The organism is Pseudomonas quercus (genome assembly GCF_012033695.1).
GTDB lineage: Bacteria > Pseudomonadota > Gammaproteobacteria > Pseudomonadales > Pseudomonadaceae > Aquipseudomonas > Aquipseudomonas quercus.
Genome location: NZ_JAAVJI010000005.1, coordinates 171411 through 286753, shown reverse-complemented (window position 1 = coordinate 286753; position 115343 = coordinate 171411). Strand labels below are relative to the sequence as shown.

94 protein-coding genes, 4 tRNA genes and 7 pseudogenes (2 of these 105 cut by a window edge) are annotated in these 115343 nt (G+C 59.1%); 51 read left to right on the top strand and 54 right to left on the bottom strand.

Annotated elements, in window-relative coordinates; translation table 11 throughout:
- Positions 1-1697, bottom strand: partial view of an EAL domain-containing protein gene (locus tag HBH25_RS11785; RefSeq protein ID WP_168084093.1) — the 5' portion only. It extends 2125 nt beyond the left edge of the window; 1697 of the gene's 3822 nt are visible here — the first part of the coding sequence; the start codon lies at positions 1695-1697; its stop codon lies off the left edge, out of view.
- Positions 1698-2098: 401 nt separating this feature from the next.
- Here HBH25_RS11785 and ettA point away from each other — a divergent pair, with 401 nt between their 5' ends.
- Positions 2099-3760: an energy-dependent translational throttle protein EttA gene (gene ettA / locus HBH25_RS11780; RefSeq protein WP_168084092.1), complete on the top strand. Its 1662-nt coding sequence runs from the start codon at positions 2099-2101 to the stop codon at positions 3758-3760.
- Positions 3761-3821: 61 nt separating this feature from the next.
- Here the strand turns inward: ettA and HBH25_RS11775 are convergent, their stop codons facing one another.
- The 4 genes from HBH25_RS11775 to HBH25_RS11760 all read right to left on the bottom strand — a co-directional run bounded on the left by HBH25_RS11775 (position 3822) and on the right by HBH25_RS11760 (position 7252).
- Positions 3822-4322: a GreA/GreB family elongation factor gene (locus HBH25_RS11775; RefSeq protein ID WP_168084091.1), complete on the bottom strand. Its 501-nt coding sequence runs from the start codon at positions 4320-4322 to the stop codon at positions 3822-3824.
- A 75-nt stretch (positions 4323-4397) separates the two neighbouring features.
- On the bottom strand, positions 4398-4754 hold the full coding sequence (locus HBH25_RS11770; protein ID WP_168084090.1) for a hypothetical protein: 357 nt from the start codon (positions 4752-4754) through the stop codon (positions 4398-4400).
- A 95-nt stretch (positions 4755-4849) separates the two neighbouring features.
- Entirely contained in the window at positions 4850-6703 is a 1854-nt protein-coding gene (locus tag HBH25_RS11765) for an Lnb N-terminal periplasmic domain-containing protein (protein WP_168084089.1), read from the bottom strand.
- 60 nt (positions 6704-6763) lie between these two features.
- The gene (locus HBH25_RS11760; RefSeq protein ID WP_168084088.1) at positions 6764-7252 is read right to left on the bottom strand and encodes a DUF3015 domain-containing protein; all 489 of its coding nucleotides are present in this window, start codon (positions 7250-7252) and stop codon (positions 6764-6766) included.
- A 245-nt stretch (positions 7253-7497) separates the two neighbouring features.
- Between HBH25_RS11760 and HBH25_RS11755 the strand changes: the two genes are divergently transcribed.
- The 4 genes from HBH25_RS11755 to bamJ all read left to right on the top strand — a co-directional run bounded on the left by HBH25_RS11755 (position 7498) and on the right by bamJ (position 11636).
- Positions 7498-9939 carry a Lon protease family protein gene (locus HBH25_RS11755; protein WP_168084087.1) on the top strand — a complete coding sequence of 814 codons (2442 nt, stop codon included), beginning with the start codon at positions 7498-7500 and terminating at the stop codon, positions 9937-9939.
- A gap of 108 nt (positions 9940-10047) precedes the next feature.
- The gene (locus HBH25_RS11750; RefSeq protein WP_168084086.1) at positions 10048-10383 is read left to right on the top strand and encodes a PA4575 family protein; all 336 of its coding nucleotides are present in this window, start codon (positions 10048-10050) and stop codon (positions 10381-10383) included.
- 86 nt (positions 10384-10469) lie between these two features.
- A complete protein-coding gene (locus HBH25_RS11745; RefSeq protein WP_168084085.1) occupies positions 10470-10958 on the top strand; it encodes a TIGR00645 family protein in 489 nt (162 codons plus the stop codon).
- 60 nt (positions 10959-11018) lie between these two features.
- Positions 11019-11636, top strand: a complete 618-nt coding sequence (gene bamJ, locus HBH25_RS11740; RefSeq protein WP_168084084.1) for a BamJ family beta-barrel-assembly machinery protein — start codon at positions 11019-11021, stop codon at positions 11634-11636.
- 76 nt (positions 11637-11712) lie between these two features.
- Here the strand turns inward: bamJ and HBH25_RS11735 are convergent, their stop codons facing one another.
- The 3 genes from HBH25_RS11735 to HBH25_RS11725 all read right to left on the bottom strand — a co-directional run bounded on the left by HBH25_RS11735 (position 11713) and on the right by HBH25_RS11725 (position 13434).
- Positions 11713-11955, bottom strand: coding sequence for a PA4570 family protein (locus HBH25_RS11735; protein ID WP_168084083.1), 243 nt, complete (start codon positions 11953-11955; stop codon positions 11713-11715).
- A gap of 78 nt (positions 11956-12033) precedes the next feature.
- The gene (locus HBH25_RS11730) at positions 12034-12375 is read right to left on the bottom strand and encodes a zinc ribbon domain-containing protein YjdM (RefSeq protein WP_168084141.1); all 342 of its coding nucleotides are present in this window, start codon (positions 12373-12375) and stop codon (positions 12034-12036) included.
- A 90-nt stretch (positions 12376-12465) separates the two neighbouring features.
- Entirely contained in the window at positions 12466-13434 is a 969-nt protein-coding gene (locus HBH25_RS11725) for a polyprenyl synthetase family protein (RefSeq protein WP_168084082.1), read from the bottom strand.
- A gap of 262 nt (positions 13435-13696) precedes the next feature.
- Here HBH25_RS11725 and rplU point away from each other — a divergent pair, with 262 nt between their 5' ends.
- The 5 genes from rplU (at position 13697) to HBH25_RS11700 (ending at position 17376) form a co-directional block, all read left to right on the top strand.
- Positions 13697-14008 (top strand): 50S ribosomal protein L21, encoded by a 312-nt coding sequence (gene rplU / locus HBH25_RS11720; RefSeq protein WP_168084081.1) that lies wholly within the window; start codon positions 13697-13699, stop codon positions 14006-14008.
- A gap of 36 nt (positions 14009-14044) precedes the next feature.
- A complete protein-coding gene (rpmA, locus tag HBH25_RS11715; RefSeq protein WP_040261664.1) occupies positions 14045-14302 on the top strand; it encodes a 50S ribosomal protein L27 in 258 nt (85 codons plus the stop codon).
- Positions 14303-14490: 188 nt separating this feature from the next.
- Positions 14491-15711 (top strand): Obg family GTPase CgtA, encoded by a 1221-nt coding sequence (gene cgtA / locus HBH25_RS11710; RefSeq protein ID WP_168084080.1) that lies wholly within the window; start codon positions 14491-14493, stop codon positions 15709-15711.
- A 76-nt stretch (positions 15712-15787) separates the two neighbouring features.
- Entirely contained in the window at positions 15788-16906 is a 1119-nt protein-coding gene (gene proB, locus HBH25_RS11705; protein ID WP_168084079.1) for a glutamate 5-kinase, read from the top strand.
- Between the two features lie 8 nt (positions 16907-16914).
- On the top strand, positions 16915-17376 hold the full coding sequence (locus HBH25_RS11700) for a CreA family protein (RefSeq protein WP_168084078.1): 462 nt from the start codon (positions 16915-16917) through the stop codon (positions 17374-17376).
- A 110-nt stretch (positions 17377-17486) separates the two neighbouring features.
- On the opposite strand, the gene rpsT is transcribed toward HBH25_RS11700, so the two are convergent.
- Positions 17487-17765 (bottom strand): 30S ribosomal protein S20, encoded by a 279-nt coding sequence (gene rpsT, locus HBH25_RS11695; protein WP_168084077.1) that lies wholly within the window; start codon positions 17763-17765, stop codon positions 17487-17489.
- A gap of 196 nt (positions 17766-17961) precedes the next feature.
- Here rpsT and murJ point away from each other — a divergent pair, with 196 nt between their 5' ends.
- The 6 genes and pseudogenes from murJ to ispH all read left to right on the top strand — a co-directional run bounded on the left by murJ (position 17962) and on the right by ispH (position 25319).
- Positions 17962-19500, top strand: a complete 1539-nt coding sequence (gene murJ, locus HBH25_RS11690) for a murein biosynthesis integral membrane protein MurJ (RefSeq protein WP_168084076.1) — start codon at positions 17962-17964, stop codon at positions 19498-19500.
- A gap of 121 nt (positions 19501-19621) precedes the next feature.
- A pseudogene (ribF, locus tag HBH25_RS11685) lies at positions 19622-20573 on the top strand (bifunctional riboflavin kinase/FAD synthetase).
- Positions 20570-23401 (top strand): isoleucine--tRNA ligase, encoded by a 2832-nt coding sequence (gene ileS, locus HBH25_RS11680; protein WP_168084075.1) that lies wholly within the window; start codon positions 20570-20572, stop codon positions 23399-23401. Before ribF ends, ileS begins: the two are co-directional and overlap by 4 nt.
- A complete protein-coding gene (gene lspA, locus HBH25_RS11675) occupies positions 23394-23906 on the top strand; it encodes a signal peptidase II (RefSeq protein WP_168084074.1) in 513 nt (170 codons plus the stop codon). The genes ileS and lspA overlap by 8 nt, the downstream gene beginning before the upstream one ends.
- Positions 23899-24336: an FKBP-type peptidyl-prolyl cis-trans isomerase gene (locus tag HBH25_RS11670; protein ID WP_168084073.1), complete on the top strand. Its 438-nt coding sequence runs from the start codon at positions 23899-23901 to the stop codon at positions 24334-24336. The genes lspA and HBH25_RS11670 overlap by 8 nt, the downstream gene beginning before the upstream one ends.
- Before the next feature lie 35 nt (positions 24337-24371).
- Positions 24372-25319, top strand: a complete 948-nt coding sequence (gene ispH, locus HBH25_RS11665) for a 4-hydroxy-3-methylbut-2-enyl diphosphate reductase (RefSeq protein ID WP_168084072.1) — start codon at positions 24372-24374, stop codon at positions 25317-25319.
- Here the strand turns inward: ispH and HBH25_RS23735 are convergent.
- Positions 25312-25845 carry a GspH/FimT family pseudopilin gene (locus HBH25_RS23735; RefSeq protein WP_168084139.1) on the bottom strand — a complete coding sequence of 178 codons (534 nt, stop codon included), beginning with the start codon at positions 25843-25845 and terminating at the stop codon, positions 25312-25314. The two genes, ispH and HBH25_RS23735, sit on opposite strands and share 8 nt — an antisense overlap.
- Before the next feature lie 133 nt (positions 25846-25978).
- On the opposite strand from HBH25_RS23735, the gene HBH25_RS11655 reads away from it, so the two are divergent.
- From HBH25_RS11655 to thiO, 7 genes are read left to right on the top strand one after another with little or no spacing between them, the layout of a single operon-like run.
- Entirely contained in the window at positions 25979-26461 is a 483-nt protein-coding gene (locus HBH25_RS11655) for a GspH/FimT family pseudopilin (protein WP_168084138.1), read from the top strand.
- Positions 26458-26946, top strand: a complete 489-nt coding sequence (gene pilV / locus HBH25_RS11650) for a type IV pilus modification protein PilV (RefSeq protein WP_168084071.1) — start codon at positions 26458-26460, stop codon at positions 26944-26946. Before HBH25_RS11655 ends, pilV begins: the two co-directional genes overlap by 4 nt.
- Positions 26943-27665 (top strand): PilW family protein, encoded by a 723-nt coding sequence (locus tag HBH25_RS11645; RefSeq protein WP_168084070.1) that lies wholly within the window; start codon positions 26943-26945, stop codon positions 27663-27665. Before pilV ends, HBH25_RS11645 begins: the two co-directional genes overlap by 4 nt.
- Before the next feature lie 12 nt (positions 27666-27677).
- Positions 27678-28172 (top strand): pilus assembly PilX family protein, encoded by a 495-nt coding sequence (locus HBH25_RS11640; RefSeq protein ID WP_229631890.1) that lies wholly within the window; start codon positions 27678-27680, stop codon positions 28170-28172.
- Complete coding sequence (locus HBH25_RS11635; RefSeq protein ID WP_168084069.1) at positions 28159-31362, top strand: pilus assembly protein; 3204 nt, start codon at positions 28159-28161, stop codon at positions 31360-31362. Before HBH25_RS11640 ends, HBH25_RS11635 begins: the two co-directional genes overlap by 14 nt.
- Before the next feature lie 8 nt (positions 31363-31370).
- Complete coding sequence (locus tag HBH25_RS11630) at positions 31371-31787, top strand: type IV pilin protein (RefSeq protein ID WP_168084068.1); 417 nt, start codon at positions 31371-31373, stop codon at positions 31785-31787.
- Positions 31788-31806: 19 nt separating this feature from the next.
- A complete protein-coding gene (gene thiO, locus HBH25_RS11625) occupies positions 31807-32901 on the top strand; it encodes a glycine oxidase ThiO (RefSeq protein ID WP_168084067.1) in 1095 nt (364 codons plus the stop codon).
- Positions 32902-32991: 90 nt separating this feature from the next.
- On the opposite strand, the gene HBH25_RS11620 is transcribed toward thiO, so the two are convergent.
- The 4 genes from HBH25_RS11620 to HBH25_RS11605 form a co-directional block, all read right to left on the bottom strand.
- Positions 32992-34332, bottom strand: a complete 1341-nt coding sequence (locus HBH25_RS11620) for a sigma-54-dependent transcriptional regulator (RefSeq protein WP_168084066.1) — start codon at positions 34330-34332, stop codon at positions 32992-32994.
- A 2-nt stretch (positions 34333-34334) separates the two neighbouring features.
- Complete coding sequence (locus HBH25_RS11615) at positions 34335-35927, bottom strand: two-component system sensor histidine kinase NtrB (RefSeq protein ID WP_168084136.1); 1593 nt, start codon at positions 35925-35927, stop codon at positions 34335-34337.
- The gene (locus tag HBH25_RS11610; RefSeq protein WP_168084065.1) at positions 35917-36147 is read right to left on the bottom strand and encodes a PP0621 family protein; all 231 of its coding nucleotides are present in this window, start codon (positions 36145-36147) and stop codon (positions 35917-35919) included. The genes HBH25_RS11615 and HBH25_RS11610 overlap by 11 nt, the downstream gene beginning before the upstream one ends.
- A 120-nt stretch (positions 36148-36267) precedes the next feature.
- Positions 36268-37293, bottom strand: coding sequence for an outer membrane protein assembly factor BamD (locus HBH25_RS11605; RefSeq protein ID WP_168084064.1), 1026 nt, complete (start codon positions 37291-37293; stop codon positions 36268-36270).
- Positions 37294-37451: 158 nt separating this feature from the next.
- Between HBH25_RS11605 and rluD the strand changes: the two genes are divergently transcribed.
- The 6 genes from rluD (at position 37452) to HBH25_RS11575 (ending at position 42417) form a co-directional block, all read left to right on the top strand.
- Complete coding sequence (gene rluD, locus HBH25_RS11600; RefSeq protein WP_168084063.1) at positions 37452-38414, top strand: 23S rRNA pseudouridine(1911/1915/1917) synthase RluD; 963 nt, start codon at positions 37452-37454, stop codon at positions 38412-38414.
- Complete coding sequence (pgeF, locus tag HBH25_RS11595; RefSeq protein WP_168084062.1) at positions 38411-39151, top strand: peptidoglycan editing factor PgeF; 741 nt, start codon at positions 38411-38413, stop codon at positions 39149-39151. The genes rluD and pgeF overlap by 4 nt, the downstream gene beginning before the upstream one ends.
- Before the next feature lie 161 nt (positions 39152-39312).
- A complete protein-coding gene (gene clpB, locus HBH25_RS11590) occupies positions 39313-41877 on the top strand; it encodes an ATP-dependent chaperone ClpB (protein ID WP_168084061.1) in 2565 nt (854 codons plus the stop codon).
- Positions 41878-42179: 302 nt separating this feature from the next.
- Positions 42180-42255, top strand: a tRNA-Asn gene (locus HBH25_RS11585).
- Between the two features lie 4 nt (positions 42256-42259).
- Positions 42260-42336 (top strand) — tRNA-Pro (locus HBH25_RS11580).
- Positions 42337-42341: 5 nt separating this feature from the next.
- A tRNA-Lys gene (locus tag HBH25_RS11575) sits at positions 42342-42417 on the top strand.
- Positions 42418-42520: 103 nt separating this feature from the next.
- Here HBH25_RS11575 and HBH25_RS11570 read toward each other — a convergent pair.
- The 13 genes from HBH25_RS11570 to HBH25_RS11510 form a co-directional block, all read right to left on the bottom strand.
- The gene (locus tag HBH25_RS11570) at positions 42521-43660 is read right to left on the bottom strand and encodes an alpha-hydroxy acid oxidase (RefSeq protein ID WP_168084060.1); all 1140 of its coding nucleotides are present in this window, start codon (positions 43658-43660) and stop codon (positions 42521-42523) included.
- A 98-nt stretch (positions 43661-43758) separates the two neighbouring features.
- Positions 43759-45009: a flavin-containing monooxygenase gene (locus tag HBH25_RS11565; protein WP_168084059.1), complete on the bottom strand. Its 1251-nt coding sequence runs from the start codon at positions 45007-45009 to the stop codon at positions 43759-43761.
- 231 nt (positions 45010-45240) lie between these two features.
- Positions 45241-46395, bottom strand: a complete 1155-nt coding sequence (gene argE, locus HBH25_RS11560) for an acetylornithine deacetylase (protein WP_168084058.1) — start codon at positions 46393-46395, stop codon at positions 45241-45243.
- Positions 46392-47066, bottom strand: coding sequence for a DUF1028 domain-containing protein (locus tag HBH25_RS11555; RefSeq protein WP_168084057.1), 675 nt, complete (start codon positions 47064-47066; stop codon positions 46392-46394). Before HBH25_RS11555 ends, argE begins: the two co-directional genes overlap by 4 nt.
- Before the next feature lie 18 nt (positions 47067-47084).
- Positions 47085-47903 (bottom strand): ABC transporter permease, encoded by an 819-nt coding sequence (locus tag HBH25_RS11550; protein WP_168084056.1) that lies wholly within the window; start codon positions 47901-47903, stop codon positions 47085-47087.
- 1 nt (position 47904) lies between these two features.
- A complete protein-coding gene (locus HBH25_RS11545) occupies positions 47905-48759 on the bottom strand; it encodes an ABC transporter permease (RefSeq protein ID WP_168084055.1) in 855 nt (284 codons plus the stop codon).
- 92 nt (positions 48760-48851) lie between these two features.
- Positions 48852-49877 carry an ABC transporter substrate-binding protein gene (locus tag HBH25_RS11540; RefSeq protein ID WP_168084054.1) on the bottom strand — a complete coding sequence of 342 codons (1026 nt, stop codon included), beginning with the start codon at positions 49875-49877 and terminating at the stop codon, positions 48852-48854.
- A 184-nt stretch (positions 49878-50061) separates the two neighbouring features.
- Positions 50062-50994, bottom strand: coding sequence for a 2-hydroxyacid dehydrogenase (locus HBH25_RS11535; RefSeq protein WP_168084053.1), 933 nt, complete (start codon positions 50992-50994; stop codon positions 50062-50064).
- Positions 50991-51437 (bottom strand): type II 3-dehydroquinate dehydratase, encoded by a 447-nt coding sequence (locus HBH25_RS11530; RefSeq protein ID WP_168084052.1) that lies wholly within the window; start codon positions 51435-51437, stop codon positions 50991-50993. Before HBH25_RS11530 ends, HBH25_RS11535 begins: the two co-directional genes overlap by 4 nt.
- A 17-nt stretch (positions 51438-51454) precedes the next feature.
- Complete coding sequence (locus HBH25_RS11525) at positions 51455-52069, bottom strand: glutathione S-transferase family protein (protein WP_168084051.1); 615 nt, start codon at positions 52067-52069, stop codon at positions 51455-51457.
- A gap of 89 nt (positions 52070-52158) precedes the next feature.
- Positions 52159-53163: an NAD(P)H-quinone oxidoreductase gene (locus tag HBH25_RS11520; protein WP_168084050.1), complete on the bottom strand. Its 1005-nt coding sequence runs from the start codon at positions 53161-53163 to the stop codon at positions 52159-52161.
- A gap of 13 nt (positions 53164-53176) precedes the next feature.
- Positions 53177-54331: an ABC transporter ATP-binding protein gene (locus HBH25_RS11515; RefSeq protein WP_168084049.1), complete on the bottom strand. Its 1155-nt coding sequence runs from the start codon at positions 54329-54331 to the stop codon at positions 53177-53179.
- Positions 54332-54360: 29 nt separating this feature from the next.
- Positions 54361-54786, bottom strand: coding sequence for a RidA family protein (locus HBH25_RS11510; RefSeq protein WP_168084048.1), 426 nt, complete (start codon positions 54784-54786; stop codon positions 54361-54363).
- A gap of 170 nt (positions 54787-54956) precedes the next feature.
- Between HBH25_RS11510 and HBH25_RS11505 the strand changes: the two genes are divergently transcribed.
- From HBH25_RS11505 to HBH25_RS11490, 4 genes are all read left to right on the top strand, one after another.
- Complete coding sequence (locus HBH25_RS11505; RefSeq protein WP_168084047.1) at positions 54957-55367, top strand: VOC family protein; 411 nt, start codon at positions 54957-54959, stop codon at positions 55365-55367.
- 196 nt (positions 55368-55563) lie between these two features.
- The gene (locus tag HBH25_RS11500; RefSeq protein ID WP_168084046.1) at positions 55564-56256 is read left to right on the top strand and encodes a bacteriorhodopsin; all 693 of its coding nucleotides are present in this window, start codon (positions 55564-55566) and stop codon (positions 56254-56256) included.
- Positions 56257-56258: 2 nt separating this feature from the next.
- On the top strand, positions 56259-57107 hold the full coding sequence (locus HBH25_RS11495) for a Brp/Blh family beta-carotene 15,15'-dioxygenase (protein ID WP_168084045.1): 849 nt from the start codon (positions 56259-56261) through the stop codon (positions 57105-57107).
- Between the two features lie 161 nt (positions 57108-57268).
- The gene (locus HBH25_RS11490; protein ID WP_168084044.1) at positions 57269-58972 is read left to right on the top strand and encodes an AMP-binding protein; all 1704 of its coding nucleotides are present in this window, start codon (positions 57269-57271) and stop codon (positions 58970-58972) included.
- 60 nt (positions 58973-59032) lie between these two features.
- Here the strand turns inward: HBH25_RS11490 and HBH25_RS11485 are convergent, their stop codons facing one another.
- From HBH25_RS11485 to HBH25_RS11475, 3 genes are all read right to left on the bottom strand, one after another.
- Complete coding sequence (locus HBH25_RS11485) at positions 59033-64639, bottom strand: putative Ig domain-containing protein (protein WP_168084043.1); 5607 nt, start codon at positions 64637-64639, stop codon at positions 59033-59035.
- A 385-nt stretch (positions 64640-65024) separates the two neighbouring features.
- On the bottom strand, positions 65025-66467 hold the full coding sequence (locus HBH25_RS11480; RefSeq protein WP_168084042.1) for a SulP family inorganic anion transporter: 1443 nt from the start codon (positions 66465-66467) through the stop codon (positions 65025-65027).
- 121 nt (positions 66468-66588) lie between these two features.
- Entirely contained in the window at positions 66589-67413 is an 825-nt protein-coding gene (locus HBH25_RS11475; RefSeq protein ID WP_168084041.1) for an NAD-dependent epimerase/dehydratase family protein, read from the bottom strand.
- A gap of 295 nt (positions 67414-67708) precedes the next feature.
- Between HBH25_RS11475 and HBH25_RS11470 the strand changes: the two genes are divergently transcribed.
- Entirely contained in the window at positions 67709-69010 is a 1302-nt protein-coding gene (locus HBH25_RS11470; protein WP_484573228.1) for an MFS transporter, read from the top strand.
- A gap of 176 nt (positions 69011-69186) precedes the next feature.
- Entirely contained in the window at positions 69187-70371 is a 1185-nt protein-coding gene (locus HBH25_RS11465; protein ID WP_168084040.1) for an amino acid aminotransferase, read from the top strand.
- Between the two features lie 56 nt (positions 70372-70427).
- On the opposite strand, the gene HBH25_RS11460 is transcribed toward HBH25_RS11465, so the two are convergent.
- The 9 genes from HBH25_RS11460 to pilB all read right to left on the bottom strand — a co-directional run bounded on the left by HBH25_RS11460 (position 70428) and on the right by pilB (position 80206).
- Positions 70428-71453 carry a branched-chain amino acid aminotransferase gene (locus tag HBH25_RS11460; protein WP_168084134.1) on the bottom strand — a complete coding sequence of 342 codons (1026 nt, stop codon included), beginning with the start codon at positions 71451-71453 and terminating at the stop codon, positions 70428-70430.
- Between the two features lie 108 nt (positions 71454-71561).
- Positions 71562-73094: a histidine ammonia-lyase gene (hutH, locus tag HBH25_RS11455; protein ID WP_168084039.1), complete on the bottom strand. Its 1533-nt coding sequence runs from the start codon at positions 73092-73094 to the stop codon at positions 71562-71564.
- A gap of 233 nt (positions 73095-73327) precedes the next feature.
- Positions 73328-74626 carry an NAD(P)/FAD-dependent oxidoreductase gene (locus HBH25_RS11450; protein WP_168084038.1) on the bottom strand — a complete coding sequence of 433 codons (1299 nt, stop codon included), beginning with the start codon at positions 74624-74626 and terminating at the stop codon, positions 73328-73330.
- A 272-nt stretch (positions 74627-74898) separates the two neighbouring features.
- Positions 74899-75528 (bottom strand): DUF1780 domain-containing protein, encoded by a 630-nt coding sequence (locus tag HBH25_RS11445; RefSeq protein ID WP_168084037.1) that lies wholly within the window; start codon positions 75526-75528, stop codon positions 74899-74901.
- A gap of 66 nt (positions 75529-75594) precedes the next feature.
- A complete protein-coding gene (gene yacG, locus HBH25_RS11440; RefSeq protein ID WP_168084036.1) occupies positions 75595-75798 on the bottom strand; it encodes a DNA gyrase inhibitor YacG in 204 nt (67 codons plus the stop codon).
- Entirely contained in the window at positions 75795-76418 is a 624-nt protein-coding gene (gene coaE, locus HBH25_RS11435) for a dephospho-CoA kinase (protein ID WP_168084035.1), read from the bottom strand. Before coaE ends, yacG begins: the two co-directional genes overlap by 4 nt.
- Positions 76415-77290, bottom strand: a complete 876-nt coding sequence (locus HBH25_RS11430; protein WP_168084034.1) for a prepilin peptidase — start codon at positions 77288-77290, stop codon at positions 76415-76417. Before HBH25_RS11430 ends, coaE begins: the two co-directional genes overlap by 4 nt.
- Positions 77291-78508: a type II secretion system F family protein gene (locus tag HBH25_RS11425; protein ID WP_168084033.1), complete on the bottom strand. Its 1218-nt coding sequence runs from the start codon at positions 78506-78508 to the stop codon at positions 77291-77293.
- A 3-nt stretch (positions 78509-78511) separates the two neighbouring features.
- Positions 78512-80206: a type IV-A pilus assembly ATPase PilB gene (pilB, locus tag HBH25_RS11420; RefSeq protein WP_168084032.1), complete on the bottom strand. Its 1695-nt coding sequence runs from the start codon at positions 80204-80206 to the stop codon at positions 78512-78514.
- Between the two features lie 676 nt (positions 80207-80882).
- On the opposite strand from pilB, the gene HBH25_RS11415 reads away from it, so the two are divergent.
- Together HBH25_RS11415 and HBH25_RS11410 are read left to right on the top strand one after the other, a co-directional pair.
- Positions 80883-81299 (top strand): pilin, encoded by a 417-nt coding sequence (locus tag HBH25_RS11415; protein WP_168084031.1) that lies wholly within the window; start codon positions 80883-80885, stop codon positions 81297-81299.
- Between the two features lie 65 nt (positions 81300-81364).
- A tRNA-Thr gene (locus HBH25_RS11410) sits at positions 81365-81440 on the top strand.
- 405 nt (positions 81441-81845) lie between these two features.
- Here the strand turns inward: HBH25_RS11410 and HBH25_RS11405 are convergent.
- Positions 81846-82271: a pilin gene (locus HBH25_RS11405; RefSeq protein WP_168084030.1), complete on the bottom strand. Its 426-nt coding sequence runs from the start codon at positions 82269-82271 to the stop codon at positions 81846-81848.
- A gap of 131 nt (positions 82272-82402) precedes the next feature.
- Here HBH25_RS11405 and HBH25_RS11400 point away from each other — a divergent pair.
- Positions 82403-83572, top strand: a pseudogene (locus tag HBH25_RS11400) (IS3 family transposase).
- 9 nt (positions 83573-83581) lie between these two features.
- Here HBH25_RS11400 and HBH25_RS11395 read toward each other — a convergent pair.
- From HBH25_RS11395 to HBH25_RS23315, 4 genes and pseudogenes are all read right to left on the bottom strand, one after another.
- Positions 83582-84273, bottom strand: a pseudogene (locus HBH25_RS11395) (transposase); the annotation flags it as partial.
- A gap of 904 nt (positions 84274-85177) precedes the next feature.
- Entirely contained in the window at positions 85178-85855 is a 678-nt protein-coding gene (locus HBH25_RS11390) for a hypothetical protein (protein WP_168084029.1), read from the bottom strand.
- Positions 85856-86202: 347 nt separating this feature from the next.
- Positions 86203-87152, bottom strand: a pseudogene (locus HBH25_RS11385) (tyrosine-type recombinase/integrase).
- Between the two features lie 369 nt (positions 87153-87521).
- On the bottom strand, positions 87522-87842 hold the full coding sequence (locus tag HBH25_RS23315) for a hypothetical protein (protein WP_229631889.1): 321 nt from the start codon (positions 87840-87842) through the stop codon (positions 87522-87524).
- Positions 87843-88314: 472 nt separating this feature from the next.
- Between HBH25_RS23315 and HBH25_RS11375 the strand changes: the two genes are divergently transcribed.
- Complete coding sequence (locus tag HBH25_RS11375; RefSeq protein WP_168084133.1) at positions 88315-88950, top strand: RES family NAD+ phosphorylase; 636 nt, start codon at positions 88315-88317, stop codon at positions 88948-88950.
- A 35-nt stretch (positions 88951-88985) separates the two neighbouring features.
- Here HBH25_RS11375 and HBH25_RS11370 read toward each other — a convergent pair whose 3' ends face one another.
- Positions 88986-89609 (bottom strand): hypothetical protein, encoded by a 624-nt coding sequence (locus tag HBH25_RS11370; RefSeq protein WP_168084028.1) that lies wholly within the window; start codon positions 89607-89609, stop codon positions 88986-88988.
- Positions 89610-90254: 645 nt separating this feature from the next.
- On the opposite strand from HBH25_RS11370, the pseudogene HBH25_RS11365 reads away from it, so the two are divergent.
- The 4 genes and pseudogenes from HBH25_RS11365 (at position 90255) to HBH25_RS11345 (ending at position 100479) form a co-directional block, all read left to right on the top strand.
- Positions 90255-91576: pseudogene (locus HBH25_RS11365) on the top strand (tyrosine-type recombinase/integrase).
- 897 nt (positions 91577-92473) lie between these two features.
- Positions 92474-93453 (top strand): annotated as a pseudogene (locus tag HBH25_RS23585) (integrase domain-containing protein).
- The gene (locus tag HBH25_RS11350) at positions 93450-93725 is read left to right on the top strand and encodes a hypothetical protein (RefSeq protein ID WP_168084027.1); all 276 of its coding nucleotides are present in this window, start codon (positions 93450-93452) and stop codon (positions 93723-93725) included. The pseudogene HBH25_RS23585 and the gene HBH25_RS11350 overlap by 4 nt, the downstream one beginning before the upstream one ends.
- A 274-nt stretch (positions 93726-93999) precedes the next feature.
- Complete coding sequence (locus tag HBH25_RS11345; protein ID WP_168084026.1) at positions 94000-100479, top strand: NACHT domain-containing protein; 6480 nt, start codon at positions 94000-94002, stop codon at positions 100477-100479.
- Between the two features lie 459 nt (positions 100480-100938).
- Here HBH25_RS11345 and HBH25_RS11340 read toward each other — a convergent pair whose 3' ends face one another.
- The 3 genes from HBH25_RS11340 to HBH25_RS11330 all read right to left on the bottom strand — a co-directional run bounded on the left by HBH25_RS11340 (position 100939) and on the right by HBH25_RS11330 (position 104204).
- Positions 100939-102405 carry a M10 family metallopeptidase C-terminal domain-containing protein gene (locus tag HBH25_RS11340; protein WP_168084025.1) on the bottom strand — a complete coding sequence of 489 codons (1467 nt, stop codon included), beginning with the start codon at positions 102403-102405 and terminating at the stop codon, positions 100939-100941.
- Positions 102406-102717: 312 nt separating this feature from the next.
- Positions 102718-103608, bottom strand: coding sequence for a serine hydrolase domain-containing protein (locus tag HBH25_RS11335; RefSeq protein ID WP_168084024.1), 891 nt, complete (start codon positions 103606-103608; stop codon positions 102718-102720).
- Between the two features lie 167 nt (positions 103609-103775).
- Positions 103776-104204, bottom strand: a complete 429-nt coding sequence (locus HBH25_RS11330; protein ID WP_168084023.1) for an Rrf2 family transcriptional regulator — start codon at positions 104202-104204, stop codon at positions 103776-103778.
- Between the two features lie 138 nt (positions 104205-104342).
- On the opposite strand from HBH25_RS11330, the gene HBH25_RS11325 reads away from it, so the two are divergent.
- The 6 genes from HBH25_RS11325 (at position 104343) to HBH25_RS11300 (ending at position 108919) form a co-directional block, all read left to right on the top strand.
- A complete protein-coding gene (locus tag HBH25_RS11325) occupies positions 104343-105230 on the top strand; it encodes an NAD(P)/FAD-dependent oxidoreductase (RefSeq protein WP_168084022.1) in 888 nt (295 codons plus the stop codon).
- Between the two features lie 162 nt (positions 105231-105392).
- A complete protein-coding gene (locus HBH25_RS11320; RefSeq protein ID WP_168084021.1) occupies positions 105393-105827 on the top strand; it encodes a bleomycin resistance protein in 435 nt (144 codons plus the stop codon).
- A 186-nt stretch (positions 105828-106013) separates the two neighbouring features.
- The gene (locus HBH25_RS11315) at positions 106014-107054 is read left to right on the top strand and encodes a DMT family transporter (protein WP_168084020.1); all 1041 of its coding nucleotides are present in this window, start codon (positions 106014-106016) and stop codon (positions 107052-107054) included.
- A 218-nt stretch (positions 107055-107272) separates the two neighbouring features.
- Positions 107273-107803, top strand: coding sequence for an AAA family ATPase (locus HBH25_RS11310; RefSeq protein ID WP_168084019.1), 531 nt, complete (start codon positions 107273-107275; stop codon positions 107801-107803).
- 371 nt (positions 107804-108174) lie between these two features.
- Positions 108175-108426 carry a DUF4160 domain-containing protein gene (locus tag HBH25_RS11305; RefSeq protein ID WP_168084018.1) on the top strand — a complete coding sequence of 84 codons (252 nt, stop codon included), beginning with the start codon at positions 108175-108177 and terminating at the stop codon, positions 108424-108426.
- Positions 108410-108919, top strand: coding sequence for a DUF2442 domain-containing protein (locus HBH25_RS11300; RefSeq protein WP_168084017.1), 510 nt, complete (start codon positions 108410-108412; stop codon positions 108917-108919). The genes HBH25_RS11305 and HBH25_RS11300 overlap by 17 nt, the downstream gene beginning before the upstream one ends.
- A gap of 74 nt (positions 108920-108993) precedes the next feature.
- Here the strand turns inward: HBH25_RS11300 and dmeF are convergent, their stop codons facing one another.
- The 4 genes and pseudogenes from dmeF to HBH25_RS23725 form a co-directional block, all read right to left on the bottom strand.
- A complete protein-coding gene (gene dmeF / locus HBH25_RS11295; protein WP_168084016.1) occupies positions 108994-109911 on the bottom strand; it encodes a CDF family Co(II)/Ni(II) efflux transporter DmeF in 918 nt (305 codons plus the stop codon).
- Positions 109908-110183: a metal/formaldehyde-sensitive transcriptional repressor gene (locus HBH25_RS11290; RefSeq protein WP_168084015.1), complete on the bottom strand. Its 276-nt coding sequence runs from the start codon at positions 110181-110183 to the stop codon at positions 109908-109910. Before HBH25_RS11290 ends, dmeF begins: the two co-directional genes overlap by 4 nt.
- Positions 110184-110242: 59 nt before the next feature.
- Positions 110243-110947 carry a methyl-accepting chemotaxis protein gene (locus HBH25_RS23730; RefSeq protein WP_420708474.1) on the bottom strand — a complete coding sequence of 235 codons (705 nt, stop codon included), beginning with the start codon at positions 110945-110947 and terminating at the stop codon, positions 110243-110245.
- A gap of 228 nt (positions 110948-111175) precedes the next feature.
- A pseudogene (locus HBH25_RS23725) lies at positions 111176-111286 on the bottom strand (hypothetical protein); the annotation flags it as partial.
- An 818-nt stretch (positions 111287-112104) separates the two neighbouring features.
- Here HBH25_RS23725 and HBH25_RS11280 point away from each other — a divergent pair.
- A complete protein-coding gene (locus HBH25_RS11280) occupies positions 112105-112881 on the top strand; it encodes an EAL domain-containing protein (protein WP_168084013.1) in 777 nt (258 codons plus the stop codon).
- Position 112882: 1 nt separating this feature from the next.
- On the opposite strand, the gene HBH25_RS11275 is transcribed toward HBH25_RS11280, so the two are convergent.
- Together HBH25_RS11275 and nadC are read right to left on the bottom strand one after the other, a co-directional pair.
- Positions 112883-113428, bottom strand: a complete 546-nt coding sequence (locus HBH25_RS11275; protein ID WP_168084012.1) for a cupin domain-containing protein — start codon at positions 113426-113428, stop codon at positions 112883-112885.
- A gap of 68 nt (positions 113429-113496) precedes the next feature.
- Positions 113497-114345, bottom strand: a complete 849-nt coding sequence (gene nadC, locus HBH25_RS11270; protein WP_168084011.1) for a carboxylating nicotinate-nucleotide diphosphorylase — start codon at positions 114343-114345, stop codon at positions 113497-113499.
- Positions 114346-114625: 280 nt separating this feature from the next.
- Here nadC and HBH25_RS11265 point away from each other — a divergent pair, with 280 nt between their 5' ends.
- Positions 114626-115343, top strand: partial view of a DUF1631 domain-containing protein gene (locus HBH25_RS11265; protein WP_168084010.1) — the 5' end (the start) only. Its footprint extends 1505 nt past the window's final position; the window shows 718 of its 2223 coding nt (coding positions 1-718); its start codon is at positions 114626-114628; its stop codon lies off the right edge, out of view.

Below are 115343 nucleotides of genomic sequence, written 5' to 3'. Positions count from 1 at the left end.
ATCTGTTCGGTGACATCCTTGGCCACCCCGATGATGCGCGTCACCTGCCCATTGGCATCTTCTGCCAGGGTTTGCTCACGAATGTCGAAGCAACGCCAAGTGCCATCTCGGTGCTGAAACCGTAGCTGGCAGTGCAACTGGCCCACATAACGCGTGTCGCGCTGGTATTGTCGCAGCCCGCGGTACTGCTCTGCGTCCACTGGGTGCATGAGCCCTTCCCAGAACTGCTCGCCCATGTCGTGAAGTTCGCTGGGGCTATAGCCCAGCGTTGTTCCCAAATGATGGTTGCTGTAGAGGGTTTTTCGAGCAAGCACATCTGCCACGTACAAGTGGTCGGGCACTGCGCGCACAACGTCCGACCAGAAACGCTCGCGCTCCACCAACGACACCTGGGCCTGCTTGCGCTGAGTAACGTCATTGAGGCTGAGAATCACCTCATCGACACTTCCATCCTCAGGAATGCGAACCTGTGCCCACACATGGCAGGCCTTGCCGTCCTTATGCTGGAGCGAGAACTCCAGTTCCACCATGGCAGGTGAGAGCAGTGCAGCAAGCAGCTCGTAGGGCAGCCCTTGGTGTTCCAAGGCGCCTTGGGCAATCAGTAGCTCCCACACACCTGCTGTGTCCTGAAGGCCTAGCAGGTTCAGTGCCACCTGGTTTGCCTCGGTCAAGTACATGGCATCACGCAATAGGCCGTGCTGGGCTGGGTGCGCTTGCAGCCACGGCAAGAGGTCTTCGACCTGATGGAGACCGTTCTGGGCGAGCAGATGGCGCAGGTGACGCAGATCGAAGACACATAGCCCCACGCCGGCCCCTTCGAAAATGTCCTGATAGCGCCGGCGTTGCGCCTGTACGTCCCGTTGCCTACGCCGTATTCCGCGCAATACGAGCAACGGGAGAAGCGCACAGGCCAGCCCGACCGAAAACTTGCTGAACAGGCCTGGAAGCAGAGGCAGGCGAGCCTGACGGCCATCGAACACGCTATGAAACTGCCAGTCGCTGTTGGCCAGCGGGTAGTTGGCCAATGCCATCTCCTGCTCATAAGCCGATAGGGGTGATGCACCTTCGGGGGTTTCAGGCGTGCTCTCACTCCGATGAATGACCTGCCCGGCGCTGGTTTCGATCAGCCATTGCATTGGGCCTTTTGGGGCCATTTGCGTTGCCAGCGCTGAATAAAGCGCAGGCTCGAAGCGCAGTACCCAGTAGCCTTGGCTGACAGGGTTGCGTAGCAGCAACAGGGCTTCTTTGCCTTCTGGGCTGTTGCTGTACCAGTAACCTGCGGCGGCGACCTTCTCAAGCAAGCGATCGAGCCTGATGCTTGGAAGCGGCCCTGTTGCCTGGCCAGGCAAGAGCTGCCCGTGGGCATCGAGTTGAACCACTGCAATTAGCCCGGCAGGCGAGTCGGAGCGGGCCGCAGGCTTTGCACCAGCAGCCTCCAGCAACCGTTCGTTGAGCATGCTTTCGGCGAACAGCGCCATGTTGAGGTTAAGCTGGTCGGCCAGGTTAACGCTCTGGGTCAACGCAGTGTTACGCAGTGCTTCCTGGCTATGGCGGTATTCGCCAATCACCTGCCAGGCAAGCAACCCCGACAGCAAGAGTATGAGAACAGCCAGCACCCCCTTGAGGGGGCTTGAAAACACGCTGCCTGTGAGCAGGGGAGGCTGGCGCAAAGGCGATGACTGATTGAGGTTGCTCAAACTGGAATCCTGCCAGGTTACGCCACGACCAACGTTAGGCCATATACGAAAAGTCCTGCCACTCGGTGATGCTGCGTTGAAAACAGCTTCGGAATGCTCATTTACAGTCAGTAAACCCGAGTGCGGGCCCAGTCCGCTTTCTCAGCTGTTTTCGCCTTGCCTGACCTTCGCGTCAAAACATTTCGCATACAGCCTAACACTGCGCCTGCGTGCTTAGGCGGCGCCAAAGACATGATAGCAGGGCACACCAGCGTCGGCAGGCGAGCTGAGGAAGATTATATCAAAGTGATATCACCGCGGCTTGCAAGTTTGCCCTCTATCACGCATTCCGGTAATTTTGACTGCTTTCCATCGTGCGCTTTCATCTCTGCGCGCCACCCTCGTTATAAGTCAGGTTTACCATGGCCCAATACGTTTTCACCATGCATCGGCTGAGCAAGGTTGTTCCGCCGAAGCGGGAAATCCTCAAGAATATCTCCCTGTCGTTTTTCCCAGGTGCCAAAATCGGCGTGCTGGGCTTGAACGGTTCGGGTAAATCCACCTTGTTGCGCATCATGGCCGGTGTAGATAAAGAGTTCGATGGTGAGGCGCGCCCCATGCCGGACCTCAACATCGGTTACCTGCCTCAGGAGCCGGAACTCGACCCCACCAAGAATGTGAGAGAAGTGGTGGAAGAGGCGGTGTCTGTTATCAAGGATGCCCAGGCACGCCTTGATGAAGTGTATGCCGCCTATGCAGAACCTGACGCAGATTTCGACAAGCTGGCTGCCGAACAGGCCAAACTGGAAGCCATCCTGCAAGCGTCCGATGGGCATAACCTGGAGCGCCAGCTGGAAGTGGCCGCCGATGCCCTGCGCCTGCCGCCATGGGATGCCCGCATCGAACACCTGTCCGGTGGTGAAAAGCGTCGTGTTGCCCTGTGCCGCTTGTTGCTGTCCGCGCCAGACATGCTATTGCTCGACGAACCCACCAACCACCTGGACGCCGATTCGGTGGCCTGGTTGGAGCGCTTCCTCCACGATTTCCAAGGCACCGTGGTCGCTATTACCCACGACCGCTACTTCCTGGACAACGTGGCTGGCTGGATTCTGGAACTGGACCGCGGCCATGGCATTCCCTACGAGGGCAACTACTCCGGCTGGCTGGAAGCAAAATCCGAGCGCCTGGCGCAGGAATCCAAGCAGCAGTCTGCCCATGAGAAGGCACTCAAGGAAGAGCTGGAATGGGTGCGCAAGGGCGCCAAGGCACGTCAGTCCAAGTCCAAGGCTCGCCTGCAGCGATTTGAAGAATTGCAGTCCCAGGAATTCCAGAAGCGCAGCGAAACCAACGAAATCTATATCCCGGTGGGCCCACGCCTGGGCGACAAGGTGATCGAATTCAATAACGTCACCAAAAGCTATGGCGACCGTGTACTCATCGACAACCTGTCGTTTGCCATGCCCAAGGGCGCCATCGTGGGCGTAATCGGGGGCAACGGCGCAGGTAAGTCCACGTTGTTCCGCATGATCATGGGCAAGGAGCAGCCGGATTCAGGTGTGATCGACATCGGTGATACCGTGCAGCTGGCCTGTGTAGACCAGAGCCGTGAGGACCTGGACGGCAGCAAAACCGTGTTCCAGCAGATTTCCGATGGTTCGGACCAGATCCGTATCGGCACCTATGAGGTGCCTTCGCGTACGTATGTGGGCCGCTTCAACTTCAAAGGGGGAGACCAGCAGAAGTTTGTCCGAGACCTGTCCGGAGGTGAGCGTGGCCGCCTGCACTTGGCCTTGACCCTGAAGGAAGGCGGCAACGTGCTGCTGCTCGACGAACCATCGAACGACCTGGACGTGGAAACCCTGCGCTCGCTGGAAGAAGCCTTATTGGACTTCCCTGGCGCTGCCATTGTGATCTCTCACGATCGGTGGTTCCTGGACCGTGTGGCGACCCATATCCTGGCGTACGAAGACGAATCCATCGTGTTCTTTGAAGGCAACTACACCGAATACGAAGCTGATCGCAAGAAGCGCCTGGGAGAAGCGGCTGCACAGCCACACCGAGTGAAGTACCGCAAGCTGGCGTGATTCCGGCCCTGTTCGTGTGCTTTGCCAACTTTCCGGCAAAGCACGCGATCAACACAGATGGCTAATCCGGCGTGGCCGAAATGGCCAGCACTTCAAGGGTGTGGTCTCCCGCAGGCCGATGCCATAGCACTTCGTCCCCCACCCGTGCACCCATCAGCGCACGCCCAAGGGGAGAGGCCCAGTTCACCAACCCTACGCCTACGTCGGCCTGGTCTTCACCGACCAGGCAGACTTGCCGGTGTACGTCTCGCTCATCGGCATAACTGACCCAACTGCCGATCTGGACCTTTTCGGTTTCTCGAACCGGCGGCACGACCTTGGCCGTAGACAGGCGCTGATGGTAATAGCGCATGTCCCGCTCCAGGTCTGCCAAGGCTTGATGGTCCGCCCGGTCACCCAAGGCGCTTTGCTCCAAGTGCAGTGCTCTAAGCTCGTCCGCCCTGGCGCGCAGTTGCACCATGCCGGATTCAGTAACGTAGTTTGGGTGCAAGCTGATCGAGCGCTCAACCGGTTGGCTGGCCTGGGCGGCGGCGTTATCTTCATTGACGAATGCGCGGCTCATGGTAACCCTCCTTATGCGTCCTTACTGTAGGCAATCATCCTCGCCCTAGAGTTTCCTTTGCGTGCCAGGCCATGTTCAGTTCGAGTGAAACGCCCGCGCCTTACCGTTGTTCACATCCCGCTGCCAGTCTCGGTCACGATCGTTCAACACCTTGTCGTGAAGGTCTTGCTGTTCGCGGCTGGCCAGGGCGGCCTGGCATTGACGGAAACCGTCATCCCAACCACTGCTATAGAGTTTCTCAGACAAGTAACGCGGCACATTCTTGGTGAAGGTTCCGGTGATCGAACCGGCCGCTTCACGCCCGCTGCCACAACCATCCTGGTAGCCATCTGCAAAGGCTGGCGGGTAGCCTTGCTGCAGTAATTGCTCGTGGGTTGTCTGACAGCCGGCGAGCACCAGTACACCGAAGACCACACACCATTGCATGTTCATGCTCAATACCTCAGGCGCCAGGCGTGTTGCCTGGCATAGGTATGAGTCTAGGTCGGTTTTTGTGGATACGGTGTCAATCGCCGGTCAGTAATTTGTCAGTAGTGGTACCACTTCATCTCAAGCATCACTTCATTAGTAGTGCCACCCAAGTGGCTGAAATCCCGGATGGCGCTCAAGCGAAGGCCCAGGGTGGGGCTTAGTTCCCACTGCTGGTTGAGGCTCAACTGCCGGCGGACCTCTCCATTGGTGAAGTAATCACCCGTGGCTTCGAGCCGCAGGTTACCCAAGGCATTGCGCCACAGAAGGCCGCTGTCAAAGCCAGCAGCAGGTGCTGCAAAGGCCGCAAAGTCGTTATTGTGCTCAAGGCGGGCCGTTCCCAGGGCAAAGCCGAGCAGGTCGGGCGCCAGTTGCCAGGTGCCACCTGCGCCGCCATTGAGGTGGGTCACCAGCACCTCGTCCCCGTGCTTGCCGGGCACACGTTCAAGGCCGCCTGTAACTTGCCAGGATAGAGGCTTGAGCAGGTCATTGCGCGGCGACAGCGACCGGATCGTGGCCAAGTTTAAAGATTGCAGCTGCCACTCGCCTCGCTCGTACTGCCGGACCTTAAGCCCTCCCAGTTCGATCTGAGCCCCCAGCGGGAAACCGTAAGCGTTGTCGTTGAGGTCGTGGTACGCCATGCGCAGCCCGTACTCGGCAAAAGCACGGTCATCACGGCTGCCTAGCCCCAGTTCCCACGTGCGGGAAGGGTGGCCTTCTTCTGGCAGCCCAGGGCGTTCCACCGTCAAAGGGGGCGGCGGGTTGCGGTTGATGGCCTGGAGCAGGTCGAAGCTACGTTGGCTGCGTTGCGCATCCCGTGCCTCTCCCGTGGCGTTGTAGCGCTGCAGGCGGTAGGCCGTGTCCAAGACCAAGGCCTGGCGGTCACGGGGGAGTGCTGCCAGGGCCGCATCATTGGGTGTTCCTGAGCCTGTTCCCAGGCTTTTTGCCAGTGCCTGCTCTTGGTCGTTTAGCGGCGCGGCACGGGCCAATAGCTCGCGTTCACGTGAAGGGCGGTATTCGGTGTGTTGAACCAGGCCGGCCTTTTTCACGGCCTTGACGGTGTCCGTAGGAATGGCCGCCAATGGAAACTGATCCGTCAGCTTCAGTGAAGGCCGGGCCACCTGTAACAGCTCCAGTAAACGGTATGAGCAGTTTTCGTCGAAGAAGTAGTAGTCAAAGCGGATCTGCTGAAGCTCCCAGACATGCTCTACCAACCGTCCGGTTTCCTCCGGTGTAAGGTTGAGCTGATACTCCCACAGGTCACGGTTTTCGAGGCTGCGGTATTCGGCCAGCTTCTGTTGGTAGGGCACCAGCGAGAACAGCCCAGGGTAGCCGCCTGCAAGGCCTTTCCAGGCGTAAAGCATGCTGTTGTCACTGCCTTCAACGTACGCACCGAAGTTGATCGCGTAGCTGAGCAGGGCGGTCTTGTCGGCCTGGGTATCTGCCTGGTCGATGCGCAACAGGGTATGGCCAAACATCGACGAGGGGCTGTTCAGGTAAGCGGCGGGAAATACCAGCACAGCCGCGTGGGGTGCGATATCGCTGTACCACTGCTTGAAATTGGGGCACTGCACCGTGGGCAGGTCATTTAGCCCAAGCTGGGCTTTCAACCAGCGCGTGCGTGCGGGAAATACACATTGGGCATGCTGGTCGCCGAGGCTGGGCGATGCATAGAGCGCCTTCAACGTAGCGCCTAGTTCGTGGGCTGGCGACTGGCGGCCATCGGGCGCCAGGAAGAAACGCGTGTCGTCAACATAGCTGTGCCACCCGCGCAGCGCCTTGTACTCGTAATGCCCCAGCGCGATCCAGCCAGGCTGTAGTGCCAGCTGATCCAGCGTGGCGGAGGCAGGAAGCGAAGCGGCAGGGGTCGACGCGCAGGCCAGCAAGGCCAGCCACAGAAAGCGGGTGAGCATCCATTGCATCCGGTCAGGAAAACAGAACCCGCCCCGAACGGGGCGGGAGACGCCGAGACCTTACGCCTGGGTGGCGTACTTGGCCAGCCGTGGATCGTTTTTAATCACGTTCAGGGTGTTGGCATGAACGTCTTCAGCCGTCACGTCTGCCGTCTTGAAAATATCGTTGAAGTGCTGATGGGTCACGCTGGAGAAGTAGGCGCGGTCTTCAGGCTGTACGCCCAGCACCACAGCGTAAGTTGTCAGCGCTTCGCCTTGGCCCTGGGCCATGTCTTCAGACAGTTCGTTCATCATGCCATTCATGGCGATCCAGGACTTGCCGCCATAGGTCAGCGCGCCGCTGGTGTTGCAGCCGTTGGTGCCGGACGTCATCCCGAAGGTGGCGTTGCCGGAGGTGCCATTGGTGGTGGACGCCAGGAAGTGAGCCGGGGTGCCGCGCTGGCCTTCGAACAGCATGTTGCCCCATCCACAGTCCGGGCCACCGGGGGCCTGGGCGAATGCCTGGATGGAAACGACGGTAAACAGGGAGCCAAGCAGAATCCGTTTCATAGCATTGTTCTCGCATGTCGATCAAAAATGGCCTGGGCCTTAAGCACCAGGTGCACACCCCACCGTTGGTCAGGGTGCGCACGTTGGAGTTTAGGCAGGGTTTACGGTTCCGTTGGCATTTACTCTCCGTTTCGAAAAAAGTCATTCACAGGCACCGCGCGGCACACGCGATTGGCAACGTGCCTTGCCAGCCGCGCCCTGCGAGCGCCAGAATGCTCCATAGCCTGTGAACCTAAGGAAGCCTGATGCCCGATTCCGTTGCTGCCCGCTTACGTCTTGCCCCGGAAGCATTGGCCCGCCCCTTCACTGACAAGCAGTTCAGTTTCGTCAGTACAGAAGACATCGAGCCGTTCCGCGGCGTACTGGGCCAGGAGCGTGCGGTTGAAGCCTTGCAGTTCGGGGTGGCCATGCCACGCCCGGGCTATAACGTGTTCGTGATGGGGGAGCCTGGTACGGGGCGTTTTTCCTTCGTAAAGCGTTACCTGAAAACCGAAGCCAAGCGCCTGCAAACCCCAAATGACTGGGTGTACGTGAACAACTTCGATGAGCCGCGTAACCCGCGTGCTCTGGAAATGTCCCCAGGCAGTGCGGGCGAGTTCATCAACGCCATCGGTGGGCTGATCGATAACCTGCTTGCCACGTTCCCGGCAGTATTCGAGCACCCGTCCTACCAGCAGAAGAAGAGCGCCATAGACCGTGCCTTCAACCATCGCTACGACCGCGCCCTGGACGTGATCGAACGGGCTGCCCTGGAAAAGGACGTGGCGTTGTACCGCGATAGCAGCAACATCGCGTTTACCCCCATGGTCGAGGGCAAGGCGCTGGACGAAGCCGAATTCGCACAACTGGCGGAAGCGGACCGTGATCGTTTCCACAGCGATATTGCTGGCCTGGAGGAGCGCCTTAATGAGGAGTTGGCCAGCCTGCCCCAGTGGAAACGCGAATCCAGTAATCAACTGCGTCAGCTCAACGAAGAAACCATTACCCTCGCGCTGCAGCCCCTGCTAGGGCCGTTGTCGGAGCGCTACGCTGAGTTCGCCGGGGTGTGCGCCTACCTGCAAGCCATGCAGGTCCATTTGCTGCGCACGATTGTCGAGCAGTTGGTCGATGACCCGAAAACGGACGCGGTCGCTCGCAAGATGCTGGAGGAGCAGTACGCACCCAACCTGGTCATTGGTCACCATGCCAGTGGTGGCGCCCCGGTGGAGTTCGAGCCTCATCCTACCTACGACAACCTGTTCGGCCGTATCGAATACAGCACGGACCAAGGCGCGCTCTACACCAATTATCGCCAGTTGCGCCCTGGCGCGCTGCACCGTGCCAATGGCGGCTTCCTGATCCTGGAAGCTGAGAAAATGCTCGGCGAGCCTTTCGTTTGGGACGCCCTCAAACGTTCGCTGCAGTCGCGTCGGTTGAAGATGGAGTCTCCACTGGGTGAATACGGCCGCTTGGCCACCGTTACCCTTACGCCGCAGATGATCCCGTTGAACGTGAAGGTGGTGATCATCGGGTCGCGCCAGCTGTACTACGCCCTGCAGGACCATGATCCGGACTTCCAGGAGATGTTCCGGGTGCTGGTGGATTTTGACGAAGACATTCCCATGGATGGTGAAAGCCTGGACCAGTTCGCCCAGTTGCTGAAAACCCGTACATCGGAAGAAGGCATGGCCGCGCTCAGTGCGGACGCTGTGGCCCGCCTGGCCACCTATAGCGCGCGCCTGGCCGAACACCAAGGGCGGTTATCAGCCAAGATTGGCGACCTGTTCCAGCTGGTGAGCGAGGCGGATTTCATTCGGCAGATCGCCGGCGACCCGGTGACCGACGCCGGCCATATCGAACGCGCGCTCAAGGCCAAGGCCACTCGTACAGGGCGGGTGTCGGCGCGCATTCTGGATGACATGCTGGCCGGTATCGTGCTGATCGACACTACAGGGGCTGCGGTGGGCAAATGCAATGGGTTGACGGTGCTGGCAGTGGGGGATTCGGCCTTCGGCGTGCCTGCGCGTATCTCCGCAACGGTTTACCCTGGCAGCAGTGGCATTGTGGACATCGAGCGCGAGGTCAACCTGGGGCAGCCGATTCACTCCAAGGGGGTGATGATTCTGACCGGCTACCTGGGCAGCCGCTATGCCCAGGAGTTTCCCTTGGCCATTTCCGCCAGCATTGCACTGGAACAATCCTACGGCTACGTGGATGGCGACAGCGCCTCGCTGGGTGAAGCCTGTACGCTTATTTCCGCCCTGTCGCGCAAGCCGCTCAAGCAGTGCTTCGCCATCACCGGTTCGATCAACCAGTTCGGCGAGGTACAGGCCGTAGGCGGCGTGAATGAGAAAATCGAGGGCTTCTTCCGTCTTTGCGAAGCGCGCGGCCTGACGGGGGAGCAGGGCGCGATCATTCCCAAGGCCAATGTGGCCACACTGATGCTCGATGAGCGCGTGGTAAACGCCGTGCGCGAGGGCACGTTCCATGTCTATGCCGTCAGCCAGGCGGACGAAGCCTTGAGCCTGCTAGTGGGGGAGGACGCCGGCGAGCCTGACGAGGAGGGCAACTTCCCGGAAGGTAGCGTAAACGCTTTGGTAGTTGATCGCCTGCGTGCCATTGCTGAGGTAATCAGTGAAGAGGAGTTGCGTGAAGCCGAGCGCGAGCACAAGGTCGAGGCGTTAGCCGAGGTCAAGCCCTGTTCGTAAGCCTGCGAAGGCGTCAAGCCTGCATGACCGCTCGGCGCCATCATTAAGCAACTACGGAATTTTCTGCTTATTGAAGGTCTTAGGGGCATCAGACAAGAGGACTGACGCATGACCCACTCGCTCAGCCTTACCCGTCAATGCCTGGGGCTGGAAACAAGGATCGAGTGCATCATCCGCCCCGTGGCAGGTGATGCAGGCCATTGGGCCCTGCTGTTTGCGGCTGGCATGGAAGGCGAACAGCCTACAGCTATCAAGGCCCAGGGGCCTTTCCACGGGGCCCAGGCTGCCGAATCGGTGCTTGAAGCCATCGTAGACAGCCTTACGTTGCACGGTTACCGGCTCAAGCATGACCCCCGTATCTGGGACATCCACCTTCATGGGCAATTGCGCAAGATCAATGCCGACCGCGGGCAGCATTTGATCGACCACGGGCCTGAGGCCTGAGGGCTGTTCCCTGAAGGGGGCGTGTGCCGCGAACGGGCCTCATATTGATATACTTCACGCCAGTTTTCGGCCACCTGTGAGTTTCAATGGAACGCTTTATCGAAAGAAGCATGTACGCCTCTCGCTGGCTACTTGCACCCATCTACTTTGGCTTGTCACTGGGATTATTGGCCCTGGCGCTGAAGTTCTTCCAGGAAATCGTCCATATCCTGCCCAATGTCTTTGCACTGGCTGAATCCGAGCTGATCCTGGTGCTGCTGTCATTGATCGACATGGCATTGGTGGGCGGGTTGCTGGTAATGGTGATGATTTCCGGCTATGAGAATTTCGTGTCTCAGCTGGACATAGACGAAGGCTCCGAGAAGCTGAGCTGGCTCGGCAAGATGGATTCCACGTCGCTCAAGATGAAAGTGGCGGCCAGTATCGTAGCGATCTCCTCCATTCACCTGCTGCGTGTGTTCATGGACGCCCAGAACATCGGTGCCGATCACCTGATGTGGTACGTGATCATCCACATGACCTTCGTGGTCTCCGCCTTCGCCATGGGCTACCTCGACAAGCTCACCAAGCACTGATGTGCTAGGCTTTCACCCTTTTTTCCGGGCCAGCAGGCTGGCCCTCCACGGAGCAGTGCAATGTCCGAAGTGAATTACACCACTGACGAAACGCGTGTCAGCTATGGTATTGGCCGCCAGCTGGGTGACCAGATCCGCGACAACCCGCCACCGGGCGTGAGCCTGGATGCCCTCATTGCCGGCTTGACCGATGCATTCCACGGCGAGCCAAGCCGTGTGGCAGCCGACGACCTGAACAATGCCTTCCGTGCCATTCGCGAAGTGATGCAAGAGCAAGAGCGCGTCAAAGCCGAGGCGGCTGCCGGTGAAGGGCGTGCTTACCTGGCCTCCAACGCCAAGCGCGAAGGCATCACCACCTTGGCGTCAGGCCTTCAGTATGAAGTGATCACCGCAGGCGAAGGCGCCAAGCCTACCCGCGACAGCACCGTGCGCACCCATTACCACGGTACGTTGATCGACGGCACGGTGTTCGACAGCTCGTACGATCGTGGCCAGCCTGCCGAATTCCCTGTGGGTGGCGTGATCGCCGGCTGGACCGAAGCCCTGCAACTGATGAATACCGGTAGCAAATGGCGCCTGTACGTACCGAGCGAGCTGGCCTATGGCGCGCAGGGCGTGGGCTCCATTCCACCCCACAGCACGCTGGTCTTCGACGTAGAGTTGCTGGAAATCCTGTAAGCCACACGGGCGGTATGCGCTGTGGAAACGGCCGTAGCCGAAGGCGGAGGCCGGGAACCCCTAGGTTTGGCCCGCTTCAGTGCAACGCCCCTGCCGGGCGCAAAGCCCGGGCATAGCAGAACAGAAAGAGGCTGCGTACCAGCTCTTTCTGTACCTGCGGTTCAGTCGAATTCAGCCCGTCGTAGTCGAGCTCGCCTTGGTCACGTAATTCATCCAGGGCGTCTTCGTGGAGCACTGCGCACACTTCGCCGGTTTCCCGATGGAGAATACGCAGGTAGGGGTGAGTGCGGTCCAGCCAGGCGTCGATAAGGTAGGTCACGATTATTCTCCTTAATGAGGTTCATTGAGAATAATTCGTATTTGCAGCTTTGCAAAGTAGTGGCCCTACCGGCTGTCGTCAGGCCTTGCGCACAAACTCGGACTTGAGCTTCATAGCGCCGATACCATCGATCTTGCAGTCGATGTCGTGGTCGCCATCGCACAGGCGAATGCCTCGTACCTTGGTGCCAACCTTGACCACCAGCGAGGTGCCTTTGACCTTCAGGTCTTTGATCACTGTCACGCTGTCCCCATCCTGCAACACATTGCCCACCGAATCCTTGATAACCCGTGCATCGTCATCGCTCCCCGCCGCTTCGCCCGGTGTCCACTCATGGGCACACTCGGGGCACACCAGCTGGGTGCCGTCTTCATAGGTGAATTCGGAATTGCATTTCGGGCAGGGTGGCAGCGACATCAGGGGTTCCTCCAGGTCATAGCGCAGGCAGCCGCACGGCTGCGGTGCCGGGGTGGGCAGGCAGGCGGCGGCAAGCGGGTAGGGTAACGGGTGTCAGTAGGTGCGGGCGACGGCGAATTCGCTTAATTCGATGAGCGAATCGCGGTACTCACTGGCCGGGAGTGCATCCAGGCAAGCAATGGCGCGGCCCGCGAAGCGCTGCGCCATTTGGGCGGTATAAGCCAATGCGCCCGAGGCTTCCACGGCTTCGCGGATACGCTCCAGGTCCTCGATACCGCCTTTCTGAATGGCCTGGCGAACCAGCGCGGCCTGCTCGGCAGTGCCTTCGCGCATGGTGTAGATCAGGGGCAGGGTAGGCTTGCCCTCTGCCAGGTCATCGCCCACGTTCTTGCCAAGGGCCTCCGCGTCGCCTTTGTAATCCAGCAGGTCGTCTACCAGCTGGAAGGCGACGCCCAGGTGATCGCCAAACTGGCGCAGCGCCTCGCGTGCCTGGTCGGTAGTGCCCACCAACGCCGCGGCGCTATGGGTGGAGGCCTCGAACAGCATCGCGGTCTTGCCGCGGATGACTTCCATGTAGGTCTCTTCGGTGGTGCTGGCGTCGCGTACCTTGGACAACTGCAGCACTTCGCCCTCGGCGATGATGCGCGTGGCCTGGGAAAGGATCTGCATCACAGGCATCGAGCCCAGCTCTACCATCATTTCGAAGGAGCGGGAATAAAGGAAGTCGCCTACCAGCACGCTGGGGGCATTGCCCCACATGGCATTGGCGGTAGAACGGCCGCGGCGCATGCCGGACATGTCCACCACGTCATCGTGAAGCAAAGTGGCCGTGTGCAGGAATTCGATGGTGGCCGCCAGCAAACGCAGGTTGTCGCCTTCGTAGCCCAGTGCCTTGCCGCTGAGCAGGACCAGCAGCGGCCGCAGGCGTTTGCCCCCGGCAGAGGTGATGTAGTCGCCGATCTTCGATACCAGCGGCACCCGAGAGGTCAGCTGCTGCTTGATGATCTCGTCGACGGCGGTGAAATCGTCCGCCACCGCACGATAAAAGGCTTGGGGTTGCATCAGCGACTAACGCTCCATATAGGTTGCGCGGCATGCTAGGTCGCAGGGTCAGGCCTGTCAAGGCAATGCCCCGCTCAGGGCCGCGTGACTGCGGCCGGGCCCTTGCGTCACCTGCCTGTGTTGCGTACAATCGCGCACCCTGAACTTCTTGGGCATCACCTGCCTTACGCAATTGCAGAACGGGTTTCCCACCCGCTGCAGCCATGCCAGCCGACACTCTTCTTATAAAGCGCTGGGTGAGCAGGATCAACGGAGAAATATCATGTACGCAGTAATCGTTACCGGTGGCAAGCAATACAAGGTCGCCGAAGGTGAATACCTGAAGATCGAAAAACTGGAAGTCGCTACCGGCGAATCCGTTACCTTCGATCGCGTTCTGTTGGTTGCCAATGGCGACGACGTGAACATCGGCGCACCAGTTGTTGAAGGCGCCAAAGTGGTTGCCGAAGTCGTTGCGCAAGGTCGCCACGATAAAATCCGCATCATCAAGTTCCGTCGTCGTAAGCACCACATGAAGCGTATGGGCCACCGCCAGTGGTTCACCGAGATCAAAATCACCGGTATCCAGGGCTGATTTCTAGCCTGTACCGCACATTGGAGTATTGAACTCATGGCACACAAAAAAGCTGGTGGTAGTACCCGTAACGGTCGCGATTCCGAAAGTAAACGCCTTGGCGTGAAAATGTTCGGCGGCCAGGTCATCAAGGCCGGTAACATCATCGTGCGTCAGCGCGGCACCCAGTTCCACGCCGGCTACGGCGTTGGCATTGGCAAGGACCACACCCTCTTCGCTAAAGTCGAAGGCGTTGTGAAGTTCGAGGTCAAAGGTGCGTTCGGCCGTCGTTACGTAAGCGTCGTCGCAGCCTGATCGCGACCCCGCTGAAAAGCCCTGTCTCGCGACGGGGCTTTTTTGTTTGTGAGTCTCTTGCAAAGCTGTCTGCCTGAGCTCCAGCGCTATTTTTCTCGGTCGTTGATTGGGGCGCTGCGCTCATTTTTGCAAGAGCCTTACGTTTTTCTGGCTTATAAGCTCGCCTCCGGGCGAGGGGCATGGTTTTAATGAAGTTTGTAGACGAAGTATCCATTCGCGTGAAGGCGGGTGATGGCGGTAATGGTTGCATGAGCTTCCGCCGCGAAAAATTCATCGAAAACGGCGGCCCCAACGGGGGCGACGGCGGTGACGGTGGGTCGGTGTACATGATTGCCGACGAGAACCTCAATACGCTCGTGGATTACCGCTACACCCGCCATTTCGATGCGCAGCGCGGCGAGAATGGTGGCAGTACCGATTGCACCGGCGCCAAGGGCGAGGACCTGGTATTGCGCGTACCGGTAGGCACTACGGTGATCGATGCCAGTACGCAGGAAGTGATCGGTGACCTGGTCAAGGCTGGCCAGCGGCTGATGGTTGCTCAGGGTGGCTGGCACGGCCTGGGCAACACACGCTTCAAATCCAGTACCAACCGCGCCCCGCGCCAGACCACCCCAGGCAAGCCGGGCGACCAGCGTGACCTGAAGCTGGAAATGAAAGTGCTGGCCGATGTAGGCCTGTTGGGCTTGCCCAATGCGGGTAAAAGCACCTTCATCCGTTCGGTCTCTGCCGCAAAGCCAAAGGTTGCCGACTATCCCTTTACCACCTTGGTGCCAAACCTGGGCGTGGTGAGTGTGGACCGTTGGAAAAGCTTCGTCATCGCCGACATCCCTGGCCTGATCGAAGGGGCTTCTGACGGTGCTGGCCTGGGTATTCGCTTCCTTAAGCACTTGGCGCGTACCCGTTTGCTGCTCCACTTGGTGGACATGGCGCCCTTCGATGGCAGTAGCGCAGCAGACGCGGCCGAAGTGATCGTGAGCGAACTGGTGAAATTCAGCCCTTCCCTGGCCGAGCGTGATCGCTGGCTGGTGTTGAACAAGTGTGACCAGTTGCTCGAAGAAGAGCATGAAGCAGCGGTGAAGGAAGTGGTGGACCGCTTGCAGTGGGAGGGCCCGGTGTACGTGATTTCTGCCCTCGCCAAGGAAGGGACCGAGCGCCTCAGCCGCGACATCATGCGGTACCTGGAGCTGCGTGCCGAACGCATTGCTGAAGAAGCTGGCTTTGCTGAAGAACTGGCCGAGCTGGATCAGCGTATCGAGGACGAGGCGCGCGCGCAGTTGCAGGCCTTGGACGATGCTCGTGCCCTGCGCCGTACTGGCGTGAAAAGCGTGCATGACATTGGTGATGATGACGATTGGGACGAAGAAGACAACGACGACGGCCCGGAAATCATTTACGTGCGCGACTGATCGGTTGCAGTACACTACCAACGCCCCGGTTTCGGGGCGTTTTCGTTGATGGGTTTGGCACGCAAGGACAGGAAACATGCGGAGCAAGGTGACAGGTGCGCAGCGCTGGGTCGTGAAAATCGGCAGCGCCTTACTGACAGCTGATGGCAAAGGCCTGGACCGTGCAGCCATGGCGGTATGGGTTGAGCAGATGGTGGGCCTGCACGAGGCCGGCGTGGAGCTGGTGCTGGTGTCTTCAGGTGCCGTTGCGGCGGGTATGAGCCGCCTGGGTTGGGTACAGCGCCCTACGGCCATGCATGAGCTACAGGCCGCAGCGGCTATCGGCCAGATGGGGCTCGTGCAGGCCTGGGAATCCAGCTTCGCTCAGCACGAGCGCCGCACTGCGCAGATTCTGCTCACCCACGACGACCTCTCCGATCGCAAGCGTTACCTCAATGCGCGCAGTACGCTACGAGCGCTGGTGGAGCTTGGCGTGATTCCGGTCATCAACGAGAACGACACGGTCGTCACGGACGAAATCCGTTTTGGTGACAACGACACCTTGGCCGCGCTGGTAGCCAACCTGGTCGAGGCTGATCTGCTGGTAATCCTCACGGACCGTGATGGCATGTTTGACGCAGACCCGCGGCACAACCCTGACGCCACCTTGATTTACGAAGCCCGCGCCGATGACTCCAGCCTGGATGCAGTGGCGGGAGGTACTGGAGGTGCGTTGGGGCGCGGTGGCATGCAAACCAAGCTTCGTGCGGCACGGCTGGCTGCGCGGTCCGGGGCTCACACCTTGATCGTAGGTGGGCGTATCGAGCGCGTGCTGGATCGGCTCAAGGCTGGCGAGCGGTTGGGTACCTTGCTGTCGCCGGAGCGGGGCATGCTGGCCGCGCGCAAGCAGTGGCTGGCCGGGCACCTGCAAACCCGTGGCACGCTTCACCTGGACGATGGGGCGGTGCAGGCCTTGCGGGCGGCCAGCAAAAGCTTGTTGCCGGTGGGGGTAAAGTCCGTGCAAGGGGGCTTCCGGCGTGGCGAGATGGTGGTCTGCCTTGCCCCAGATGGGGCAGAGGTCGCCCGAGGGCTGACCAACTACAGCGCAGCCGAGGCGCAGCGCATCATGGGCCTGTCGTCGGACGCCATTCATGGTGTACTGGGGTATATGGCCGAGCCTGAGCTGATCCATCGCGACAACCTGATTCTGGTATGAGGCAAACAATGAATGTATTGAAATGCGCGCTCCTGGGCCTGGCCTTGGCACCTGTGCTGGCCAGTGCCGAGCAGGTGGGCGAAGTGTCGACCGTGTTCAAGTTTGTAGGCCCCAATGACCGTATCGTCGTCGAGGCTTTCGATGACCCCAAGGTTGAAGGCGTGACCTGTTACCTGTCCCGGGCCAAGACGGGCGGCGTGAAAGGTGGGCTGGGGTTGGCAGAGGACCGTGCCGAGGCTTCCATCGCCTGTCGGCAAGTGGGGGCCATTCGTTTCGCCCAGCCGCTGAAGGATGGGGAAGAGGTGTTCAAGGAGCGCACGTCACTGGTGTTCAAAACGATGCAGGTGGTGCGCTTCTTCGATACCAAGCGCAACACGCTGGTTTACCTGGTGTACAGCGACCGCATGATCGAAGGCAGCCCGCAAAATGCCGTGACGGCTATTCCGATTCTGCCTTGGCCGGTGCGCTAGGGCAGTTGCCTTCCTGATACTGGCAGGTGTTGCGCCCAGCGCGGGCACCTGCCCTTTGCAATAGGCAATAAAAAACCGACCCTAGGGTCGGTTTTCTTGAATCAGCGTGCTCAGGCAGCAGCAGCGAGATTCAGGGCCTTCACGTGACCATTCAGGCGGCTCTTGTGGCGAGCGGCCTTGTTCTTGTGAATGATGCCCTTGTCGGCCATACGGTCGATAACAGGCACGGCCAAGGTGTAGGCAGCTTGCGCTTTCTCGGCGTCTTTGCTGTCGATTGCCTTGACTACGTTCTTGATGTAGGTACGAACCATGGAACGCAGGCTGGCGTTGTGGCTGCGACGCTTCTCAGCCTGTTTTGCGCGTTTTTTGGCGGAAGGTGAGTTGGCCACCGTCGAGCTCCTCGAAAGACTTGGGTAATAGCAAACAAATAGGGCGCGAATCATGCCCATGCGCCGAGCTAATGTCAAGGGCGGTAGCGGTGAGATTACTCAACTGACAGGACGAACGGCAGCTTACAGAAAACCTTTCCTTGCTTCACAAGCCCTGTACACTTTCGGCTTTTTGGCGCAGCGGCACTCCTTCCTTATGAACCTGCTCAAGTCCCTGGCTGCGGTCAGCTCCATCACCATGATTTCCCGTGTGCTGGGCTTCGTACGCGACACCCTGGTGGCGCGGATCTTCGGTGCTGGGCTAGCAACCGATGCGTTCTTCATCGCCTTCAAGCTGCCTAACCTGCTGCGCCGTATCTTTGCCGAAGGCGCTTTCTCTCAAGCCTTTGTGCCTATCCTGGCCGAATACCGCCAGCAGCAGGGTGATGAAGCGGCGCGAACCTTCACAGCCTACGTAGCAGGCCTACTCACCCTGGCGCTCGCTGTGGTAACCGCCCTGGGCATGCTCGCAGCGCCCTGGGTCATTTATGTCACTGCGCCAGGGTTTGCAGACACGCCGGAAAAGTTCGAACTCACCACGTCGCTGCTCAGGGTCACCTTCCCCTATATAGTGCTGATTTCGTTGTCATCGCTGGCCGGGGCTATTCTCAATACCTGGAACCGCTTCTCGGTCCCTGCCTTTACGCCCACATTGCTCAACGTGGCCATGATTGGCTTTGCGCTGTTCCTGACGCCTTTGTTCCATCCGCCTGTGATGGCCTTGGCGTGGTCGGTGCTGGCCGGTGGCCTGGCGCAATTGCTGTACCAGTTGCCGCACCTGCGCAAGATCGGCATGTTGGTACTGCCGCGCGTCAGCCTCCAGCATGCCGGGGCCCGCCGGGTGCTCAAGCAGATGGGGCCGGCCATCCTCGGGGTGTCGGTCAGCCAGATCTCCCTCATCATCAACACTGTTTTTGCATCCTTTCTGGTGGCCGGTTCGGTGTCGTGGATGTATTACGCCGACCGTTTGATGGAGCTGCCGTCTGGCGTGCTGGGCGTGGCGCTGGGCACCATTCTGCTGCCCACCCTGGCGCGCACCTATGCCAACAAGGACCGGCACGAGTATTCGCGCATTCTGGATTGGGGCCTGCGCTTGTGCTTTCTGCTGGTACTGCCCTGTGCCATCGCACTAGGGTTGCTGGCAGAGCCGCTCACCGTTGCGCTGTTCCAGTATGGCCGTTTCGATGCGTTCGACGCCGCCATGACCCAGCGAGCGTTGGTGGCCTATTCTGTGGGGCTGCTGGGCATCATCCTGATCAAGGTACTGGCGCCGGGGTTCTATGCTCAGCAAAACCTGCGAACGCCCGTCAAGATTGCAGTGGTGACGCTGTTGGCAACCCAACTGCTCAACCTGGCCTTGATCGGGCCGCTCAAACACGCTGGGCTGGCCCTGGCCATCAGCGGTGGGGCGACGCTGAACGCAGGCCTGTTGTACTGGCAACTGAGGCGCCAGAAACTGTTCCAGCCTCAGCCAGGCTGGCTGGGCTTTCTGCTACGCCTAGGCATCGCGGTGCTGGCCATGGCTGGGGTATTGGCCGGCCTGATGAGCGTGATGCCGCCGTGGGCGGATGGCACCATGCTTGCGCGTTTCGCTCGCCTCGGGGTATTGGTAGTCGCCGGCGCAGGCACTTACTTTGTTGCCTTGCTGGCCATGGGTATGCGCCTTCATCAGTTCGCTCGTCGGGGCCTGCATTGAAAACCTGGAGCGCTGCCCGAATATCGGTTTCATTACCCCATGGCCCACTGCCTGTGCTGTTGCCTGTCGTAGGCGGCCGGGTATGGTTATAATCGGCGACTTTATGAGCAAGAAGCGCGCTATGCAGTTGGTCCGAGGCCTTCACAACCTGCGCCCCCAGCATCGGGGCTGTGCTGCCACCATAGGCAACTTCGACGGCGTACACAGGGGGCACCAAGCCATCCTTCAGCGCCTGCGCGAACGCGCCCGTGAGCTTGGCGTACCCAGTTGCGTGGTGATTTTCGAACCGCAGCCACGCGAATATTTCACGCCCGACGCTTCACCCGCACGCCTCACACGGTTGCGTGAGAAAGTGGAGCTGCTGGCTGCTGAAGGCATCGACCAGGTGCTGTGCCTGCCTTTCGATCAGCACTTGCGTAGCCTTACGGCTGCCGAGTTTGTGGATGCCATCCTCGTGCGCGGCCTTGGCGTGAAGCACCTGGAGGTTGGCGACGACTTTCGCTTCGGCTGCGACCGCCTGGGGGATTTCGATTTTCTGGCAGAGGCAGGGCGCGCCCACGGCTTTACCCTGGAAGCCGCGCGTACGGTAGAGGAGGGTGGGGTTCGCGTCAGCAGCACGCAGGTGCGCAAAGCCCTGGCCAATGCTGATTTCGCCCAGGCCGGGCAACTGCTCGGCCGCCCGTACTGCATCACTGGCCGTGTACTGCATGGTCAGAAGCTGGCGCGTCAGCTGGGCTGGCCCACTGCCAATGTGCAGCTCAAGCGGCACCGTGTGCCTTTTACCGGTGTTTACCTGGTCAGCACAGTTGTAGAGGGCCGTACATGGCCTGGCGTCGCCAATATAGGGGTACGCCCCTCTGTGGCCGGTGATGGCCGGCCACACCTTGAAATACACCTGCTGGACTACGCTGGCGATCTGTATGGCCGGCATTTGACGGTGGAATTCCACCAGAAGCTGCGAGATGAGCAGCGTTTCGCCTCACTGGAGGCGTTGAAGTCGGCGATCGACGCGGACGTCGCCGCCGCCCGTGCCCATTGGCAGGGCTAACCGCCTAATGAAGAGCCTGAAATGACCGATTACAAAGCCACGCTAAACCTTCCGGACACCGCCTTCCCTATGAAGGCCGGCCTGCCGCAGCGCGAGCCGCAGATACTGCAGCGCTGGGACAGCATTGGCCTGTACCAGAAGCTGCGCGAAATTGGCAAGGATCGGCCCAAGTTCGTACTGCACGACGGCCCGCCCTACGCCAACGGTGCCATTCACATCGGTCATGCGGTGAATAAGATCCTCAAGGACATGATTCTGCGGTCACGCACCCTGGCGGGCTTCGACGCTCCCTACGTGCCGGGCTGGGATTGCCATGGCCTGCCGATCGAGCACAAGGTGGAAGTCACCCACGGCAAAGGTTTGTCCGCCGATAAAACCCGCGAGCTGTGCCGTGCCTATGCGGCCGAGCAAATCGAAGAGCAGAAGGCGGGTTTCATCCGCCTGGGCGTGCTGGGCGACTGGAGCAACCCTTACAAAACCATGAGCTTTGTGAACGAGGCCGGTGAAATCCGTGCCTTGGCCGAAATGGTACGCAATGGCTTCGTGTTCAAGGGTCTCAAGCCTGTGAACTGGTGCTTTGACTGCGGTTCGGCCCTGGCCGAGGCCGAAGTGGAATACGCCGACAAGAAGTCCACCACCATCGACGTCGCGTTCCCGATTGCTGACCAGGCCTCACTGGCTGATGCGTTCGGCCTGCCAGGGCTGGAAAAGCCCGCCGCCATCGTGATCTGGACCACCACCCCGTGGACCATCCCGGCCAACCAGGCACTCAACGTTCACCCTGAATTCGTGTATGCCCTGGTGGATGTAGGTGACCGCCTGCTGGTGTTGGCCGAGGAACTGGTGGAGAGCTGCCTGCAGCGTTACGGCCGCACTGGCGAAATCATCGCCCGCGCGCCTGGCGCCGCCTTGGAAAACATTCAGTTCCAGCACCCGTTCTACGAGCGCCTGTCCCCGGTCTACCTGGCTGAGTACGTAGAGCTGGGCGCCGGTACGGGTGTGGTTCACTCCGCCCCGGCCTACGGCGAAGACGACTTCGTGACCTGCAAGCGCTACGGCATGCACAACGACGACATCCTCACCCCTGTGCAAAGCAATGGTGTGTACGTGGACAGCTTGCCGTTCTTCGGTGGCCAGTTCATCTGGAAAGCCGGTGCAGCCATCGTCGAGAAGCTGGCTGACGTGGGCGCGCTGATGCATTCGGACACCATCAACCACAGCTACATGCACTGCTGGCGTCATAAAACTCCGCTGATCTACCGCGCCACTGCTCAGTGGTTCGTGGGCATGGACAAGCAGCCTGTGGTAGGCGACACCTTGCGCCAGCGGGCACTGAAAGCCATCGAACAGACCGAGTTCGTGCCGGACTGGGGCCAGGCGCGCCTGCACTCCATGATCGCCAACCGGCCAGACTGGTGCATCTCGCGCCAGCGCAACTGGGGTGTGCCGATCCCGTTCTTCCTGCACAAGCAGACCGGCGAACTGCACCCGCGTACCGTCGAGCTGATGGAAACCGTGGCGCAGCGCGTGGAACAAGAGGGTATCGAAGCCTGGTTCAAGCTGGATGCCACCGATGTACTGGGCGCCGAAGCGGCCGACTACGAGAAGATCAGCGACACCCTGGACGTGTGGTTCGACTCCGGCACCACCCACTGGCACGTGCTGCGCGGTTCACACCCCATGGGCCACGAACAGGGGCCGCGTGCGGACCTGTACCTGGAAGGCAGCGACCAGCACCGTGGCTGGTTCCACTCGTCATTGCTGACGGGCTGTGCCATCGACGACCACGCGCCCTACCGCGAATTGCTCACCCATGGCTTCACCGTGGACGAGAACGGCCGCAAGATGTCCAAATCCTTGGGCAACACGGTGGCGCCGCAGAAGATCAGCGACACCCTGGGCGCCGACATCATGCGCCTGTGGGTCGCTTCTACCGACTATTCCGGCGAGATGGCGGTGTCCGAGCAGATCCTGCAGCGCAGTGCCGACGCCTACCGGCGTATCCGCAACACCGCGCGCTTCCTGCTTTCCAACCTCAGTGGCTTTGACCCGGCACGCGACCTGTTGCCGCCGGACCAGATGCTGGCCCTGGACCGTTGGGCCGTGGACCGTGCCCTGCTGCTTCAGCGTGAGCTGGAAGAGCATTACGCTACCTACCGCTTCTGGAACGTGTACTCCAAGGTGCACAACTTCTGCGTGCAGGAGTTGGGCGGTTTCTACCTGGACATCATCAAGGACCGTCAATACACCACGCCTGCAGACAGCGTGGCGCGCCGTTCCTGCCAAACCGCCCTGTATCACATTGCCGAGGCCCTGGTGCGCTGGGTCGCGCCTATCCTGGCCTTCACGGCTGATGAGATCTGGAGCTACCTGCCAGGTGAGCGCAACGAGTCCGTGATGCTCAACGGCCCGTACACCGGCCTTACTGAGCTGCCAGACGGCATCGAGCTGAACCGTGCGTTCTGGGACAACGTGATGGCGGTCAAGGCGTCGGTCAACAAGGAGTTGGAAAACCAGCGCGCGGCCAAAGCCATTGGCGGTAACCTGCAAGCCGAAGTGACCCTGTACACCGACGAGGCCGTTTCCGGCGACTTGAGCAAACTGGGCAACGAGCTGCGCTTCGTGCTGATCACGTCCAAGGCTACGTTGGCACCGCTGGCGGCTGCGCCGGCCGATGCCGTGGTCACTGATGTGGCCGGGTTGAAGCTCAAGGTGGTCAAGTCCACTAACACCAAGTGTGCCCGTTGCTGGCATTTCGTCGAAGACGTAGGCGCCAATGCCGAGCACCCGGACATCTGCGGCCGTTGTGTGACCAACATCACCACGGCAGGCGAGGTGCGCCACTATGCCTGATATGGCGGGGCGCTTCGGGCGCCTGGCTTGGCTCTGGCTAAGCGTGCTGGTGGTGGTGCTGGACCAGGCCACCAAGTGGTATTTCGAGAACACCCTGGAGCTGTACCAGCAGATTGTGGTGATTCCCAACTACTTTAGCTGGACCCTGGCCTACAACACAGGCGCGGCTTTCAGTTTCCTGGCTGACAGCTCTGGCTGGCAGCGCTGGTTGTTCGCGCTAATCGCCATCGTGGTCAGCGTGGCGCTGATGGTGTGGCTCAAGCGGCTGGGCCGTGCCGACACCTGGCTGGCCATTGCGCTGGCCCTGGTGCTGGGCGGTGCCATTGGCAACCTGTACGACCGTATCGTGCTGGGCCATGTGATCGACTTCATCGCAGTACACTGGCATTACGAATACCGGTTCCCAGCCTTCAACCTGGCAGACAGTGCCATTACCGTAGGGGCGATCATGCTGGCGCTGGACATGTTCAAGGGCAAGAAAACCGGGGAGGCCGCTCATGGGTGACATTCGTATCGGCCAGCACACTGAAGTGACCCTTCACTTCGCGCTGCACCTGGAAGACGGCAACACCGTGGACAGCACCTTCGACAAGGCGCCCGCCACTTTCAAAGTAGGCGATGGCAACTTGTTGCCGGGTTTTGAGAACGCGTTGTTTGGCCTCAAGGCTGGTGACAAGCGTGACCTGACGGTGCCGCCAGAAAACGCCTTCGGCCAGCCCAACCCCCAGAACGTTCAGGTGATGCCACGCAACCAGTTCGACGGCATGGAGCTGACCGAAGGCTTGCTGGTGATCTTCAACGATGCGGCCAACACTGAATTGCCGGGCATCGTAAAGGCCTTCGACAACCAGCAGGTGACGGTAGACTTCAACCACCCGCTGGCAGGCAAGCCCTTGCGGTTTGAAGTCCAGATCATCGACGTAAAGGCTCTTTGAGCCTATTCAACAGGCCCAGCGCCGCGGAGCCCAGCATGCACATCAAACTCGCCAACCCCCGTGGCTTCTGCGCGGGCGTGGACCGAGCCATCGAAATCGTGAACCGGGCGCTGGAAGTGTTCGGGCCGCCGATCTACGTGCGTCATGAAGTGGTGCACAACAAGTTCGTGGTCGAGGACCTGCGCAGCCGTGGCGCCATTTTCGTCGAAGAGCTGGAGCAGGTGCCGGATGACGTCATCGTGATCTTCAGCGCCCACGGCGTGTCCCAGGCCGTACGCCATGAGGCGGCTGGCCGGGGCTTGAAGGTGTTTGACGCCACCTGCCCACTGGTGACCAAGGTGCATATCGAAGTGGCTCGCTACAGCCGCGACGGGCGTGAAACCATTCTAATCGGCCACGAAGGCCACCCGGAAGTGGAAGGCACCATGGGCCAGTATGACGCCAGTAACGGCGGCGCTATCTACCTGGTAGAAGACGAGGCTGACGTGGCTGCCCTGCAAGTGCGGGACCCGAACAACCTGGCGTTCGTGACCCAGACCACCTTGTCCATGGACGATACCAGCCGGGTGATCGATGCGCTGCGCAGCCGCTTCCCCAACATCGGCGGGCCGCGCAAGGACGACATCTGCTACGCCACCCAAAACCGCCAGGACGCGGTCAAGCAGCTAGCGGATGAATGCGACGTGGTACTGGTGGTCGGCAGCCCCAACAGCTCCAACTCCAACCGCCTGCGCGAGCTGGCCGAGCGTATGGGCACCCCGGCCTACCTGATCGACGGCGCCGAAGACCTGCACCAGGCCTGGTTCGACGGTATGGGCCGCATCGGCATCACAGCAGGCGCCTCGGCGCCGGAAGTGCTGGTGCGTGGCGTGATCCAGCAGCTCCAGGCGTGGGGCGCCACTGGCGCAGACGAGCTGGCTGGCCGAGAGGAAAACGTAACGTTTTCGATGCCCAAGGAGCTGCGGGTGAAAACCCTTAGTTGAGGGGGCAAAGGTTCGTGGGGAGGCCCTCTCGGGTCACCCGAACCCGGCCACTGCGGGCAATAACCACCCTTCGATGAGCAGCCACGCCGGGGTCACATAAATGGAAGGTGCCGGCTAATGCACCGCGGTTTGCCAAGCGCGGCACGCCCAGGAAATCGAAGGCAACCTGTTCTCGAAGGTTTTGCGTAGGTACGACAGCAAACGGCCAGGGGCCTGCCCGGTGCACAATAACTGGGTTGCTTGGGTCTTTAGGCCCTTTACCACTGTTGTCCACAACCATCCGCCATCCATTGGCCCAATCACCTTCCAACGGCTGCAAGATTACCGTTCGATTTCGCTGTACAGCCTCTAGTCGAGCATTTCGTAGCCCACTGGCAAGCTCATCAGCAAACGTCAGCCTTCGTTGGTCGACGATCAATTTAGAGAAAGCAGGTGCTCCTAGGCTATACAGCACAGCAAGCACAGCCATTACCGCTAATAGCTCAATGAGCGTGAGGCCTTGTGAGGTTCTACGGGGGCGAGGCATGTGTTCATTCCTTGAAAAAATTGCGATCCCTGTGCGTCCGATGCACTGGTTCCCATGAAATAACCGTATATGCTTTGCCCAGAAGTCCGACGCTGAGCTGGTTTATAGTCAGCGCGTCGAGGTGGAGGCCGCAATGCGTCAAGGTATCAAGGGATTTACCCTCATCGAATTGCTTATCACCGTAGCGGTCATGGTCATTGCCGTGACCATGCTGGTGCCAGCGTTTACGACGTTGATCGCACGCAACCGTGCCAACGCAGACATGGCAGAAATTGCACGGGCATTGGGCTATGCACGGCTAGAGGCAATCAACCAGGGCCTGCACACGCGGTTGATGCCGGTACCCGGCCAGCTGTGGGCAGGGCAACTTCAGGTGGCCAAGGTTTCCGCATCCGCCTCGTTGACGGTGCTGCGACTACTTCCAGCGCTGGGAGGCAGCGCCACACTGGGCGTGGTAGGTAATGCTGGTACGCCTGACTATATCGAATTCAATGGCCTTGGCGCCCTGGACAGCCCCTCTGTAGCGACCACACTTAACTATGTGAACGGTAGTGAGGCCAGAACGGTAATGGTGTGTGTGAACGGCCGTGTGGTAATAGGCGGAAACTGCGGATGAAACGCCAGGCAGGTATCACGCTTATCGAAGTGCTGGTTGCCATGTTGATAATGACCCTGGCATTGCTAGGTGCTGCTGCACTTCAGCTCAATTCCCTCAAGTATACAGATAGCGCCCGAATACGAACCCAGGCAAGTTTTGTTGCCTATGACATGATGGAGCGGATACGGGCCAATAATGCGGTGGACTATACATTGCCGAACCTTGCATCGGCACCTACTACGCCTAGCCCCACAGACCCGAAAAATCAGGATTTATATGACTTCGCAAATAACGTTAAGGCGTTAAGTATCGATCAGTCATTACTCGCCGCCTCTGTTACCTTGGATAAAGGTACCTACACCGTTTCGATTACCTGGGATGACAGCCGGGCAGGAAATACGGTTACCTCCAATAACAGTGACGGCACGGGGACTACCACCCAACGCTTCGTTCTTACCAGCCGTGTAATTGCCCCCCCTGCCAGCGCGACGACAACGCCATGAAGTACAGACAGCAAGGCCTTAGCCTGATCGAACTCATGGTGTCCATGGCATTGGGGCTGATCATCGTACTTGGGGTGACCCAGGCATTCATCTCTGCCAAAAACACTTACCTGACACAAAATGCAGCCTCCGCGATGCAGGAAGATGCTCGCTATCTTCTCAGCCGAATGAGCCAGGAAATTCGCATGGCTGGTATGTTTGGTTGCCTGGCTACCATCACCCCCCCCGCTAACAGCCCGCTGGTTTTCAAGGACGCGCAAACAACACCTATTTCGTGGACGCTCGACAACGCCAATGGAAACAGGCTGATGTTGGTGACAGCGGACGTGGGCAGCGCCAGCACTGCGCCGACGTGGACGGTGCTATCTGACTGCCTAGCCACCGCAACCGCTTACAATGGCGCTGCGGTAGCGGCAAGCGGCCAGCAAGCGTTTCTGATTCGCCAGGTGTTTTATTCGTTTCGTAATAACACTATCTACACGGGGGCTGTAGGAGCACAGCAGCCATTGATCAGCAATGTTTCAGAGTTCAACGTGTCGTTCGGGTTGGCAGCCGATGCCACCAGTGCTGCAGTGACCAGCTATGTGGCGGCGCCTACCAAAGTGCAAATGGAGCTGATACGTACTGTTCGGCTGAGCCTTAAAATGACCGACCCTAACAACCGTGCCAGAGACCAGAGCTATTCCGTGGTGGCTGCTTTGCGCAACCGGTTGCAGTAAGGAACACAGATAATGGCTCTGTATAGAACACAGCCCGCCATGCGCCAGCGTGGAATGGCATTGATCGTTGCGTTGGTGTTTCTCCTGCTGCTAACCCTGTTAGGCCTCAACTCCATGCAGAACGCTACTTTGCAGGAAAAGATGAGCAACAGCGCCCAGTTCCGGAACCAGTCGTTCCAGTTGGCAGAGGCAGCGCTAAGGGTCGGCGAGGCTGCTGTATCGGCGCCTACCTATCCTCTACCGTTGTGTGCGAGCCCTGCGGCCTGCGCGCCCCCGGACACATCAAAAGTTACCGGCCCCGGAACGTTCGGGTATGTGACGTGGGTGAGCGCAGACGCCGGTGGTTTGTACGCTGTGCAACGCATTGGTGCCACAACGGGGGCAGTCTGGATCAATGGCCAGTCCGCCACGTTGTACCGGATTACTGCAATAGGCTACGTAGGGTCTCCGGACCCAGACCAGAGCACTGCACGCAGCGTAGTGGAGAGCATTTATGCGAAATACTAAACCCCGCACATGGCGCACCACCTTCAAGGCCATGCTCGGCGGGGCTGTGCTAGCCTTGTATTTGTCAGCGCCTGCTTACGCGGCGTTCACGCCAACCACTGCGCCCTTGTTAAGCTCGGCTGCTGTAACGCCCAACGTGATGCTGCTGGTCGATAACTCAGGCAGTATGAATAACGTTATTCGGGCGACGGCTTTCGATCAAACGGTAGTGCGTGCGCAATTGTACACTTGTTATTATACCTATAATTATAATTATAATTATTATAATTATGATGAGGATTGTAATAACGTTTCTGCTCAGAATATGGAAAATGAAAACTTTTTCCTTGCAAACTTGGTCCGTACTGGGTGCGGTAACGGGTATTATGCTTTCTCCCGTTCCGCTAATGGTGGTTTGAATAACCGCGTCTGTTTGAAGTTGCCTGATCCTGTAGGTGGTGGCAATACACGCTACTCAACCCGTTACCTGTCCTACCTCATCGGGCTGCTGGGCCCCTCTGTAAAAACCAAAGATTATACCGATGGCTCTATTCCCACGGACTACCGCATAAATGTGGCCCGCACCGTATCTTCGTCGTTGGTTACGGCAAACCGCGCTCTACGCATGGGGCTGGCGACATTCAACCCACCTACAGGTTCGGACCAAGGACCTGGGGGGAACATCGCGAAAGCCATTTCCGATTTGCAAGCAAGGGGCGATACTACGGCTGCGCAGGCCAATACCAACTACAACAGCCTGCTGAGTGCCATAAGCGGCCTAAGTGCCCAGGCCAACACGCCCCTGGCTGAAACTTACTATGAAATCACGCGCTATTTTCGTGGCCTTGCGCCTTATTACAATACGTCGCCCAGCACCTATACCAGCCCGATCCAATACCGGTGTCAACGTAACTTCGGCGTTGTCATTACCGATGGCTTGCCAACCTATGACCGTACATTCCCTCCCAAGGACCCTGCGACCACCGACTCAACCAACCTGCCTAATTGGGACAACAAAGCCAATGATGGGGACAATCTCAACGGCGATACGGAGGGGGATACGCTCTACTTGGACGATGTCGCGAAATTCGCCTATGACATCGACATGCGCTCAACTGGCACGGATGCTGCTGCCAAAAGTTGGGACGCTACCGATTTCCCCAAGCAAAACATGTCCACCTATACCGTAGGCTTTACTGCAGCCAACGAAATGTTATCTGACGCTGCAAGCTATGGGCGTGGCAGGTACTACCAAGCCACAGACAGTGCGACCCTGACAGCGGCATTGACTCAGGCACTTAACGAAATCAGCTCCAAGGCAGGGTCTGGCGGTGGAGGTACGACAGCCTCTTCAGTCACTTACAACGCCAACTACTATTACCAAAGCCTTTACAACCCTTCGGATTGGAGCGGCACCCTCCGCGCCTACGCATTTGCCAGCGATGGGACATTGGATACCAACGGAGCGCCAAAGTGGACGACAGACACGACCATGAAGGTTGGTTCCGGTGCGGGCAGCTTCCAGTCCTGGAATACCACAACCAACCGGCCTATCGATCTGGCGTTTGCCAACTTTTCGCCTACTCAGCAGGCAACCCTTACCAATAGCCTGGCAAGCCTCAGTACCCGGAACGGCACAGGGGCCACCCTCACGGGGGTAGACCTTATCGAATGGGCAAAAGGCACCAACAAAGCAGGCCTGAAAACCCGCTCGCTTTTGTTGGGTGATGTAATCGATTCCCCTGTGGTGCTCGCTTCAGCCACTGCACAGACGGCATCCGACCTCACTGGAGATACCAGCTACAGCACTTATCTGGCCACCAAGGCCAAGGGTATGAGCAACACTATTCTGGTGAATGCAAACGATGGCTTCACTAACGTCATAGACGGCGCTACAGGCGCACGCCGTTTCGCCTACCTCCCCTCCACAACGCTGCCAAACCTGTATCAGGTTGAAGACCCTACCTATGTGGACGGCACCACACACAGGTTTCTCAACGATGGCTCGCTGGCCGTATTTGACGCACAGGTGAGTAACGTTTGGAAAACCATTGCCTTCGGAGGGACGGGAGGCGCGGCCAAGGCGTTTTATGCCATACAGTTATTCGACGCCAGTGCTGGAGACTCATTCAAGGCTTTATGGGAAATCCGCGCACCGGACACGGCTAATGCCAGTAACGGTTTTAACGACCTGGGTTATGCCTACGCTCGCCCGGAAGTGGCACGGCTTCCCGATGGCACCTGGGCTGCATTTATCAGCAACGGCTATGGCAGCAATACCGGGGTAGCAGCGTTGTATGTGGTAAACGCAGCCACCGGGGCGCTTATCAAAGAGATTGTTGTAGACAGCACTGAAACAGATAACGGCCTGTCTTCTGTCAAACTTGTAGTCAATGCCGCTAACGTGGTGCAGGCGGCATATGGGGGGGACCTCAAAGGGCGCATGTGGAAATTCGACCTTAGCAGCACGGCTACCTCAAACTGGGGCGTGGCCTTCTCCGGAAAGCCGCTGTTCACGGCCCCTGGCGGCGCTAGCCAGCCCATCACTGCCCAGCCACTGATCACGGCCAACACCACCAACGGTTACATGGTGTCTTTCGGTACTGGCAAATTCCTGGAAATCGCCGACAAAACGTCGAGTACCACTCAAGGCTTTTACGCTATCTGGGATGCGTCCAATAGCACGGGCAGTTACACGGTGAACGACCTGCAGGCCCAAGCAATCACCGGAACATCCACCATCAATGGAGACACCTACCTGACGGTTTCCCAAAATGCGGTGGATTACCCAAACAAAAAGGGCTGGTACCTGCCGTTGAGTTATAACGGCACGATGGTTGGGGAGCGAGTGATCTACCAAGCCACCTATACCCGCGGGCGGATCGTTTTCACCACGGCGGGTGTCGACACTTCAGACCCTTGTGCTGCCCAAGGCTTTGGGCGGTTGATCGAGCTGGAGGCAATCAGCGGCAAAATGCTCTCCTATGCGGTTATCGACACCAACGGCGATGGCATTGTGAACTCGGACGATGCCGTGTCGGCAGGCGTCAACTTCGCCAGCGGTATCCCCACGCTCAATGCCGTGGTCAGCGACAAGAGCGGCACTGCCGACACCAAGGTGGTCAATACCTCGGATGCCAAGGTCAAGGCTATCAAGGAGCTGGGTGGAAGCGGCGGTGCCCGGCGGATCATGTGGCGGCAAATACAGTAGGGATGACGATGAGAACCGCAAGCAAAGGTTTTACGCTAATAGAGTTGATGATAGTCGTGGCGATCGTAGGGCTGCTGGCCGCTATCGCATACCCTAGCTACATGAGCTATGTCCGTAAAAGCCATCGAGCAGAAATAGCCCAACTGCTGGTAGAGGCGGCCCAGGGGCTGGAGCGTTACTATTCGTTGGCAGGGCAATACACCCCCAGGCAAGGTGTGGTGGATTACAACCTTCCCAACAGCAATGCCTGGTACAACTTGGCAGTGAATCGTAGAGAGCAGGCCTTTACCATCACAGCCACCCCAGCAAACAACACCATGATGGCCACCGATGTATGCGGCACATTCACTATTGATCAGACAGGGCGGCGCAACAATCCTACAATGACCGCAGGTGTCACTACCGCTTATTGTTGGGGCCGCTAGGCCGTTTTGCTGAGTAAACATGAGTACTGCTGACCACACCCTCATCATCGGCGCAGGCGTTATTGGCCTGATGACCGCCCTCAACCTGGCCAGCGCAGGCGTTCAGGTAACCTTGCTGGACCGCCAGCACGCGGGCAGAGAAGCCTCCTGGGCCGGTGGGGGCATCGTCTCGCCTCTCTACCCCTGGCGCTACAGCCCGGCGGTTACCGCCTTGGCCCACTGGTCTCAGGAATTCTATCCCCAACTGGGCGATCACCTCTTCACCCGTACGGGTGTGGACCCGGAGGTGCACGTTACCGGCCTGTACTGGCTGGACCTGGAGGATGAAGCGCAGGCCTTGGCCTGGGCACGGCAACAGGCGCGTCCTCTGAACAAGGTGAACATGACGGACGTGTACCGCAAGGTGCCTGTGCTGGGCGCAGGCTTTGCCAGCGGCATCTATATGGGGGGCGTGGCTAACGTGCGCAATCCACGGCTAGTGAAGGCCCTGCGCGCCGCATTGGCGGCCCTGCCCAACGTTACGTTGAAGGAACACTGCTCGGTGCTGGGCTTTGTGCATAAGCAGGGGCGTATTCAGGGCGTGAGCACCGACGCAGGCGAGGTCCTGGCCGACCAGGTGGTGCTGACGGCCGGTGCCTGGAGCGGAGAATTGTTGGCTACGTTGGGCCTTGCGTTGCCCGTGGAGCCCGTGAAAGGCCAGATGATTCTGTTCAAGTGTGCCGAGGACTTTCTTCCGGCCATGGTGCTGGCGCGTACCCGCTATGCCATTCCCCGGCGAGATGGGCATGTGCTGGTCGGCAGTACCTTGGAACATGCCGGGTTCGACAAAACGCCCACCGAACCGGCCATGGCCAGCCTGCGGGCCTCTGCCGAGGCCTTGCTGCCGGCGTTGCGTGATGCCGAACCGGTTGCCCATTGGGCCGGCCTGCGGCCTGGGTCGCCTGAAGGTATCCCCTTTATCGGGTCGGTAAGCAGCTACCCCGGGCTTTGGCTGAACTGCGGGCACTACCGAAATGGTTTGGTACTGGCACCGGCTTCGTGTCAGCTGTTGGCTGACCTTATGTTGGAGAGAGCCCCTATTGTTGACCCGGCGCCTTATGCGCCGCCGTTTTAAAGGGGCAGTTCATTCGCAGGCTGGCGCCTGCTCCCACAAGGCCTACATCTAACTCAGCGTGTAGGAGCCTGCGCAGCGGGCGAATTGGGGCTATTCCAGCCCCAATTTCTTCAACCGATACCGCATGGAACGGAAGCTCATGTTCAGTCGCTGTGCCGCAGCCGTGCGGTTCCAGCGGGTTTCTTCAAGGGCCTGAAGAATCAGCGTGCGCTCGATGTTCTCCAGGTAATCCTCCAGGTTGTCCACCTCGGCCAAGCTGTGCTCGCCGCCTTCACGCAGTGCCCCGGTGTCTTCCACGCGCAGGTCAGTGGCCTCGATCGTGTCGTTTTCGCACAGGGTGTAAGCCCGCTCCAGCATGTTTTCCAATTCCCGCACATTGCCTGGGAAACGGTACTGGCGCAGGATCGCCTGCGCGCCCGGCGCCAATTGGGCGGGGGGTAGGCCGCTGTTGGCGGCCAGGCGCTTGAGCACTGCCTGTGCAATGACGTAGATGTCCTCGCGGCGCTCGCGCAGAGGTGGCACCCGCAGTTCGATCACATTGAGGCGGTAGTACAGGTCCTGCCGGAAACGCCCTGCCTGCACCTCTTGGGCCAAATCCTTATGGGTTGCACACAGCACCCGCACATCCACTACACGCTCGGTTTGCCCACCCACACTGCGGATGGCCTTTTCCTGAATGGCCCGTAGCAGCTTCACCTGCATTGCCAAAGGCAGGTCGGCCACTTCGTCCAAGAACAGGGTGCCACCCTCAGCGGCCTGGAACAGGCCGGGCTTGTCTTCCATGGCCCCGCTGAAGCTGCCTTTGCGGTGCCCGAAGAATTCGCTCTCCATCAGTTCGGTGGGAATGGCGCCGCAGTTCACGGGCACAAACGCCCGTTCATTGCGCGGGCCCTGTTCGTGGATCTGCCGGGCGACCAGCTCTTTACCCGTACCGGACTCACCGCTGATGTACACCGGTGCCTGGCTGCGTGCCAGGCGGTCAATCTGCTTGCGCAGGGCTTGCATGGGGGGCGAGCCGCCGATCAGCCGGTCGTCAGCGGCGACCCGCTCAGGGCTACCCAGGCTCAGGCGTAGCGCAGTGCCGACCAGTTCGCGCAGGCGGGGCAGGTCTACGGGTTTGGTCAGAAAGTCGAATGCACCGGCCTTCAAGGCATTGATGGCCGTGTCCACGTTTCCATAGGCCGTGATCATGGCCACGGGCACATTGGCGTGGCGCTGCTGAATATACTGGACCAAGTCCAGGCCAGAGCCATCGGGTAGGCGCATGTCGGTCAGGCAAAGGTCGAAGGCTTCGGCGGCCAGCCAGTCCTTTGCTTCCTTTACGTTACGCGCGCCCCGTGTCTCCAGCTTCATTCGGCCGAGGGTGATTTCCAGCAGTTCACGAATATCCGGCTCGTCGTCGACGATCAAAATCTTTTGCCGTTGCGTCATGGTCAGGCCTGTCTGCGGGCATGGGCGAAGGTAATGCGCATGCAACTGCCACCTCGGGGGGCCGGCCGGTAATCCAGGTGAGCGCGGTTGCCTTCGCACAGCTCCCGAGAAATATACAGCCCCAACCCCGTACCTTTGGTTTCTGTGGTGAAAAAGGGCTCGAAAATGTGTTGCAGCTTTTCCGGGGCGAAACCAGGGCCGTCGTCCACCACCTCCAGCACGGGCAGCCCGCTGGCCTTGTCCACCCCCAGCCTTAGCCAGACCTGGGCCGTGGTGTGGTTCAGGCCGCTGTAACGCAACCCATTCTGTACAAGGTTAGTCACAACTTGGGTGAGGTGGTGGGGGTCCATGCGAGTTTCTACAATGCCGGTGGGGCTTTCCATGTGCAGCCGTTGATGGCTTGGGGCTGTGGCCATGAATTCGTCGACGAAATCAGACAGCCACGCTTTCAGGTCCAGCATCTGGGGCTCGGCCGGGCGCCGGCGAGACAGTTGCAGCACGTTCTCGATCACCAGGTTCATGCGTTTGGACTGGTCCAGAATGATTTGCACCAGGCGCCGGTCTGGATCGTCCAACGTCTCGGACTCCTGCAATAGCTGGCCTGCATGGCTGATGGCACCCAGCGGGTTGCGCACTTCGTGGGCAATGCCGGCGGTGAGGCGGCCCAGTGCGGCAAGCTTGAGCTGCTGCGCTTGCTGGGCTATCTGCGACAGGTCTTCCAAGAAAACCAAGGTCTGCTGCCCCGCATTTCGGCTTAAGGCGATGAAGCTCACTTGCACAGGGGGGCCATCGGCCTTGAGCTTGAGGCTGTTTACCCGCAGCGCAGGGTTTACCCGCCATTGCAGCAACCGCTCGATCAAATCCGGCGCATGCAGGCTGATCAATTGACCAATAAGCACAGGTTTTCCAAACAGTGCCAGTGCGCCCTGGTTAGCCAGCTGTACCCGGTGGCCTGTGTCCAGTACCAGGATGCCCGTGCGCATGCGCTGCAGGATCAAGGCATTGAGCTCTTCCAGGTTGGTGACATCGCTGGCGCGCTGCTCGGCCAAGGTTTCACTGGTGCGCAGCAGGTGGCTCAAGCCCTGAACGATCAGGGCCACGGCAAAGCACAGTACGCCCAGCGAACCGGCCTGTACGTAATCATTAGGGCCTGCTGGCCGGGTGAAGCTCAGGTAGAACGTCAGGTAGATGATGCCGATAGACGCCAGGGCCGCAATCAGCAGGCCCAGGCGGCCACGCAACAACAGGTTGCTCATGGCCACCGAGGCAATCATGAGGTTGCCAATGCCACTGGCCGTACCGCCACCGGCGTAGAACAGCCCGGACAGCAGCACGATATCGGCTGTGGACAGGCTGAACACTTTGGCCGAGCGGTGTGCGCTGCCAAACGTGAGCGCTACCAGCAAGTTGAAGATCAGGTACAGCCAGCTGCCCACGCGGAACAGTTGCCCGTTTTCCAGCTCAAGCAGGCGGTTGTCCATGTCGCTGGAAATCAGCAGCACCAGGCTGATGCCGATGACCAACCGGTACAGGTGGTACAGCCGCAACATGCGTTGCGCCTGTGCCCGCCCGCCCATGGAGGTTTCAGCGATCAAGCTGGGCAGGGCCTTGCTCCAGGTGTGCACGGCTGCAGTACCACTGGCTGCCATTGGCCAAGGCGCGCTCGCTAGGCAGGTGCACACCGCAGTGCGCGCAACGGACCATGGACAGGGTAGTGCCGGAGGCGCGTGGCACAGGTGGCTTGGGAGACTTGAACCGGCGCCATGCCCAGATGGCGATGGCAACAAGGGCGATCCAGAAGATCAGGCGAATCATGATGGCGGGGCTTCTGCGAAAGGGAGGGTGCAGTGTAGCCAAGGGGAGCAGGGGAGGGCTAGCGGGCAGAAGCGCTGTGCAGCGATCACCCCAGTAGTGGGGCGACCGCTGCACAGGGGGTCAGTCGAACAGGCCGAAGGTCAGGCGGCTGAACCAGCTACGGTGCGGCTTGGGCGCATCGGTATCGGCTGGCGCGTCGTCGGCAGTACCGCCTTCGTCCGCAGGGCGCAGTTCACGCGGGATGTTGTCCTTGGCGTCCTGATATTGCTTGGCCAGTTCCTGGTTGGCGCGGCTTTCGCTCGGTGGCGGCGGCGCGTCGTTGCCCTCGATCAGGCCCAGTGTGGCCTTGGACAGCCATGAGCGGTCGTCCGCCTCTTCCTTGAGCGGCACGAACTGGCCGTCTTTCAGGCTGGGGTGGTCCGGGTAGTTGTACTTGAGGGTTTGCAGGCTGGTATCGGCCAGGTCATCCAGGTGCAGGTGCTGGTACGCTTCGGTCATTACGGCCAGGCCATCACCCACAGCCGGGGTTTCCTGGAAGTTTTCCACCACGTAGCGGCCACGGTTGGCAGCGGCCACATAAGCCTGGCGAGTGATGTAGTAGTGCGCCACATGGATTTCGTAGGCCGCCAGCAGGTTGCGCAGGTAGATCATGCGCTGCTTGGCGTCGGGCGCGTAGCGGCTGTTGGGGTAACGGCTGGTGAGCTGGGCGAACTCGTTGTAGGAGTCGCGCGCAGCGCCTGGGTCCCGCTTGGTCATGTCCAGCGGCAGGAAGCGCGCCACGATGCCACGGTCTTGGTCAAAGGAGGTGAGGCCCTTGAGGTAGTAGGCGTAGTCTACGTTCGGGTGCTGGGGGTGAAGGCGAATGAAGCGCTCGGCGGCAGACTTGGCAGCCTCCGGCTCGGCATTCTTGTAGTTGGCGTAGATCAGTTCCAGCTGGGCCTGGTCCGCATAACGGCCGAAGGGGTAGCGGGACTCGAGAGCCTTCAGCTTGGCCGTCGCACTGGTATAACTGTGGTTATCCAGGTCGGTCTGGGCCTGCTGGTACAGCTCCACTTCGCTCAGGTTCTCGTCGACCACTTCCTTGTTCGACGAACAGGCGGCAGTAAGGCCGACAATGGCGATCAGCAGCAGGTGTTTCAGTTGCATGGCGGCTTGCGTCCCTTAACAGCCGCTGTCTTGGGCGCGGCCGTCCTGTTATGATGAGCGCCCCGCGAACCTCCGGGACGAAAGACGCCGTATTTAACCACAAGCGCGCAGCTGAAACCAAAGGCTGTGCGGTCGCGCTGTTTCCTGTGTAGCCAAGCATGTCTGAGATCATCCGGCTTAGCGCCGAAGTCACCCCCGATCTGGGAGGCCAGCGCCTCGACCAGGTCGCCGCACAACTCTTCGCGGAGTTCTCCCGTTCACGCCTCTCCGCCTGGATAAAAGAAGGCCGCCTGACCGTCGACGGGGCCACCTTGCGCCCGCGCGATGTCGTACATGGCGGCGCCGTACTGGCGCTGGAAGCGGAGCAGGAAGCCCAAGGCGAATGGGTTGCCCAGGCCATCGAGATGGACATCGTCTATGAAGACGATCAAATCCTGGTGATCAACAAGCCTGCAGGCCTGGTGGTTCACCCGGCGGCCGGCCACGCGGATGGCACCCTGCTCAATGCCCTCCTGCACCACGTGCCGGACATCGTCAACGTGCCACGGGCTGGCATCGTGCACCGGCTGGACAAAGACACCACCGGTCTGATGGTGGTGGCCAAAACCCTTCAAGCCCAGACCAACCTGGTGGCGCAGCTGCAAAAGCGCAGCGTCAGCCGCATCTATGAGTGCGTGGTGGTAGGGGTGGTCACAGCCGGTGGCAAGATCAACGCGCCTATCGGCCGCCACGGTACCCAGCGCCAGCGCATGGGCGTGATGGACAACGGCAAGCCAGCCGTAAGCCATTACCGCGTGCTGGATCGCTACCGTTCCCACACCCACGTGCGGGTGAAGCTGGAAACCGGCCGTACGCACCAGATCCGCGTGCACATGGCCCACGTGGGCTTCCCGCTGGTCGGGGACCCGGTGTATGGCGGCCGTTTCCGTATTCCGCCGGCGGCCAGTGCCAGCCTGGTCGATGCCCTCAAGACGTTCCCGCGCCAGGCGCTGCATGCGCGCTTCCTGGAGCTGGACCATCCCACCACAGGCGAGCGCATCGGCTGGGAGTCTCCCTTGCCCGATGACTTCGTCTGGCTCACGTCCCTGCTCAAGCAGGACCGCGAGGCGTTCGTCGGATGAATGGCCTGTCCGGCAGCCTGCTTCTGCCGGACTGGCCTGCGCCAGCCCACGTGCGCGCCTGCGTCACCACGCGTGAAGGCGGCGTTAGCCTTGCACCCTTTGACACCTTCAACCTTGGCGGGCATGTGGGCGATAACCCCGCTGCAGTGGCTGAAAACCGCAGGCGCCTGGGTACGTTGTATGGCATCGAGCCTGCCTGGCTGTCCCAAGTGCATGGCATTGAGGTGGTGGAAGCGAACCCCCAGCAGCAGCCGGACGCCGATGCCAGTTGGTCGTCTACGCCGGGCATTGCCTGTACGGTGATGACAGCCGATTGCCTGCCCGCCCTGTTTACGGACCGTGCCGGTACACGTGTAGCGGCCGCCCATGCCGGGTGGCGCGGGCTGGCCAACGGCGTGCTCGAAGCCACGGTGGCCAGCCTTGAGGTGCCTGCCCAGGACGTTCTGGTGTGGTTAGGCCCTGCTATTGGCCCCTCAAGTTTTGAGGTGGGCGAAGAGGTGCGGGGCGCCTTTGTCGCCCAGCACCCCGCTGCACGTTCGGCCTTCGTGCCCGGCGCACGGCCTGGGAAACTGATGGCTGACATCTATGCATTGGCCCGCCTGCGCCTGGCCGCCATCGGCATCACCGCCGTGTATGGCGGCGGGTTGTGCACCGTCACCGACGAACGCTGGTTCTCCTACCGCCGTAGCGCCCGCACGGGCCGGTTTGCGTCGCTGGTATGGCTTGCAGGGTACTAACACGCTGTATCCCGTCGCCAGCTTGATCCCGGTCACGCCCCACCTGCTTGAATCTTGAACAATAGCCCCTATCTAACCGGTATCTCGGGCAGGTTGTCTCGCCATCGCTAGGGAGCGTTCATGCGTCCCGGCCTGCCTTGTCTTCAGGGGAAGGTGCATTCATGCGTATAGATCGCTTAACCAGCAAGCTGCAGTTGGCGCTGTCCGATTCTCAATCCCTGGCGGTGGGCCTGGACCACCCGGCCATTGAGCCTGCGCATTTGCTGCAGGCGCTTATCGACCAGCAAGGCGGCTCCATCAAGCCGTTGCTGATGCAGGTAGGCTTCGACGTGGGCGCGCTGCGCAAAGAGTTGGCCAAGGAATTGGACCGGCTGCCAAAAATACAGAACCCCACCGGTGACGTGAACATGTCGCCCGACCTGGCCCGTGTGCTGAACCAGGCTGACCGCCTGGCACAGCAGAAGGGGGACCAGTTCATTTCCAGTGAGCTGGTGCTGCTAGGCGCCATGGATGAAAACACCAAGATCGGCAAGCTGCTGCTGGCTCAGGGTGTCAGCAAAAAGGCGTTGGAAAACGCCATCAATAACCTGCGCGGCGGTGAGGCCGTCAACGATTCCAATGCCGAGGAGTCACGCAAGGCGCTGGAAAAGTACACCGTGGACCTCACCAAGCGTGCCGAAGAAGGCAAGCTGGACCCAGTGATCGGCCGTGACGACGAAATCCGCCGTACCATCCAGGTGCTCCAGCGCCGTACCAAAAACAACCCGGTGCTCATCGGCGAGCCAGGGGTGGGCAAAACGGCCATTGCCGAAGGCCTGGCGCAGCGCATCATTAATGGTGAAGTGCCGGATGGCCTCAAGGGCAAGCGGCTGCTGTCCCTGGACATGGGGTCGCTGATTGCCGGGGCCAAGTTCCGTGGCGAGTTCGAAGAGCGCTTGAAAGGTGTGCTCAACGACCTGGCCAAGCAGGAAGGGCAGGTCATCCTCTTTATTGACGAATTGCACACCATGGTCGGCGCCGGCAAAGGCGAAGGGTCCATGGACGCGGGTAACATGCTTAAGCCGGCACTGGCGCGTGGTGAGCTGCATTGCGTGGGCGCCACCACACTCAATGAGTACCGCCAGTACATCGAGAAAGACGCGGCCCTTGAGCGGCGCTTCCAGAAAGTATTGGTGGACGAGCCCAGCGAAGAAGACACCATCGCCATTTTGCGTGGCCTTAAAGAGCGCTATGAAGTTCACCATAAGGTAGCGATCACCGACGGTGCCATTATCGCGGCTGCCAAATTGAGCCACCGCTACATCACCGACCGCCAATTGCCCGACAAGGCCATTGACCTGATCGATGAAGCCGCCAGCCGCATTCGCATGGAGATCGACTCCAAGCCTGAACAGCTCGACCGCCTGGAGCGGCGCCTGATTCAGCTGAAGGTCGAATCCCAGGCCTTGAAGAAAGAAGAGGATGAGGCTGCACGCAAGCGCCTGGAGAAGCTCACCGAAGACATCACTCGGCTGGAGCGCGAGTACGCGGACTTGGAAGAGGTATGGCTGTCTGAAAAAGCTGAGGTACAGGGGTCGGCGCAGATCCAGCAGAAAATCGAGCAGTCCCGTCAGGAGCTGGAGGCGGCGCGCCGCCGGGGCGACCTGAGCCGCATGGCTGAACTTCAGTACGGCATTATTCCGGACCTGGAGCGCAGCTTGCAGATGGTCGACCAGCATGGGAAGACCGAAAACCAGTTGCTGCGCAGCAAAGTAACCGAGGAAGAGATCGCCGAAGTAGTGTCCAAGTGGACCGGTATTCCGGTTTCCAAGATGCTTGAAGGTGAGCGCGATAAACTGCTGAAGATGGAAAGCCTGCTGCACCAGCGCGTGATTGGCCAGCACGAAGCCGTGGTGGCCGTGGCCAACGCGGTGCGTCGTTCGCGCGCGGGCCTGTCCGATCCTAACCGCCCCAGCGGTTCGTTCATGTTCCTGGGCCCAACCGGGGTGGGCAAAACCGAACTGTGCAAGGCCCTGGCCGAATTCCTGTTCGACACGGAAGAGGCCATGGTGCGGATCGACATGTCCGAATTCATGGAAAAGCATTCGGTTGCCCGCTTGATTGGCGCACCGCCAGGCTATGTGGGCTACGAGGAGGGCGGTTACCTGACCGAAGCGGTACGGCGCAAGCCTTACTCGGTAGTACTGCTCGATGAGGTGGAGAAGGCCCACCCGGACGTTTTCAACATCCTGCTACAGGTGCTTGAAGACGGCCGCTTGACCGATAGCCACGGCCGTACGGTGGATTTCCGCAATACCGTGATCGTCATGACCTCCAACCTGGGGTCCGCGCGTATTCAGGAGTTGGTAGGGGATCGCGAGGCGCAGCGGGCAGCGGTCATGGATGCCATCAGCGCTCACTTCCGCCCCGAGTTCATCAACCGTGTGGACGAAGTCGTGATCTTCGAGCCCCTGGGCCGCGAGCAGATCGCAGGGATCACCCAGATTCAACTGGGCCGCCTGCGTAGCCGCCTGGCCGAGCGCGACCTGGCCCTGGACCTGACCGATGAAGCCTTGGACAAGCTGATCGCTGTGGGTTACGACCCGGTGTATGGGGCGCGGCCATTGAAGCGCGCGATCCAGCGCTGGATCGAAAACCCGTTGGCACAGTTGATCCTCAGCGGTACGTTTATGCCGGGTACGTCGATCCAGGCGCGGGTAGAGGGGGAAGAAATCACCTTCGCCTAAAAAAATCTTGCCAGTGTGTGCATGCAGGGTTGCATGCACTGGCGAGGTTATATATGATGCGCCCCGCTCCAGACGCACTTGTGACAGCCGGTTTTACCGGTGGCGAAAAAAAGATGCAAAATCAGCATCTTAACGCTAAAACAGGGGTTGACAGAGCAAAACGAAGGTGTAGAATGGCGCGCCTCAGACAAGCGAACGTAGCGATACGCGACGCAGGTTGAGACGAAGGCCGAACCCTTCGGAAGCAGCAAAGCAACAAGGTTGTACGTTTGACCGTTTTATGTTTGACCGTTGTATGTAGTTCCGTGATAGCTCAGTCGGTAGAGCAAATGACTGTTAATCATTGGGTCCCAGGTTCGAGTCCTGGTCACGGAGCCAACTTCGGGGTGTAGCGCAGTCCGGTAGCGCGCCTGCTTTGGGAGCAGGATGTCAGGAGTTCGAATCCCCTCACCCCGACCATTTTTGGGTCGTTAGCTCAGTTGGTAGAGCAGTTGGCTTTTAACCAATTGGTCGTAGGTTCGAATCCTACACGACCCACCAGCTTCACCCGAAACCCTCCTAATTGGAGGGTTTTGGCGTTTCTGGGTGTCTGAAAAAGCGGATGGATGGGTGTGTGGCCCAGGCGCCCGCCCCAGGCCCAGGTTTAATACCGCAAAATGCTTCTATCTACCTCGCCAATGGCCGCCCGCCCGCAGAACGCCATGGAAAGGTCCAGTTCCTTATGGATAATCTCCAGCGCCTTGGTCACACCTTCCTCGCCCAGCGCACCCAGGCCGTATAGCATCGCCCTGCCAATGTAAGTGCCCTTGGCGCCCAGTGCTACGGCTCTGAGCACATCCTGGCCAGAGCGTATGCCGCTGTCGAAATGCACTTCAGCCCGCGGGCCGAACGCGTCCACAATCGCTGATAAGTTGGAAATCGAGGACGAGGCCCCGTCCAGCTGTCGGCCGCCGTGGTTGGAGACCACTACCGCGTCAGCACCGCTTTCCACGGCCAGGCGGGCGTCTTCGGGATGCTGGATACCCTTCACGATCAGCGGGCCTCCCCACCGCTGCTTGATCCACTCCACATCGCGCCAGGAGAGCGAAGGGTCGAATTGATCCCGCGTCCATTCCACCAACGAATCAATGCTGTCCACACCCTCGGCGTGGCCAAGGATGTTGCCAAAGTTTCGATGGCGCGTACGGAGCATGTTCAGGCACCAGCGCGGTTTGCTGAGGAGGTTGGCGACTGTGCGCAGGGTCGGCCTGGGTGGGATGGAAAGCCCGTTTTTAATGTCCTTGTGACGCTGGCCGAACACCTGCAGGTCCATGGTCACCATCAGCGCAGCGCAGTGAGCTGCACGGGCACGCTCGATAAGGCCTTCAGTGAAGCGTCGGTCGCGGGTCACGTAGAGCTGAAACCAGAAGGGGTGCTGGGGCGTTGCCTGGGCTACGGCTTCGATAGAGCAGATGCTCATGGTAGACAGGGTAAAAGGGATACCGAAACGCATCGCGGCGCGTGCTGCCAGGATTTCACCCTCGGCGTGTTGCATGCCGGTCAAGCCGGTGGGTGCGATGGCCACGGGCATGGTGACCGGTTGGCCCACCATGCGGGTGGCAAGGCTGCGATGGGTAATGTCGCACGCCACTCGCTGGCGAAACTCCAGGCGCTGAAGGTCCTGCTCATTCGTGCGGTAGGTATATTCTGTCCACGAGCCTCCATCCACATAGTCGTAAAACATGCGTGGCACGCGCTTACGCGCCAAGCGGCGCAAGTCTTCGATACCCGTAAACTCAGCCATGGTTTGAGCGTTTCTGACGTGTTGCTGCCATAACAGGCCCGCCGCATCGCTATCGAACGCAGCACAGGCGGGCATGAGGTGTTCAGCCCAGGGCGATGTCAGGCCTTTTCGTAGGCCATGTAGTCGTTCTGGAGAACAATATGGTCCGCAAGGTATTTGGCGTCGTGCCACACACCGTAAATGAACGAGGACGCCCGGTTGACTAGGTTGGGAAGCCCTAGGAAATAAATACCGCTCTCAGCGGAAATGCCGCGCTTATGAAACGGCAGGCCCTTGTCGTCGAAAGCATTCACGTTTAGCCAGCTGAAGTCGAACTTGAACCCGGTTGCCCACAGGATAGTGCCAATACCGGCCTGATCCAGATCGAGCGTCGTGATCGGGTGGGTAATGCAATCCGGATCGGGCAGCAAGGACCAGGCTTCAGGCTCTGGAGGGAAAGGCAGGCCATTCTGTTCGATATAGGCATCAGCGTCGCGCAGCACATCGAAGTACGCCTGGTCGCCGTCGGCAATGTTCTTGGCCAAACCTTCCTGAAGCTCGATGACGCCGTGGTTATAGGCTTTGGTAATACCTAACAGGGTGATGCCGGCGTGGGCAAGCCGACGGAAGTCCACAGTACGGCCACCTTCATAGCCGCTGACCGCAAACGCAACGTGCTCCTTTTTTGGGCGAACCTTCACTTCGTCCCACAGGCCCAGTGCGCCAAGCCACCAGCAATAGTCACGCCCACGGTAGGTGCGGGGTGGGCGGTAATGCTCGCCTACCGACAGGTAGACGGTTCTGCCGGCCTTCTGCAGCTCCTCGGCGATCTGTGAGCCAGAGGCGCCCGCACCGACCACCAGCACGGCACCTTCTGGCAGTTGGCCGGGGTTCTTGTAGGCTGAGGAGTGCAACTGGTGCACCTTGGCGCTTGCAGGGACGATCTGCGGAAACGTGGGTTTCTGGAAGGGGCCTGTGGCGGCGACCACGTTGGCGGCCTCGATCACGCCCTCAGAGGTGATGACCCTGAAGCCACGGCGGCCGCTCAAGCGTTCCGCTTTCAATACTTCCACCCCTGTGCGCACGGGCGCGCTAAGCATGGACACGTAGTCTTCGAAGTACTTGGCCATGCGCTCCTTCGGCGGGAAAGTTTCCGGGGACACGTTGTCGAATTTCATGGTCGGAAAGCGGTCATGCCAGGCGGGGCCGTTGGCTACCAACGAGTCCCAGCGCTCCGAACGCCAGCGTTCAGCAATGCGGCTGCGCTCTAGCACAATGTGGGGTACGCCCATCAACGAAAGGTGCTCGCTCATTGCGATCCCAGCCTGTCCGGCACCGACCACTAAGGTGTTGATCGTTTCAACTGACATGTTCGTTTCCTAGAGAAAGGCGACGCGGTGTGTTAGGTAGAGGGCAGGTGCCAACTTCCGGCTGTAGGTAAGTCTGATCAGGTCACGTGCTTTTAGAAATCAGGCTTTTTGTATTCAGCGCTTAGGAAAAAACAAAGCGAAGTCATCGCCGGGCGAGTCGAAAGTTATCAGCCGCCTTATTAGCCAAACGCTGTTAGCTGCGGTGTTCGAAACGTGCAGTGTCCTGTCCGCCTAGGGCATCGCCACGTAGTCCGCTAACCGTTCCAGCAGTGCATCACACGCCTGGAGCTGAGCCAGGCTGACGAATTCGTCGGGCTTATGGCCCTGGTCCATGGAGCCAGGGCCGCACACCACGGTGGGTATGCCTATGGCGTCGAACAGGCCACCTTCGGTCCCGAAGGCCACGGTGCCGAAGTCATCGGAACCGCACAGTTGCGCAATCAACTTCGCCGCTTCGCTGCCAGCGTCGGTGGCCAGGCCTGGGTAGGCAGAAAGCGGTGAAAAACGAATGTCACTGCTGGCATTGACCGCCCGCATTCTGGGCAGTACCTGTTCCTGAGCGTAACGCTCCAGCTCAACGGCCACGTCGCCCGGTGCCATGGCGGGAAGCGCACGCACCTCAAAGTCGAAACGGCAATCGGCCGGCACAATGTTCAAGGCCTTGCCACCGGAGATCACACCGGTTTGCACGGTGCTGAAGGGCGGGTTGAAGCGCGGGTCGCACAGGGCTGGATCGCGCAGGCGGTGGCCGATGCGGCCCAACTCACCGATCAGCTCGGCAGCATATTCGATTGCATTGACGCCCTCGGGCGCGTAGGCCGAATGGCAGGCGGCCCCGTGCACGTCACAGCGCATGGCCAGTTTGCCCTTGTGGCCCAGCACGGGGCGCAGCTCGGTAGGCTCGCCGATGATACACAGCAACGGTTTTTGCGGCCGTTGGCCAAGATGAACGAGCAGGTCTCGCACGCCCAGGCAGCCCACTTCTTCGTCGTAGGACAGGGCAATCTGCACAGGCATCCGCAGCGGCTGGGCAAGAAACCTTGGGGCTGCAGCCAGCACGCAGGCGATGTAGCCCTTCATGTCGGCGGTGCCGCGGCCATATAACCTGCCGTCCTTTTCGGTGAGCTGGAAAGGGGGCGTGGTCCAGGGTTGGCCATCCACCGGCACCACGTCGGTGTGCCCAGACAGCACGATGCCCGGCCTATCGTCCGGGCCAAGGGTCGCGAACAGGTTCGCCTTGGTTCGCGCCTCATTGAAGATGAGTTCGCAGGGGACCTTCAGTTCGGCAAGGTAATCGCGCACGAACTCAATCAGCGCCAGGTTGGACTCCCGGCTGGTCGTGTCGAAGGCCACCAGTTTGCCGAGAAGCGCTTGGCTGTTCATCATTCGTCTCCGGGCACGCCGTAGCTCGGTGCCTTGGTAGGGTCCAGGGCGCGGGTAATGTAATCCTGCATCTGGGGCTGATAAGCGACCCACAGCTGGGCCAACTGGGCGATGGGGTCTTCGTCGGCCCAATCCACGCGAAGGTTGACGATAGGCCAGCGCTGCTCACCCACTACGACCAGCGCTGCCGAATGCACCGGCCCGGCTTCGCCCCCGGCGGCCATGGCCGCTTGCATCGCAGCCAGCAGACGATCCGCCAGGGCGCCCTCGCTGCGCTCGAAAGCCCGAACCAAGGCCTCGATCACTGAAGCACTGGCTAGCATGTTGCCGGCGCCTACACATTGCTCGCCAGCCAATGCCATGTGGCAGCCAAGGGTTTCGCTGCCGCTGAAATGCGACGTGCGGCCCTGGGCGTCGATCATGGTCAGTTGCCGGTACTGGCTAAAAGGGTCCGTGGCAAGGGCAGCGTCTCTGGCTGCGTCTGGCGCCAGCCCAGCGGCCAGTTGATCCAGCGCGCGTTCGCCCAGGGCGGGAAGGGTAACGTTTTGTGTCGAGACCGCGCCCACACCTGGCCGTACCCAGGGGCAGCGGGCGCCTACCGCGATACTTGAAGAGCTGATGGCAATGCCCAGTTGGCCGGTTTTGGCGCAACGGCCCGTGATTGAAAAGGTCATGCTCGGTTCCTCTGTGGCCTAGCGCGGCGCATCAACGTTGAGTATCCGGCCCAGCCCGAAAAAGCGGTTGGCCAAGGTCAGCAGGGTGGCCGTAACGGCGATATACATCACCGATAAGGCTGCTAGCGTGGGGTCGGCGAATTCCCGCACATAGTTGTACATGGCCACCGGCAGTGTCTGGGTCGCCTGGGTGGTCACGAACAGCGATGCGGTGAACTCATTGAAGGAAAGGATTGCCGCGAACAGCCAGCCGCCGAACAGGCCGGGCACGATCAGCGGTACCGTAATGGTCCACACCACCCGTAAAGGCGAGGCACCAAGGCTGGCGGCAGCGAGCTCGATACGTTGCTCCACGTTGTGCAGCGACACATAGAGGCTGCGTAGCACGAAGGGCAGCACCAGCAGCACGTGGCAGAAAATCACCAAGGCATAGCCGCGTCCCAGGTTGAACTGCGCCACCAGCATCAGCAGGCCCAGGCCAATGGTGAAGTGGGGAATGAACAGGGGTGACAGCAGTACCGCCTCCACCACTGCTTTGAACCGGAACGTGTAGCGGTTGATGGCGATGGCCAGAGCAGTACCGATCAGCACGGCCAGGGTCGAAGCCCACGCCGTGACCACCAGGCCGGCAGAGAGGCCATGGCGGAAATCAGCGTAGCTCAGGGCGCGCTCGAACCACCGCAGCGACCAGCCCTTGGGCGGGAAGAACAGTACCGAGGTGCTGCTGAACGAAGAGATGATCACCACCACGGTGGGCAGCAGTACGAAACACAGGATCAGCCCTACCAGCACCCGCCCGGCGTAGCCTAGCCACCTGTCTTGATTGGAACGGGTCATCTCAGTGGGCTCCCACGTTCTGCAGCGAGCGGCTCATGCGCTTGAGGGCGGCCAGCACCAGTACCGTCAGCACCAGGCCGGCAATGCTGAGGGCGGCAGCGAAAGGGAAATTGAGTGAGGAGAAGCCCAGCTGATACACCAATGTGGCGAGCGTGCTCACTCGCCCTCCACCGATCAACTGCGGCGTCGCAAAGGCACTGAACGTCCAGGCGAACGCCGTAGTGACGCTGGCCACAATACCGGGCAGCGACAGCGGTAGGGTAACGGTCAAAAAGGCGCGAACGGGCCCAGCGCCAAGGCTGGTGGCGGCTTTTTCGTAGCCAGGGTCAATGTGCGATAGGCCGGTGGCCAGCATCAGCACCATAATGGGCAGGGTGACATGGACCAAAGCCAGCACCACACCGGTGTTGGTGAACATCAACTGCAGCGGCTTGTCGATCAGCCCAATGCCCAGCAACAGGCTGTTAAGGAAGCCACTGCTGCCCAGCACGATAATCCATGAGTAGGTCCGCACCACCTCCCCAAGAAACAGAGGCGTGATCGCAATGATCAGGATGCACGACTTCAGCCAAGCGGTCTGTGTACGCACCAGCGCATAGGCCAGGGGGTAACTCAGCAGCAGCCCGAACACTGCCGTCTTGAAACTGAGTGAAAGGGTATTGAGGAAGGCCTCTGCATACAGCGGCTTGAGCATGCCCTGGAAGTTGGCCAAGGTGAAGCCTCCCACCTCCAGCGAGCCTGGAACATAAGCTCGTACGCTGTATTGCAACACCGTGAGCATGGCCAGGGTCAGGCCCAGTGCCGTGAGTACCGAGGGCAGCAGGAACCAGCGAACAAACGCAGGGTTACGAGTCATAGGGTTTTCCATCCAGCGCGGCCACCACAGGCACCGCTATCGATAAACGCGCTTTGCCTCAGGCGCAGCGCTGCCTGCGCTTGCGGGGCACCTCAATGCGCCATGATGTTTTCCGAGAACCACTTACGCCATTCGGCGGTTGCCTCGGCACGCAGCTTGGGATCAACGTCGATAGTGGCGTCCCACTGGGCCGGTGTGGTGAGCATGCCCGGCAGCTTGGCAATCTCCGGGTCAACCGTAGCGTTGGTCACCACTGGGCTGCCACGGTTGATCTGGGCAATCTTGGCCTGTACCTCAGGGGACAGCGCAATGTTCATGAACTGGTACGCCAGGTCAGCGTGGTGGCTGCCCTTGTTGATGCCCATGGCATCGATGCCGAGCACGGCGCCTTCCTTGGGGATGGCCAGCTTGATGTCCACGCCTTCTTCCATCATGTGATAGGCGTTCATGGAGAGCATCACTTGTACGGGTGTTTCGCCGGTGGCGATCAACTGCTGGCTGTTGGCATCGTTGGTATAGAAGGACTTGATAGTGGGGATCAGGGCCTTGAGTTTGTCCTGTCCCTTTTCCCAGTGCTGGGCGTCGGCGCCGGCCAGCTTGGCGGATACGGCAATGATGTGGCTGGGGTCCCAGTCTGGCAGGGCGAGTGTGCCTTTGAGTTCGGGTTTCCAGAGGTCATTCCAGCTCTCGAAGGTCTCGCCTTTGGGCACCAGGTCTGGGCGGTAGCCGATGGTATAAACGTAACCCCACACGCCAATATGGTTCGGGCTGAGCTTGGCTTGGTGAACAAGGTTTTTCGCGTTGGGCACCTTGCTCAGGTCCAGTTCCTGGAACAGGCCGTCGTTGACGTACAGCCAGCCCACATGGGCCGTGGTGAACGTGAGGTCGGTTTCGGCGGTACCGGCCAGCTTGGCCTTGTTCAAGCGGTCAATGGTGCCCCCGGTTACGTACTCCACTTCAACCCCGGTCTGCCGGGTAAAGGCCTGGCCAATGGCTTGGTCGATCAGGTCGCGAAAGCTGCCGCCCCAAGTGCTGATAACCAGTTTATCGGCGGCACTGGCAGTTGCGCTGGCCAGCAAGCTGGCACTGAGTACAGTCAAGGCGAGGGCTTTACGCATTGTGTTCTGCTCCGGGTAGAGGGGGCCAGCGTGTGGCCTGGTGGCCAAGCAAAGCCAGCCTGTGAAGGCGCCGGCAGGTCGGGTAACAGCTGTGGCCATACTAGGGGTGAGCGCTCAAGGCGGTAAAAGAGCCTTTGCCGTGCCTTTGCATAGAAAATTCCGATCCAGGCAATGGCGCGCCGGGTCAGTAACCTCGCACAGGGTCCACCTGATGCAAAACAGCCTCGCCGCGGTCCACCCGGCCGATGTTGTCGGCGATCTGCCGAGCCGCGGATTCTGCAATGGCCACGGAAGCCAGGTGCGGGGTGATCAGCACGTTGTCCAAGCGCCATAACGGGTCTTGCGGGGGCAGGGGTTCATAGTCGAAAACGTCCAGCGTTGCCTCGGCAATGCGCCGCGTGCTCAATGCTTCGGTGAGGGCCTGCTGGTCTACCACAGCGCCTCGGGACACGTTGATGAAACACGCACCTTCAGGCAGCAAGGCCAGGCGCCGGGCGTCCAGCAAGTGCCGCGTCTGTGGGGTCAATGGCAGCATCGTGACCAGGATGTCACTCTCGGCAATGAACGCATCCAGGTGCGCCAGGCCGCTGACACAGCACACGCCCTGCAAGTGCTTGGGCGAGCGCGACCAGCCCCGGACATCGAACCCCTGGCGGGCCAGTTCCTGAGCGGCATAGGCGCCCAGTTCGCCCAGGCCAAGTACGCCCACCCGAATGCTGCCCGGCAGGCGCGGGTGCAGGTAGTGCCAGCGGCACTCGCGCTGCGCGCGCTCCAAGGCAGGGATGTCACGGGCATAGCGCAGCACGGCGAACAGCACGTAGCTGGCCATCATCCGGCCCATGTCGGGGTCTGACACCCGGGTAATAGGAATGGCAGGAAGGTCATCCCGGCCGACCAACTGGTCCACGCCGGCACCGAGGTTCACCAGCAGCTTGAGGTTGCGGTAGCGGGCAAAGAACCCTTGCGGGGGCTTCCAGGCCAGGGCGTAGTGCACGCTGTCCGGGTCTTTTACGTCTTGCTCCTGGCAGATGCGCACGTGGGGCAGCAGGGGTGCGAGCAGGGCCTGCCATTGCTCGAAGCTGTCGAACTCACTATGAAACACCAGTGTCGGGGTCATGGGCGGTTCTCCAGCAGTTCGGCCACGGCAGAAAGGGCCAGGCGATAGCCCAGTGCACCGAACCCGGCAATCACCCCAGTGGCGGCCTTGGACACATAGGAGTGGTGGCGAAAGCTCTCGCGCTTCCACAGGTTGCTCATATGGACCTCGACGATCGGGCCGTCGAACGCCAACAAGGCATCCAAGATGGGCACTGAACTGTAGGTCAGGCCCGCCGCGTTTATAACCAGGGCGCTGGCCTGCTGGCGGGCTTCCTGAATCCAGTCAACCAGCACCCCTTCGTGGTTGCTCTGACGGAAGTCCAGGGCAAGCCCCAGGCCATGGGCGTGGCACTGGCACCCCTGTTCGATGCTGGCGAAACTTTCGCTGCCGTAGGTCCCACTCTTGTCCAAACCGTAGAGGTTGGCATTGGGGCCGTTGAGGAAAAACACGGTGTGAGGCATCAAGACGCTCCAGGAGGTCAGGCCACCGGCACGGTGGCGCGCATGGCAGGGTGCTGGCTGAAGGTGGCGAACCAGGCAGCGGCTGCCGGATGGCCGACACGCCAGTTGAGGTCGGCAAATCGGAAGTCCAGGTAGCCCAGTGCACAGCCGATGGCGATCAGGCCGATGTCATCGGGCGCTGGGCTGAACAGCGGGGCTTGTTTATCGATCTCGGCCAATGCGGCGCGCACCTTGGTCAGTTGCGCCGCTATCCAGCCATCCCACTGCTTTTCCGCAGGCCGGGCCGTGGATTCGTAGCGCGCCAGCAGGGCCGCATCGATCAGGCCATCACCCAGCGCCTGGCGGGAGAGGCTTACCCAGCGAGCATTGCCCTGTGCAGGGAACAGCGGGCCGCCAGCAAATGCGTTGAGGTATTCACAGATCACTCGGCTGTCGTAGAGCGAGAGGCCGTCGGCCGTTTTCAAGGCCGGCACCTTGGCTAATGGGTTGAAGGCGGCGATGCGCTCATCACGCACCACAGGGTGGGCAGCAGACGCCAGTTTTTCGATCTGGTTCTCTAGCCCTAGCACCTGCGCGCACACCATCACCTTGCGTACGTAGGCCGACGTCGCGGCGAAATAAAGCTTGAACATGGTGGCTCCTGACGCAGTGAAAGGCTGCGCTGCTGCTTGGCTGGCAGGCCCGGTGGGCATCGCCCTAAACGACACAACCTGTGTGGTGCCTAAGCTGTGCCGACGGCCAGCAGCACCTTGCCGATGTTCAGGTTGGCCTCTAGCAGCCGGTGAGCGTCGGCGGCCTGCTGTAGCGGCAGCACGGCATGAATCAAAGGGCGCACCTGGCCTGACGCCAGCCAGGGCAGCAGGCGCTGTCGTATGGCGGCTGCCAGCCGTGCTTTTTCTTCGCGGCTTTTGGGCCGCAGGGTGGAGGAGGTCATGCTCAGGCCCTTGCGCATTAACACCAGCAGGTCTACTTCCACCGTTTGCCCCTGCATGAACGACAGGCTCACGTGACGACCGCCTGGGGCCAGGGCCGCCAGATTGCGGGGCACGTAGGCACCGCCAACCGTGTCCAGCACCACATCCACACCACGCCCACCGGTGCATTCGGCCACCACCTCGACAAAGTCTTGGGTGTATCGGTCCACTGCACGCCATACACCGAGTGCCTCCAAGGCAGCGATCTTGCTGGCGCCACCGGCCGTAGCAATCACACGGGCACCAGCAGCCTGGGCACACTGGAGGGCAAAAGTCCCTACGCCACTGGCCGCACTGTGGATCAGAACCGTGTCGCCGCGTTGCAAACGGCCCAGTTCAAACAGGTTATGCCACACGGTAAAGGCTGCCTCAGGAACGCCTGCGGCGGCTTCAAGGCCTAGGCCTTCAGGCACGGGCAGGCAATGGGTGGCCACGGCCGTGCAATACTCGGCATAGCCGCCACCGTTGAGCAGCGCCATCACGGAGTCGCCCAAGGCAATACCGCTCACCCCGTCGCCAAGAGCAACCACGGTGCCAGCGGCCTCCAAACCCAGTACATCGATAGTGCCCGGCGGCACAGGCGCACCGGTGCGTTGCATCACATCAGGCCGGTTCACACCCGCCGCTGCAACCCGAATCAGCACTTCGCCTTCGCGTGGGTGTGGCAGTGCCCGGTGTACGCATTCAAGTACGTCAGGGCCACCAGGTTCACGTGCGATCACAGCAGTCATGGTGTCAGGGCAGGCAGTCATGCAGGGCTCCGTTTCAGGCAGGGGTTGGGGCGCTGGCGAAGGCGCATGTGCCTTCTTCGTCGAAGGCCAGCCCGGCCACTGCGCCGACCGGCCAGCGGGTCAAGGCTTCCAAGCCCGACTGGCGTACGAACAGCCGTGCCTGGCCCAGGGCAGCAACATCCAGGTGGATATCCACGTGGTCGCCCTGGAACACATGATTGATGACCGTGCCGGTGAGCAAGGCCGTGTTGCCCAGGGGCACCAGGCGAACGTTTTCTGGGCGCACGTACACCTCCAGTCGGTCGCCTACCAAGGCATGAACACGCCCGGCGGGCAGGTGCAGCGTAGCGCCCCCCAGTTCGATGCAAGCCAGTTCATCACGGCTCAGGTAGCGGCCGGGCAGGATATTGGCATCCCCCACGAAACCTGCGACGAAAGGGTCTTCCGGGGCGCGGTAGATCATGTCCGGCGTGCCGATCTGGCGAATGTGCCCGGCGGACATGACCACTACGCGGTCGCTCATGCTCAAGGCCTCGCCTTGGTCATGGGTCACGAACACCGTGGTCACGCCAAGCTTGCGCTGAATGTCTTTGAGTTCGATCTGCATGGACAGGCGAAGGTTTTTGTCCAGGGCCGAGAAGGGTTCGTCCAGCAGCAGCACTTTGGGGCGAATCACCAGTGCTCGGGCCAGGGCAACGCGTTGCTGTTGGCCACCCGACAGCTCGCGGGGCTTGCGTTCGCCATAGCCGCTCAGTTTTACCAGCGCGAGGGCCTGGGCCACGCGCTCATCGATTTCCGCCTTTGGAACGCCACGCATCCGCAAGCCATAACCGACGTTCTTGGCCACATTCATGTGGGGGAACAGCGCGTAGTTCTGGAACACGATACCGATCTCGCGTTGATAGGGCGGCGTTTCAGTGACCAGTTGCCCATCGATGAAAATCTCGCCGCTGTCCGCCTCGGCGAAGCCGGCCATCAGGTTCAACAAGGTGGTTTTGCCGCACCCTGATGGGCCAAGCAGCGTGACGAATTCGCCTTCCTGAATCTTGAGGGAGACTTTGTGTAGCGCGATGGACTGCCCGAAGCGTTTAAGTACGCCATCCAGTTGCACAGCGGTACGGATACCGGCAGCAAAAGGCGCTTGGGCCTTGGCCACTGGAGCAGAGGGCTTGGTCTGGGCGATCGCCATGGGCGGCTCCAAAAGGCGAGGGGAGAAGGCTATTGCGCGCTCGCGTCATCGGGGATGACGGCAATCACGTCTATTTCCATCAGCCATTGCGGCTGCCCCAACGCCGAGACCACCAAGCCAGTGGAGATCGGGAACACCCCTTTGAGCCATTTCCCCACTTCCTGGTACACCGGCTCGCGGTAGCGCGGATCAATAAGGTAGGTAGTGGTTTTCACAATGTGGGAAAGGTCCGAGCCGGCCTCTTCCAGCAGCTGCTTCACATTCTTCATCGCCTGTTCAGCCTGCGCCCGTGCATCGCCCAGGCCTACGAGGTTGCCCTCGAAGTCGGTGCCCACCTGGCCCCGCACATACACCGTATTCCCCGCCCGCACGGCCTGGCACAGGTCGTTATCCAAGGACTGGTTAGGGTAGGTCTGCTTGGTGTTGAACATGCGGATGCGAGTGTGCGTGACCATGGCGAGGGACTCTTGGAGAGGAATGCACCAAGCTTCACATCGCCCTGGCCTGGGCGAAACCAGCATTTGCGCGGGGTACTGCTTCGGAAAAACTGAGGCCGGGTGGTGATCCTCAACGCCCCGTGTATTACTGTTCTGCCTTCCACACCCTGGCAATGGGAATGTAGCGAATGACTAGCTTCTCAGGTATGCATCACGTTGGCATCGTGGTTCAGGACATTAAGGCCAGCATGGCGTGGTATAGGGAGCACCTTGGCTTCGAGCCCCTTTATGAGTACGGATGGCCAGGTGTCAAGGCGGCGTTCATTGGCCGTGGCGCCTTGAGAATAGAGCTGTTTCAAAACGAGCAGGCTGCCCCCATGGCCGTGGAGCGTCGCCGGCCTGAGACCAACCTGCAGGTCGGCGGTATCAATCACTTCGCTATCGAAGTCGTAGGCCTGGACGCAACGGTGAAGGCCTTGGAGGCAAAAGGGGTGAGCATCGTGTCGCCGCCACGGGATGTGCCTAACAGCGGTGGCTGTCGCTTTGCCTTTATCCATGACAACGAACAGATGCTCGTGGAGCTGTTTGAGCAGCCATGAGTAACGCTTGAAACCTGCCTGTTGAAGGGCTTTCGGGAAACACCCTTGAAGCCTCTTATTCGCTCATTATCTGCTTGAAATGTTTTGGAACAAATTATCACTTGGAAATCTCTACGTTAAGCGAAGCGCACGCTGAGCTGCGGGCGTGAAGTGGCCTGATGCCAGCGATGCGCGCTTAATGTTCCTGGAGATCCCTATGATCCAAACGCCCCTGCTTATCGGTTTCATCATCATGTCGCTGGCCTCCTTGGCCATCTACGCGAAAGGCGCACACCGGGGGCCGCTGACCAGCCATACCTTGATACATGCCGCCGTTCCTTTCATTGCTGCCACCGCCTACCTGGCCATGTACCTGGGCGTAGGCAACCTGATCAAACCAGACGGTACCGTAACCTATATCGCCCGCTACCTGGACTGGGCATTCACCACGCCATTGCTGCTGGCAGGTGTAGTGAGCTCGGCGTACCTGGCCGCACGGGAAAGGGAAGGGCAGGCCGGTTTCGTAGCCTCCATTGTGACCCTGGATGTGGTGATGATCGTGACAGGCCTGGTCGCCTCGCTGGCACCCTATGGCACCCTCAAGTGGGTGTTTTTTGCCTGGTCCTGCGCGGCCTTTGCGGGCGTGCTGTACCTGCTGTGGAAACCCCTGGCAGCCGTTGCCGGGCAGCAGCCGGCACTGGGGGCTGCGTACCGTCGCAACACAGGCTTCTTGAGTGTGCTCTGGCTTATCTACCCCGTAGTGTTCGCGGTAGGCCCGGAAGGGATATGGATGGTCAGCGATGCGGCCACCGTCTGGGCATTCCTGGTGCTGGATGTACTCGCCAAAGTGGTTTACGCCTTTACCTCTGAGCGCAACCTCAAGGCGGCACTGGCACAGCCTGGCCGCTAAGCATGACGGTCACCGGCTGGAACTGGCTGGCGCTTGCATTGCTGGCGTTGTTCGCCAGCCTGGCGGGCGGTGGAGGGCAGCTGGCCTTTGTAGTGGCCCTAGGCCTAGGGCTTGGGTTGCTGCATGGGGCCAGCGACCTGAAGCTGGTTTTGCCTGCCAGGCGCTTCAGGTTTGTAGGCTGCTACCTGGCAGTCGCCCTGATATCCCTGGCCTGCTGGCAAGTAGCGAGTACGCTGGCGCTAGCGCTATTCCTGCTGATGTCGATCTGGCATTTTGCTCATGAAGACGACCTGTTTCCCCACCGCGTAACGTCCCTGGCCGTGGCGATGTTTATCGTAGGCGGGCCGGCGCTGCTCCATGGCGAGGCTGTTGCCCAGCTGTTGGCGGCGGCCATGGGGCCACAGGTGCCTGCTGAGACAGGGGTTGTGGTGAGCACACTCCTGGCAGCAGGCGGTGCAGTGGCGTTGCCCATACTGTTATGGGCCGCCTGGCAACGACGCTGCCTCTGGATGATGGCAACGCTGGCAGGGATCACGGTAGCGCCGCCCCTGATAGGGTTCGCATTGGGGTTCTACTGCTTGCACGCTGCACCCCAGACCCACGCGCGCCAGCGCCTGCTAGGGGTACCAAGTTTAACCGCTTACATGTGGCTGACCTGGCCGGTGCTGCTGGCCTCCGCACTGTTCATCCTGGCAGGTGGCATAGTGTTCCTGCCGCAAGAGCACACAGGCATGCGTGCCTTGTTTGCCCTGCTGGCCGCCTTTGCGGTTCCCCATATGCTGGTGCTGCCACGTTTTCTACACCCAGGCTCCGGTTATTCAGCTTCTACTTCGCAAGCCATCGAGCCCTAACCGCGATGCCTGAAGGCCCCTTCAAAGTGGCCCCGTCAATGGCCGGGCCGTGTGAGAACCTGCTGGTTTTTTACAGGTGGGTCAGGCCTTTTTGCCCTGCCCGAGCAGCGTTTGCGTACCTATACTCTGGCCCATCACAACAACAATAAGCAGGCCTTTCTATGTACGCTTCTGCACCGCTTGCGCCTTCGGTGGCGCCGGCCGCTGCCTTTATCGAGGCCCGGGACCTTTTGCTGCGCCATCGCACGGACTATGACGCCGCGGTACGCGAGTTCCAGTGGCCGGTACTAGGGCAATTCAACTGGGCGCTGGATTACTTCGATCACATGGCAGCGGATAACCCCGCCCCGGCACTGCGCATCGTGGACGAGCATGGGCAGGAGGCGTGTTACACCTTTGCCCAATTGCGCATTCGCTCTAATCAGGTCGCCAATTACCTACGTACGGTGGGGGTGAAGCGTGGGGACCGGCTGTTACTGATGCTGGGCAACGAAGTGGCGCTATGGGACCTGATGCTGGCGGCGGCGAAGCTGGGTGCGGTGGTGGTGCCGGCAACCACGCTACTGGCCCGGGAAGACCTGGAGGACCGCCTGCAGCGGGGGCGCATCCAGCACATTGTGGCCGCGCACGCCCATGTGCCTCGGTTCGAAGGGTTAGGCGGCGGGCGCACCTGTATCACCACAGGCTCGGCCGCGCCAGGCTGGCATCCGTTACAGCCCGCCTATGCGTTAAGTGAAGGCTTTACCGCAGAGGGCCCGACACAGGCGAGCGATCCGTTGCTGCTGTACTTCACCTCCGGCACCACCTCCAAGCCCAAGATGGTGGTGCACAGCCACCAGAGCTACCCGGTTGGGCATCTGTCGACGATGTATTGGATCGGCTTGCAACCCGGTGACCTGCACCTGAACATTTCATCGCCCGGCTGGGCCAAGCATGCCTGGAGTTGTTTCTTCGCACCTTGGAATGCTGGCGCCTGCGTGTTTATCCACAATGTGGAGCGGTTCAGTGCCAAGGGCTTGCTTGCCGTGCTGCAAGCCTACCCTGTCACCAGCCTGTGTGCGCCGCCTACGGTGTGGCGTCTGCTGATCCAGGAGGACCTCGCCGCTGCCAGGTCGGGCCTGGCCCTGCGCGAACTGGTAGGTGCGGGCGAACCCTTGAACCCTGAAATTCTGGAGCAGGTACACAATGCATGGGGGTTATGGCTGCGTGATGGTTTTGGGCAATCGGAAACCACTGCGATCATTGGCAACACCCCCGGCCAACGCTTGAAACCAGGCTCCATGGGGCGGCCACTGCCTGGCTACCAGGTGAACCTGCTGGATACACACGGCCAGCCAGCGCATGAAGGGGAGGTGGCGCTGCCATTGCAGCCGGCACCCCTTGGCCTGATGTTGGGGTACGCCGATGCACCGGAGAAAACCGCCGAGGCGATGCGCGACGGTTTCTATCGCACAGGCGATACCGCTCAGCGTGATGAAGAGGGGTATGTGACCTTCGTAGGCCGGGCAGACGATGTGTTCAAGTGTTCGGACTACCGCATCAGCCCGTTCGAGCTGGAAAGTGCCTTGATCGAGCACCCTGCAGTGGTGGAGGTGGCAGTAGTGCCCAGCCCGGACCCTATCCGGCTCAACGTACCCAAGGCTTACTTGATGCTTGCGCCGGGTTATGAGCCGGACAGGCAACTGGCTGAGGCTATCTTTGCGTTTGCCCGCGCACAGCTGGCGCCCTACAAGCGGGTGCGGCGCATCGAGTTCGTGAAGGAGTTGCCCAAGACGATCTCAGGGAAGATCCGCCGGGTGGAATTGAGGCAGCGGGAAATAGGCGCAGCGCGGAGCGCGCTGGCGTTTTGGGAAGAAGAGTGTTGAAACGTGTGGGGCGTTTGCAGGCGTGGCACAACGAGGCGCCACGCCTGCAAACGAACACCGTTACGCGACGAAATCGCTTTGCTGCAGTTCCTTGACCCCTACCAGCGAAACCTCGAATTCAGCGCTGGCATCGCTGTTCACGCTGCCGTACAGAATGCCGTTTTCAAGGCGTAGCTGGCCGGCGGCGTTGGTGCTGCTGAACGCCTGGCTGCCAATAAAGGTGAAGTTCTCATGGGCTGCAGTACTGGCATCGGCATCGATGCCAGTGAAGTCCAGCTTGTCGCCTTCGGTGGTCTTGAACCCTGAGATCACATCCCGCAGGTCACCCAGGCCCAGGTCAGCCAGCGCCTTGAACACATAAGTGTCTGCACCTGTGCCGCCGGTGAGCGAATCGGTCCCTGCGCCGCCAATCAGGGTATCGTCGCCGGCACCGCCTACGAGCACGTCATCCCCGTCACCGCCGTCTAGCACGTTGGCGTAGCTGTTGCCCGTGAGGTTATCGGCAAAGCGGCTGCCGACAACGTTTTCGATGGACTTGAGCGTATCCAGGCCCGACCCCAGGGTGTCCTGCTGGGCACTGGTGTTCAGCGCAATGTTCACACCTGCGGCAGCAAACACATAAGACGCGGTGTCCGTGCCTGCACGGCCATCGAGCAGGTTGTTGCCGCTGCCAGCGAACAGGATGTTGTCCAGGCCGTTGCCTACCGCATCGGCCGCACCGTCGCTGTTGATCACCATGTTTTCCAGGTTGCTGCCCAAGGTAAAGGTAGCAAGGCTGCTGTACACCGTGTCGATGCCGCTGCCTTCACCGCTTTTTTCCACCACGGCGTCGTCAACGTTATCCACATAGTAGGTATCGTTGCCGTTGCCCCCCGTCATGTTGTCCGCGCCCGCCCCACCGTCCAGCACGTTGGCCGCATCGTTGCCGGTCAGGAAGTTGCGCAGCTCGTTACCGGTACCGTTGATGGCCGAATAGCCGGTCAGTACCAGGTACTCGACGTTGGCGCCCAGTGTCCAGCTGACCGAGGACTTCACGGTGTCGATCTGGCTGGCCTCGGCATTGGTTTCGGTCACCGTGTCCAGTTCGTTGTCCACGATGTACACGTCCTTGCCATCGCCCCCGGTCATGTTGTCCGCACCCAGGTCCCCATCGAGGGTGTCATTCCAGCCGCTGCCCACTAGGGTATCGTCCTGGTCAGTACCTAGAATGTAACCGCCTTTCTGGCTGGCCACCTCGTCGTATACATCCTGTGAGGTACGATTGTCCGTGGTATTGCCCTGGAAGCCCACATCACCGGCTATGTAGTCGGCCAGGCGTTGGCCCACGATTTCTGCACTTTCTTCATGCAGGTGCCACACGTCATCGGGGTAGGTGACAGGGTCCGCTTCCTGGCGCAGGGGCAGGTCGGTGTAGTCCACGGCCAGTTCAACGTCTGAGCGCTCGGCGGCCATGGCTTCCTGCATGGCCCTGACGGCAACCACCCCGCTCTGGATGGATGCGATCTTGGCGTCGTCATAGCCACGCACACGGGCCGCATTGTCGTCGTAGTGGCCGGTTTCCATGATGTACACCTTGAAGTCGCCCAACTGCGCGTGCAGGTAGTCGAACACTTTCAAGGTGTCAGCCTTGTACTGGGCCGCGTAGGCGACCGGGTCGGCGGCGCGGCCGATCTCCTGGGCGCCTTCCTCGCCTTGGCCCCAGATGATGCCCATGGTCACGTTGTCCACCGCCTTGAGCGAGGCCAACTGTTCTTGCAGCAGGCCCACGGCGCGCAGCAGGGCCGGGCCGGGCTCGTTGGTGTCTGTCAGCCACCAGGACAGGCGCAGCTCTTCAGGCGTGCCGGTAGACAAGCCGCTGACCGTGCTGCCACCCACCGCAACATCGACACCATTGCCGTCGGCGTCCGTGAACTGGCTGCGCACGTCGTAATCGGTGTATTTGCTCAGGTCCTTGACCATTTCCGTGATGCCGGATTCGCCATCGTCTTCGGTCATGCGCAGCAGGCGGGCATTGGATTGGCCCAGGGTCGGCAGGAACAGAATGTCCTGCTGGGGCCGCTCGGCAAAGATAAAGTCACTGGCCGTCAGCGTGCCTGAATAGTCACCGGTGAGGGCAATTTCGAAACGGTTGCCTTCGCTGTCAGCCTCGGCCGATTTGATGTAGGTCTTGCCATTGCTGGTGGTGGTATAGAGGGTGTGGTTGGTGCCATCCCCCAGGCCCAGGAAACCAAGCGCACTGACGTCGATCTTGTCCACACCCACGGTGAAGTCGGTGACGGTGTCGGTGGCCGTAATGCCTCCTGCGTCGTAATCGCGGTAGCTGTCGCTCAAGGCCGTATAGCGGAAGGTATCCGCGCCGGCGCCGCCTGTTAGCGTATCGCGGCCGCTACCCCCGTCCAGTACGTCGTTGCCGTTGTTGCCGTTGAGGGTGTCGTCACCCCCCAGGCCAAGGATCAGGTCCTCGCGGCCGGTGCCGTTCAGGGTTTCGGCATTTTCCGTACCGGTGACCGTGACAGGCGGTGCATTGGCCACTGTCAGTGCGAACACGTCACTGGCCGAAGCGCCTTTGGTGTCCGTGGCGGTGACCATGAAGTTGTACACACCGGCGGCGTCATCGTCTGGTGTGCCACTGAAGGTGCGTGTGGCCGCGTCGAAGGTGAGCCAGCTTGGCAGGGGGGTGCCGTCTTGCAGCGTAGCGGTGAAGGTCAGGGCATCGCCATCACTGTCGGTGAACGCACTTTGGGACAGTGTGTAACTAAAAGGCGTGTTTTCAGTGGCCGTGCTGTCAAGCAAGGGGTCGGTAACGGCAGGCGCATGGTTGAGCGGCAAGCTATCGGTGCTGAACACAAAGTTCGAGGCCTTGAGGGTGTTCAGGTAATTGCCCTGCAACGCCAGCTCGAAGCGGTTGCCATTGGCGTCCGCATCGCGTTCCTTGATGTAGGTGCGGTTGCTGCTACTGCTGTAGGAGATGTTCAATGTGCCGTTAAGGCCGTCTCCCAAGCCGATAAACCCGAGCGCCGACAGGTCGATCTTGTCCGCTGCCACATCGAAGTCGGTGATCAGGTCACTGGCGCTGGCCGTGGCGGTGCGGTAGCTATCGGTGAGGGCCGTGAAGCGGAAAACGTCTGCCCCCGCACCACCGGTGAGCTTGTCAGCGCCGGCGCCACCCACCAGCACATCATTGCCAGCGCCGCCGTTAAGGGTGTCGGCACCGTCCAGGCCAAACAGCTGATCGTTGCCGTTGGTGCCGGTGAGCGTGTCCTTGCCCGTTGTCCCGTTGATGATGCTGCCGGTAGCAGGCATATCCTGCACCGCCAGGTTGAAGGTGTCGTCCACGGTGCCGCCCTTGCCGTCAGCCGCCGTGACCGTGACGTTGAACGTACCCGAGTCGGTATCCCCTGGCGTACCGCTGAAGGTGCGTGTGGCTGCGTCAAAGGTCAGCCAGCTGGGCAGGGACGAGCCATCGGCCAGCTTGGCGGAATACGTGAGGGTATCCTTGTCGGCATCGCTGAAGCTGGTAGCTGGAATTGCATAGAAGAAGGGTGTGTTCTCGCTGGCGGTTTTATCCACCAGTGGAGTGGCGACCACAGGTGCATGGTTGACCGGTGCCACTGTGGTAAACACAAAGCTCGCAGCGGTCAGGTTGTTGAGGTAGTTGCCATTGAGGGCAATCTCGAAACGGTTGCCCGAGGCATCGGCGTCCAGCGACTTGATGTAAGTCTTGGTACCGGCACTGTTGAGGGTGAGGTAAACGGTGCCGTTGCGGCCATCACCCAGGCCCGTGATCCCCAGCGCAGCAAGGTCAATCTTGTCGCTGCCTACGGCGAAGTCGGTGATCAGGTCCGTGACGGTGTCGCCGCCGGTGTTGTAATTGCGGTAGCTGTCCAGGCGGCTGGTATACACGAACGTGTCTGCCCCGGCGCCCCCTGTGAGGGTGTCTGCCCCGGCCCCGCCATTGATACGGTCTGCCCCGGCCCCGCCATTGATGCTGTCCGCGCCGGCCAGGCCGTTGAGCGTGTCCGCACCGCTCGTGCCCATCAGTGAGTCACTGCCGCTGGTGCCGTTGATTACCCGTTGGAACACGAAGTTATCGGCTTTGAGGGTGTTGGCCAGGTTGCCATTGAGTGACAGCTCGAAGCGGTTACCGCTGGCGTCGGCGTCATAGTTTTTAAGGTAGGTGCGGCCTGTATTGGCGTTGTACTGAACCAGCAGGGTGCCGTTGTACCCATCGCCTAAGCCTTTGAAGCCTAGGTCCGCCAGGTCCAGGGTGTCCTGGGTCACGTCGAAGTCAGTGATCTGGTCACTGAAGGTCGCGTTGGCTGTACGGTAGCTGTCGGTCAGGGCGGTATAGCGGAAGGTGTCCGCACCGGCGCCGCCGGTGAGTTTGTCCGCGCCCGCGCCGCCTACCAGAATGTCGTCGCCTGCACCGGCAGACACGGTATCTTTGCCAGCCCCTGCCAGGAACAGCTCGTCCCTGGCCGTACCGGTGAGCGTGTCATTGCCTGCAGTGCCTTCAACCGTCAGCGTCGGCAGTGTGTCGCCTACATAGGTGCCGTCGCCATAGGCCAGCGTCGAGCCTTTGGTGGTATTGGTGATGTCATTGCCCACGATGGTGTTGCGGTCCGTGCCATCTTCGTTGCGCTCAGCCACGCCATAGGTGGAGTTGGCGCCACCGGTGATGGTGTTGTTAAGAACGTTATTGTCGCTGCCGGGGAAGAACTTGCCCGACACGCCGTTGGTGTCGTCATAGCTCTGGATAATCACTTCCGGCACGGGTGCCTTCAGACCATTGTTGGTCAGGGTGTTGCCTGTGACGGTAACGTCGCTGCTACCGTAGATACGCACGCCCGCGCTGCCATTGTCGTGAATGTCCACGCCGGTCACAGTCACGCCGCTGGACAGCTTCACCAGCACGCCTTCAGCGCCGTTGTCATACACGGCGCCGCCTTCAATGGTGACGTTGTAGGGCGACGGAATGTTCTCGCTGCCACGCTGCACCACAATGCCACCGGCGCCATTGCCGTAGGCCACGTTGCCGGTCATGGTGAAGTCGTGGGTGCTGGTCACGATGTTGAACCCGTGGCGGTCATTGTCGTAGGCCACGTTGTTCACGTACTTGGTGTCGATCATGTAGTCCGCGACAAAGCCGTCCAGGCCGTTGCCATGGGACACGCAATTCTCGATGAGCATGTTCACGGTCTGCTCGTGCGGGTCGAAGCCGTACCCCGAGCAATCCTTGATCTCGACCCCACTGAGGGTCACGTTGGTGTCCTGGCCGTCCTTGCCAGGAATGTAGCCGTTGAACCAGCCATCGATCTTGCCGGTGGTGTTGTCCCGGTTGCCGTCGATGGTGAGGTTGCTCAGGCCGAAATCATGGGTTTCTTCACCGTAGGCTGAGCGAATCACGCCGGTAATCTTGGTGTTGGAGCCATCGGCGACTTTCACGGTGGTAAGCCCAGCGCCTTCGCCTTCCATGTGAACGTTGCTCTTGAGCATCAGGCAGCCATCAGAAGGCTCCTCACCGGCAGAAACGATGAATGTCCCGCTGGGTACGAACACGGTACCGCCGCCGGCAGCAGACGCTGCATCAATAGCGGCTTGCATGGCAGCGGTATCATCCGTGACACCATCACCAACGGCACCGAAATCCTTTACGTTAAAAATCATGGACTTGCTCCGATCCTGGATATATAGGGGGGTTAGGTGCCAATAATTCAACGCACACTTGATCTTTTTTATGACACAGTTCACACAATCCTGCGGGGCCACCCATCGATTAGCGTCAATAGAACGGACATATGTGAAAAAAACGTCAGTTTTATGCCGAATAACCTATGACGGTTCCTTTGTAAGCCAGGTGTTACGAAGGGTAACGTCAATAAACAATCGGATAATTTCGATTTTTTGGCATGGTGGCGCTTTGGGTTGAGCGCGCGGGGCAGTGGCGAGATGTCAAGATCGGTAAGGCGCGGGGGAAGGGCGATTTCAGCGCCGCAGACGCACGGCACAAAAAAAGGGCCTCAAGAGGCCCTTTGGTTAAACAGTCAATGAGTCAGGCGGTGGGAATACCCGCACGCCCCAGTAACGTTTCACAACGTGGAGACAGGTGGATCAGCCGTACTTGGCGGTTCTGGCTGCGGTAGCGTGTGAACAGTGCTTCAAGGGCTGCAATGGCCGAGTGGTCCGCCACACGTAGGCCAGCACAGTCTATGACCACCTTTGCCGGGTCACCGGCGGGGTTGAACAGCGCCTGGAAGGCCGTAGTCGAGGCAAAGAACAACGTGCCGTGCACCTGATAATGGCGCTCGCCTTCGCTATCGGTGTACTCAGCGCGGATCTCCCGAGCGTGCTGCCAGGCAAAGCTCAACGCGCTGATCACCACGCCGCATAGCACGGCCGTGGCCAAGTCAGTAAGCACCGTAATGATAGTGACCGCCACCACGACCAGTGCATCGTGCCGAGGGACCTTGCCCAATACCTGCAAGGACCCCCACGCAAAGGTCTGCTGGGCGACCACAAACATTACGCCCACCAACGCAGCCAGCGGAATGCGTTCGATCCAGTTGGACAGGAACAGGATGAACATGAGGATCATCACGCCGCTCACTACGCCGGACAGGCGCCCACGCCCGCCAGAGGACAGGTTGATCATGGTTTGGCCAATCATGGCGCAACCGCCCATGCCCCCAAACAACCCTGAGGCCACGTTGGCGACCCCCAGTGCCAGGCATTCCCGGTCGGGCTGGCCACGGGTTTCGGTGATTTCGTCGGTAAGGTTCAAGGTCAGCAGGGTTTCAAGCAGGCCTACGGCCGCCATCAGCACGGCATAGGGCAGGATGATCCGAAGCGTGTCCATCGTCCACGGCACATCAGGCAATTGCAGCTGTGGCAGGCCGGCCGCAATGTGGGCCATGTCGCCTAGGGTGCGAGTAGGCAAGCCCAAGGCCACCGCGAGCGCGCCGACGCTGACAATGGCCACCAGCGCCGGTGGAACGGCACGGGTCAGGCGGGGCAGGGCGTAGACGATGGCCATGGTCAGGGCAACCAGCCCTAGCATGACCCACAGCGCATTGCCTTGCAGCCAGTGCTCGCCTTGCTTGAAGTGCTCCAGCTGCGCCATAGCGATCACGATCGCCAAGCCATTGACGAAGCCCAGCATGACCGGGTGCGGCACCATGCGAATCAGCTTGCCCAGGCGGCAGGCACCGAACAGCATCATCAATGCGCCGCCCAGCACCACCGTGGCCAGCAGGTACTGAGCGCCGTGCTGTACCACCAGCGCAACAATTACCACGGCCATGGAACCCGCTGCGCCGGAGATCATGCCAGGCCGGCCGCCCAGCAGCGCAGTCAGCGTACAGATGAAAAACGCGCCATACAGGCCCATCAAAGGGTTCAGGTGCGCAACCAGTGCAAACGCGATGCATTCGGGCACCAAAGCAAAGGCTGTAGTCAGCCCTGCGAGTGCGTCCCGACGCAGTGAAGTGAAAGCCATAAAACCTCGAGTCCGTAAAAGGCACAACGCTCCGCGCGCCGCTGGAAAAGACCAGGGGCGGGCAGAGGCATTTATTGGAATGCGGGCACTATAGGCAATGGCAGAGGCGTTGAACAGCTATTCAGCCTTCGAAGGGGCCAGCGGCAACGAAAGCGCCGCCTTGGTACACCCTTAAAGGGTCGTCGTCAGCCAGGGGTGGCAACGCTTCGATCGCCGCACGCCAGGGTTCGGAGGTGTCTTTGGGGTGGTAGCCCAAATGCGCAGCCAGGCGGTTATCCCACCACGTATCGCGGTTGGCGGACACACCATACACAACCGTATGCCCCACGCCCTTGGCATACAGGCTGCGCTCTACCAGGTGCACCAGGTCGTTATAGCTAAGCCAGGTGTCGAGCATGCGCCGGTTCTGGGGCTCGGGGAACGACGAGCCGATGCGAATGCTGACGGTCTCGATGCCATAGCGATCGTAATAGAAGGTGGCCAGATCCTCGCCATACGCCTTGGACAGCCCATAGTAACTGTCTGGGCGATGCTGGCAGGTGGGGTCCAGGCGTTCGGTCTGTTTGTAAAAGCCGATCACATGGTTGGAGCTGGCAAACACCACCCGCTTAACCCCATGGCGCCGTGCAGCTTCATACAGGTGGAATACGCCGCAGATGTTCGCACCCAGCACGGTCTCGAAGGATTTTTCCGTGGACACGCCGCCGAAGTGCACGATGGCGTCGCAGCCGGCTACCAGTGCGTCCACTGCGGCCTTGTCCGCCAGGTCGCAGGTCACAACCTCTTCTTGAGGCTGCGCAGGGGCCATCTCGCAGATGTCCGACAGCCGCACGTGCTTGGCGAACCCAGGCAGCCGTTCCCTCAGCACCTGGCCCAATCCTCCAGCCGCACCTGTCAAGAGCACACGGTTGTAGAGTTGCTGCTCTTCAGCATTGAATACGGACATAAGGGTACACGCTCACTTATTTTTATGATTGCAGTAGGTTGTCGTACAACTAATTGGAATTATCAGGTTGGCTGTTATTGCTGTCAATGCAACCTGCTTATACCGCCTGCTTTACGGGTGTCAATGGGGAAAAAATGACTGCCGGGTCGCAAAATGAAATCACCTCATTGCCACGTGCCAGCAGGCAGTATCCATTTGACAGAGCACCCACATCGACCTATAAAGTGCGCACAAGTACGACGACACATGTCGTTACGCTTTACCTCTACAAAAACAATACAAAGAGTGTCAGCCCATGAAAATCAAAGGCATCCGCTGGTGGATGGTCGGCCTCGTTACGGCTGGGCTTATCGTCAACTACCTCGCCCGCAACACGCTTTCGGTGGCAGCGCCTACCCTGATGCAAGAGCTCAGTATCTCTACCGAGCAGTACGCCAAGATCGTGGTGGCCTGGCAGCTGTGCTATGCCTTCATGCAGCCAGTGGCGGGCTATATCCTGGATGCCATTGGGACCAAGATGGGCTTCTTTACCTTTGCCCTTGCCTGGTCGGCCGCTTGTGCGGCGGCGGCGCTGGCGACTGGCTGGCAAAGCATGGCGTTCCTGCGCGGCTTGCTAGGCCTGACCGAGGCTGCCGGCCTGCCTGCGGGCGTGAAAACCACTACCGAGTGGTTCCCCGCCAAAGAGCGCTCTGTGGCCATTGGCTGGTTCAACATCGGTTCGTCCATCGGCGCGCTGCTGGCACCGCCGCTGGTGGTATGGGCCATTCTGCAAAACGGCTGGGAGCTGGCGTTCCTGATCGTGGGCGGGCTGGGCATTGCGTGGAGCTTCCTGTGGCTGGTGCTGTACAAGCACCCCCGTGACCAGCGCCTGCTGGGCGATACCGAGCGCACGTACATCCTGTCGGGGCAGGAAGCGCACTTCAAGGACGCTGCACCCCAGAAGGGCAGCTGGAAGAACATCATCCGCAGCCGTAACTTCTATGCCATCGCTTCGGCACGGATTCTGTCCGAGCCCGCCTGGCAAACCTTCAATGCCTGGATCCCGCTGTACCTGATGACCGAACGCCACATGAACATCAAGGAAGTGGCCATGTTTGCCTGGCTGCCTTTCCTGGCTGCGGACATCGGCTGCGTACTGGGTGGCTACCTCAGCCCGCTGTTCCATAAGTACTGCAAGGTGTCCCTGTTCACCTCGCGCAAAATGGTGCTGCTGTTTGGGTGCTCCTGCATGATCGGCCCGGCCTGTATCGGTTTGGTCGAAAGCCCCTATACCGCGATTCTGCTGCTGTGCATCGGTGGGTTCGCGCACCAGACCCTTTCGGGCGCGTTGTACTCCATCACCTCCGACTCCTTCGGCAAAAACGAAGTGGCCACGGCCACCGGCATGGGTGGCATGTTCGGTTACCTGGGCGCCGCAGCGTTCACCATGGTATTTGGCGTGCTGGTTACCAAGATCGGCTACAGCCCATTGTTCGTAGTACTGGCGGTGTTCGACATCATCGCCGCCATTGTGGTGTGGACGGTTGCCCGCGAACTGGTGCGGCCACCTGAGCCGACTGTGCAGGCTGGCCCTGAAGGTACGCCTGTGGTGGCGTGATGGACATTTGTAGGCCTGGGGGCGGGGGGTGTACCTGTTCCCGGGCTGCGCCCGGTCCAACACCAGTGTGTGCCTAGCTGATTCCTTTCCCAGCCTTGACCCTGCAAGGCTGCTGTGGGCTAATTCCCCTCTCCTGGCGGCCCCCGCCACACACACCTTTTCAGGAATGCCCCGCTATGTTCGAACACTTGCCCCTGTACGCTGGCGACCCGATTCTCGGGCTGATAGGGGAGTTTGCTGAAGACCCCCGCCCCAACAAGGTCAACCTGGGCGTAGGCATCTATTACGACGAGCTGGGCCGTGTACCCTTGCTGCCTTCTGTACAGCAGGCCGAGGAGCTGCTGGTGGGCGAGCACCAGCCGCGTAGTTACTTGCCCATGGAGGGGTCACCGGCCTACCGCCGTGTGGTGGAGCAATTGCTGTTCGCCGACAGTGTGGACGCAAGCCGTAACAGTGTGGCCATTATCCAGACGGTGGGTGGCTCGGGCGCCTTGAAAGTGGGTGCAGATTTTCTCAAGACCGCCTGGTCCGATTCCCAGGTGTGGGTGTCCGACCCCACCTGGGACAACCACTTGGGCATTTTCCAAGGCGCGGGCTTCACGGTGAACCGCTACCCGTATTTCGAGCCTGCCGCCAAGCAGTTCGATTTCGAGGGCGCACTTCAGGCGCTGGGAGCCTTGCCGGCCAAAGCCATCGTGCTGTTGCACCCTTGCTGCCATAACCCCACCGGTATTCAGCCTGAGCGGGAGCATTGGGTGAAGATGCTGGACGTGCTGCAAGCGCGCGATGCCATTCTGTTCCTGGACATCGCCTATCAGGGCTTTGGCAAAGGCCTGGACGAGGATGCCTGGCTGATCCGCGAATGTGCCCGCCGTGGCCTGACCTTCCTGGTATCCAGCTCATTCTCCAAAACCTTCTCTCTGTATGGCGAGCGGGTAGGGGCCTTGAGCGTTCACACTGGCCGGGACAGCCATGCGCAGGTGTTCGGGCAATTGAAACTTCACGTACGCCGCAACTACTCAAGCCCGCCCATGTTCGGTGCCAGTATCGTGGCCCGTGTACTGGGTGACCCGGCCTTGAACCAACAGTGGCAGGGTGAGCTGGCCCAGATGCGTGACCGTATCACGGCCATGCGGGCTGCTCTGGTGGAGGGCTTGACCAAGCGCTTGCCCGAGCAGGATTTTGCGTTCCTGGCCCATCAGGAAGGGATGTTTGCCTACACCGGCCTGAGCGCCCCTCAGGTGCGGGCGCTCAAGGCTGAACACGCTGTATATGCGGTGGAAACCGGCCGCATCTGCATCGCCGGCCTCAGCCCCAGCAACCTTGACCATGTGATCGAGGCCTTTGCCGCGGTGATGTAACCGGCAGGTATAAAAAAAGGCGCCTCTAACCGGCGCCTTTTTCTTGGGTACTGCCCTTAGACGACTTTCACGATCCAGCCTTGTGGGGCTTCCACTTCACCGGTCTGAATGCCCGTCAATTCCTTGTACAGGCGCTGGGTCACCGGGCCCACCTCGGTCTCGCTGTAGAACACGTGCAGCTTGCCCTTGTATTCAATCCCACCGATGGGCGTGATCACTGCTGCAGTGCCGCAGGCGCCGGCTTCTGCGAAGCGGTCCAGCTGATCGATAAGCACGTCGCCTTCGACCACTTCCAGGCCCAGGCGGTCAGCAGCCAGCTCCAGCAACGACAGGCGGGTGATGCCCGGCAGCACGGAACTGGATTTAGGCGTCACGAACTGTTTGCCGTCTTTGGTGATGCCAAAGAAGTTGGCCGAACCCACTTCTTCGAGTTTGGTATGGGTTTGTGGGTCCAGGTAGATGCAGTCTGCAAAGCCATGCTTCTTGGCTTCGGCCCCTGGCATCATGCTGGCGGCATAGTTGCCCCCCACCTTGGCCGCACCAGTGCCATTGGGCGCAGCACGGTCGTAGCCGGAAATCAGGAAGTTGTGGGGCTTCAGGCCGCCTTTGAAGTAAGGGCCTACCGGCACAGCGAACACGGCGAAGATGAACTCGGGGGCTGCCCGCACGCCAATGTTGTCGCCCACACCAATCACGTAGGGGCGCAAGTACAGGGTGCCGCCGGTGCCGTAGGGCGGGATAAAGCGTTCGTTGGCCTTGGCCACTTGCTGGCAGGCTTCGATGAACAGCTCGGTCGGCACCTCCGGCATCATGACGCGCCGGCAGCTGCGCTGCATGCGCTGGGCATTCTGGTCCGGGCGGAACAGGTTGATGGACCCGTCCTTGTCACGGTAGGCCTTCAGGCCTTCGAAGCACTGTTGGCCATAGTGCAGGGCGGTGGAGCCTTCGCTGATGTGCAGCACATTGTCTTCGGTCAGCACGCCAGGCTGCCAGGCGCCGTCGCGCCAGTAGGCCAGGTAACGCAGGTCAGTCTTGATGTAGTCGAAGCCCAGTTTGTCCCAATCGATGCTTTCGTTGCCCATGACACCCTCGATCAACAATGTCGGCCCGCTCACCACCGGCCGTTCCTTACCTTGGGATAATAATGATTTCTGAGGATTTGTCCGAGGGTTTCGCACCGGAAGCATCGGTTATTCGCCATACAGCCGTGCCACAGGCATCCAGGGCTCGAATGCACCACCCTCCACCCAGGCCCTTGCACAGGCGATGTCCGGCGCGAAGTAGCGATCCTCGTGGTAATGATCAACCCTCGAACGGATCAACGCCATCACGTCGGCCAAGGGTGGCGATGTGCGCAGGGGCGCGAGAAGGTCTATGCCTTGGGCCGCGCCCAGCAGTTCGATGGCCACCACCGCGCTGCTGTTGCCGGCCATGTCCTGCAGGCGCCGTGCGGCGAAGGTGGCCATGGACACATGGTCTTCCTGGTTGGCGGACGTGGGCAGGCTGTCGACCGATGCCGGGTGGGCCAGGGTCTTGTTCTCGGACGCCAGTGCAGCAGCCGTGACCTGGGCAATCATGAAGCCGGAGTTGAGCCCGCCTTCCTTGACCAGGAACGCTGGCAGGCCGGACAGGGCGGGGTCTACCAGTTGTGCGGTGCGGCGCTCGGACAGCGCGCCGATTTCTGAAATAGCCAGGGCCAATACGTCTGAGGCCATGGCCACCGGCTCGGCATGGAAGTTACCGCCCGACAGCACATCGCCCTCGGCGCTGAACACCAGGGGGTTGTCGGACACGGCGTTGGCTTCGCGCAGAAACACGCCGGCCGCAAACCGCAAGTGGTCCAGGCAGGCGCCCATCACTTGAGGCTGGCAACGTAGGGAATAGGGGTCTTGAACGCGAGGGCATTCCCGGTGGGATTCACGGATGTCGCTACCTGCCAGCAGTGTGCGGTAGAACGCCGCCACATCGATCTGGCCGGGTTGGCCCCTTACCGCCTGGATACGCGCATCGAAAGGGACGTCCGAGCCTTTCAAGGCCTCCACGGTAAGGCTGCCGGCCACCACGGCAGCGCTGAACAGGCGCTCGGCTGCAAACAGGCCACGCAGGGCCAGCGCCGTGGACACCTGTGTACCGTTGATGAGTGCCAGGCCTTCCTTGGGGCCCAGTTCCAACGGCACCAGCCCCGCGATGGCCAGGCCCTCGGCGGCGTCCATTTCCCGCCCTTGGTGGCGCACACGGCCCACACCGATCAATACCGCTGACAGGTGCGCCAATGGCGCCAGGTCACCTGAGGCACCTACCGAACCCTGAGAGGGCACGCAAGGGTACACGCCTGCGTTGTAAAGGGCGGTCAAGTGTTCGATCACCTGCCAGCGAATACCCGAGAACCCTCGCGCCAAGGACGCTACCTTGAGGGCAAGCACCAGGCCCACAGTCGCGTCGTCCAGCAGTACCCCGGTGCCCGTGCAATGGCTGAGCAGCAAGTTGCGTTGCAGGCGCGCCAGGGAAGCTTCAGGAATAGAGGTGCGGGCGAGTAGCCCGAAACCGGTATTGATGCCATACACCGTACGTTTGCTGGCAATGATTCGCGTGACCGTGGCAGCCGCTTCATCCACCGTGGCCCGGGCAGCCGGGTCAAGCTGGAAAGGGGCTTGGGTATGGTAAATGGCACGCAGTTGGGCCAGGTCGAACAGACCAGGCTGAATCAGCAGGGGCGCAGGCATGACAGAGTGTCCCAGGGCATGAAGAATGCCTGTCATCTAAACCTGTATATACAGGTATGGCAAGTGCAGATTCTTGTATTCTAGGCGCCGTCGGTTCCCGGCTTCCGCCTTTGGCTGCAACCGGCCCCACATGGGGTAGCGCACCACATACGCTGTGGGAGTAGGGGGCCGGCCGCCCGGCGCTAGCCTGCGAACAGATGCTCACAGGGTAGCGCCTGGTTCAACATTGCCCGTCAGTGCAGCTTCAGCCTCGGCTCTGTTCCACGGCCCAACCGGCTGCCCAGCATGGCCATGGCCGTGCGGAACGGGCCATACAACGCCACTTGGTGCATGCGGTACAGGGAGACGTAGAACATCCGTGCCAGCCAGCCTTCCAGCATCACGCTACCGGTCAGGTTGCCCATCAGGTTGCCCACCGCTGAGAAGCGTGACAGCGAGATCAGCGAGCCGTAGTCGGTGTAGCGGTATTCCGGCAGCGTGCCGCCTTCCAGCCGTTGCTTAATGGACTTCACCAGCAACGAGGCCTGCTGATGCGCAGCCTGTGCGCGGGGCGGCACATTGCGGTCGCTGTCAGGTTGCGGGCAGGCCGCGCAATCGCCAAAGGCGAACACGTTATCGTCGCGCGTGGTCTGCAACGTGGGGCGTACCTGCAACTGATTGATGCGGTTGGTTTCCAGCCCGTCGATGTCTGCCAGGAAGCCCGGCGCGCGAATGCCTGCTGCCCACACTTTCAACCGTGCAGGAATGACTTTGCCATCAGCGGTCAGCAGGTTATCAGCCGTCACTTCACTTACGGCTGCGCCGGTCAGCACCGTTACGCCCAGTTTTTCCAGGGTGCGGTGCACGGGCTCGCTGATACGCTCCGGCAAGGCCGGCAGCACACGTGGGCCGGCTTCGATCACGGTGATGCGCATGTTTTCCGGGCGAATGCGCCCCAGGCCATAGGCAGCCAGCTCGTGCGCAGCATGGTGCAGCTCGGCCGCCAGTTCCACACCGGTCGCCCCCGCACCCACGATGGCCACGGTAATTTCTTCCTGATGGGACTCCTCCTGGGCGTGGGCGCGCAGATACGCATTGAGCAACTGCTGGTGGAAGCGCTCGGCCTGCTTGCGAGTGTCCAGGAACAGGCAATGCTCGGCAGCGCCTTTGGTACCAAAGTCGTTGGTGGTGCTGCCCACGGCGATGATCAGCGTGTCGTAGCTCAGCTCGCGCTCGGGCACCAGTTCCATGCCGCTTTCATCCTGGGTCGCTGCCAGGGTGATGCGCTGGTTGGCCCTGTCCAGCCCGCTCATGCGGCCCAGTTGGAACTCGAAGTGGTTCCACTTGGCCTGCGCCAGGTAATTGAGCTCGTCGCCCGAAGAGTTCAGCGACCCCGCCGCAACCTCATGCAGCAAAGGCTTCCAGATGTGCGTCAGGTTAGCGTCCACCAGCGTTACGTTGGCCTTGCCGCGCTTGCCATAGGTTTTACCCAGGCGGGTCGCCAGTTCCAGGCCGCCGGCGCCGCCGCCAACGATCACGATGCGATGTTTCATGGAGGTATCTCGTAGAGTTGAAAAATTCGGGGGCCAGGAGGGGGCGAGCGCAAGGCAGCTTCGAGCGCCCCTCCAGGGTGGGGCAAAATTCAGGTTGCGCGAGTAGACCACGCCATTGTGCAAAACGTTGCACAGGGCCAACGCTCATTCGTCTGCAAGCAGAGATCGAGGGCAGCAGGGTGGTGTCGAGGGTCGCCATAAGGAAAAACCGGCAGGTGTGCGCAATGCTCCAGTTGTAACACTGTGGAGGAAAAGGTGCCATGGGCGTACGCTCAGAGCGTGATGCCAACATCAAAAACAATACTGCGGCCCAAGTGGGCACGCAGAAAGTCCGGCGCGCTGGGGTGAGCGAACAGCACACGGGCAAAGTTGGGGCCTACCAACGAGAGCGAGCGCCAGCCTTGGCGCAGGTATTCGGTGGGGGGCGGGAAGTGGCTGTTAAGGTTGAGCACCTCACGCTTGAGGCTGGCAAAGGCCACCATGTCCAGCTCGCCCAGGTCCAGCCCGCGTTCGCGGTAGTTATGGGCTTTCTTGCGCAGGGTGGGGCCCAGGCGGGCCAGCAGTTCCGGTGCCCGAATGCGCTTGGGGCGTGCTTCCCGGCGTACCAGCTGGCTAAGGGAAAACGCGCTGCGGCGGCGTTGCAGCTCTTCGCGCCATTCGTCATTGAGGCGCCGGCCTTCATCCAGCACGAAGAACACTTCGAAATTGGCCTCGCGGAACCGCACGTCCGGCGGCTCCTGACTCACAGGCAAGCATTCTTCAGGGCTGTGGGCGATGTTCAAGCCTTGTAGCAACCGCTGGCATACCCAGCGTTCACGCTCCCACTTGCGTGCATTGGAAAGCAGTGCGTTTGCCTGTTCGGCCTGGGTGGTCAGCAGGCGCAGGTAATCGGAATCGTCCATAACCGTGCCTCATAGGCGGCGTAGCCTATTGGTAACAGCCACCGCGCCTGACTACAACCCTTTGTGTCAGTGGTGGCTCGGTGGCAGGTCTCCAGAGAACAGCTCATCTTCGGATTCTTCACGGCCTGCGATCTTGTGCTCTTCGGAGGCCCAGGCCCCCAGGTCGATCAGCTTGCAACGATCGGAGCAGAACGGGCGGTTGAGCGAAGCGGCGGTCCATTCCACGGGGGCGCCGCAGGTGGGGCAATTGACAACGGAAGGTTGGGTCATGAACGGGTTCCAGCTAAAGACAAGTAAACAAGGTGCAGGCGGTCCACTTGGGCATGCAAGTGTTCCAAGGTGCTGTCGTTGAGAATCACATCATCGGCCAAGGCCGTGCGGTCTTCGCGACGGGCTTGCGCGGCCAGTATGGCCTCTATCTGGCCCTGGCTGCTACCGTCACGGCGCAAGGTGCGCGTCATCTGCAGCTCTCGCGGTGCGTCGATCACCAGGAGGCGATTGGCCAGGCGGTACTGCCCGGATTCGATCATCAACGGGGACACAAACACGGCGTAGGCGGACGTGGCCGTGCGCAGGCGCTCAGCGATTTCCGTGGCGATCAGCGGGTGCAGCAGTTTTTCCACCCACAGCCGTTCGTTGCTGTCGGCAAAGATACGCGCCCTGAGTGCGGCGCGGTCCAGGGTGCCATCGGCTTGGAGAATGGCAGGGCTAAAATGCTCGGCCAAGGCTGCCAGCGCGGGCCGGCCAGGTTCCACTACCCAGCGGGACGCCTGGTCCGCGTCTACCACTTCAAGGCCCAGCGCAGCAAAGCGCTCGGCTGCTGCGCTTTTGCCGCTGCCGATGCCCCCAGTCAGGCCCAGCACCCAAGGGTGATGCTCACGAGCCGTCATTGGCCGAACCCCGCAAATTGAAGGTAGGCCGCAGTGATCTGCTCCCCCCAGATCAAGGCCACCCAGCCTGCCACGGCCAGGTACGGGCCGAAGGGGATAGGCGTAGAGGTGTTGGCACCACGGGCACGAAGCATCAGCGTGCCCAGCACGGCGCCCACCGCCGACGACAGCAGTATCGTCAATGGCAGCACCTGCCAACCGCCCCAGGCGCCGATCAGGGCCAGCAGCTTGAAGTCACCAAAGCCCATGCCCTCCTTGCGCGTGACCAGTTTGAAGAGCTGGAACACCAGCCACAGGCTGAGGTAACCGGCCACCGCGCCCCACAGTGCATCCGCCAGAGGCACGAACAGCCCTAGCGCATTCACGATCAGGCCTAACCATAGCAGCGGCAACACCAGTGTGTCCGGGAGCAACTGGTGGTCGATGTCGATCATGCTCATGGCCAACAGGCCCCAGGTCAGCACCAGCAGGGCAGCGGCCTGCCACGTAGGGCCGTAGTGCCAAGCGATAAACGCCGACAGCAGCCCGCACGCCAGCTCCATCAGCGGGTAACGCTTGGGAATGGCAGCCTTGCAGCTGGCGCATCGGCCGCGCAGCCACAGGTAGCTGAGCACCGGAATGTTTTCCACCGCACGAATCCCGTGGCCACATTGAGGGCAGGCCGAGCGCGGCAGCATCAGGTTGTACACCGGGCCCGGTGGCTCAGCCGGAAGGTTAAGGTACTCCCTGGCCTGTGCACGCCAGTCGGCGTTCATCATCACAGGCAGGCGGTGGATCACCACATTGAGAAAGCTACCCACCATAAGGCCTAACAGCAGGGCGCAGAGGGTGGTGGCCAGTGGCGAACTGGCCAGAAGGTCGAAAGCGAGCATTTAAACCACAGAACCAAGCTGGAAGATGGGGAGGTACATGGCAATGACGAGCCCGCCGACGAGTACGCCGAGCACCGCCATGATCATAGGCTCCATAAGGGTGGTGAGGTTGGATACAGCGTTGTCTACGTCTTCCTCATAGTAGTTGGCAACCTTGCCCAGCATCTCATCCAGCGCGCCGGACTCTTCCCCAATGGATGTCATCTGGATCGCCATGCTAGGGAACGTACCTGTGGCACGCATGGACACGTTCAGTTGCATGCCGGTGGACACATCCTGGCGTACCTGGTTGACCGCTGTACGGAACACCACGTTGCCTGTGGCACCCGCCACTGAATCCAACGCTTCCACCAGCGGCACACCCGCTGCAAAGGTGGTGGATAAGGTGCGTGCGTAACGTGCCACCGAACTTTTATAAAGAATCTGCCCCACGATAGGCATCTTCAACAACAGGCGGTCGATGGTATCGCGAAACTTCACATTCTTTTTATAAGCACTGCGGAATACCAAGCCTACCCCAAACAACGCAGGCAAGATGATGTACCACCAGTTCTGCAATGCTTCGGACAGGTTGATCACCATCTGGGTAAACGCAGGAAGTTCAGCGCCAAAGCCCTGAAACACCTGCTGGAATTGCGGCACCACTTTTATCAACAGAATGGCGGACACAATACCGGCCACCACCAGTACCGCAATGGGGTAGGTCATGGCCTTCTTGATCTTGGCCTTGAGGGCTTCGGTCTTTTCCTTATAGGTGGCTACCCGGTCCAGCAGGGTTTCCAGTGCACCCGCCTGCTCACCGGCGTTCACCAAGTTGCAGTACAGGTCGTCGAAGTATTCAGGCTTCTTGCGCAATGAACTGGCGAAGCTGTTACCGGCTGCCACTTCGTTTTTAAGCTCCAGCACCAGTTCACGCATGCTGGGTTTGTCCACGCCTTCGGCAATGATGTCGAACGACTGCAGCAGTGGAACGCCCGCGCGCATCATGGTCGCCATTTGCCGGGTGAAGAAGGCAATGTCCAACGGCTTGATCTTTTTGCCACGGCTGAAAATGGACGTGGACTTCTTCTTCACCTTGCCCGGCACCACACCTTGCCGGCGCAACTGTGCCTTGACCAAGGCCGTGTTGAGGCTGGTGAGTTCGCCCTTGATGCGGTTGCCTTTGCGGTCCACGCCTTCCCAACTGAACACGCTGACCTTGGGTGCTTTTGCTGCCATGGTTTAGTCCTTGGTCACGCGGTTGACTTCTGCGAGGCTGGTGACCCCTTGCATGACCTTCGCCAACCCGGACTGGCGCAAATCGCTGAAGCCTTCGGCGCGCATCTGGGCGGCGATGTCGATGGAGTTGGCCGCTTCCATGATCAGCCGCTGCAGGGCTGGGGTGTTCTTCACCACTTCATAGATACCTTGCCGGCCTTTGTAACCACCATTGCACTGGTCGCAGCCTTTGGGTTCGTACACCTTGAAGGTGCCGATACTGGCGGGCGGGAAGCCCTCTTCGATCAGGGCGTCCCGGGGAATATCCGCTTCGGTCTTGCAGTTGGGGCACAGCTTGCGGGCCAGCCGCTGGGCGATAATCAGGTTCACCGACGTGGCGATGTTGAACCCGGCCACGCCCATGTTCTGCAAGCGCGTAAGGGTTTCTGCGGCACTGTTGGTGTGGAGGGTGGACAACACTAGGTGACCCGTCTGAGCCGCTTTGATAGCAATCTCGGCCGTTTCCAGGTCCCGGATTTCCCCCACCATGATCACGTCCGGGTCCTGACGCAGGAAGGAACGCAAGGCCGAGGCGAAGTCCATGCCCTGGCGAGGGTTTACGTTTACCTGGTTGATGCCTTCCATGTTGATCTCGACCGGGTCCTCGGCAGTGGAAATGTTGATGTCCACGGTGTTGAGGATGTTCAAGCCAGTGTAGAGCGATACAGTTTTACCCGACCCCGTGGGGCCGGTGACCAGAATCATGCCTTGGGGCTGTGCCAGCGCCGCCAGGTACAAGGCCTTTTGGTTTTCTTCATAACCCAGGGCATCGATGCCCATCTGCGCGCTGGTGGGGTCCAGAATACGCATCACGATCTTTTCGCCCCACAGGGTGGGCAGGGTGTTTACCCGGAAATCGATGGCCTTGCTCTTGGAAATGCGCATCTTGATGCGCCCGTCTTGAGGCTTGCGCCGCTCGGAAATGTCCAGGCTGGCCATCACCTTCAAGCGGGCAGCGATACGCCCAGCCAGGCTGATAGGCGGGCGTGCTACTTCGCGTAGCATACCGTCCGTACGGAAGCGCACGCGGTAGGCCCGCTCGTAGGGTTCGAAGTGAAGGTCTGACGAGCCACTGCGGATAGCGTCCAGCAGCATCTTGTTCACGAAGCGCACCACCGGGGCATCGTCAGCATCCTGGCCAGGGGCGTCATCACGCTTGTCGTCGCCGGACTCGATGTCCAGGCCGTCCAGGTCCACGTCTGCCAGGTCTTCCAAGCCCGTGGTGCTTTCGAAGAACCGTTCGATGGCGTCGCTGAGCTTATCGTCTTCTACCAGAATGGCTTCGGCATTCAGGCCGGTGTTGAACTGAATGTCCGTGATGGCCTGCTGGTTGGTCGGGTCCGACAGGGCGATAAACAGCTTGTTGCCCCGGCGCCACAAGGGCAGGGCACGGTGCTGGCGCACCAGGCGTTCATTCACCACACCTTGGGGAAAAGCCTCTTTATCCACCGCGGAGATATCCAGCACCGCCATGCCGAACTGGTCCGCCGCCAGCTCCGCAATGTCACGCCCGCGCACCAGCTTCGTTTGCACTAGGTAATGCACCAGCGGGATCTTGTTCTGCTGCGCCTGCTGAAACGCCTGCTGCGCGTTTTTCTCGTTCAGCAGTTCTGCAATGACCAACTGCTTGGCCAGGCCGGTGAGGGCAATGTCGTTCATGGGTGGCGGAACTCCTTCGGTCGCTCGTTTATAGCTTAGTCGACCCTCAGGTGCCAAATGCACAGGATAAAGTGACAAAAAACGTCACTAAACGACGATGAAAGGGTAGGGGCTAAATGATGGCCAAGTGGGTTTGAAGGTGCGAACACTGCCGGGTTGGCGGCGAGCATGGCGGGTATGGACAAAGAAACACAACAGCCCAACAAGCTTCTCTCACTATGAGAAGGAGTATGGAGCACCAGAAGCGTTTGATCCTTATTGAATTAGTGATCACGGTTGGGACTATCGATATTTGGTGGTGATTACGACTCCTGGCTGTTGGAAATACCAGACAGGGGATGCTGCCGTAGGTTTAACTGAGCTTCCGTTTTTAAGATCAATATGAGAATGCGCTGAGCCACAATACTGCTATAATCGCAGCTTTGCTAGATAGTCCGCCTACTGAAATTTCTCGTTTGGCTTCGCAGCCGATAATGCATTGGAGTGTTTCTTGCAGAAACCCATGCCGTGGTCTCAGAAGAGTCATCTTTTGATGTGTGATTATGCTAGTCGCCGGAATTTTCCATCACTGAAATTTCCATGTCTGATTACAAGCCAAAAACGTTGCGATCAATCCTAGCCTGAGTAATTATCGAGGCGCCATTCAGAAAATTGATGATTTGCAGGGAGGTTAAATTTGAAAGGTCTAAAAGGATTTACCTTTATCGAGTTAATGGCTGCAATAACCATCGTTGGCATCCTTGCTGCTATTGCAGTTCCGATTTATAGCGATTATCAAGCTAGAGTCAAAGTAATAGCGGGTGTGGCAGAATCATCCGCACTGAAGGTCGGCTTCCAAGAGCGCTTGGACAGTGGGGTCAACGTTACCTCACCTGAGGAAATCGGCGGTCAAACTAACACTGCAAATTGCAGCGCCCTGGTTACAAGAGGCACTGCTTCGACTGGGCTAGGCACGATCGTCTGCACTCTCATCAATGCACCGGCTTCTGTACAGGGTCAAACCATCACTTGGACCCGCGACGCCACCTCAGCTTGGACCTGTGCCACCACAGCCCCTAACGCCTACACCCCAAAGTCCTGCCCAGGCGTCTAAAAATCTACTCACGACAAGGGCTTGCCCGCCTGCAAAAGGGGTGATAGCGTACACACCCGAAACACGCCGGTGTAGCTCAGTCGGTAGAGCAGCGCACTCGTAACGCGAAGGTCGCAGGTTCGATTCCTGTCTCCGGCACCACAGATAGTTTCTGGACGTCTATGACTGTCTACGAAACGCCCTACAGAGCCCGACTAGTACGGGCCTTGTATTTCTGGCTATAGCGTGTTGTCTTTTAGGCGTTTGGTCTGGAAAGCCCGAAAAGCACAGCAAAGCTTTTGAGAACTCCGCTTTTCTCATCTCGCTCGATACCTGGCTGCTAGCTACATACCAACAAACGAAGGTGGCAACACGCTCACTGTCGGCGGGTATAGCTGGGAGGCTATATTACAGCTGCTATCGACGGCTTTACTTCTAGCTGCCAGTGACGGCGTCAAAATATCCAATCCTGGCATGCTTGCCTTCATCGGTCGATCCGTAAAAGCCCCAGCCGATAAAGACTGGGGCTTCAGCTGTAGGAAAACAATATTGCTTGAATGAGTTATTTTATGACTGCGGGCAACTCTTAGGAGCTATATCAGTGCTGCCTGCTGGAAGGCCAGTGGTTTTGCATGTCCAAGTGCCGTCGTTTGTCCGTGTCCAAGTCACAGTCGCGCTAGCAACTACCGGCGGTGCATTCAGCAGAGCACAGGCTACGGTGCCAGCCCCTGCGTTCATAGTTGCGGTCAATGTGCAGTTGGAGGTAGGTGTAACGACTCCTTTAGCATCAGCAATGCTTGTAACCGCAGTGCCACTGTTTAAAGTATCTTCTACGATACCTTTAGCTGCGCTTGCTTCAGCCAACCCTGCAGTAAGCTTCGCACGTGCCTGGTATTTGCTATAGGCCGGAATGGCAATCGCCGCCAAAATGCCAATGATTGCGACAACGATCATCAGCTCAATGAGAGTGAACCCTTTCTGTCCAGAGCGCATATGCTTCTCCATAAATCTACAGCGAGATAGCTGCTTGATGAGTTTTTAGCATAAGTCATGCCACATGCCGGGATTGTGGTGCTTGTAGGGGTTTACTTTAGGAGAAAATGGTCGCTACACAGAGGGGTTCGATGAGCAGACAACGACGTACCTTCATCCCCGAGTTCAAACGCGAGGCTGCCTGCCTTGTGCTCGATCAAGGCTACGGCCATGCCGAGGCCGCAAGGTCGCTCGATATTGGGGAGCCGGCGTTGCGTCGCTGGGTCAACCAGCTTGAGGCTGAGCGAAATGGCGTGACCCCGTCCAGCAAAGCGATGACGCCAGAGCAGCAGGAAATCCAAGCGCTCAAGGCTCGCATCAGTCGGCTGGAGATCGAGAAGAAAATCTTAAAGGAGGCCACTGCGCTCTTGATGGCCGAAGAACACGGGCGCAGACGTTGAAGTCGATTCGGCAGTTGGCAAGGCACTACCCTGTTCAGCTGTTGTGTTCAGTGTTCGAGTTGCCCCGATCTTGTTATTACGCGCACTTGGCCCGCCGACGGCGTATCGATGTTCGTCGTATGGGCCTGCGTAGCCGCATCAACGAACTGTTCAGCCAGAGCCGCAGCTCGGCAGGTAGCCGCAGTATCGTCGCCATGCTCCGGGATGAGGGTATCAAAGTGGGACGCTTCAAGGTCAGAGGAGTGATGAAGGAGCAGGGCTTGATCAGCAAGCAGCCCGGTTCTCATGCGTACAAACGGGCGACGGTTGAACGCCTCGACATCCCTAATGTTCTTGATCGACAGTTCACGGTAACAGCGCCAAACAAGGTCTGGTGTGGCGACATCACCTACATCTGGGCGCAGGGCCGGTGGCATTACCTAGCGGTCGTCCTGGACTTGTGTAGCCGCCGGGTAGTGGGGTGTGCGATGTCTGCCAAACCGGATGCCGAGCTGGTCATCAAGGCGCTCGACAGGGCTTATGAGATGCGTGGCAGGCCACAAGGCGTGCTATTTCACAGCGACCAGGGTAGCCAATATGCCAGCCGTAGCTTTCGCCAGCGGCTGTGGAGCAACCGGATAACTCAGAGCATGAGCCGACGCGGGAATTGCTACGACAATGCGCCCATGGAGCGGCTGTTTCGCAACTTGAAAACGGAATGGGATACCGAAGGTGGATTACATGACGGCCGCGCTGGCCGGGCAAGATATCGGGCGTTATCTCATGCAGCGGTACAACTGGACGAGGCCGCATCAGCACAACGGCCTCGTGCCGCCGGCTGTTGCAGGAGAAAAACTCAATTCTGTGTCCGGGAATTGTTGACCACTACAAAGTGATATCGCCACACCAGACGTGGTCAGGAGCGGGCACATCAAACTCCCGGTTCAAAATATTAGGGATGTCGAGCCGCTCGACCATCGCTTTTTTGTAAGTATGCGATCCCGGTTGTTTGCTGACCAACTCCAGCTCGCGCATCAGGCTGCGTACCTTGAATCGCCCAATCTGTTCACCGTCGTCCTGCATCATGGCCATGATGCTACGGCTACCAGGAGCACTGCGGCCTTGGGTGAACAACTCGTTCACCCGACTGCGCAATCGAAGTCGTTCTATATCCGGTGTGCGGCGCCTGAGACGCCGAGCGTAGTAGCACGAGCGGGTCACTTCAAACACCTTGCACAGCCAATCAACCGGCTCGTAGATGCTTAACTGGTCAATCAGCGCGAACGCTCGAGATCTTCCGACATCAAGAGCGCGGTAGCCTTTTTTAAAATCGATTTTTCTCGCTCAAGACGAGCAATTCGAGCTTCCAGCTCTTGGATTTTCTGCTGCTCCGGGGTCATCGCTTTGCTCTGCGAGGTGACGCCCGTACGTTCTTGCTGCACCTGGTCTACCCATCGGCGCAAAGCCGACTCGCCGACACCAAGCGAGCGGCTGGCCTCGATGAAGCTGTAGTCCTGCTTGAGAACGAGGTCGGCAGCCTCGCGTTTGAATTCAGGGGAAAAGGTACGGCGTTGTTTGGTCATCTGACACCTCGTTCTGGCAAGCATTCTCGCCTAAATGAGTGTCCGGTTTCATTAGACCACTATAACCAGCGTTCGAGACGGGAAGGTCATCGAGCGAGATTTCTTAACAACTCTGAGAGCTGCAAGCAAGGTCGGGGAGTCCGGTGCTTGTTTGAGAAAAGATAGCGTAGCTTGCTGACAGGCTAAGTGTCGCGCTGCATCAGGCAAAGGAGCATTCAAGGCATTGTAAAATGGGCGGGCTTGACTATGAATTGCCGCTCCCTTGTCGTAGCAGGATAAAGAAGTGCTAGACTCCTCGCGAGGCCTAGCACCCATAGCCTTGTACCACCACAGCCCTGACCAGTTAAGACTCGACCCTCAGCTGGTTCAGGGCTTTTCTTTCTGAGGGCACCGAGGTGGGTGGATTAGCACTCGATGCCCATGACTCTTCTCCTGGCGATCCGCATACGGCCTCCTTTTACAGGTCTTCGCCTTAGCCTTGCACCACCACAACCCCCACCGGTCAAGACTCGACCCTCAGCCGGTTCAGGGCTTTTCTTTCTGAGGACATCGAGGTGGGTGGATTAGCACTCGATGCCCATGACTCTTCTCCTGGCGATCCGCATACGGCCTCCTTTTACAGGTCTTCGCCTTAGCTTTGCACCACCACAGCCCCCACCGGTCAAGACTCGACCCTCAGCCGGTCCGGGGCTTTCATTTTGAGGGCATCGAGGTGGGTGGATTAGCACTCGATGCCCATGACTCTTCTCCTGGCGATCCGCATACGGCCTCCCCTTGCAGGTCTTCACTGTAGCCTTGCACCACCACAGCCCCAGCCGGTTAAGACTCGACCCTCAGCCGGTCCGGAGCTTTCATTTTGAGGGCATCGAGGTGGGTGGATTAGCACCCGATGCCCATGACTCTCCTAAGCACTAGCCTTAGACCTCCCCGTACGTTTGGGCTTGGTGGATGGAGCTGGCGGCGCTGGAGGTGTCGCGGTTGCGTTCGACGCCTGCTTCGCAGCTTCCGCAGCGGCGGCCGCAGTTTTCTCTGCTTCCTTAAGAGCGGCCCAGTAGACGTGGAGCGCCTCGATATCGCCATAGGCACCGATCTCGGGAAGTCGCTCGATGAACCGGCTATACAGCCCGTCCTGAACTTTGCCGCTATGGCGCATCCACTCAACCGCAGCGTTTGGATTCGTGAGCATCACATAGTGGAATTCGCCCGAGGCACCTGGCTTGGCAACAATGAACTGCAGTTCTCGCAGCTTCTTCATACGCCGGCGCCAGGTATCCACAGCTCGCTCCCCGAGAAAGCCCGCTTCAGCAGCAAATGTGCTGGGATTCTCAATGGTGATGACCGGATGATCGGGCATACGCGCCCATAGACAAAACAACACGTGGCCGGCAGGCTGTCCTTTCGAATCGGCATCGATGACTTGCATGGCAATCGGCAGCGTCCGAGGAATCGTGCTAAAACCATCGTGGGTTTTGCGCGTCCATTTCCACGCTTCAGGCATGTCGGGGAAGTGCACCTGCATTAATTGCTGGGCACGCTCCGCCATCGTTAAGCGGCGTTTAGCTGACTGTTTTGCGTTGGCCATTTTGCAGCCCTCATTCGATTTCTGTTGGGCTCAGTTTCCCGACATCGGCTGATGATGGCAAACCATCATTGAGCGCTAATATCACGCATCTCCAAGCACATGAATGAACGATACAAGCTACTCAAATGCATGATATGAGCCTAGTCCAGATAACCGAATTGCGCGATATCGCGCATAAAAAGCTTACAACCTACTGATTTTCATAATCTTATTTTTGGTTTTCGGTGCTCGGCGTGCTGAATGTACTCAGCGTGCTCAGTGTCCTCGCCGTGCTGCAGGGTGTAGGGTGTGGGAAGAGGGGCTTCACGAAATGGGTTCGGCCTCGATTTTCTTGCTTATAGGTACACCTAGTAGCGCACTTTGAAGGTTGGGGAGTCTTCTAGCCGCTGCTGACGGCGGTCGTAGATCCGGGTAGTACTGATATTGGCATGGCCCAGCCAAGCCTGGACCTTAGCAATGTCGGCTTCATGCTCCAGGGCATTTGTGGCCGCTGTCGCACGCAGACCATGCACCTCCAAACCCGCGACCTCGATCCCGGCGCATTTCGCATATTTTCCACCAAGGTGTAGATGCCATTGGCTGTAATTCCGGTGCCGGTCGAGCGTCCCCGCAACGGTACAAACAGCGGCCCCTGGGGCTCGAGCAAGTGATGACCGGACTTTTCTAAATAGGCATGGAATCGCTTGGCGGCCACGGGATGCAGCGGTAAGAAACGCAGCTTTCCACCTTTGCCCAAAATCCGCAGGTGCTTGATACCTCTCCGCTCCTGCAGATCGCTCAGCTGCAGCTGCGCACATTCCTCACGATGCAGGCCGTGATACAGCAGAACAGCGAGAATGGCCCTATCGCGTAGCCCCTTGAGCGAGTCCGCCGATGGCGCATCCAGCAGCGCTTTCGCCTGGTGGTCCCCCAGAGGTGTCTTCCCTTCATTCGTTTCAATCCTGGGCCGCTTGACCCCATGCACTGGATTGCCACCGGCGACAGCATTGCACTCCAGCAGGTGATCGAAAAGGCTGGCCAGCGCGGCTAGCTTGCGGCGGATGGTCGCTCCGGCCAGTCCACGCTGCTCGAGCTGAGCACGCCAAGCCAAGACATGCGCCCTGGTGACGACGCGGAACTCATCAGCTTCGGCTAAGCCAACGAAGCGGCAGAAGTCTGCAAGATCACCCTGGTAGGAACAACGCGTGCGAGGATTGTCGATGTTGGCGAACCATTCGACCGCTGCCGGCACGGCGGCCAGGTGCTGGAATTCGGCCGCAGTGAGGCGGCGTTCACCCTGGATTACAAGTCCGGACATCTACGCACCTTTCCAGTTTTTCCGATGGATGTTACGACAGCGTTGCACGACCTCCTCGACCTGAGGAGCACGGGGTGTGTCGTTAAAAATCTCTTGTCCATAGAAGGGGAGAGCACCCAGGAAGGTTTCCAGCACGGCATCAACTTCAAGCGATAGCAGAACCAGTGTTTTGAAGGCGTTAGGTACCTGGTCTTTTTCAAAACTGGCTCACAGATCCGTCATCGCGCGTTCGGCCTCACCCGCTTTGTCCCACTCTTGGGATTTATGATGCACCAACGCATTTCGCGCTTTGACCAGCCCGTTCAGGCCATTGACGGCGGGGCCGTCCTCCCTGAGCGACCGACCGCAGATGAGTCGAGGCACAATCATTTACTTGCCCATTAGATCCATCTTGTCCAGGTAGTCCTTGGCGACCTTATCCCCCAGCTGGATGGCAGCCAGGTCAAAAACAGCCGCTTCGAGGGCCATCGCGGAGAAAACGATGGTTTTTATCCCTGCTACACCCTTTCTTCTTTCGTGTTCGTCGAAGGCGGTATGGTCGTCATCGATCGCGTCAGGACGAGGAACCGGGTTGGCCGTTTCAGACAGGAACTGAGCAAAAGCCTCCTCGGCAATTTCTGCGTAGGTATCGGCCATGGTATAGACACGGATGTAGGAATCGCGGATCTGAAAGGGTTCTGAGCGGCTCATGAGCATCCGGCTTTAAATATGGTGATAACGGTTTTTATCACCAATTTTTCTTCTAAAGGTTTCGCTCGATTCCCCTCAGCTCTGGTTTCTGAGGATTGAAGCTGTCGCTCGACCAAAATCACAAGGAGAGAGCCTCTCCCAGATCATGTAGCCAGCATGCCGGCCGAGACCACTCTTTACGGTGGTTTGCGCAAGTCCGACCCGATCACCTTTCCTGTAGACCTGGGCTTTCATCAGCAGGCAATGTCGTGGGCGATGAATGCAACCTGCTGTCATGACTAAAAAAACTGATCGGATACGTGGACAGGTCCTTATGAAGGGCTGGCTCTTTGCCTTATATTCGCTCTCGGCCCGATTGGGCCAAACACGCCCCGTGCGGATGTCTGCGCGGGTCAACCCAACCAGCAAGGGAAGTAACCCATGCGAATCCAAAAACACCCTCTAATTTTCTATCAGGAGTACTACACAGGTGATGATCAATGTTAGCGATGTAAAGGCAACTCTGGACAACAACCCTGACGTTATCCGGAACACGCCTGAAGGAACCGCGTTTGCCCGTGCCCAGGATTCGGAGCATGACGCTGAGCCCCGCTTCTACAACAAAAAGTCGGATAGCCGCTTCGGCAGCGCCGACCTTCCTGTGGGAGTTCTGTACCTTGGGTTCAGCGACACTGTTGCCGTCGCCGAGGTGTTCCAACCGCCGGGTGATGACACTCCGGTGGCATATGCCAAACTGGAGCAAAGCTCCTTGCACCAGCTAGTGGCGGTACGGGATTTGAAGCTGATTGACCTGCCAATGTTGGCTAATCTGATGGGTCTCAAGCTGCGCGATGTCGTCCGGGCAAAGGGACAGGGCTCTGAAGGTTATGACCCAACTCGGGCGCTGAGCAAGGCGTGCATGGAATATGGCTCGGAGGTCGATGGGCTTCTGTACACCTCTTCTGTGTATTCGCCAGCCGGCACCCTTGAAGGGTGCAATGCCGCCCTCTTCGACGAAAGGGGCGAGCAGGTTAAACCGGTCAGCCACAAGCCTCTCCTCAAAGAGCGCTTGTCGAACGGTAAGACTGCCGTGAAGCACCTGCAAGACCTGGGCGTAAGCCTGGAGTAAGCAACACCCGGCCCCCTCATAAGAGGGGGGCGGTTTTATCTGCCATGCAGGTACTTATTGTCCCATTCCCGCTTGATGATTCTACGGGCGGCAGGATCATCCATGAGCGTGTGCATCTCGATGATGTTTTCGGGCTCACCTGGGTTCGAGTAGTCGATCTTTGTGCTCAGGTGCTGAACAAACAGGTTCATGGAAACTTGGTCTGTGGGCTCGACGCCGAATTCGGAAAGCAGCTCGGCGATCACAGGTCGGATCTTGTTATCTCTGATCTGGAAGGCTGGGTAGTATTTTCTGCCGTTGCTTTGGTTCGTGTACACGGCGATCTGGCCAGCTTGGATACGCTTGCTCAGGGCCTGTTTTGTGATACCCAAAATTCTAACAAGGTCCTTGCTCTCGAGCAGTTCGCATCTCTCTCTGACCCTCAAAAAGGCTCTAGCTCGCATTTCAGCGATAGCTTCTTGGTTCTCTATTTCGATGCTTCTCGCCGCCTCAGCTGCGGATCTCGCCAGCTCAGCGAGGGCTTCCCTATCTGAAAGTTTCAGAGACTTTTCGAGCACCGCCTGCGGCAGCTTTGCGATGAACAGGCGGAAACGTCTATCAACCGCAGCCTCAAGATCCAGTCTTGAGGTGGGGGCGGACTCTAGAGCAGAGACGGACATAAAACCTCCTAACGACGCATTGAAGCGGTGATCAATTGCTTACCAATATAAGGTCAATCTGTCGAATCGTCAACCCGTCAACCAGGTCTGACGAATAGGTTTCCACCGTCGGGATTTGGTTGCATACGCACCGCAAACGGTGAACAGATTTTCACTACTGCGGAAGCAGGTGCGATGACCAAATCACGGTTGCCTGATCCATCAAAGGTGCTCCAGTCGGCCTTCCACTGCCAGAGACGCTGCACGCTCGTGTTTCTCGCTCACAGCAACCTCAGGAGTTAAAGTTCATTCAGCAGTAAACGCCATGCTCCTATACGTTGTAGGTACTCCATCACGAGCTCATACCCTCCGGCCACGACCACGTTCTGATGTGGTAAACGCAAAGTGAGTACCTAATTGAGTGCCTATATTGATTTTTGATCCTCCATAGGTCTCTATTTCTCTGGTGATGGTGTTACGGATTCGACTCCTGTCTCCGCACCAGTTCAGGTTCCAGCGAAGGCTACCAAAATCTCTGGAACCCCCGTAAAACCCGCTTTCTGGCGGGTTTTTTTCGTTATGGCGTTCCGTCGGATTCCGGCTGCTTCCAGCCGATTTAGGGGTAACGTTTGGGATAAAGTCGATTCGATAAAGGGGTTTACCCTTATGACTCGTACTACTGCTCCCCTGACCGACACCGCATGTCGCTCGGCCAAACCTACTGACCGCCCATACAAGCTTTTCGACGGTGACGGTCTTTACCTCCTCGTTTACCCCAATGGCCGCAAAGGCTGGCGCTTCCGGTATGTGAAACCGGATGGGCGAGAGGGGCTGACCTCGTTTGGCAACTATCCCGTCATTGGTCTCGCAGATGCTCGAGAGAAGCGTCTGGAGACTAAGCGGATGCTGGCGGAAGGTATTGATCCGATCGCGTCCAAGCAGCAGGCCACGGCCGAAGCGGTTGTCAGAGGACACACATTCGAACGCGTTGGCTTGGGCTAGCATAAGGAAATGTCGGTGAAGTGGGCGCCTGGCCATTCCCGGACAGTACTGAGTCGTTTGAAGACTCACGTATTCCCGCTGCTAGGCGCACGGGCCATCGTGGATCTGGATACCTTCGACCTCATGCAGCCGCTTGAGGCAATCAAGAAGCGCGGCACGATTGATGTGGCTTTGAGGGTACAAAACTACCTGCAGAGCATCATGCGTGAGGCAAAGCGGCTGCGGCTGATCACGGTGACCCGGCATATGACCTTGAGGGCTTCATCAGCGCGCCACGGGTTACGCACCGACCTGCACTCCCGCTGTTTCGTCTGCCTGAGTTGATGGACCGCATCGAGAACTACAAGGGACGTACTCTCACTCGGCTGACCGTCATGTTGTCGCTGCATGTGTTCGTACGCTCCAGCGAACTGCGCTTCGCACGTTGGGGTGAGTTCGACCTGAAGCGCGGCATATCGGAGATACCTGACACGCAGCCCGCATTGGACGGCGTTCCGTATACGACCAGAGGGACGAAGATGGCGGGTGACATCCACCTGGCCCCGCTTTCACCGCAAGCGGTGGCGTTGCTCGAACAGATTCATGCGATCACGGGGTACTTCGATCTGGTGTTCACCAGTGACGCTCGCTCGTGGAAGCCTATGTCCGAAAATACGGTCAACAGCGCTTTGCGGAACATGGGTTACGACACCAAGACCGAAATCTGCGGGCATGGCTTTCGGTCCATGGCGTGCAGTGCCTTGGTCGAATCCGGGCTGTGGTCAGAGACGGCTATCGAACGGCAGATGAGCCACAGGGAACGCAACAATGTTCGGGCGGCGTATATCCACAAGGCCGAGTTCCTGGAGGAACGGCGAATGATCATGAGTTGGGGGAGCCGTTACCTTGAAGCGAACCGGCAGGAGCATATCTCGCCGCATGAGTTCGCGAATCAGACCGGGGCAAACGTTTCTAGCCTAGGAGCAAGGCGTGGCGCAGTCGAGTGAGCGCACGCTTTGAAAATTTTGGTGATCTGCTTTCTATGCGGGTCCATCCAAACAGGGCTGCAAAGCCGCCCTGTTTGGATGGACCTCACCTAAAAAAACAAAAGCACCCAATCGGCCACTGGAAACCACGGGATTCCGTACACGCCCAATGCCATTTTCAACTGTAAAATCCAGCGGGCGAGTCGCTTGACCCTCCCGGATTGCGGGCGTAGAAAAGACAGTGCAAAGGCTGTCGTTGACAGCACCCCAGGTGACCGGAGCCTTCAAGGTCACGCCGCTCTCGCGGTGGCTCTACCCAAGGGCGATTCGCATCCGGCAGCTCGCGCGGTCACTACCCATGTGATGGATGCTCTTGCACATATAGCGCTCGTGCGCCGGATACACCGTATCTCGCTGCCCTGCAGCAACCTATCCGCATGGCCGAATATTGCGCCAACCTGTGCCCGTCTCTTTCTCTTGGAAAGAGACGGGTACTTCTACCACTGCTGCTGTCCTGATCGCACAAGGCTTTGCGGCAATCCCCCTCGTGACAATCGGCGTGACAAACGCCGATGTCACCAGCAACAGCCATGTAGATGATGGTGCCGCAGACCAAGGAATGGACTGCACCTGACTGACAGTCAGGCATGCCCCGGTCATAGCATTGCTGCGTTCACCCGGCTCAGGATCTTCAGGCGCTGGTTTAGTCAGCCAGCGCTGCCTCCACCCGCCCACCGGCAACGGTGTTAAGGAGGCCAGATCATGAGATGCCCCGCTCCCGGTCGTAAGGAGCCGTCAGTCCCACGTAGCGGACATTCCTCACAGGCCGCAGGGGCCTTGATCCCTGATAACACTCAGCATTCTTGGCGGGATGGCGTGGGGCGAGGACCGGAGAAAGCAGAAGATGAGGTGACCAATATGGCACTGGTGAGTAGACGCGAGGGCCGCAATTTCGGCTACGGCAGGCAATTGAGCTACGCAGGGCCGCAAGCGCTGAAAGACATGTTCGGCGGCGGCCATTACGGCACCGTCAAGGCGCACTGTGATCGGTGGCAGGCGTTCGTGAAATGGTGCCGCTCAGAACAGGGGCCGGGTATGAATGATGCGCGGCAGATTGATCGGAAGGTGTTGGCGGACTATGCGCGTATCTACGCGACGTGGTTAGGCGCGGTGACCTTGCTGTCAGCACCGCACAAAACCGCCTATCCAGCGTTAACAGGACCATGGCAGCGCTTCGCGGTGATCAGCACTTGAAACTGCCAAATCCGAGCAAGGCGTTGGGTATGCAGCGCACCGGGGTTCGACAGTCGGTGCCACAGGGGCAAGACCGTGAACAGGTTAAGCAGATCGTCGATACGCTTTGCCGCCATCATCACCTACGGGCCGCCGCGATCATTCTGTTAGCACGAGCTACCGGCATGCGCTTGCGTGAGGCCATCCTAGCCGACTTACCACGGCTGAGCCGTGAGGCTAACGACCTAGGCAGGATAAACATCCAGGATGGCACCAAAGGCGGCCGAGCTGGCGCCTCAGCGCCACGATGGATTGCAGTAGACCAGCATGTTCAAAACGCACTTTGGTTTGCACGGCAGGTGTCGCCTGCGAGTAGCCGCAACCTAATTGCTCCTAACGAAAGCTACTGGAGCGTTCTGCAGGAAATCGTCCGTCCCGCGCGGGACATCCTACATGCAGACAACCTAAAAGGTTTCCATGAGCTGCGGGCGGCGTATGCATGTGAGCGCTACGAGCAGATCACCCAACACGCTGCGCCAGTTAACGGCGGCCAATGTTACCAGGTAGATAGGAACCTTGATCGTGAGGCCCGGTGGCAAATCAGCTACGAACTGGGGCACGGTCGGATGGACGTGGCCGCTGCCTACGTTGGAGGGCGGACATGAGCAAACCATTCGATATGGAGTGGTTCTTGGCGGGCGTGCTATCCGGGTCGCACGCGACGCGTCAACGCCATTTACGGCAGGCAAAGGCCATCCACACTGCAATTGCCGAGCGCTGGCAGCGTGAGACGCCTTGGTCCTGGCAGAGAAAGCATGTGGCGTGGTTTCTCGAGCATTACCTAGGCCGGCACAGTAAGTTGACGCGGTATTACTACTTGTTGACTGTGCGGCTGATCACTCGTCGATTAGAAAAGTCATGGGTGTTCAAGCGCTAGGCATTACGAAATATTGTATCGATGTTGGATTCAGGCACCACGTAAAGGGCGTGATAAAGACGATTTCGACCAATACTGTGATTCGAGCGAGTTTAGGGTGCAAATTGATGACCATCAATTCGTACAACACGGCATCGGGTGCGGTCTTCCTATCCGATCTCCCGCTACAGCAAAGACTGATTTGACAGCTCCTCCAGATAGGCCGCGCCAGCAGAAAATGTCATGATCGACTCATAGAGACTCAGAAAGGCGAGCAGGGAGCGCTTCGATCGCAATGACTAAAACGCGTGAAAAAATGGACAGTGTCCGGGCGTCCCGGGACGGTCACGAATTCCACGAGGCGTGGGTGGCCCGTAAGTGTTTGGGGTTGGTGCTGCCTAAAGACAAATTCATTGGGGTTGCGATTGAGGGCTTTTCTCCCATTGACCAAAAAGGAGCAGCGGACGCGGGCAACGAAATTGCCGATGCCGTTTTGTATTTTGGAAGTGCTGCCTCGTTCGAGCAGGCGCACCAGATCGTTGTAGTCCAGGTCAAATACTCCAAAGCGTCCGAAGACAAGGCATTTCGCGCGGCTGACGCAAAGAAAACCATTGATAAATTCGCCAAGACCTATCGATCTCACAAAACCAAATACGGCACTGCTCAAGCGCGAGACAAGCTTCGTTTTGAGCTTGTGACGAACCGTCCGATTTTCTCCGAGTTGGACAATGCGATCGCTGGAATCATTGCCGGAACGGTTTTGACGGGTACCGCGAAAGAGCAGGCAGACCAAGTCAAGGCAGCTTGTAAGCTCAAGGGCAAGGACTTGGTGGAGTTTGTTAGCCGGCTGCATTTCACGGGTCTTCGCGGAGATCTGCGGGAAAGCAAGCATCGGTTGGCAGTGGTCCTCGCGGACTGGGCCGCTGCACGTGATCCTCAGGCCAGAGTCCGGCTCAACTCCATCAGGGAGCTTGCGCGAGATAAAGCGAACCTTGCCAACCAACGGCGAAATGTCATAACTCGCGCTGATATTCTGACTGCCCTAGAACTGCAAGATGAACGCGACCTCATGCCTTGTCCCGCAAGTTTTCCAGATGTCGGCGCGGTATTAGAGCGTCGCCAGCTATCCGATGTCGTCGCAAAAATTCCGCAACTTACTGCCCCTTTGGTCATCCATGCGGACGGTGGTATCGGTAAGACGGTTTTTATGAATTCGATTGCGGGTCGTCTTGCAGAAACCCATGAGATTGTTCTCTTCGATTGTTTCGGCATGGGGCAGTACCGCGCCCCTGGCGATGCTCGGCATCTCCCACGGAAAGGTTTGGTTCACATCGTCAATGAACTGGCGTGTCGAGGTTTTTGTGACTCACTACTACCGGGCACCGATAACAGCGATGACCTGATCAGGGTGTTTCGCTTACGAATGAATCAAGCCGCAGAAACGGTTCGACGCTTCGGGGCAAATCGGCAACTCATCCTGTTGTTTGACGCAATCGATAATGCTGGCGAGCAAGCCAGAGATCGCGGTGAAGCATCCTTCCCTGCGCTTCTGCTCGCCAGCATAACTCACGGTGATCCGATCCCAGGCGTGCAAGTGGTGGTTAGCTCACGCACCCATCGACGTGCCTTGGCGATGGGCGACGCGATTTGTGAACAGTTCGAGTTACTGCCCTTCACGATCGATGAAACCCGTAAGTTCCTGCGAGATCGGCTGGTCGAGCACAGCGAAGCCAATGTTCAAGTTGCTCAGTCTCGATCACGAGGCAACGCTCGCGTCCTTGAGCATCTGGTCGCAGATGCTCCCGGACTTCTGGCTTCATCCGAGAGGGACAATGTCATCCAGTTGGATGAACTGCTACACAAACGAATCGAGTCCGCGCTCAAACAGGCGCGCAAGCACGGCTACCGTGACCCTGAAATCAATATGTTTTTGACGGGCCTGGCGTCTCTGCCGCCGCCAGTCCCCGTGCGGGAGTTTGCTGAGGCCAGCGGGCTGGCTGAGGGTGCTATCGCCAGCTTCGCCGCAGACCTGTCCCCGCTGTTAGAGCATACCAAGCATGGACTGATGTTCCGGGATGAGCCCACAGAAACCCTCATCCGAGACCAGCATTGCGCAAATAAAGACATCTTACGCAGTCTCGCAAATAACCTTTTTGGCATGCAGGCCACGTCGATCTATGCCGCGACCACATTGCCCGATTTATTGCAGCAACTGGAGGAAGGCGAGCGGCTGTTCGACCTTGCTTTTGATGGCCGAACCCCGAGTTCCATCAAAAGTGCTGTGAGTCGGCAGGCCATTCGGCACGCGCGTTTGCGGGCGGCAGTGGCCTACGCGGCGGAGAGGGATGAAGTGAACCACTTGGTCCCTCTTCTGGTGGAATTATCGAAGCTTGCCGCCGTGGATCAGCGTGGTACGGATTACATTCTCGACAATCCTGACCTCACGGTGTTTTCCGGGGATGCTGACTCAATCCGGCGTCTTTTTGAGTTACGTACTCACTGGCCTGGTACACGTCACGCGCGGCTGACGATTGCTTATGGTCTTGGCGGTGATTTAGCAGATGCCTATCACCACGCCCACCGGGTTAGAGAGTGGAGGACCCACTGGTTTGAACAAGACCGCGAACGTCAGTTGCAGCACGACAGAGCGCACCCGACTGCCTTGGACATGGCTGCCGTGCCTTTCTGCTATCTCATTAAAGGGGAGAGTGAACGTGCGGCACACGACTTCGCGGTATGGATGGATTGGTATGCCTTTGAGGTGGCCGAAACTCTAGTACCCCTCCTACGCCTGGGCGCTGATTTGGGGAGCCTCCAAAGCTGCGCGGTAGAAGCTTTCTTGAAATCGGAGTTGTTGGGTTCGGGAGCTCTGACAGCTCTGATTCCTTTTGTTGAAGGAGATCAATCCCTGCAAAAAGTCCTGATCACCAAGCTCGCGGAGGCTTGCGAAAAAGCCGGACAGGTGCGGGTGGGAGAGAAGGACCATGGCTACAAACATCCGCGGATTATCCGTGGGTTGTTACGAGCAGCATCAATAGCCTTGATGCAGGGAATGAAAACAGAGGCCCGCGGCATCCTGGTCGCCACGCCAGTATCTGCTCCTTCGTTGTACGTATACATGAGCGATTACTGGTCTGGAGAGGTCTATTCATTTCTGGCAAAGCAGGCGCTGCTCTGCGCCGCTGAGGAGGTAAACCTCCTTGAGCGACATCTGCTCCCCCAAGAACTGGCTGATCTAATCTTGCATATGCCTGCGGAACTGCAAGGGCTGGAGCTCATTACAGCTTTGAAGGCTGAGCTCGAGACGAAGGCTAAAGAGAAGCTCGCGAATGATAGCCATGAGAAGGGCATCTCAGCCGATACGAAAAGCTCTGCCGTGAAGTTCCTGGCACACCAACTGGATCACTGGTTAACAATCACCCGTGCATTTGCCGCCTGCTTCGGTCACCCGCTTGAAAGTGGGCTTTGCTTGACCCCCCTACTCGACCTCTGGCCAGAGCTGCTCCGCTGCAACGACTACCAATCCGGTGGCACTGATGCTCAACGACAACGACTATTGGTGGCCGACCGGCTTCTGACGTTGGCGTTCGAAGCAGCACCTTCTCTAGAGCACGCTGAGGTTGTCAACTACCTGGAGGCAGTACAAGCCCGGGGAGTTTCCGATATTCCGCATCTGATCAGCATCGTTAGTGTGCTGGCCATCCGGCCCGAGTTTCAAGCTCTGGCCGGGGCTACAGCCAACATCGCCAAAAAGGCCATCGAACGAGAAGATGAGGTCAAGCAGCGAGCAGCGTTGTTCGCCGACTTAGCGCGAGCGGTATCGACAGCCAGCCAGCAGGAAGCTGTTGTCTACTTTCATCGGGGCTTGGAGCAGATGGATGCCGTCGGCTCTGGCGACTATCAGTTCGTGAATGAGTTGATGCAGTTTGCCGCCTCCCTGCATGGCGAGGAGTTGTCGGATGAGGACAGTCATACGCTTTCGAACATTTGCGAATTGAATCTCGGTGAGGAGGAAAGCAAGTTCAATTGGGGCCTGTATGGCATGGCGATGGCTAGAGTCTCGGGCGTGAAAGGGTTGGCTAAGCTTGCGCGGTGGGAGGATCGCGGTAGGGTTACACTTGATTACACACTTCTCCCGTATGTCAGGGCGTTGATCCATTTAGAGAAAATCGATCCAGCGGCTGCCGTGGCAATCCTTCGCACTGCTAATCCGGCAGAGCTCTATGTGTGCGGTACTGAGCAATTGATTGAGACCCTAGAGCGTCGGCAAGTGGGGCGGCTGGAGGCGGTCACAGAGGAGTTGATCACCCAGTACCAGCAAAACAATCCTCACGGATTTGGCGCCGCGGTACCTCGTGCCTTGGCAGGCCTGGCAAAGTCCGCCTTCGATGAGATGTCCGGCGAGTACGGGTACTTGACCTCACTGGCTGAGCGGATTGAAGTCTCTACACGCGAATACAACGACCTGAATAACTGGAGAGGTTCACCCCTTCTCGCCGATGTCGAGCGACGCCATCAAGAGCAAGTTGCTGCCGAATCGTTGCTTGCGTCACTTGTCCTCGAAACAGACCCTGTGGAAGAGCTCTCCCTTGCAGATGCTCTAGACAAACTCCATGAGCTAAATGGTTGGGGATGGGGGGCGCAACGCGACTTTTTTGAGCAAGTTCAGGCGAAAATTCCCTATGGCAAGTGGTCACAATACGTCACCATGATTGCTCGTCAGGAGCAACTGAAGCTCCATGAGAAGCTTCGCGTTCTGAGTTCCTGCAAAAGTGCTTGGTCGCAAGCATCCAATGCTCTTGCCAGCACGCTACACGACTGCGCCGAAATCATTATCCGGCAGTGCGCGGATGAGTTTGTTTCATTTGGTTATCTAAACACCTCGGACATCAATGAGCTTTCGGCGGTTTCAGGCGTGGACCGTCACACGCTCACCTTGGCATTGATCAAGGAGTTTTCCCGGCCCAATTTCGATGTGCCGGCATCCGTTTGGTTGAGCCTGGGGACTACCGTTAATGCGTCGGCTGCAGATGGTGTCGGTCAAGCGGCCATCCATCGATTATTAAACGCTGGAGCAGCCAAGTTGGCGTCTTCGGTAGTGGACGGCCCGTGGCAATCCAATCTCTACCCGCCCGGTGATGAAGCGGAGGCGGCTGCCGGTCTTTTCTGGTTCGCCCTTGGTGCGCCTCAGGCTGAGAGACGTTGGATGGCCGCGCATAGCCTCAGGGTTGCTGTACGACTTGGCCGGGCAGATATTTTGGACAAGGTTGTGATGAAGATTGACGCGACCGATGCGGGGTGTTTTCAAGCTGCGGAAATGCCGTTCTTTCATCTTCATGCGAAGCTTTGGCTTCTGATCGCATTGGCGCGAATTGCCGTTGATAAGCCAGCAGCGGTCTGTAAACACCAGACCCTTATCAAGCGAATTGCCCTGGATGTAACAAACCCTCATGTGCTTTTCAAGCATTTCTCGGCGCAAGCACTGCTCACGTGCAGCCGCGGTGGTCACCTCACGTTGGAGCAAGAGGTAGTAACCGAGCTTGAACGTGTGAATCACTCGACCTATCCAATGGCTAAGTCGAGCAAGCATCTTGGTGGCTCGTTTTACAAAGGTAGGCCCGAGGGCATGTCGAAGCCATTGAAGTCATTACATCTTGATTATGACTTTGGAAAGTATGAAGTCAGCCAGCTAGGTGAGGTCTTCGGCCAAGCATATTGGTCCACTGGGGATGCAATAAACCAATGGGTAAGACAGCATGATTCCGAAATCACTCATATGTCGGATCAGGGCCGGCGCGCTGTGTACCGCCGTGGAGGTCATCGCGGTTTCTCCCCTGATTATCATACCTATGGTGAGCAGTTGTGTTGGCATGCCTTACATGCGGTAGCCGGTGAGTTTCTCTCCAAACTCCCAGTGGTTCAGGGCCCCTATGACGAGGGTGACCCGTGGGAGGAGTGGTTGAATCGGCGAATGTTGACTCGTAAAGATGGGCTTTGGTCGGCAGACGTCACGGATCGGAGACCTCTGGCCACCCGCATCAATCTGCGGGAAGTTAACGAGGGTACAGTTGGCCTAACTGGAGCGCCGAGCACGCTGAAATCTCTAATGGGGATCAGCGGCGAGATGGGCGATTGGTTAGTGGTTGATGGCGAGTGGAAGTCTATCGACGGAGTCGACGTTCACATCCGATCTGCTTTGGTCTCGGCCAAGGAAAGCACTCTGGTCGCATCTGATCTCGCCCGCCAAGCGCCGTTCCAAGCCTATATTCCTCGGCTGGACGAGTATGAGGATGCGGATTCTGAGGCTGCGCAATCGCATCTGCCCTTCATGCCTTGGGTCGTCGATGCTGAGCTCGATGAGGGGCTAGATGCATCCGATTCATTGGGCGTAGCCCAGGCGGCTTTGCGGTTGAGACTTGCCAGCCATGTAAATGCTTTCGCGCACATCGCGATGGCAGACGCCCTCGGACGTCGGTGGGTTGATCCGTCTGGTGCTGTCGTTGTGCATTCTGAAACTTGGAGCCAGCAAGCCGACCGTTACGAAGAAAACCGGTCCAGCGGTACTCAACTACGTTGCCGGTCGGACTTGGTCCAAAAGTACCTAACCGCGAACAGCGCGCACTTGCTCATCTTGATAGTACTTCGTCAGTTTGAGCCTGGATTCGGCGATCGCTCCTCGCGGTTTAGGCACACCATGGCTGTGGTAGAGGTGACTGAATCACTGACAGTTGACTACTACCCTGGGCGGACGAATGTATTCGACGATGAGGACTAGCCCTGCTGTCGGCGGGCAAAAAATGCACTTTGTTGACGAAAGGGGGCACTGATGGTGAGCGGCAGAGGCAAACTGTAGCTGTTCACTGGCCGCCGTTGCGCTGTTTGCCGCAGGCATGGAGTAATCCCGCTGATGCTTTATGCCCTCCGTCCCATCTTGGTTACAGACCTATCGAGGAGGCGCCTTGAAGTAATTTTAGAGGTAGCGGGAAGGGATTTTGTCGCAAATATTATTAAAAATCATATGGCTAGGCATCGATACGATTCCTGTCTCCGCACCACAGATTAGTTTCTAAAGGTTTATGACTGTCTAAGAAACGCCCCGTAGAGCCCGCATAATGCGGGCTCTGTTGTTTCTAGCTGTCGGGTTTTGACCTTGGGCCTAGGCTATGCAGGAATATAGGCAGGTAGAGGCCGCCTGCTCAACAAGCACTCAAGCCAGCCCCCTGTGGACAGTTAATCAGGCCCCGCTCAAGGCGCCATCGGCCGGAGTCCCCAATAGCTCTACAACCTGATGCGTCTCTGCCAGCGCCGGGGCGTTTGCCACCACCAAGTTGTCCGCACCAAACGTTTTCGAAAAATTCCCCTGCAACCCGATCTCGAACCGGTCGCCTTGGGCATCGGCATCGAAATCCTTCAGGTAGGTACGGTGGTTCGCCGTGTCATACACCACCTTCAAAGTGCCGTCGGTGCCGTCACCCAGCCCGGTATAGCCCAGCGCCGACACGTCGATCTTGTCCTGTTTGGTATCGAAATTTACGATCAGGTCATTACGGCCGCGCAGGCTGTCGCTCTTCTCTGTGTAGAGAAAGGTATCTACCCCGGCACCGGCCGTTAGCAAGTCATTTCCGCCATTGCCAATGAACACGCCACCGTCGCTGCCTGCAGTGAAGATGTTGTGGTAGCCGTCGTCGGTAAGTGTCGCGGTGGCGCGGTCGAACGTTGGGTTGCCGGCGAAGATGAAGCGGTCCACATCCTGCAAGCTTTCCACGCCGTAGCGATCGGTGTTGTTGGAGTAGACTACGAAGCGGTTGCCCTCCGAGTCGGCCTCGAACGACTGCGCCACCATCTTCCCGAGCGCTTCGTCGAAGGCGTAGTTCAAGGTGCCATTGTAGCCGTCGCCCAACCCGGTAAAGCCCAGGCGGGAGACGTCCAGCACGCTGCTACCGACGTGAAAGAAACGTACCTCATCAACGCTAGAGGTGCCGGCCGCATCGTTGACGAAGCTGTCGGTCACTTTGTCGAACTGAAACGTTGTATGCCAGCCTGGATAGTAAGTGTCTGCCCCTGCACCTCCGGTAATGGTGCTGGCATACTTGGGCGCGCCGATGAAGTCATCGCCATCAGTGCCGGTAACGTACCACTCCTTCTCGCTGCTGTCGTAGGGGAACTCTTCACCGGGCGCCATCGTATACATGAGCGCGAAGTTGCCGGTGTTGATTGCCGTGTGGTCCCCGGCCAGGCGTACTTCAAAAGCGTTGCCGTTGGCATCCTTGTCCAGCGAATACACGTAGGTAATGTTTTCATCGGCGTTGTAGCGCACTGCCAAGTCGCCGTTGCGGCCATCGCCTACTCGCTCCAGCCCCAAGGCGGTGAGGTCGAGCACATCTTTGCTGTCGTTGAAGTTCTCGATCAGGTCGGAATGCGAGCCCGAGGCGTTGTAGTAGCTGTCGGACAGTGCGGTGTAAATGAACTGGCTGGGTATATACCCAAAGTTGAGGGGGTGCGAAACCAGTGTATCGGCGCCCGCACCGCCAATGTAAATGTCAGAGCTGCCCACTCCGTCGAGCCTGTCATCGCCCGCGCCGCCGATCAGTACATCGCTCTTCTCGGTGCCGGTAATGGTGTCGTCACCGTCGGTGCCGATAAAGGTGGTGTAGGCAGGGCGGTTGATGTGCTTGATTTCGTCGTCGTTCGCCTTGGGCATGGCAGGGCTCTCTGAGCTATAGAAGGTGGCCGGGAGCGACTGCCAAGCATGCGAATGGCCGGGAGTTTCGCGTGCTGCTGCTAAAGCAGCATATGCCCATGAAAATGGCATTAAGTTCCCTTTGGAGTGCTCAACTGACCCTGGGCATTGAGCTGATGCTTGGCTTGCTAAAAAACCACCGAATCGGCACTCGTTAACCCCGGCTTCTGCAAAGTGCGTTTATCACAAATCCACAAGGTGCTTTCGCCAGACACTTACGACAGGCCGCAACCGAATCATTGCGCAGAGTACTTTCAACGGATATGCGAAGCCTCAGCGTGTGGTTTCCAACGCCTTTCGTATTTCTTGAGCTACCCGCTTTTCGATACCTGCCTCATCCTCTCCAGTGGAGTGAGCTGCACAGCATACGGCGGAGTCACCTACGGCACATCGGTAGACCGCAATAACGCTTCCTGGGCCTACTCCGGTATGCCCCGCCAACATCAGGTCACCTTTGATTTCCCCTCGCATCAGGCCAAGTGCGTAACCGGGTGCTAGCCAAGGCCGGCCTGCTATCGGGCCACCCAGTATTCGTGTCGCCTGCATTTCCTGAAGCAGATTGTCGGGCAGGAGGCCTCCAGCGAGCACGCCATCCAGCAGCCGGGCAGCCTCTGAGACAGGACCAATCAGCAATCCGTGGTAGACCCAGCCGGGGTCGTAATTCAGCGAACTACCAGGGAATCCCGCATTCAGTTCTGCCCGCTCCGTTGCCAAGCGAGCCGTTGCGATGTCGAGCGGATTCAGGACTTGCTGCCTTATAGCGTCTGCGAGCGGCAGATCGGCGGCACGCTCGATGATTTGGGCTACCAGCATGAAACCAACATTCGAGTAACGCCAACCTGTTCCGGGGGTGTATCGGAGTCGGTGCCCCTCCAGGCGCCTCATCATTTCGCCTGCGGGCCATGCGGACTCATGGTTGGCTATAGCAGCGTGGTACTCGGGAAGTTCACCATAGTCTGCAAGGCCCGCCTCGTGACGCAACAGCTGGCGCAGCGTAAAAACACCTTCGGGAAGCGAAGCACCCAAGTCGAGCCGACCGTCGCGCACCAGTGTAAGGGCAGTCGCGGCTAACACGGTTTTCGTGAAACTCCACCAGGGCACGAGGGGTTCGGCTGGCAAAGATGGCGTTATAAGTCGACCGTCGATAAGGGTAGAGATCAGCATTGGGTACTCACACAGGAATGACAGGTCAGTGTGGAGAGGGGGCAACAACGTACCCATTACCGCCTCACAAGCTCCAACCTGATTTTTTTTGATGTGGGGTTTCTACGCGGATGTCTATATGCCTGACAGCCATTCATATTAAAGCGCTGGGTTGCAGGTCTCACAGCCTAAAGACTCTGATAGCGCCGCTCAAAATCACTGGCCAGTTGCTCAAGCGTGATGCTTCCCAAACGGTTGATGAGCAAAGCCTGCGCCTCGTCGAACACGTCGGTGAGCGCAGCGTTCACCGCTTGTTCAACCAGGCATTGTGGGTGGTCGGTCGACAAGCCAATGGCGAAAATCGAAGAAGAGCCCAATGCATGGTGAATGTCTAGCAACGTCATATCCGCTAGCGGTTTAGCCAATGTCCAGCCGCCCCGGTGCCCCTTTTCTGAGCGCACGTAACCCTTATCCTTGAGCAGCGCCATGGTGCGCCGAACCACTACCGGATTGGTACCAAGCATTTGCGCGATGGTGTCAGAGGTTGAGGGTTGATCGTGGCGCGCCATATGGATCAAGACGTGGAGCATGCGTGATAGCCGCGTGTCATTTCTCATGTAGATCGGTTTCCTGAATTACTGGATGCGAGTATCGCTCGCCACAGTAAAAGTTACGAGACTATTGACAGTCCAATATCTCGTAACTTACGTTGTATCTAGACTTGTCCAAGGGTGAAAATTCAGGGGGGCTGATCCATGGTGTATGACGTGATTATCGTAGGCGGGAGCTATTCCGGTATTTCTGCAGGCTTGCAACTGGCACGGGCGCGCCGCCAGGTTTTAGTCATAGACGGAGGACGGCGACGCAACCGATTTGCCAACCACTCACATGGGTTTCTGGGCCAAGACGGCCGTGATCCTGGCACGATAGCCAGTGAAGCACGGACACAACTGTTGGCGTACCCAACGGTGACGTGGGTGTCCCAATCTGCTATCCAGGCGAGTACAAGCCCCTCCGGCTTTAGGGTTAGTGTCGAGCGCGGGGAACAATTCACAGCGCGGCGTTTGGTCCTGGCCACCGGTGTAGTGGATAAGCTGCCTGACATTCCCGGAGTGTTCGAGCGGTGGGGGCAGCGAGTGTTTCATTGTCCGTATTGCCACGGATATGAACTGGATGGCGGACACATCGGGGTATTGGCGGCATCCCCTTTGGCTATCCATCACGCTCTTATGCTGCCCGACTGGGGGCCTACCACGCTTTTGCTCAACAAGGTATTCGAGCCAGATGCCGAGCAACTGGCCAGCCTGGCCGCGCGTGGGGTTACGGTAATCGATGAGCCAGTTTTGTCGGTCAGCGGAGCACAAGCCGATGTAACCCTCGCCAGCGGCCAAGTCATCACATTTGCAGGGTTGTTTACCCAGCCCAGAACCTACATGAGTAGCCCATTGGCAGAGCAATTGGGCTGTGAATTTGAAGCAGGGCCGACGGGTGAATTTATCAAGGTCGATGCGATGCGTGAAACCAGCGTCAAGGGCGTATTTGCCTGCGGTGATGCAGCGATAGGCGCAGGCAATGTCGCCATCGCCGTGGGAGAGGGCGCACGCACCGGCGGCGCGGCACATCAGTCGCTTATGTTTCGCTGAACACGGGGAGCAATGGGCAGGAGCAACCTAAAAAAGCTGAGGATCAACGCGGGCAACACGCCATGGAAAATAATCGGCTTGAGTGGTGTCGGAACGAAGGCATGCCACCGGATAGCCTAATGAGACGACACTCGCTTTTGCCCTACTGAAAAGGAAGTCTTCATGTTCGAGCGTAACAAGCTGGTTCCAGAGTTGATGGTTACGGACTTAGAGGCCAGTTTGGATTTTTGGGTAATTTGCCTCGGTTTCGAAGTGGCTTATCAACGTCCAGAAGACGGATTTGCCTACCTTGATTTGAATGGTGCTCAAGTGATGCTGGAGAAGGTAAACCCGGACACACGTCAATGGCTCACCGCGCCTTTGAGTAAGCCGTTTGGGAGAGGGATCAACCTCCAGATTGATGTTATCGCTGTCGCGCCCATTATCCAGAAGCTCGGCCAGGCTGGGTATGCGCTCTACCGAGGCTGCTCAGACACCTGGTATCGGGCTAATGATGTAGAGGTCGGCCAGCGAGAATTCATCGTTCAAGATCCCGACGGGTATCTCATCAGATTGGTCGAACCCTTGGGTGAAAGGCGCGTTTCTTCGCCGTGGTAAACAGCTTCTGGCCGGTCGTTGCCCTAGGTTGGCTAGTGACAGGTGAGTAGACTCTACTTTCGCAAAATATCGCGATTTTTAGGCTCTTTTTCCATTGCCTCTTTCCCCCAAAACATTTTCATGCAGCCTGGACCCATAGCCTAGACGTTGCCCAATATCGGCAATCGGGCAGGTAGCCAAAAAACGGTGAAAGCTATCCCTTTCGCCCAACGCAGAAAATTGATGCAGGTACTGCTCACATCTCTGTTCCAAACAGCTAGGCTTGAGGGCCTGACTTCAAGGACATTGAAAATGGATTGCGAACGAACGGCTGACGCCAGTACTTTAAAAGGTGATCGAATCGCCGCAGGTATAGGGCTCATCCTCAGTGCAGTCTTCCTACTTTCCCTGGCGGATGCATCTGTAAAATACTTCAGCCACCGGATGCCAATTTGGCAATTATTTCTTGGAGCCTCATTTATTTTAGTGCCCATACTCGGCACATGGTTGGTTAACGGAATAAAGAGTGAAACTATAGCGATTGGGTCCGTACGTTGGATCACAGCAAGGAGCCTGCTGTTGCTGCTGATGTGGGTCGCCTACTATGCGGCATTGCCCCTTATCCCACTATCTGTCGCTGCCGTGGCCATCTACACGACGCCTTTGTTCATCGCCCTTTTTGCGGCCTGCTTTGGCACTGAACGGCTCACTTTTCTTGGATGGTTGGCTGTGTGTCTCGGGTTCGTTGGTGTCACGACAGTGCTTCAGCCTGGTAAAGGCTCATTTACAGCAGCCGTGTTGTTACCTGTGCTTGGAGCGGTCTTTTATGGAATGGCTATGGTTGTCACACGGCAGCACTGCCGCGAGGAACATCCCCTAGTCTTGGCATTCGCGCTTAATGTCGCGTTTCTCATTGCCGCTTGTGCCGGCGGGATAGTGTCGGTTTTGTGTGAGGATTTTTCTGCTCAGGCGCCGTTTTTACTTTCTGCATGGCAACCTCTTGGCTGGCGTGAGGCAGGTTTTATTACCTGCTACGCGATAGCGCTAGTCACCATCAATACCGCGACCGCTAGAGCCTACCAATTAGCACCCGCAGCATTAGTAGGAACGTTCGATTACGCCTACCTCATCTTTGCCTGTTTTTGGGGCTACTGGTTCTTTAATGAGGTTCCCAGCGCAAGTACTTGGGTTGGCATGCTGATGATTTTGCTTGCCGGGTTGATGGTCTCGCGAAACTCGGCGTCTTAAGGAGGCCGGCGGTTATCTATACCATGTGCCTAATCTGGCCGGTCTTCTAAGGGCTGCATCGGGTCGGTAACGACCTGTCGCCGCCGGCAGCTACCGACCCCATGGGGACAATACCAATAGTTAGAACCTAGCCACTCCCCAAGCAGACAAGTGTGAGATCGATATGAAACAGGGTAAGGTCCTGTCCCGGAAATCGACGGGCATTCATAGGGGAATACATGCGGATCTGCATCACAGGTGCATCTTGTGCGGGTGTAACTACTTTGGGCCAGAATCTTGCTGCGCAGCTCGGGTTACGGCACGCGGATGTAGATGACTATTTCTGGATACCTACGGACCCTCCGTTTACGACCAAGCGGCCTGTCAGCGAGCGCGTGCCGTTAATTCAGCAAGCACTGGGCGAGGATGACTGGATACTAACGGGTTCATGTATGGGCTGGGGTGATGCACTACTGACTCAACTTGATTTGATAGTGCTTGTTGTGACCGATACACCTGTACGTCTTGAACGGCTAGCGGCTCGTGAGAAGGCTCGATTTGGAGATCGTATAGCCCGTGGTGGAGACATGCATGAAATACACACGGGCTTCATGGAGTGGGCATCACAGTATGATAATCCTACCTTTTCAGGGCGCAACCGAGCTTGGCACGAGCAATGGCTATCCAGGCAAACGTCTCCAGTCATGCGAATTGACGGGACAATAAGCACTGAAAGCATGACATTGGACGTCATCCGGGGGTTGTCGTAAGCCTGCATTAGCATACAACCAAGGTGCCGGCAGCGCTTCAGGACATAGAGATCACTGTTGGCAAGGAATGGCTGACGCTTTATCAATTCAACTCTCTCCACCCCCCACCCGTAACGCCCCTCCATTCGTTTTCGCCCGCAGGCAAGCAGAGGGGTATCTATCAGCCATTTGAATGCTCCTCAAAGCGTGGGCGATTTTCTTTAAGTGGTCCTCATACAGAGGGGCCGCTAGAGCGATGCGGCTATGACCCTCTGCCTTAACCGCTGACGGGGTATTTTCTGAAATACCTTGCTACGACGCCAATTTGGACCCAGTGACACATTGAAGGAAAATCCTAGCTTGAAAACCCAAGCGTATAGGTTACCCTTCATATGCCTACCGTAATGCGTATCGGCCGCCTGCGTGTGGTTATCTACCCTAATGATCACAGGCCCGCGCACGTGCACGTAATCGGTGGCGGGTGTGAGGCTGTATTTGTACTGAATTGCCTTGATGGTCCACCTGAGCTGCGTGAAAACCACTCGTTCAGCCAGCCCGAGCTCAACCGGATAGGTGCTTTACTAGCGACTGAGCTCATTACCATCTGTGAAAAATGGAGACATATTCATGGCCAATATCTCTGAACAAGTGGTGAAGGAGGCAGAAGCCCGTATGCAAGCGCGACTCGTAGCCGGGCCTACGGCCGTTACAGCGCATTATGATCTGCTTACCGCTCGGCTTAGGATTACTCTCAGCAATGGTCTGGAACTGGCTTTCCCGCCTTATCTTGCTGAGGGGTTGGCTGATGCAGAGCCAGATGAGCTAGCAGATATCGAGTTATCGCCTACCGGGCTAGGTTTGCATTTTCCCAGACTGGATGCAGACCTTTACCTGCCGGCGCTTTTACAGGGGATAATGGGCAGTAGTAAGTGGATGGCTCAAGCACTGGGTGCAAAAGGTGGCTCAAGCACGTCCAGTACCAAGGCAGCCGCGGCGCGGGAGAATGGAAAACTGGGTGGACGCCCTCGCCAGGCGGTAGTCCAGAAAACCCCTCTTGTACGCCAGGCAAACAAGGATTCTGCGGTCAAACGCATGGAAAGAGGCGATGCACCCTCGGAAGGTAACCCGCTTCGCTGAGGCGGGCCTGAAACTCGTCCCACAAGCGCTGCCTGTGCCACCAGAGCACGCCTCAGAACGCCTCACAAGCAGCGCTACCCCGCCCAGACCTCCACCGTCAAATGCCTCACTTCATGCACAGGCGCCACCCGTTTCCGTATCACTTCAACACTCACGCTCCCCACCGCACTCACAATGGCCGCATGGGCTTGGGGGCCCACTTGCCACACGTGAAGGTCGGTCACCTGTGCATCGCCAGGCGCTTCCACTAGCGTGCGGATTTCTTCAGCCACGTGCAGGTCGGTGCGGTCCAGCAGCACGGCTGCGGTTGTGCCCATCAGCGTCCAGGCCCAGCGTGCAATCACGATGGCGCCTACGATGCCCATGGCCGGGTCCAGCCATACCCAGCCCAGGTAGCGGCCAGCGAGGAGGGCGGCGATGGCTAGCACTGAGGTAAGTGCATCAGCCAGTACATGCACATAGGCCGAGGCCAGGTTGTTGTCATGGCCGTGGGACTGGTGGTGATCATGGTCATGGCCGTGGTGGCTGTGGGCATGCCCGCCAGACAGCAGCAGTGCGCTCACAATGTTTACGACCAGCCCGGCCACGGCGATGAGCGTGGCGGTGCCGAACTGGACATCAGCAGGGTGCAGCAGTCGTACTAATGACTCTCCCGCAATACCCACTGAGATCAGCCCTAGAATCAGCGCCGAGGCAAAGCCGCCCAAGTCGCCGACTTTGCCGGTGCCAAAGCTGAAACGGTCACTGGTGGCATGGCGGCGGGCATAGGTATAGGCGGCTGCAGCAATCCCCAGCGCCCCGGCATGGGTCGCCATGTGCAAGCCATCAGCCAGTAGGGCCATGGAACCGGTGAGGTAGCCGGCAGCGATTTCGCCCACCATCATCACTAGCGTAAGGGCGACGACCCAGAGGGTGCGGCGGGCATTGCGGTCGTGGTCGGTGCCCAGGAACACGTGGTCATGGCCATGAGCATGGGAGGTAGGGGCGGTCATTTGGAATACCGCCGAATGGCTTCCAGCAGCTCTTCGACACCCTTGGCCCGCGCTTCATCGCTGAGTGCGGGATCGGCAACGTGCGCACGGGCGTGGTCTTCGATGATTTCATCCATCAGGCCGTTGATGGCCCCGCGCGCAGCTGCGACCAGGTGAAGTGTCTTTGCGCAGTCCTGATCGGATTCCAGCGCCCGTTCTACGGCCTGTATCTGCCCGGCAATGCGTTTTACCCGCTTGATCAGGCTGTCTTTGTGCTCGGCGATGTGGCCCATACCCTACCCCGGTATCCCTTATAGGCTACTATCCTTGCATACCCCCACCCCCTATACAATCAGTTACCCAAGCGTGCCGTCAGCGCATTCAATTGCCCAGACAAATCATGTAAGCGGCCGCTGGCCTGTTCGGTGCCTTGCACGTGCTGCTGGTTGGCCACGCCGATGGTGGTGATCTCCGTGAGGTTGCGGGAGATGTCTTCGGCCACGGCGGTCTGCTCGGCGGCAGCGGTCGCGATCTGCTGGTTCATGCCGCGGATCGATTCAATGGCAGCGGTGATGCGGCTCAGCATGGTGCCGGTCTGGCCCACATGCTCGGCGCTTCGTTCGCTGCTCTGCCGGCCGCTTTCTATAGCACGGGCAGCGTCGTTAGTACCCAGCTGTACGGCATCGATGATCTGGTTGATCTCGGTGATGGACGACGACGTACGTTGCGCCAGGCTACGCACTTCATCGGCGACGACCGCAAAGCCTCGGCCGGCCTCGCCTGCACGGGCGGCTTCGATAGCGGCGTTGAGGGCCAGCAGGTTGGTCTGCTCGGCAATGCCGCGAATCACTTCCAGCACCTTGCCCACCCGGCCGCTGTCGTTTTCCAGCTTGCGAATCACGGTAGAGGTGGTGTCGATCTCGCCTCGCATCTGGTTGATGGCGTTGATGGTGGCTTGCATCACTTCACCACCGCGCTGGGCAGACTGGTCGGCCTCTTCGGCGGCGTGGGCGGCTTCCTGTGCATGGTTGGCCACTTCCTGCGCCGTAGCGGACATTTCGTGCATGGCCGTGGCTACTTGGTCCGTGCGGCTGAATTGTTCTTCAGTGCCCTTGGCCATTTGCCGGGCAATCTGGTGCAGGGCAGAGCTGGCCCCGTCCAGTTCAGTCGCGTTGCGCTTGAGGCGTGTAAAGGTTTCGTCCAGGAAGTCGCGCAGCGTATTGGCGGCAGTGGCCAGCTGGCCCAGCTCGTCCTGCCGGTCATTGTGCACACGGTCCTTGAACTTGCCCTGGCTCAAGTCAGCCACATAGGCGATCAGGCGGGTCACCGGTTCTACCAGGCGACGGCTTACCAGCCACAGGCTCAGCACGGCCACCACTACCGCTGAAGCGATCATCACAGCCAGGCCAAGCCAGAGCGCACGCTCGGTGGTGGTGCTGATGGCTGCAGCCTGGGTGTCAGCGTCGGTGGAGATATCCTTGGCCAATTGGCTAAGCTGTTCAGTGGTAGCCCGGTCAACGCCCTGTACGGCACGGTCGCCGGCCACAGGGTCGTCATCGGCGGCGGTGAAGGCATCACGGCCTTTGCTGTAGGCTGCAAGCAACGCCTGGTGGCTGTCCCGCAGCTGTGTGGCGCGTTGCTTGAAGTCGGGTGTGAGCCCAGGTGCCGCGATAAGCTCGCCAAGCAGGCCTTGCACAGCACGGTGACGGTCCTCAAACTGCCCCCAGTATTTGGAAGCATCAGCCGGTTGCTTGCCACGCAGCAATACGTTTTTCCATTCCTGCACTTGCACTTTAAATTGCAGGTTGGCGTCTTCGACCAATTTAGAGGCATGGACAGGGCCGTCAACCAAGGCACGGTAGTCGTGTACGCCTCGGGCCAGAAACTGGAAACAACCAAGGGCGATCAGCAGGATCGCCAACAGGCTGCCGCCGATGAGCAGTAGCATTTGCGCCTTAAGGGAGGTCTTTAACGACATGGAGAATTCTCAATCAAAACGTGGCGGTTTGCGTTATCCAGACCCTCCCTGTCCGTCGCTTAACTCATCGGCTGTGAAACAGCCGGCTTGAATGGCGAGACGACCTTTCGTCTGTCTTTTCAAAGAAAAAAGGCCACCGGCCGAAAACGCCCTTTACGGGTGTTTTGAACGTGCAAGCGAACGGCTCACCGGACTGATGTCTAAGTGACATCATTTTCACCGTATTGGAGGTTTTAATGCTCAGGCCAGTATTCGAGCAACCCTTTGTAGCAGTAGGGTGTGCACAGTGCCGTGCCCTGGAAACGCTCGATTTCCAGTTCACTATGGCCTTCCAGCCTATCGTCCATGTGCCCAGTGGGCGGCCCTTTGCCTATGAGGCGCTGGTGCGTGGGGTAAACGGAGAGGGGGCGGCCGACATTCTGGCCAAGGTGAATGATGCCAACCTTTATCGCTTTGACCAGGCCTGCCGAGTGAAGGCCATCGAACTGGCCGCCGGGCTAGGCTTGGCGCGCCTGCCTGACTGCAAGCTGAGCATCAATTTCTACCCCAATGCCGTGTACCGTGCAGAAACCTGTATCCGCGCTACCGTCGAAGCCTCGCGCCGGTTCGACTTTCCTTTGAACAGGCTGATGTTCGAAGTGATGGAAGGGGAGCGGGTGGAAGACCCGGTACACCTGCAATCGATCTTTGCTGAATATGCCCGCCAGGGGTTTACCACGGCCATCGATGATTTCGGGTCGGGCTATTCGGGGCTGAACCTGTTGGCAACGTTCCAGCCCCACGTGATCAAACTGGACATGGTGCTTACCCGCAACATCGATGACGATCGGGTTCGCCAAGCCATTGTGTCGGGCATCGTGCTGGTGGCGCGTGAATTGAATATCCAGATCGTAGCTGAAGGCGTCGAAACCCAGGCCGAGCGCGATGCCTTGCTCAGCTTGGGAATCGAACTGATGCAGGGTTACCTGTTTGCCAAGCCGGAGGTGGAGGCCCTGCCGTTGGCTGGCGTGTAGTTCAAAAGTTGGCTGGCGTGTTGGCGCTGATGATTTCTGCCTCGTCCTGGCCAATGTTCTTGAAGCTGTGGGGCAGGGTGGTGGAGAAGTAGTAGCCGTCGCCTGGTTGCAAAATGCTCACCTCGCCATTGAGGGTCAGCTCGATGGTGCCTCGAGTCACCAGCCCGCACTCTTCGCCCACCGGGTGGACAATGGGTTCACCACTGTCTGCCCCGGGCGCGTATAGCTCGCGCAACATCCGCATGTTCCTGTTCTTGACGGTGGCGCCCACCAGTAGCAGGCGCAGGCCATGGCGGCCTAAGTCCGGCTGCAGGGCCGCGCGGAAGACATGGGCATTTTCCACAGGCGCCTCATCAGCGGTGAAAAAGTCTGCCAAGGACATGGGAATGCCCTCCAGCAGCTTTTTCAACGAGCTTACCGAAGGGCTTACGCGGTTCTGCTCGATCAGCGAGATAGTCGCGTTGGTCACACCGCTGCGCCTGGCCAGCTCTCGCTGGGACAACTGGTGACGTTCACGCACCATTTTCAGTCGTGGCCCGATATCCATAGCACCCTTATCGATAAGAAGGTAAATGCGGCCCTGGCCGCTGGCAGGCTCATGTGCAGCGGCTCAGGTTACAGGCTCAGGCGCATGGACAGGTCGATGGCTTTCACGTCCTTGGTGAGGGTGCCGATGGAAATGAAGTCCACCCCCGTTTCAGCGACGCTGCGCAACGTACTGTCATTAATGCCGCCACTGGCCTCAAGTTTGGCCTGGCCCGCTGTCAGCCGCACTGCCTCACGCATGTCATCCGGGCTCAGTTCATCAAGCATGATGATATCCGCACCCCCGGCTAATGCTTGCTTGAGCTCGTCCAGGCTTTCCACTTCCACTTCCACAGGCTTGCCCGGGGCAATGCGACGTGCGGCTTCAATGGCGGCGGCAATGCCCCCGCATGCGGCAATGTGGTTTTCCTTGATCAGGAAGGCGTCGTACAGGCCGATCCGGTGGTTGTAGCAACCTCCACAGGTGATCGCGTATTTTTGCGCCAGGCGCAGCCCAGGCAATGTTTTGCGGGTGTCCAGCAAGCGTACGCTTGTATGGGCGACCTGGTCGGCATAGTGCCTTGCCCGCGTAGCGACGCCAGACAGCAACTGCAGGAAGTTGAGCGCGGACCGTTCACCTGTGAGCAGCGAACGAGCAGGCCCTTCCACACTGAACAGCGTTTGGCCAGGCTCGGCACGCGCAGCCTCTTCCACGTGCCAATGCACGGCTACACGCGGGTCCAGCTGGCGGAATACCGCATCGACCCACGCACTGCCCGCCACCACGCAGGCTTCACGGGTAATCACGGTCGCGCGCGCCAGGCGCTCGGCTGGTATCAGCTGAGCGGTAATGTCGCCGGTACCAACATCTTCAAGCAATGCACGGCGCACATTGGCTTCGATTTCCGTGGCCAGGCCAGCGGTCTGTACAGGGGGCATGGGCAGCTCCGTAGGCGAATTCGGGGGCGATTATAGGGCAGTGCCCGGTGGCTGCGTAGCCCGTGTGTGACGGGGTTGGCAAACCGGGATTTTTAGCGCTGGCTGGGAGCTTTTCCCATTTCGCAAGGTCTATGCACCATTGGAGCCCGTGCGGTTTTTGCGTAACGCAGGCATTAGCGATAAGGTTCACGATTGGCGCTGCCAGAGTTTGACGCCACCCTTACGGCACGTCATGCTCGGCCGCGGCCGAGCGCCCAACCCAAATCCTCAGGAGCACGTCATGTCCACAGATGGCAAAGTGGTACCTCTCAAGGTGCCTGCCGACCCGGCTTCATCAGCCCCGTTGGCCCGCCTGCCTGTGGTACTCCTGCAGGTGCGTGACAAAGCGGCTCAGCAGCTCAAAGAGGGGCTGCAAGCGTTGTTTGATAACGCGGACGATACCCTGTTTGAAATGGCAGACAAGGCTCAGAACAACGTTGACCAGAATACGTTTTTCGAAGCCATGCGAGACCTTCGCCTCAAGCGCAAGAGTATTGAGCGCGGGTTCCTGGAAAAATTCTACGAATCGTTCGTACGTATTGGCCAGTATGAGGTGGCCGCTACCAGCGCTGCAGCTGTCACTTACGACAAGCTCGCCCTGGTTCCCCATGACGAACTGGAACGTACCGTGGCGCTGGACGCCATGGTCGGCAAGGTCCTGGCCCGTGACGGCCTGGCGCTAGGCCAGCTCACTACGCGCCTCAATACCTTGGTACCGCGCAAGCTCAACGACGATACCAACCCCCTTGGGCCGGCCATGCTGTGCGAGTTTTTCCTGCAGGCTGGGCGAACCTTGGGTGTGGAAATCAAGGTCAAGCTGATCATCCTCAAGCTGTTCGACAAATACGTGCTCAGCGACACGGACCACCTGTACGCCGATGCCAACCACCTGTTGATCGCTACTGGCATCCTGCCTGAGCTGAAAGCCGCGCCCAGCCGGCGTGCTGAAGATCGCACAG

Excerpts from the sequence above, each read along its gene's own strand:
- ileS (WP_168084075.1), top strand. The coding sequence starts at position 20,570 with ATGACCGATTACAAAGCCACGCTAAACCTTCCGGACACCGCCTTCCCT.
- HBH25_RS11445 (WP_168084037.1), bottom strand. The coding sequence starts at position 75,528 with ATGGACGATTCCGATTACCTGCGCCTGCTGACCACCCAGGCCGAACAG.
- HBH25_RS11520 (WP_168084050.1), bottom strand. The coding sequence starts at position 53,163 with ATGACTGCCTGCCCTGACACCATGACTGCTGTGATCGCACGTGAACCT.
- HBH25_RS11470 (WP_484573228.1), top strand. The coding sequence starts at position 67,709 with ATGAAAATCAAAGGCATCCGCTGGTGGATGGTCGGCCTCGTTACGGCT.
- HBH25_RS11610 (WP_168084065.1), bottom strand. The coding sequence starts at position 36,147 with ATGATTCGCCTGATCTTCTGGATCGCCCTTGTTGCCATCGCCATCTGG.
- HBH25_RS11505 (WP_168084047.1), top strand. The coding sequence starts at position 54,957 with ATGACTAGCTTCTCAGGTATGCATCACGTTGGCATCGTGGTTCAGGAC.
- HBH25_RS11570 (WP_168084060.1), bottom strand. The coding sequence starts at position 43,660 with ATGGCTGAGTTTACGGGTATCGAAGACTTGCGCCGCTTGGCGCGTAAG.
- HBH25_RS11750 (WP_168084086.1), top strand. The coding sequence starts at position 10,048 with ATGACCCACTCGCTCAGCCTTACCCGTCAATGCCTGGGGCTGGAAACA.
- proB (WP_168084079.1), top strand. The coding sequence starts at position 15,788 with ATGCGGAGCAAGGTGACAGGTGCGCAGCGCTGGGTCGTGAAAATCGGC.
- bamJ (WP_168084084.1), top strand. The coding sequence starts at position 11,019 with ATGTCCGAAGTGAATTACACCACTGACGAAACGCGTGTCAGCTATGGT.
- HBH25_RS11480 (WP_168084042.1), bottom strand. The coding sequence starts at position 66,467 with ATGGCTTTCACTTCACTGCGTCGGGACGCACTCGCAGGGCTGACTACA.
- HBH25_RS11275 (WP_168084012.1), bottom strand. The coding sequence starts at position 113,428 with ATGGATATCGGGCCACGACTGAAAATGGTGCGTGAACGTCACCAGTTG.
- HBH25_RS11490 (WP_168084044.1), top strand. The coding sequence starts at position 57,269 with ATGTACGCTTCTGCACCGCTTGCGCCTTCGGTGGCGCCGGCCGCTGCC.
- thiO (WP_168084067.1), top strand. The coding sequence starts at position 31,807 with ATGAGTACTGCTGACCACACCCTCATCATCGGCGCAGGCGTTATTGGC.
- HBH25_RS11605 (WP_168084064.1), bottom strand. The coding sequence starts at position 37,293 with ATGCAACTGAAACACCTGCTGCTGATCGCCATTGTCGGCCTTACTGCC.
- murJ (WP_168084076.1), top strand. The coding sequence starts at position 17,962 with ATGAACCTGCTCAAGTCCCTGGCTGCGGTCAGCTCCATCACCATGATT.
- HBH25_RS11545 (WP_168084055.1), bottom strand. The coding sequence starts at position 48,759 with ATGACTCGTAACCCTGCGTTTGTTCGCTGGTTCCTGCTGCCCTCGGTA.
- rplU (WP_168084081.1), top strand. The coding sequence starts at position 13,697 with ATGTACGCAGTAATCGTTACCGGTGGCAAGCAATACAAGGTCGCCGAA.
- HBH25_RS23315 (WP_229631889.1), bottom strand. The coding sequence starts at position 87,842 with ATGAGCCGCTCAGAACCCTTTCAGATCCGCGATTCCTACATCCGTGTC.
- hutH (WP_168084039.1), bottom strand. The coding sequence starts at position 73,094 with ATGCCTGCGCCCCTGCTGATTCAGCCTGGTCTGTTCGACCTGGCCCAA.
- HBH25_RS11335 (WP_168084024.1), bottom strand. The coding sequence starts at position 103,608 with ATGCTGATCTCTACCCTTATCGACGGTCGACTTATAACGCCATCTTTG.
- HBH25_RS11635 (WP_168084069.1), top strand. The coding sequence starts at position 28,159 with ATGCGAAATACTAAACCCCGCACATGGCGCACCACCTTCAAGGCCATG.
- HBH25_RS11390 (WP_168084029.1), bottom strand. The coding sequence starts at position 85,855 with ATGGCCAACGCAAAACAGTCAGCTAAACGCCGCTTAACGATGGCGGAG.
- cgtA (WP_168084080.1), top strand. The coding sequence starts at position 14,491 with ATGAAGTTTGTAGACGAAGTATCCATTCGCGTGAAGGCGGGTGATGGC.
- yacG (WP_168084036.1), bottom strand. The coding sequence starts at position 75,798 with ATGACCCAACCTTCCGTTGTCAATTGCCCCACCTGCGGCGCCCCCGTG.
- HBH25_RS11565 (WP_168084059.1), bottom strand. The coding sequence starts at position 45,009 with ATGTCAGTTGAAACGATCAACACCTTAGTGGTCGGTGCCGGACAGGCT.
- dmeF (WP_168084016.1), bottom strand. The coding sequence starts at position 109,911 with ATGACCGCCCCTACCTCCCATGCTCATGGCCATGACCACGTGTTCCTG.
- HBH25_RS11535 (WP_168084053.1), bottom strand. The coding sequence starts at position 50,994 with ATGACCCCGACACTGGTGTTTCATAGTGAGTTCGACAGCTTCGAGCAA.
- HBH25_RS11770 (WP_168084090.1), bottom strand. The coding sequence starts at position 4,754 with ATGAACATGCAATGGTGTGTGGTCTTCGGTGTACTGGTGCTCGCCGGC.
- HBH25_RS11280 (WP_168084013.1), top strand. The coding sequence starts at position 112,105 with ATGCTCAGGCCAGTATTCGAGCAACCCTTTGTAGCAGTAGGGTGTGCA.
- HBH25_RS11630 (WP_168084068.1), top strand. The coding sequence starts at position 31,371 with ATGAGAACCGCAAGCAAAGGTTTTACGCTAATAGAGTTGATGATAGTC.
- HBH25_RS11425 (WP_168084033.1), bottom strand. The coding sequence starts at position 78,508 with ATGGCAGCAAAAGCACCCAAGGTCAGCGTGTTCAGTTGGGAAGGCGTG.
- HBH25_RS11345 (WP_168084026.1), top strand. The coding sequence starts at position 94,000 with ATGACTAAAACGCGTGAAAAAATGGACAGTGTCCGGGCGTCCCGGGAC.
- HBH25_RS11305 (WP_168084018.1), top strand. The coding sequence starts at position 108,175 with ATGCCTACCGTAATGCGTATCGGCCGCCTGCGTGTGGTTATCTACCCT.
- ispH (WP_168084072.1), top strand. The coding sequence starts at position 24,372 with ATGCACATCAAACTCGCCAACCCCCGTGGCTTCTGCGCGGGCGTGGAC.
- HBH25_RS11320 (WP_168084021.1), top strand. The coding sequence starts at position 105,393 with ATGTTCGAGCGTAACAAGCTGGTTCCAGAGTTGATGGTTACGGACTTA.
- HBH25_RS11310 (WP_168084019.1), top strand. The coding sequence starts at position 107,273 with ATGCGGATCTGCATCACAGGTGCATCTTGTGCGGGTGTAACTACTTTG.
- HBH25_RS11325 (WP_168084022.1), top strand. The coding sequence starts at position 104,343 with ATGGTGTATGACGTGATTATCGTAGGCGGGAGCTATTCCGGTATTTCT.
- HBH25_RS11300 (WP_168084017.1), top strand. The coding sequence starts at position 108,410 with ATGGCCAATATCTCTGAACAAGTGGTGAAGGAGGCAGAAGCCCGTATG.
- pgeF (WP_168084062.1), top strand. The coding sequence starts at position 38,411 with ATGAATGGCCTGTCCGGCAGCCTGCTTCTGCCGGACTGGCCTGCGCCA.
- HBH25_RS11495 (WP_168084045.1), top strand. The coding sequence starts at position 56,259 with ATGACGGTCACCGGCTGGAACTGGCTGGCGCTTGCATTGCTGGCGTTG.
- HBH25_RS11700 (WP_168084078.1), top strand. The coding sequence starts at position 16,915 with ATGAATGTATTGAAATGCGCGCTCCTGGGCCTGGCCTTGGCACCTGTG.
- HBH25_RS11765 (WP_168084089.1), bottom strand. The coding sequence starts at position 6,703 with ATGCTCACCCGCTTTCTGTGGCTGGCCTTGCTGGCCTGCGCGTCGACC.
- HBH25_RS11525 (WP_168084051.1), bottom strand. The coding sequence starts at position 52,069 with ATGTTCAAGCTTTATTTCGCCGCGACGTCGGCCTACGTACGCAAGGTG.
- rluD (WP_168084063.1), top strand. The coding sequence starts at position 37,452 with ATGTCTGAGATCATCCGGCTTAGCGCCGAAGTCACCCCCGATCTGGGA.
- nadC (WP_168084011.1), bottom strand. The coding sequence starts at position 114,345 with ATGCCCCCTGTACAGACCGCTGGCCTGGCCACGGAAATCGAAGCCAAT.
- pilV (WP_168084071.1), top strand. The coding sequence starts at position 26,458 with ATGAAACGCCAGGCAGGTATCACGCTTATCGAAGTGCTGGTTGCCATG.
- coaE (WP_168084035.1), bottom strand. The coding sequence starts at position 76,418 with ATGACGGCTCGTGAGCATCACCCTTGGGTGCTGGGCCTGACTGGGGGC.
- HBH25_RS11450 (WP_168084038.1), bottom strand. The coding sequence starts at position 74,626 with ATGAAACATCGCATCGTGATCGTTGGCGGCGGCGCCGGCGGCCTGGAA.
- HBH25_RS11640 (WP_229631890.1), top strand. The coding sequence starts at position 27,678 with ATGGCTCTGTATAGAACACAGCCCGCCATGCGCCAGCGTGGAATGGCA.
- HBH25_RS11530 (WP_168084052.1), bottom strand. The coding sequence starts at position 51,437 with ATGCCTCACACCGTGTTTTTCCTCAACGGCCCCAATGCCAACCTCTAC.
- lspA (WP_168084074.1), top strand. The coding sequence starts at position 23,394 with ATGCCTGATATGGCGGGGCGCTTCGGGCGCCTGGCTTGGCTCTGGCTA.
- HBH25_RS11555 (WP_168084057.1), bottom strand. The coding sequence starts at position 47,066 with ATGACCTTTTCAATCACGGGCCGTTGCGCCAAAACCGGCCAACTGGGC.
- pilB (WP_168084032.1), bottom strand. The coding sequence starts at position 80,206 with ATGAACGACATTGCCCTCACCGGCCTGGCCAAGCAGTTGGTCATTGCA.
- HBH25_RS11670 (WP_168084073.1), top strand. The coding sequence starts at position 23,899 with ATGGGTGACATTCGTATCGGCCAGCACACTGAAGTGACCCTTCACTTC.
- HBH25_RS11485 (WP_168084043.1), bottom strand. The coding sequence starts at position 64,639 with ATGATTTTTAACGTAAAGGATTTCGGTGCCGTTGGTGATGGTGTCACG.
- HBH25_RS23735 (WP_168084139.1), bottom strand. The coding sequence starts at position 25,845 with ATGCCTCGCCCCCGTAGAACCTCACAAGGCCTCACGCTCATTGAGCTA.
- HBH25_RS11290 (WP_168084015.1), bottom strand. The coding sequence starts at position 110,183 with ATGGGCCACATCGCCGAGCACAAAGACAGCCTGATCAAGCGGGTAAAA.
- HBH25_RS11350 (WP_168084027.1), top strand. The coding sequence starts at position 93,450 with ATGAGCAAACCATTCGATATGGAGTGGTTCTTGGCGGGCGTGCTATCC.
- HBH25_RS11405 (WP_168084030.1), bottom strand. The coding sequence starts at position 82,271 with ATGCGCTCTGGACAGAAAGGGTTCACTCTCATTGAGCTGATGATCGTT.
- HBH25_RS11340 (WP_168084025.1), bottom strand. The coding sequence starts at position 102,405 with ATGCCCAAGGCGAACGACGACGAAATCAAGCACATCAACCGCCCTGCC.
- argE (WP_168084058.1), bottom strand. The coding sequence starts at position 46,395 with ATGATGAACAGCCAAGCGCTTCTCGGCAAACTGGTGGCCTTCGACACG.
- HBH25_RS11465 (WP_168084040.1), top strand. The coding sequence starts at position 69,187 with ATGTTCGAACACTTGCCCCTGTACGCTGGCGACCCGATTCTCGGGCTG.
- HBH25_RS23730 (WP_420708474.1), bottom strand. The coding sequence starts at position 110,947 with ATGTCCGCTACGGCGCAGGAAGTGGCCAACCATGCACAGGAAGCCGCC.
- HBH25_RS11655 (WP_168084138.1), top strand. The coding sequence starts at position 25,979 with ATGCGTCAAGGTATCAAGGGATTTACCCTCATCGAATTGCTTATCACC.
- HBH25_RS11515 (WP_168084049.1), bottom strand. The coding sequence starts at position 54,331 with ATGGCGATCGCCCAGACCAAGCCCTCTGCTCCAGTGGCCAAGGCCCAA.
- HBH25_RS11620 (WP_168084066.1), bottom strand. The coding sequence starts at position 34,332 with ATGACGCAACGGCAAAAGATTTTGATCGTCGACGACGAGCCGGATATT.
- HBH25_RS11510 (WP_168084048.1), bottom strand. The coding sequence starts at position 54,786 with ATGGTCACGCACACTCGCATCCGCATGTTCAACACCAAGCAGACCTAC.
- HBH25_RS11370 (WP_168084028.1), bottom strand. The coding sequence starts at position 89,609 with ATGTCCGTCTCTGCTCTAGAGTCCGCCCCCACCTCAAGACTGGATCTT.
- HBH25_RS11755 (WP_168084087.1), top strand. The coding sequence starts at position 7,498 with ATGCCCGATTCCGTTGCTGCCCGCTTACGTCTTGCCCCGGAAGCATTG.
- HBH25_RS11760 (WP_168084088.1), bottom strand. The coding sequence starts at position 7,252 with ATGAAACGGATTCTGCTTGGCTCCCTGTTTACCGTCGTTTCCATCCAG.
- HBH25_RS11375 (WP_168084133.1), top strand. The coding sequence starts at position 88,315 with ATGATCAATGTTAGCGATGTAAAGGCAACTCTGGACAACAACCCTGAC.
- HBH25_RS11775 (WP_168084091.1), bottom strand. The coding sequence starts at position 4,322 with ATGAGCCGCGCATTCGTCAATGAAGATAACGCCGCCGCCCAGGCCAGC.
- clpB (WP_168084061.1), top strand. The coding sequence starts at position 39,313 with ATGCGTATAGATCGCTTAACCAGCAAGCTGCAGTTGGCGCTGTCCGAT.
- HBH25_RS11550 (WP_168084056.1), bottom strand. The coding sequence starts at position 47,903 with ATGACCCGTTCCAATCAAGACAGGTGGCTAGGCTACGCCGGGCGGGTG.
- HBH25_RS11540 (WP_168084054.1), bottom strand. The coding sequence starts at position 49,877 with ATGCGTAAAGCCCTCGCCTTGACTGTACTCAGTGCCAGCTTGCTGGCC.
- HBH25_RS11645 (WP_168084070.1), top strand. The coding sequence starts at position 26,943 with ATGAAGTACAGACAGCAAGGCCTTAGCCTGATCGAACTCATGGTGTCC.
- HBH25_RS11725 (WP_168084082.1), bottom strand. The coding sequence starts at position 13,434 with ATGCAACCCCAAGCCTTTTATCGTGCGGTGGCGGACGATTTCACCGCC.
- HBH25_RS11460 (WP_168084134.1), bottom strand. The coding sequence starts at position 71,453 with ATGGGCAACGAAAGCATCGATTGGGACAAACTGGGCTTCGACTACATC.
- HBH25_RS11745 (WP_168084085.1), top strand. The coding sequence starts at position 10,470 with ATGGAACGCTTTATCGAAAGAAGCATGTACGCCTCTCGCTGGCTACTT.
- HBH25_RS11330 (WP_168084023.1), bottom strand. The coding sequence starts at position 104,204 with ATGAGAAATGACACGCGGCTATCACGCATGCTCCACGTCTTGATCCAT.
- HBH25_RS11500 (WP_168084046.1), top strand. The coding sequence starts at position 55,564 with ATGATCCAAACGCCCCTGCTTATCGGTTTCATCATCATGTCGCTGGCC.
- rpmA (WP_040261664.1), top strand. The coding sequence starts at position 14,045 with ATGGCACACAAAAAAGCTGGTGGTAGTACCCGTAACGGTCGCGATTCC.
- HBH25_RS11430 (WP_168084034.1), bottom strand. The coding sequence starts at position 77,290 with ATGCTCGCTTTCGACCTTCTGGCCAGTTCGCCACTGGCCACCACCCTC.
- ettA (WP_168084092.1), top strand. The coding sequence starts at position 2,099 with ATGGCCCAATACGTTTTCACCATGCATCGGCTGAGCAAGGTTGTTCCG.
- HBH25_RS11475 (WP_168084041.1), bottom strand. The coding sequence starts at position 67,413 with ATGTCCGTATTCAATGCTGAAGAGCAGCAACTCTACAACCGTGTGCTC.